Annotated in this window: 108 protein-coding genes and 1 riboswitch (2 of these 109 only partly in view); of the genes, 53 read left to right on the top strand and 55 right to left on the bottom strand. The window is 71.2% G+C overall.

Annotation, left to right across the window (positions count from 1 at the left end; translation table 11 throughout):
* The 6 genes from ACFQS1_RS15710 to ACFQS1_RS15685 form a co-directional block, all read left to right on the top strand.
* On the top strand, positions 1 to 1,136 hold the 3' portion of the coding sequence (locus ACFQS1_RS15710; RefSeq protein ID WP_378968529.1) for a beta-1,3-glucanase family protein. It extends 493 nt beyond the left edge of the window; only the last 1,136 of its 1,629 coding nucleotides appear in the window; its start codon lies beyond the left edge, outside the window; the stop codon is at positions 1,134 to 1,136.
* Between the two features lie 101 nt (positions 1,137 to 1,237).
* Positions 1,238 to 1,429 (top strand): hypothetical protein, encoded by a 192-nt coding sequence (locus ACFQS1_RS15705; RefSeq protein WP_378968527.1) that lies wholly within the window; start codon positions 1,238 to 1,240, stop codon positions 1,427 to 1,429.
* A gap of 1 nt (position 1,430) precedes the next feature.
* Positions 1,431 to 1,970 (top strand): nitroreductase family deazaflavin-dependent oxidoreductase, encoded by a 540-nt coding sequence (locus ACFQS1_RS15700; RefSeq protein ID WP_378968525.1) that lies wholly within the window; start codon positions 1,431 to 1,433, stop codon positions 1,968 to 1,970.
* Between the two features lie 171 nt (positions 1,971 to 2,141).
* Positions 2,142 to 3,041, top strand: coding sequence for a hypothetical protein (locus ACFQS1_RS15695; protein WP_378968522.1), 900 nt, complete (start codon positions 2,142 to 2,144; stop codon positions 3,039 to 3,041).
* An 86-nt stretch (positions 3,042 to 3,127) separates the two neighbouring features.
* Positions 3,128 to 4,351, top strand: a complete 1,224-nt coding sequence (locus tag ACFQS1_RS15690) for a multidrug effflux MFS transporter (protein WP_378968520.1) — start codon at positions 3,128 to 3,130, stop codon at positions 4,349 to 4,351.
* 95 nt (positions 4,352 to 4,446) lie between these two features.
* A complete protein-coding gene (locus tag ACFQS1_RS15685) occupies positions 4,447 to 5,376 on the top strand; it encodes a phosphotransferase (protein ID WP_378968518.1) in 930 nt (309 codons plus the stop codon).
* 64 nt (positions 5,377 to 5,440) lie between these two features.
* Here ACFQS1_RS15685 and ACFQS1_RS15680 read toward each other — a convergent pair whose 3' ends face one another.
* Entirely contained in the window at positions 5,441 to 6,418 is a 978-nt protein-coding gene (locus ACFQS1_RS15680) for a methyltransferase domain-containing protein (RefSeq protein WP_378968515.1), read from the bottom strand.
* Between the two features lie 101 nt (positions 6,419 to 6,519).
* On the opposite strand from ACFQS1_RS15680, the gene ACFQS1_RS15675 reads away from it, so the two are divergent.
* From ACFQS1_RS15675 to ACFQS1_RS15655, 5 genes are read left to right on the top strand one after another with little or no spacing between them, the layout of a single operon-like run.
* The gene (locus tag ACFQS1_RS15675) at positions 6,520 to 6,918 is read left to right on the top strand and encodes a TOBE domain-containing protein (RefSeq protein WP_378968513.1); all 399 of its coding nucleotides are present in this window, start codon (positions 6,520 to 6,522) and stop codon (positions 6,916 to 6,918) included.
* Complete coding sequence (gene modA / locus ACFQS1_RS15670) at positions 6,915 to 7,691, top strand: molybdate ABC transporter substrate-binding protein (protein ID WP_378968511.1); 777 nt, start codon at positions 6,915 to 6,917, stop codon at positions 7,689 to 7,691. Before ACFQS1_RS15675 ends, modA begins: the two co-directional genes overlap by 4 nt.
* Positions 7,688 to 8,479: an ABC transporter permease gene (locus ACFQS1_RS15665; RefSeq protein WP_378968653.1), complete on the top strand. Its 792-nt coding sequence runs from the start codon at positions 7,688 to 7,690 to the stop codon at positions 8,477 to 8,479. The genes modA and ACFQS1_RS15665 overlap by 4 nt, the downstream gene beginning before the upstream one ends.
* Positions 8,479 to 9,510: an ABC transporter ATP-binding protein gene (locus ACFQS1_RS15660; protein WP_378968651.1), complete on the top strand. Its 1,032-nt coding sequence runs from the start codon at positions 8,479 to 8,481 to the stop codon at positions 9,508 to 9,510. Before ACFQS1_RS15665 ends, ACFQS1_RS15660 begins: the two co-directional genes overlap by 1 nt.
* Positions 9,511 to 9,527: 17 nt before the next feature.
* Complete coding sequence (locus ACFQS1_RS15655) at positions 9,528 to 10,106, top strand: DUF1684 domain-containing protein (RefSeq protein ID WP_378968508.1); 579 nt, start codon at positions 9,528 to 9,530, stop codon at positions 10,104 to 10,106.
* Here ACFQS1_RS15655 and ACFQS1_RS15650 read toward each other — a convergent pair.
* Positions 10,019 to 10,885, bottom strand: coding sequence for a TetR/AcrR family transcriptional regulator (locus ACFQS1_RS15650; protein WP_378968506.1), 867 nt, complete (start codon positions 10,883 to 10,885; stop codon positions 10,019 to 10,021). The two genes, ACFQS1_RS15655 and ACFQS1_RS15650, sit on opposite strands and share 88 nt — an antisense overlap.
* A 74-nt stretch (positions 10,886 to 10,959) precedes the next feature.
* Between ACFQS1_RS15650 and ACFQS1_RS15645 the strand changes: the two genes are divergently transcribed.
* On the top strand, positions 10,960 to 11,430 hold the full coding sequence (locus ACFQS1_RS15645) for a nitroreductase/quinone reductase family protein (protein WP_378968504.1): 471 nt from the start codon (positions 10,960 to 10,962) through the stop codon (positions 11,428 to 11,430).
* Positions 11,431 to 11,667: 237 nt separating this feature from the next.
* Here the strand turns inward: ACFQS1_RS15645 and ACFQS1_RS15640 are convergent, their stop codons facing one another.
* From ACFQS1_RS15640 to ACFQS1_RS15630, 3 genes are all read right to left on the bottom strand, one after another.
* Entirely contained in the window at positions 11,668 to 12,474 is an 807-nt protein-coding gene (locus ACFQS1_RS15640; RefSeq protein WP_378968502.1) for an adenosylcobinamide amidohydrolase, read from the bottom strand.
* Between the two features lie 105 nt (positions 12,475 to 12,579).
* Positions 12,580 to 13,917 carry an MFS transporter gene (locus ACFQS1_RS15635; protein ID WP_378968499.1) on the bottom strand — a complete coding sequence of 446 codons (1,338 nt, stop codon included), beginning with the start codon at positions 13,915 to 13,917 and terminating at the stop codon, positions 12,580 to 12,582.
* 100 nt (positions 13,918 to 14,017) lie between these two features.
* Entirely contained in the window at positions 14,018 to 14,557 is a 540-nt protein-coding gene (locus ACFQS1_RS15630; protein ID WP_378968497.1) for a GNAT family N-acetyltransferase, read from the bottom strand.
* A gap of 80 nt (positions 14,558 to 14,637) precedes the next feature.
* Between ACFQS1_RS15630 and ACFQS1_RS15625 the strand changes: the two genes are divergently transcribed.
* A complete protein-coding gene (locus tag ACFQS1_RS15625; RefSeq protein WP_378968494.1) occupies positions 14,638 to 15,693 on the top strand; it encodes a hypothetical protein in 1,056 nt (351 codons plus the stop codon).
* On the opposite strand, the gene ACFQS1_RS15620 is transcribed toward ACFQS1_RS15625, so the two are convergent.
* The 5 genes from ACFQS1_RS15620 to ACFQS1_RS15600 all read right to left on the bottom strand — a co-directional run bounded on the left by ACFQS1_RS15620 (position 15,690) and on the right by ACFQS1_RS15600 (position 21,295).
* Positions 15,690 to 17,348 (bottom strand): alkaline phosphatase family protein, encoded by a 1,659-nt coding sequence (locus ACFQS1_RS15620; RefSeq protein WP_378968492.1) that lies wholly within the window; start codon positions 17,346 to 17,348, stop codon positions 15,690 to 15,692. The two genes, ACFQS1_RS15625 and ACFQS1_RS15620, sit on opposite strands and share 4 nt — an antisense overlap.
* A gap of 64 nt (positions 17,349 to 17,412) precedes the next feature.
* Complete coding sequence (locus ACFQS1_RS15615) at positions 17,413 to 18,366, bottom strand: NAD(P)-dependent alcohol dehydrogenase (RefSeq protein ID WP_378968490.1); 954 nt, start codon at positions 18,364 to 18,366, stop codon at positions 17,413 to 17,415.
* Positions 18,363 to 18,590, bottom strand: a complete 228-nt coding sequence (locus tag ACFQS1_RS15610) for a helix-turn-helix transcriptional regulator (RefSeq protein WP_378968488.1) — start codon at positions 18,588 to 18,590, stop codon at positions 18,363 to 18,365. Before ACFQS1_RS15610 ends, ACFQS1_RS15615 begins: the two co-directional genes overlap by 4 nt.
* Positions 18,584 to 18,994 carry a hypothetical protein gene (locus ACFQS1_RS15605; RefSeq protein WP_378968486.1) on the bottom strand — a complete coding sequence of 137 codons (411 nt, stop codon included), beginning with the start codon at positions 18,992 to 18,994 and terminating at the stop codon, positions 18,584 to 18,586. Before ACFQS1_RS15605 ends, ACFQS1_RS15610 begins: the two co-directional genes overlap by 7 nt.
* A gap of 33 nt (positions 18,995 to 19,027) precedes the next feature.
* Positions 19,028 to 21,295 carry a putative bifunctional diguanylate cyclase/phosphodiesterase gene (locus ACFQS1_RS15600; protein WP_378968484.1) on the bottom strand — a complete coding sequence of 756 codons (2,268 nt, stop codon included), beginning with the start codon at positions 21,293 to 21,295 and terminating at the stop codon, positions 19,028 to 19,030.
* A 112-nt stretch (positions 21,296 to 21,407) separates the two neighbouring features.
* Here ACFQS1_RS15600 and ACFQS1_RS15595 point away from each other — a divergent pair, with 112 nt between their 5' ends.
* From ACFQS1_RS15595 to ACFQS1_RS15580, 4 genes are all read left to right on the top strand, one after another.
* Positions 21,408 to 22,031, top strand: a complete 624-nt coding sequence (locus ACFQS1_RS15595) for a TetR/AcrR family transcriptional regulator (protein ID WP_378968482.1) — start codon at positions 21,408 to 21,410, stop codon at positions 22,029 to 22,031.
* A gap of 1 nt (position 22,032) precedes the next feature.
* The gene (locus ACFQS1_RS15590; RefSeq protein WP_378968479.1) at positions 22,033 to 23,769 is read left to right on the top strand and encodes an ABC transporter ATP-binding protein; all 1,737 of its coding nucleotides are present in this window, start codon (positions 22,033 to 22,035) and stop codon (positions 23,767 to 23,769) included.
* Complete coding sequence (locus ACFQS1_RS15585) at positions 23,766 to 25,727, top strand: ABC transporter ATP-binding protein (RefSeq protein ID WP_378968477.1); 1,962 nt, start codon at positions 23,766 to 23,768, stop codon at positions 25,725 to 25,727. The genes ACFQS1_RS15590 and ACFQS1_RS15585 overlap by 4 nt, the downstream gene beginning before the upstream one ends.
* Positions 25,728 to 25,805: 78 nt before the next feature.
* Positions 25,806 to 27,170, top strand: coding sequence for an HNH endonuclease signature motif containing protein (locus ACFQS1_RS15580; RefSeq protein ID WP_378968475.1), 1,365 nt, complete (start codon positions 25,806 to 25,808; stop codon positions 27,168 to 27,170).
* 403 nt (positions 27,171 to 27,573) lie between these two features.
* Here the strand turns inward: ACFQS1_RS15580 and ACFQS1_RS15575 are convergent, their stop codons facing one another.
* Both ACFQS1_RS15575 and ACFQS1_RS15570 read right to left on the bottom strand, forming a co-directional pair.
* Positions 27,574 to 29,700, bottom strand: coding sequence for a Calx-beta domain-containing protein (locus tag ACFQS1_RS15575; RefSeq protein WP_378968473.1), 2,127 nt, complete (start codon positions 29,698 to 29,700; stop codon positions 27,574 to 27,576).
* Positions 29,701 to 29,715: 15 nt separating this feature from the next.
* Positions 29,716 to 29,794, bottom strand: a riboswitch (cyclic di-GMP riboswitch).
* A gap of 371 nt (positions 29,795 to 30,165) precedes the next feature.
* Positions 30,166 to 31,419, bottom strand: a complete 1,254-nt coding sequence (locus tag ACFQS1_RS15570; protein ID WP_378968471.1) for a hypothetical protein — start codon at positions 31,417 to 31,419, stop codon at positions 30,166 to 30,168.
* A gap of 157 nt (positions 31,420 to 31,576) precedes the next feature.
* Between ACFQS1_RS15570 and ACFQS1_RS15565 the strand changes: the two genes are divergently transcribed.
* Positions 31,577 to 32,425 (top strand): alpha/beta hydrolase, encoded by an 849-nt coding sequence (locus tag ACFQS1_RS15565; protein WP_378968468.1) that lies wholly within the window; start codon positions 31,577 to 31,579, stop codon positions 32,423 to 32,425.
* 10 nt (positions 32,426 to 32,435) lie between these two features.
* Here ACFQS1_RS15565 and ACFQS1_RS15560 read toward each other — a convergent pair whose 3' ends face one another.
* From ACFQS1_RS15560 to ACFQS1_RS15535, 6 genes are all read right to left on the bottom strand, one after another.
* On the bottom strand, positions 32,436 to 33,053 hold the full coding sequence (locus ACFQS1_RS15560; RefSeq protein WP_378968466.1) for a response regulator: 618 nt from the start codon (positions 33,051 to 33,053) through the stop codon (positions 32,436 to 32,438).
* On the bottom strand, positions 33,050 to 34,183 hold the full coding sequence (locus ACFQS1_RS15555; protein WP_378968464.1) for a sensor histidine kinase: 1,134 nt from the start codon (positions 34,181 to 34,183) through the stop codon (positions 33,050 to 33,052). The genes ACFQS1_RS15560 and ACFQS1_RS15555 overlap by 4 nt, the downstream gene beginning before the upstream one ends.
* Positions 34,180 to 34,992 carry an ABC transporter permease gene (locus tag ACFQS1_RS15550; RefSeq protein ID WP_378968462.1) on the bottom strand — a complete coding sequence of 271 codons (813 nt, stop codon included), beginning with the start codon at positions 34,990 to 34,992 and terminating at the stop codon, positions 34,180 to 34,182. Before ACFQS1_RS15550 ends, ACFQS1_RS15555 begins: the two co-directional genes overlap by 4 nt.
* Positions 34,989 to 35,825 carry an ABC transporter ATP-binding protein gene (locus ACFQS1_RS15545; protein ID WP_378968460.1) on the bottom strand — a complete coding sequence of 279 codons (837 nt, stop codon included), beginning with the start codon at positions 35,823 to 35,825 and terminating at the stop codon, positions 34,989 to 34,991. The genes ACFQS1_RS15550 and ACFQS1_RS15545 overlap by 4 nt, the downstream gene beginning before the upstream one ends.
* Before the next feature lie 285 nt (positions 35,826 to 36,110).
* Positions 36,111 to 36,857, bottom strand: a complete 747-nt coding sequence (locus ACFQS1_RS15540) for an ABC transporter permease (RefSeq protein WP_378968458.1) — start codon at positions 36,855 to 36,857, stop codon at positions 36,111 to 36,113.
* 152 nt (positions 36,858 to 37,009) lie between these two features.
* Positions 37,010 to 37,933, bottom strand: a complete 924-nt coding sequence (locus ACFQS1_RS15535) for an ABC transporter ATP-binding protein (RefSeq protein ID WP_378968456.1) — start codon at positions 37,931 to 37,933, stop codon at positions 37,010 to 37,012.
* A gap of 108 nt (positions 37,934 to 38,041) precedes the next feature.
* On the opposite strand from ACFQS1_RS15535, the gene rnhA reads away from it, so the two are divergent.
* The gene (gene rnhA, locus ACFQS1_RS15530) at positions 38,042 to 38,494 is read left to right on the top strand and encodes a ribonuclease HI (protein WP_378968454.1); all 453 of its coding nucleotides are present in this window, start codon (positions 38,042 to 38,044) and stop codon (positions 38,492 to 38,494) included.
* A gap of 21 nt (positions 38,495 to 38,515) precedes the next feature.
* Here rnhA and ACFQS1_RS15525 read toward each other — a convergent pair whose 3' ends face one another.
* Positions 38,516 to 38,935 carry a MarR family winged helix-turn-helix transcriptional regulator gene (locus ACFQS1_RS15525; protein WP_378968452.1) on the bottom strand — a complete coding sequence of 140 codons (420 nt, stop codon included), beginning with the start codon at positions 38,933 to 38,935 and terminating at the stop codon, positions 38,516 to 38,518.
* A gap of 54 nt (positions 38,936 to 38,989) precedes the next feature.
* On the opposite strand from ACFQS1_RS15525, the gene ACFQS1_RS15520 reads away from it, so the two are divergent.
* Positions 38,990 to 39,586, top strand: a complete 597-nt coding sequence (locus ACFQS1_RS15520) for a TIGR03086 family metal-binding protein (protein ID WP_378968450.1) — start codon at positions 38,990 to 38,992, stop codon at positions 39,584 to 39,586.
* On the top strand, positions 39,583 to 40,419 hold the full coding sequence (locus ACFQS1_RS15515; protein ID WP_378968447.1) for an LLM class flavin-dependent oxidoreductase: 837 nt from the start codon (positions 39,583 to 39,585) through the stop codon (positions 40,417 to 40,419). The genes ACFQS1_RS15520 and ACFQS1_RS15515 overlap by 4 nt, the downstream gene beginning before the upstream one ends.
* Positions 40,420 to 40,456: 37 nt before the next feature.
* Here ACFQS1_RS15515 and sigJ read toward each other — a convergent pair whose 3' ends face one another.
* Complete coding sequence (sigJ, locus tag ACFQS1_RS15510) at positions 40,457 to 41,317, bottom strand: RNA polymerase sigma factor SigJ (RefSeq protein ID WP_378968445.1); 861 nt, start codon at positions 41,315 to 41,317, stop codon at positions 40,457 to 40,459.
* Positions 41,318 to 41,421: 104 nt separating this feature from the next.
* Here sigJ and ACFQS1_RS15505 point away from each other — a divergent pair, with 104 nt between their 5' ends.
* Positions 41,422 to 41,784, top strand: a complete 363-nt coding sequence (locus ACFQS1_RS15505) for a DoxX family protein (RefSeq protein ID WP_378968442.1) — start codon at positions 41,422 to 41,424, stop codon at positions 41,782 to 41,784.
* Positions 41,785 to 41,840: 56 nt separating this feature from the next.
* The gene (locus tag ACFQS1_RS15500) at positions 41,841 to 42,314 is read left to right on the top strand and encodes a nuclear transport factor 2 family protein (protein WP_378968440.1); all 474 of its coding nucleotides are present in this window, start codon (positions 41,841 to 41,843) and stop codon (positions 42,312 to 42,314) included.
* Positions 42,315 to 42,347: 33 nt separating this feature from the next.
* Here ACFQS1_RS15500 and ACFQS1_RS15495 read toward each other — a convergent pair whose 3' ends face one another.
* The 3 genes from ACFQS1_RS15495 to ACFQS1_RS15485 form a co-directional block, all read right to left on the bottom strand.
* Positions 42,348 to 42,695: an MmcQ/YjbR family DNA-binding protein gene (locus ACFQS1_RS15495; RefSeq protein ID WP_378968438.1), complete on the bottom strand. Its 348-nt coding sequence runs from the start codon at positions 42,693 to 42,695 to the stop codon at positions 42,348 to 42,350.
* 39 nt (positions 42,696 to 42,734) lie between these two features.
* Positions 42,735 to 43,631, bottom strand: coding sequence for a hypothetical protein (locus ACFQS1_RS15490; RefSeq protein WP_378968436.1), 897 nt, complete (start codon positions 43,629 to 43,631; stop codon positions 42,735 to 42,737).
* 70 nt (positions 43,632 to 43,701) lie between these two features.
* On the bottom strand, positions 43,702 to 44,055 hold the full coding sequence (locus tag ACFQS1_RS15485) for a hypothetical protein (RefSeq protein WP_378968433.1): 354 nt from the start codon (positions 44,053 to 44,055) through the stop codon (positions 43,702 to 43,704).
* Positions 44,056 to 44,273: 218 nt separating this feature from the next.
* On the opposite strand from ACFQS1_RS15485, the gene ACFQS1_RS15480 reads away from it, so the two are divergent.
* The 7 genes from ACFQS1_RS15480 (at position 44,274) to ACFQS1_RS15450 (ending at position 51,305) form a co-directional block, all read left to right on the top strand.
* Complete coding sequence (locus tag ACFQS1_RS15480; protein ID WP_378968431.1) at positions 44,274 to 45,296, top strand: LacI family DNA-binding transcriptional regulator; 1,023 nt, start codon at positions 44,274 to 44,276, stop codon at positions 45,294 to 45,296.
* Between the two features lie 154 nt (positions 45,297 to 45,450).
* A complete protein-coding gene (locus tag ACFQS1_RS15475) occupies positions 45,451 to 46,722 on the top strand; it encodes an ABC transporter substrate-binding protein (protein WP_378968429.1) in 1,272 nt (423 codons plus the stop codon).
* A gap of 73 nt (positions 46,723 to 46,795) precedes the next feature.
* Complete coding sequence (locus ACFQS1_RS15470; RefSeq protein ID WP_378968427.1) at positions 46,796 to 47,689, top strand: carbohydrate ABC transporter permease; 894 nt, start codon at positions 46,796 to 46,798, stop codon at positions 47,687 to 47,689.
* Positions 47,686 to 48,570: a carbohydrate ABC transporter permease gene (locus ACFQS1_RS15465; RefSeq protein WP_378968425.1), complete on the top strand. Its 885-nt coding sequence runs from the start codon at positions 47,686 to 47,688 to the stop codon at positions 48,568 to 48,570. Before ACFQS1_RS15470 ends, ACFQS1_RS15465 begins: the two co-directional genes overlap by 4 nt.
* 98 nt (positions 48,571 to 48,668) lie before the next feature.
* Positions 48,669 to 48,983, top strand: coding sequence for a hypothetical protein (locus ACFQS1_RS15460; RefSeq protein WP_378968423.1), 315 nt, complete (start codon positions 48,669 to 48,671; stop codon positions 48,981 to 48,983).
* Positions 48,984 to 49,167: 184 nt separating this feature from the next.
* Positions 49,168 to 49,791, top strand: a complete 624-nt coding sequence (locus ACFQS1_RS15455) for a hypothetical protein (RefSeq protein WP_378968421.1) — start codon at positions 49,168 to 49,170, stop codon at positions 49,789 to 49,791.
* Positions 49,788 to 51,305, top strand: coding sequence for a glycosyltransferase family 2 protein (locus ACFQS1_RS15450; RefSeq protein WP_378968419.1), 1,518 nt, complete (start codon positions 49,788 to 49,790; stop codon positions 51,303 to 51,305). Before ACFQS1_RS15455 ends, ACFQS1_RS15450 begins: the two co-directional genes overlap by 4 nt.
* A 120-nt stretch (positions 51,306 to 51,425) precedes the next feature.
* On the opposite strand, the gene ACFQS1_RS15445 is transcribed toward ACFQS1_RS15450, so the two are convergent.
* Positions 51,426 to 51,971, bottom strand: a complete 546-nt coding sequence (locus ACFQS1_RS15445) for a P-loop NTPase family protein (protein ID WP_378968417.1) — start codon at positions 51,969 to 51,971, stop codon at positions 51,426 to 51,428.
* 22 nt (positions 51,972 to 51,993) lie between these two features.
* Here ACFQS1_RS15445 and ACFQS1_RS15440 point away from each other — a divergent pair, with 22 nt between their 5' ends.
* Positions 51,994 to 52,791 carry a PhzF family phenazine biosynthesis protein gene (locus ACFQS1_RS15440; protein WP_378968414.1) on the top strand — a complete coding sequence of 266 codons (798 nt, stop codon included), beginning with the start codon at positions 51,994 to 51,996 and terminating at the stop codon, positions 52,789 to 52,791.
* Here ACFQS1_RS15440 and ACFQS1_RS15435 read toward each other — a convergent pair.
* Positions 52,781 to 53,437 (bottom strand): response regulator transcription factor, encoded by a 657-nt coding sequence (locus ACFQS1_RS15435; RefSeq protein WP_378968412.1) that lies wholly within the window; start codon positions 53,435 to 53,437, stop codon positions 52,781 to 52,783. The two genes, ACFQS1_RS15440 and ACFQS1_RS15435, sit on opposite strands and share 11 nt — an antisense overlap.
* 10 nt (positions 53,438 to 53,447) lie before the next feature.
* Positions 53,448 to 54,533: a sensor histidine kinase gene (locus ACFQS1_RS15430; RefSeq protein WP_378968410.1), complete on the bottom strand. Its 1,086-nt coding sequence runs from the start codon at positions 54,531 to 54,533 to the stop codon at positions 53,448 to 53,450.
* A 122-nt stretch (positions 54,534 to 54,655) separates the two neighbouring features.
* Here ACFQS1_RS15430 and ACFQS1_RS15425 point away from each other — a divergent pair, with 122 nt between their 5' ends.
* Positions 54,656 to 55,183, top strand: a complete 528-nt coding sequence (locus tag ACFQS1_RS15425; protein WP_378968408.1) for a hypothetical protein — start codon at positions 54,656 to 54,658, stop codon at positions 55,181 to 55,183.
* On the opposite strand, the gene ACFQS1_RS15420 is transcribed toward ACFQS1_RS15425, so the two are convergent.
* Positions 55,139 to 56,128 (bottom strand): DNA polymerase domain-containing protein, encoded by a 990-nt coding sequence (locus ACFQS1_RS15420; protein ID WP_378968406.1) that lies wholly within the window; start codon positions 56,126 to 56,128, stop codon positions 55,139 to 55,141. The two genes, ACFQS1_RS15425 and ACFQS1_RS15420, sit on opposite strands and share 45 nt — an antisense overlap.
* Positions 56,129 to 56,251: 123 nt before the next feature.
* Here ACFQS1_RS15420 and ACFQS1_RS15415 point away from each other — a divergent pair, with 123 nt between their 5' ends.
* The 3 genes from ACFQS1_RS15415 to ACFQS1_RS15405 all read left to right on the top strand — a co-directional run bounded on the left by ACFQS1_RS15415 (position 56,252) and on the right by ACFQS1_RS15405 (position 61,039).
* Positions 56,252 to 56,674 (top strand): PPOX class F420-dependent oxidoreductase, encoded by a 423-nt coding sequence (locus tag ACFQS1_RS15415; RefSeq protein ID WP_378968404.1) that lies wholly within the window; start codon positions 56,252 to 56,254, stop codon positions 56,672 to 56,674.
* A 146-nt stretch (positions 56,675 to 56,820) separates the two neighbouring features.
* Positions 56,821 to 59,589 (top strand): putative bifunctional diguanylate cyclase/phosphodiesterase, encoded by a 2,769-nt coding sequence (locus tag ACFQS1_RS15410; RefSeq protein ID WP_378968402.1) that lies wholly within the window; start codon positions 56,821 to 56,823, stop codon positions 59,587 to 59,589.
* Positions 59,590 to 59,770: 181 nt separating this feature from the next.
* Complete coding sequence (locus ACFQS1_RS15405; RefSeq protein WP_378968399.1) at positions 59,771 to 61,039, top strand: MFS transporter; 1,269 nt, start codon at positions 59,771 to 59,773, stop codon at positions 61,037 to 61,039.
* Here the strand turns inward: ACFQS1_RS15405 and ACFQS1_RS15400 are convergent.
* Positions 60,995 to 61,627: a DUF2461 domain-containing protein gene (locus ACFQS1_RS15400; RefSeq protein ID WP_378968397.1), complete on the bottom strand. Its 633-nt coding sequence runs from the start codon at positions 61,625 to 61,627 to the stop codon at positions 60,995 to 60,997. The genes ACFQS1_RS15405 and ACFQS1_RS15400 overlap by 45 nt on opposite strands.
* 238 nt (positions 61,628 to 61,865) lie before the next feature.
* On the opposite strand from ACFQS1_RS15400, the gene ACFQS1_RS15395 reads away from it, so the two are divergent.
* Together ACFQS1_RS15395 and ACFQS1_RS15390 are read left to right on the top strand one after the other, a co-directional pair.
* On the top strand, positions 61,866 to 63,650 hold the full coding sequence (locus ACFQS1_RS15395) for a galactose-binding domain-containing protein (RefSeq protein ID WP_378968395.1): 1,785 nt from the start codon (positions 61,866 to 61,868) through the stop codon (positions 63,648 to 63,650).
* 68 nt (positions 63,651 to 63,718) lie between these two features.
* Complete coding sequence (locus ACFQS1_RS15390; protein ID WP_378968393.1) at positions 63,719 to 64,765, top strand: LacI family DNA-binding transcriptional regulator; 1,047 nt, start codon at positions 63,719 to 63,721, stop codon at positions 64,763 to 64,765.
* On the opposite strand, the gene ACFQS1_RS15385 is transcribed toward ACFQS1_RS15390, so the two are convergent.
* Positions 64,746 to 65,063 (bottom strand): CU044_2847 family protein, encoded by a 318-nt coding sequence (locus ACFQS1_RS15385; RefSeq protein ID WP_378968391.1) that lies wholly within the window; start codon positions 65,061 to 65,063, stop codon positions 64,746 to 64,748. The genes ACFQS1_RS15390 and ACFQS1_RS15385 overlap by 20 nt on opposite strands.
* Positions 65,064 to 65,186: 123 nt before the next feature.
* Positions 65,187 to 66,515 carry a peptide deformylase gene (locus ACFQS1_RS15380; protein ID WP_378968388.1) on the bottom strand — a complete coding sequence of 443 codons (1,329 nt, stop codon included), beginning with the start codon at positions 66,513 to 66,515 and terminating at the stop codon, positions 65,187 to 65,189.
* A gap of 51 nt (positions 66,516 to 66,566) precedes the next feature.
* Here ACFQS1_RS15380 and ACFQS1_RS15375 point away from each other — a divergent pair, with 51 nt between their 5' ends.
* On the top strand, positions 66,567 to 67,541 hold the full coding sequence (locus ACFQS1_RS15375) for a prenyltransferase/squalene oxidase repeat-containing protein (RefSeq protein WP_378968386.1): 975 nt from the start codon (positions 66,567 to 66,569) through the stop codon (positions 67,539 to 67,541).
* On the opposite strand, the gene dinB is transcribed toward ACFQS1_RS15375, so the two are convergent.
* Entirely contained in the window at positions 67,510 to 68,685 is a 1,176-nt protein-coding gene (gene dinB, locus ACFQS1_RS15370) for a DNA polymerase IV (protein WP_378968384.1), read from the bottom strand. The two genes, ACFQS1_RS15375 and dinB, sit on opposite strands and share 32 nt — an antisense overlap.
* 172 nt (positions 68,686 to 68,857) lie before the next feature.
* Here dinB and ACFQS1_RS15365 point away from each other — a divergent pair, with 172 nt between their 5' ends.
* Positions 68,858 to 70,813 (top strand): S53 family peptidase, encoded by a 1,956-nt coding sequence (locus ACFQS1_RS15365; RefSeq protein WP_378968381.1) that lies wholly within the window; start codon positions 68,858 to 68,860, stop codon positions 70,811 to 70,813.
* A 140-nt stretch (positions 70,814 to 70,953) separates the two neighbouring features.
* Positions 70,954 to 71,364, top strand: coding sequence for an Hsp20/alpha crystallin family protein (locus ACFQS1_RS15360; protein WP_378968379.1), 411 nt, complete (start codon positions 70,954 to 70,956; stop codon positions 71,362 to 71,364).
* On the opposite strand, the gene ACFQS1_RS15355 is transcribed toward ACFQS1_RS15360, so the two are convergent.
* The 8 genes from ACFQS1_RS15355 to ACFQS1_RS15320 all read right to left on the bottom strand — a co-directional run bounded on the left by ACFQS1_RS15355 (position 71,339) and on the right by ACFQS1_RS15320 (position 80,961).
* The gene (locus ACFQS1_RS15355) at positions 71,339 to 71,962 is read right to left on the bottom strand and encodes a carbohydrate-binding protein (RefSeq protein ID WP_378968377.1); all 624 of its coding nucleotides are present in this window, start codon (positions 71,960 to 71,962) and stop codon (positions 71,339 to 71,341) included. The two genes, ACFQS1_RS15360 and ACFQS1_RS15355, sit on opposite strands and share 26 nt — an antisense overlap.
* The gene (locus ACFQS1_RS15350) at positions 71,962 to 73,020 is read right to left on the bottom strand and encodes an ABC transporter ATP-binding protein (protein WP_378968375.1); all 1,059 of its coding nucleotides are present in this window, start codon (positions 73,018 to 73,020) and stop codon (positions 71,962 to 71,964) included. Before ACFQS1_RS15350 ends, ACFQS1_RS15355 begins: the two co-directional genes overlap by 1 nt.
* Before the next feature lie 27 nt (positions 73,021 to 73,047).
* Positions 73,048 to 74,136, bottom strand: a complete 1,089-nt coding sequence (locus tag ACFQS1_RS15345) for an ABC transporter ATP-binding protein (protein WP_378968373.1) — start codon at positions 74,134 to 74,136, stop codon at positions 73,048 to 73,050.
* Positions 74,137 to 74,177: 41 nt separating this feature from the next.
* Positions 74,178 to 75,155, bottom strand: a complete 978-nt coding sequence (locus tag ACFQS1_RS15340) for an ABC transporter permease (protein WP_378968371.1) — start codon at positions 75,153 to 75,155, stop codon at positions 74,178 to 74,180.
* A gap of 115 nt (positions 75,156 to 75,270) precedes the next feature.
* Positions 75,271 to 77,013, bottom strand: coding sequence for an ABC transporter substrate-binding protein (locus ACFQS1_RS15335; protein WP_378968369.1), 1,743 nt, complete (start codon positions 77,011 to 77,013; stop codon positions 75,271 to 75,273).
* A 32-nt stretch (positions 77,014 to 77,045) separates the two neighbouring features.
* A complete protein-coding gene (locus ACFQS1_RS15330) occupies positions 77,046 to 78,068 on the bottom strand; it encodes an ABC transporter permease (protein WP_378968367.1) in 1,023 nt (340 codons plus the stop codon).
* A gap of 570 nt (positions 78,069 to 78,638) precedes the next feature.
* Entirely contained in the window at positions 78,639 to 79,553 is a 915-nt protein-coding gene (locus tag ACFQS1_RS15325) for a TIGR03619 family F420-dependent LLM class oxidoreductase (protein ID WP_378968365.1), read from the bottom strand.
* A gap of 4 nt (positions 79,554 to 79,557) precedes the next feature.
* The gene (locus tag ACFQS1_RS15320; RefSeq protein ID WP_378968363.1) at positions 79,558 to 80,961 is read right to left on the bottom strand and encodes an Hsp70 family protein; all 1,404 of its coding nucleotides are present in this window, start codon (positions 80,959 to 80,961) and stop codon (positions 79,558 to 79,560) included.
* 118 nt (positions 80,962 to 81,079) lie between these two features.
* Here ACFQS1_RS15320 and ACFQS1_RS15315 point away from each other — a divergent pair, with 118 nt between their 5' ends.
* Positions 81,080 to 82,051 carry a GNAT family N-acetyltransferase gene (locus ACFQS1_RS15315; protein ID WP_378968360.1) on the top strand — a complete coding sequence of 324 codons (972 nt, stop codon included), beginning with the start codon at positions 81,080 to 81,082 and terminating at the stop codon, positions 82,049 to 82,051.
* Here the strand turns inward: ACFQS1_RS15315 and ACFQS1_RS15310 are convergent.
* Positions 82,038 to 82,760 carry a tetratricopeptide repeat protein gene (locus tag ACFQS1_RS15310; RefSeq protein WP_378968358.1) on the bottom strand — a complete coding sequence of 241 codons (723 nt, stop codon included), beginning with the start codon at positions 82,758 to 82,760 and terminating at the stop codon, positions 82,038 to 82,040. The two genes, ACFQS1_RS15315 and ACFQS1_RS15310, sit on opposite strands and share 14 nt — an antisense overlap.
* Positions 82,761 to 82,961: 201 nt before the next feature.
* On the opposite strand from ACFQS1_RS15310, the gene ACFQS1_RS15305 reads away from it, so the two are divergent.
* Positions 82,962 to 84,593: a glycoside hydrolase 5 family protein gene (locus ACFQS1_RS15305; RefSeq protein WP_378968356.1), complete on the top strand. Its 1,632-nt coding sequence runs from the start codon at positions 82,962 to 82,964 to the stop codon at positions 84,591 to 84,593.
* A gap of 99 nt (positions 84,594 to 84,692) precedes the next feature.
* Here the strand turns inward: ACFQS1_RS15305 and ACFQS1_RS15300 are convergent, their stop codons facing one another.
* The 8 genes from ACFQS1_RS15300 to ACFQS1_RS15265 form a co-directional block, all read right to left on the bottom strand.
* A complete protein-coding gene (locus tag ACFQS1_RS15300) occupies positions 84,693 to 86,024 on the bottom strand; it encodes a glycosyltransferase (protein WP_378968354.1) in 1,332 nt (443 codons plus the stop codon).
* Entirely contained in the window at positions 86,008 to 87,234 is a 1,227-nt protein-coding gene (locus tag ACFQS1_RS15295; RefSeq protein ID WP_378968352.1) for a glycosyltransferase family 4 protein, read from the bottom strand. Before ACFQS1_RS15295 ends, ACFQS1_RS15300 begins: the two co-directional genes overlap by 17 nt.
* Positions 87,231 to 88,625 carry a lipopolysaccharide biosynthesis protein gene (locus tag ACFQS1_RS15290; protein WP_378968351.1) on the bottom strand — a complete coding sequence of 465 codons (1,395 nt, stop codon included), beginning with the start codon at positions 88,623 to 88,625 and terminating at the stop codon, positions 87,231 to 87,233. Before ACFQS1_RS15290 ends, ACFQS1_RS15295 begins: the two co-directional genes overlap by 4 nt.
* A 44-nt stretch (positions 88,626 to 88,669) precedes the next feature.
* Positions 88,670 to 89,473 (bottom strand): hypothetical protein, encoded by an 804-nt coding sequence (locus tag ACFQS1_RS15285; protein WP_378968349.1) that lies wholly within the window; start codon positions 89,471 to 89,473, stop codon positions 88,670 to 88,672.
* The gene (locus ACFQS1_RS15280; protein WP_378968347.1) at positions 89,470 to 91,326 is read right to left on the bottom strand and encodes a hypothetical protein; all 1,857 of its coding nucleotides are present in this window, start codon (positions 91,324 to 91,326) and stop codon (positions 89,470 to 89,472) included. Before ACFQS1_RS15280 ends, ACFQS1_RS15285 begins: the two co-directional genes overlap by 4 nt.
* Positions 91,323 to 92,435, bottom strand: a complete 1,113-nt coding sequence (locus ACFQS1_RS15275; protein ID WP_378968345.1) for a glycosyltransferase family 4 protein — start codon at positions 92,433 to 92,435, stop codon at positions 91,323 to 91,325. Before ACFQS1_RS15275 ends, ACFQS1_RS15280 begins: the two co-directional genes overlap by 4 nt.
* Complete coding sequence (locus ACFQS1_RS15270; protein WP_378968343.1) at positions 92,432 to 93,262, bottom strand: glycosyltransferase family 2 protein; 831 nt, start codon at positions 93,260 to 93,262, stop codon at positions 92,432 to 92,434. The genes ACFQS1_RS15275 and ACFQS1_RS15270 overlap by 4 nt, the downstream gene beginning before the upstream one ends.
* Positions 93,263 to 93,352: 90 nt before the next feature.
* A complete protein-coding gene (locus ACFQS1_RS15265) occupies positions 93,353 to 94,123 on the bottom strand; it encodes an L-type lectin-domain containing protein (RefSeq protein WP_378968341.1) in 771 nt (256 codons plus the stop codon).
* Between the two features lie 163 nt (positions 94,124 to 94,286).
* Here ACFQS1_RS15265 and ACFQS1_RS15260 point away from each other — a divergent pair, with 163 nt between their 5' ends.
* The 4 genes from ACFQS1_RS15260 to ACFQS1_RS15245 all read left to right on the top strand — a co-directional run bounded on the left by ACFQS1_RS15260 (position 94,287) and on the right by ACFQS1_RS15245 (position 98,955).
* Positions 94,287 to 95,048 carry a glycerophosphodiester phosphodiesterase gene (locus ACFQS1_RS15260; protein ID WP_378968339.1) on the top strand — a complete coding sequence of 254 codons (762 nt, stop codon included), beginning with the start codon at positions 94,287 to 94,289 and terminating at the stop codon, positions 95,046 to 95,048.
* Positions 95,049 to 95,376: 328 nt separating this feature from the next.
* On the top strand, positions 95,377 to 96,753 hold the full coding sequence (locus ACFQS1_RS15255; RefSeq protein WP_378968337.1) for a hypothetical protein: 1,377 nt from the start codon (positions 95,377 to 95,379) through the stop codon (positions 96,751 to 96,753).
* Positions 96,754 to 96,864: 111 nt separating this feature from the next.
* Positions 96,865 to 97,701, top strand: a complete 837-nt coding sequence (locus tag ACFQS1_RS15250; protein ID WP_378968335.1) for a siderophore-interacting protein — start codon at positions 96,865 to 96,867, stop codon at positions 97,699 to 97,701.
* A 117-nt stretch (positions 97,702 to 97,818) separates the two neighbouring features.
* Entirely contained in the window at positions 97,819 to 98,955 is a 1,137-nt protein-coding gene (locus tag ACFQS1_RS15245) for a CynX/NimT family MFS transporter (protein WP_378968333.1), read from the top strand.
* Between the two features lie 19 nt (positions 98,956 to 98,974).
* On the opposite strand, the gene ACFQS1_RS15240 is transcribed toward ACFQS1_RS15245, so the two are convergent.
* The gene (locus tag ACFQS1_RS15240; RefSeq protein WP_378968331.1) at positions 98,975 to 100,015 is read right to left on the bottom strand and encodes an alpha/beta fold hydrolase; all 1,041 of its coding nucleotides are present in this window, start codon (positions 100,013 to 100,015) and stop codon (positions 98,975 to 98,977) included.
* Between the two features lie 64 nt (positions 100,016 to 100,079).
* On the opposite strand from ACFQS1_RS15240, the gene ACFQS1_RS15235 reads away from it, so the two are divergent.
* Positions 100,080 to 100,889 (top strand): class I SAM-dependent methyltransferase, encoded by an 810-nt coding sequence (locus tag ACFQS1_RS15235; protein ID WP_378968329.1) that lies wholly within the window; start codon positions 100,080 to 100,082, stop codon positions 100,887 to 100,889.
* A 191-nt stretch (positions 100,890 to 101,080) separates the two neighbouring features.
* Positions 101,081 to 103,132, top strand: a complete 2,052-nt coding sequence (locus ACFQS1_RS15230; protein ID WP_378968327.1) for a M4 family metallopeptidase — start codon at positions 101,081 to 101,083, stop codon at positions 103,130 to 103,132.
* Positions 103,133 to 103,184: 52 nt separating this feature from the next.
* Here ACFQS1_RS15230 and ACFQS1_RS15225 read toward each other — a convergent pair whose 3' ends face one another.
* Positions 103,185 to 104,471, bottom strand: coding sequence for an FAD-binding oxidoreductase (locus tag ACFQS1_RS15225; protein WP_378968325.1), 1,287 nt, complete (start codon positions 104,469 to 104,471; stop codon positions 103,185 to 103,187).
* A 202-nt stretch (positions 104,472 to 104,673) separates the two neighbouring features.
* On the opposite strand from ACFQS1_RS15225, the gene ACFQS1_RS15220 reads away from it, so the two are divergent.
* Entirely contained in the window at positions 104,674 to 105,174 is a 501-nt protein-coding gene (locus tag ACFQS1_RS15220; protein ID WP_378968323.1) for a CAP domain-containing protein, read from the top strand.
* A gap of 39 nt (positions 105,175 to 105,213) precedes the next feature.
* Here the strand turns inward: ACFQS1_RS15220 and ACFQS1_RS15215 are convergent, their stop codons facing one another.
* From ACFQS1_RS15215 to ACFQS1_RS15200, 4 genes are all read right to left on the bottom strand, one after another.
* Entirely contained in the window at positions 105,214 to 105,648 is a 435-nt protein-coding gene (locus ACFQS1_RS15215; RefSeq protein ID WP_378968321.1) for a hypothetical protein, read from the bottom strand.
* A gap of 221 nt (positions 105,649 to 105,869) precedes the next feature.
* Entirely contained in the window at positions 105,870 to 106,529 is a 660-nt protein-coding gene (locus ACFQS1_RS15210) for a hypothetical protein (protein WP_378968319.1), read from the bottom strand.
* Positions 106,530 to 106,940: 411 nt separating this feature from the next.
* Positions 106,941 to 107,156, bottom strand: coding sequence for a DUF397 domain-containing protein (locus ACFQS1_RS15205; protein ID WP_378968648.1), 216 nt, complete (start codon positions 107,154 to 107,156; stop codon positions 106,941 to 106,943).
* A 40-nt stretch (positions 107,157 to 107,196) separates the two neighbouring features.
* A complete protein-coding gene (locus ACFQS1_RS15200) occupies positions 107,197 to 108,084 on the bottom strand; it encodes a helix-turn-helix domain-containing protein (RefSeq protein ID WP_378968317.1) in 888 nt (295 codons plus the stop codon).
* Positions 108,085 to 108,283: 199 nt separating this feature from the next.
* Here ACFQS1_RS15200 and ACFQS1_RS15195 point away from each other — a divergent pair, with 199 nt between their 5' ends.
* From ACFQS1_RS15195 to ACFQS1_RS15185, 3 genes are all read left to right on the top strand, one after another.
* Positions 108,284 to 108,922, top strand: a complete 639-nt coding sequence (locus ACFQS1_RS15195) for a GOLPH3/VPS74 family protein (RefSeq protein WP_378968646.1) — start codon at positions 108,284 to 108,286, stop codon at positions 108,920 to 108,922.
* Positions 108,923 to 108,984: 62 nt separating this feature from the next.
* Positions 108,985 to 110,526, top strand: coding sequence for an APC family permease (locus ACFQS1_RS15190; RefSeq protein WP_378968315.1), 1,542 nt, complete (start codon positions 108,985 to 108,987; stop codon positions 110,524 to 110,526).
* Between the two features lie 9 nt (positions 110,527 to 110,535).
* Entirely contained in the window at positions 110,536 to 111,144 is a 609-nt protein-coding gene (locus ACFQS1_RS15185; RefSeq protein ID WP_378968313.1) for a GNAT family N-acetyltransferase, read from the top strand.
* 37 nt (positions 111,145 to 111,181) lie between these two features.
* Here the strand turns inward: ACFQS1_RS15185 and ACFQS1_RS15180 are convergent, their stop codons facing one another.
* Positions 111,182 to 111,733 carry a hypothetical protein gene (locus ACFQS1_RS15180; RefSeq protein ID WP_378968311.1) on the bottom strand — a complete coding sequence of 184 codons (552 nt, stop codon included), beginning with the start codon at positions 111,731 to 111,733 and terminating at the stop codon, positions 111,182 to 111,184.
* A 495-nt stretch (positions 111,734 to 112,228) separates the two neighbouring features.
* On the opposite strand from ACFQS1_RS15180, the gene ACFQS1_RS15175 reads away from it, so the two are divergent.
* A protein-coding gene (locus ACFQS1_RS15175) for an alpha/beta fold hydrolase (RefSeq protein ID WP_378968309.1) crosses the window boundary here: on the top strand, positions 112,229 to 112,635 show its beginning. It continues 697 nt past the right edge of the window; 407 of the gene's 1,104 nt are visible here — the first part of the coding sequence; the start codon lies at positions 112,229 to 112,231; its stop codon lies off the right edge, out of view.

Genomic DNA, 112,635 nt, shown 5'->3' with positions numbered 1-112,635 from the left:
GCACAGCGCCCGCCCCGTCGGAGACCACGAAAGCCGGCGTCCCGCCCGCCTCGGACCTGCTGCCGGTCACGGTGACCAACAAGACCGGGCGCAACGAGACCGTCTTCCTCTACGTGCTCGGCGTCAACCTGAAGACCGGCAAGCTCGGCCACGTCGACGCGGCCGGCGCGTTCACGGCCTGGACCGGCGGCGGCGCGGTGCCCGTCCCGGCCCCGGACGTGTCGATCCCGCTGACCGGCGCCTCGACGACGATCAAGATCCCACGCGGCCTCTCCGGCCGGCTGTACATGTCGTTCGGGCAGAAGCTGGACTTCCGGCTCACCACCGACGGCCTCGTGCAGCCCGCGCCGTGGGCCGGCGGCGATCCCAACCGCGACATCCTCTTCGACTGGAGCGAGTTCACCCTCGACGCCGGCGGCCTGTTCCTGAACAGCTCGCAGGTCGACATGTTCGCGGTGCCGCACGTCGTCAGCGTCACCGGCGGCTCGGGCACGGTCATCTCGACCGGCGAGCTCAAGTCCGGCGGCCGGCAGCGGGTGATCGACGCGATCAAGGCCGCGCCCGACTTCGCCAGGAGCGTGGTCACCGCGTCCGACGGCACGGTGCTGCGGGTCCTCGCGCCCGGGAAGGCCGCGGAGGCCGGCCTGATGAGCCCGGATTACCTCGACCCGCTCATTTCGAGCGCCTGGAACGCGTACGCGAAACGGAATTTGACCGTTGTGCCCTTCAGCGACCAGCCGGGCACCAGATTCACCGGGCGGACCAGTGGCGATGTCCTGAGCTTCACCGACACCACCAGCAAGGTGGTCGCCTCGTTCACCAAGCCCTCGACCACGAATGTGTGGGGTTGCGACGGCGCGCTGGCCGCCCCGAACGACCGGGTGGTCGGGCCGATCGCCCGCACCCTCTGCGCGGCGCTGCAGCGGGGCACGCTCGGCACGATCGACACCCAGCCGGGCGGGACGGCGGCCGACTTCTACCGGGGCGACCCCGCCAACCTGTACGCCAAGGTCATCCACGAGAACATGGCGGACGGCAAGGCGTACGCGTTCGCCTTCGACGATGTCCTGAACCAGGAGTCGCTCGTCCACGACGGCGACCCGCGCCTCGCGGCGATCACCATGACGCCGTTCTGATCAGCCTTTTTTGGGGGTACTTCGGCCCGGGCGGTAGCGCTACCGCCCGGGCCTGGGTAATGATTGCACTGTGCAATGAAAACTTCTCCGCTGGAGGAATCATGAGCACCGTGCGCCCCGAAATTGCCTGCATAGACGAAACCTGCACGTCGCTGAACGTGCACGAGCGCGCTCTCGACATCGCGGTCCCGCACTACGACTGGATCAGCATGCCGATCATCGCCGTCGTCGACGGCCTGATCCACATCAACCCCGACGACGAGCCGCAGCCCGGCCAAGACGCCAAGCACTGACGTGCGCACCCTTACCGCGCCGACCGCCCCGCGCGGCCTGCGGCGGTCCCTCCTTCGCCTGCCTCTGGTCGCCTACCGCTACGGCCTGGGCTTCGCCTTCGGCCGGCGCCTCGTCCTGGTCGAGCACACCGGTCGCCGCAGCGGCCGCCTCTTCCAGGTGGTCCTCGAGGTCGTGGCGCACTCCCCCAGCGGCGCCGTGACGGTCGCGGCCGGCTACGGCCCGCGGTCCGACTGGTACCGCAACCTGCTCGCCCACCCGGACACCACGATCACCGTCGGCCGCGACGGCCGGCGCGCGATCGCCCAGCCCCTGACCACCGACGAGGGCGCCGAGGTCATGCTGGCCTACGCCCGCCGCCACCGCCGCGCCGCGCGCGTCCTGGCCCGGCACATGGGCTACGAGATCGACGGCAGCGACGCCGACCTGGCCGCCCTGGGGCGAGCCATCCCGTTCGTCCGCTTGGAGCTGGCTTCGGGCGATTACCTTCCCGAACCGCGGCGCATGCTGCCGGGCACCAAACTCCGCCGCCCCGCCGCCTGACGCCCCACCGGGCGGCGGGTCGCCGCCGGGCTGAAGACGATCGTCGACGCCGTTCTGGTCGCGCCCCGCGGCTGATGTCTCCGCCGCCGGCGGCGGCCGCGCCTGGCCAGGTGGGGGCCGGGATCATTCGATAGAGTTCGCGGTCCACCACCGAAGGACGACGGGACCGCCATGAAGGAAACGGGGGCACCGGCCGACAAAACGGCGCAACCCGCACAGCCCGAGCCCGCGCCGGAGCCGACGAAAGCCGAGCCCACGAAGGCCGAGCCGACGAAAGCCGAGCCCACGAAAGCCGAGCCGGCCCAATCCGAGCCGGCCCAATCCGAGCCGATCCAGCCCGAGCCGGCGGAGTCCGCGCCCCGGTGGCGTCCGCCGCGCTGGATGGTCGGCGTGGCGGCCGCGGTCGCCGTGTTGGTGCTGCTCGGAGTGGCCCTCGCCGCCCTCGGGACCGGCGGCGGACCGGACAAATCGGCAACCGGCACCGCGAGCGGCGCCACGCCCTCGGCCCCGACCCCGTCGGCGCCGGCGGGCGCCGGGGCCACGCCGCCCACCGGGCCGCAAGCCGGCGCCCACCCGGTCCGCGCCGGCGACGATCTCGCGCGGGTCTGCGACGGGTGGTACTACCCGCAGTCGCCGAAGTTCGCCGGCAAGGCGCCCCACCAGATCTCGGTCGGGGTGGTCGACTCGATGCTGGCGCCGCGGCGGCACATGCTCAGCGCGGTGCGGGTGCCCGACCAGAACGAGTCGATCTGGCGAGCCTGGACGCCGGACCACCCGGCCAAGTCGCAGCTCGTCGCCTGCCTCGACCTGACCAGGCCCGCCAAGCAGCTCCGGACGTGCAAGTACAAGGACCAGACGCCGGCCACCGTCGCGCTGGTCCAGGGCGTCTACCGGCTGCGGCTGTACGAGACCGCCACCGGCCGCAAACTGCTCGACAAGCCGGTCACCGGCGCGGACGGCGACTGCCCGAGCGTGGTCTTCGTGGCGGCGGGCGAGAGCCTGTACAGCGAGGTGACCGACACCCAGCTCTACCGGCTACTGCGCCCGTTCGTCATGCAAAAACGCAAATGAATTTCCGGCATTTGGCGGGGATGTGAGCACACTTACCATTCCGGGCCGCGCGGAAGAATGCGCGGCGCGGGTCACTTGTCGCTGGTGTGGAGAAACGCCGCCTGCCCCTCGTACTCGTGCTCGGTTTTCTGACGGCCCTCGGGCCGCTGACCATCGACATGTACCTTCCGTCCCTGCCGAAAATCACCGCCGACCTGCACGCGTCGGCCGCGTCGGTGCAGCTCACGCTCACCGGCACGCTGATCGGGCTGGGGCTCGGGCAGCTCATCGTCGGCCCGTTCGCCGACGCGCTGGGTAGGCGACTGCCGCTACTGACCGGCATCGGGGTGCACGTGCTCGCGTCCGTCCTGTGCGTGATCGCGCCGAACCTGGCGATCCTCGGCACGCTGCGCGTGCTGCAGGGCCTGGGCGCGGCGGCGGCCTCGGTGGTGGCGCTGGCGATCGTTCGCGATCTCTACAGCGGGCTCGCGGCGGCCCAGCTGCTGTCGCGGTTGATGCTGGTGGTGGGGGTGGCGCCGATCCTCGCGCCGACCGTGGGCGGCCTGGTGCTGCGCTGGTCGTCGTGGCACGGCGTGTTCGTGGTGCTCACCGTCGTGGGCGCGGCGATCATGGCGGCGGCCGCGTTGATCCTGCCCGAGACGCTGCCGCCGGCGGCCCGCCGGCGCGGCGGGGTGGTGGGCACGCTGCGTGACTACCGCCGGCTTTTCACCGATCGCGTGTACGTCGGGTTGATCCTCGTCGCCGGGCTGGCCATGGCCGCGCTTTTCGCCTATGTGAGCGGTTCCTCCTTCGTTTTCCAGGACGAGTACGGGATGTCCGAGCAGCAGTTCGCGTTCGTCTTCGCGGGCGGCGCGATCGGCCTGATCGGAGCGACGCAGCTGAATGTGCGGCTGCTGCGCCGGTGGACGCCGCAGCAGATCCTCGGCGGCGCGCTGCTGGCCGGCCTGGGCGGCGGCCTGGTCCTGCTGACGCTGGCCACGACCGGCCGGTTCGGGCTGGCCGGGATCCTGGTGCCGCTCTGGTTCGTGCTGGCCATGGTCGGCCTCGCCATGCCGAACGCGCCGGCCATCGCGCTGTCGCGGCACGGCGAGACGGCCGGCACCGCGGCGGCGTTGCTGGGCGCGGTGCAGTTCGGCGTGGGCGCGCTGGCCGCGCCGCTGGTCGGGATGCTCGGCGTCGGCGCGGTCGCGATGGCGACCGTGGTTTTCGGCGGCATGGCGGCGGCCTCGGCGGTGCTGTGGCTGGTCGTGCGGCCGGGTCGGCTCCCGGTCGAGCAGCCGATCGAGCCGGCGGTCGCGGTCGCGCACTGATCGCCTCGACCGCAACCGGGGACGGGCTGTTCGTCGAGCCGGCCGGCTCCGCACCGTCGCGGAGCACACGCTCGGGTTCCGGCCTCTACAGTCTGATGGTGCGCAGTCCTACCCAGCATGATCTGTCCACGACGGACATCGCCTCGATCGTCGAGAGCGCGCTCGGCGTGGGCCTGTCCGGCGCCCGGGAGCTGTCCGGTGGCACCTTCGCCGCCGTGTGGCGGGCCGATCTGACCGACGGGCGCGAGGTGGTGGTCAAGGTGGGTCCGCCGGCGGCGGCTCGCCTGCTCCGGTACGAGCAGGGCCTGATCCCCGCCGAGGCCGAGTACTTCGAGATGATCTCGGCCCGGACGCCCGGCGTCCCGGTCCCCTCCGTCCTGGCCGTCTCGCCCGATCCGGCCTGGATCATCACGACGCTGCTGCCCGGAACGCCGCTCGCCGCCCGGGACTCGCCCAAGGCCCGCGAGCAGCTGGGCGCGTGCGTCGCCCGGATCCACGGCATCACCGGCCCGCGTTTCGGCTACACCGGCGACCGCGCCGCGGGCGACGACTGGCCGACGGCCTTCGAGGCCATCGTCGACGCGCTGCGAGCCGATGCCGCCGACTGGAACGTCCCGTTGCCGCCGCTGGACGGCGTGGTCGCCCGCTATCGCGACGTGCTGGCCGCCGTGACCCGCCCCGCCCTGCTGCACTTCGACCTGTGGGACGGCAATGTCCTGGCCGGCCCGGACGGTTCCTTGACCGGCCTGGTGGACGGCGAGCGCTACCTCTACGGCGACCCGCTGCTCGACTTCGTCTCGCCCGCCCTCCTGCGGCGCATCGAGGACATACCCGGCCATCCGTTCGTGGCGGGCTACCGACCGGCGCCGTTCGACGAGCCGGCCCGGATCCGGCTGGCGCTGTACCGCATCCACCTCTACGTGCTGATGATCGCCGAGGGCCCGAGCCGGGGCATCCCGATCGCCGACGGCCGCCACGACCACCTGACCGGGCTGCTCACCCAGGAGCTTGCCGACCTGCCCTGATGCGCACGACCGGCGCTCAGCAGGGCGGGCGCTCAGCAGGGCGGGCGCTCAGCAGGGCGGGCGCTCAGCAGGGCGGGCGGCGCACGGCCAGCGCGAGGAAGTGATCATCCGCGTCCTCGTACCGCGACAGCTCCCACCCCGCCGCGGCCAGCGACGGCCGCAGGTTGTTCTCGTTCAGCGGCTCGTCCGGCCGCAGGGTGCGCCCGTGCCGCGCCGCCAGCGCGACCCGCCCGGTGGGGTGGAAGATCATCAGCCGTCCGCCCGGGCGGGTCACCCGGGCCAGCTCGGCCAGGCCCGCCGCCGGGTCGGGCAGGTGCTGCACCAGGCCGGCCGCGAAGACCAGGCCGGCCACCGCGTCCGGCAGCGGCAGGCGGCGGGCGTCCGCGAGCACCAGGCGCGCGCACTCGCCCCGGCCGGCCTCCCGGGCCGCCGCCAGCATCGCCGGCGTCACGTCGAAGCCGAGCACCCGTCCGGCCGGCCCGACCGCGGCGGCCAGGGCGGGAAGGGCCCGGCCGGTGCCGCAGCCGACGTCGAGGACAAGGTCACCGGGGCGCGTCACGGCCGTTTCGACGGCTTTCGCGTACGCCGGCATGTCGTCGCCGAAACGGGTGTCCCAATCCGCGGCGCGGGCGCCGAAGAACGCCCTGCTCTCGGTGAGATACCACCGCTCGGGGTCGGCCAGCCGCGGGTGCACGTGCCGGATGACCGGCCACTGCGGATCGTGGTGGTCGATCACCACCTGGGCGCGGCGCTCGCCGTCGCCGTTGCCCCGGCGGCCGCTGCGCAAATACACGATCACCCGGTCGGCCGCCGGTTCCAGCACGTTGAGCGCCGAGTCGACGCGGCCGCCGGCCGGGCCGCTGAGCCCGAGCACGGCGTCGACCGTCCACGCTCGCGCGGACGGCGGGAAGGCCTCGGCCAGCCGCGCGGCGAAGGCGGCGGCCGCGCCGTGGTCGCCGCCGTCGACGATCACGGTGAGCGGCGCCCGCGGCCCCAGCACCTCGGCTAGGAACCCGGTGACCTCGGTGATCCGTTCCGGCACGCCGTCCAGCATGCCGGGGGCGGAGTGAGCTTGGCAACGGTTCCGCATCTGCGAGTCATTTCACGTACCGATCCTCGCATCTGCGGCCGTAGGGTGGCCGCGTGACGACGTACCGCATCGGGGAGGCGGCCGAGCTGCTCGGGGTGAGCGTGGACACCGTGCGCCGCTGGGTGGATTCCGGCCGGCTCGGCGCCGGCCGCGACGAGCACGGGCATCGCAGCATCGCGGGCGCCGACCTGGCGGCCTTCGCCCGGTCGCTGGCCGACGAGCCCGACCCGGGGGTGCGCCGCTCGTCGGCGCGCAACCGCCTGCCCGGCATCGTCACCGCGATCGCCCGCGACTCGGTGATGGCGCAGGTCGACATCCAGGCCGGGCCGTTCCGGGTGGTCTCGCTGATGAGCCGCGAGGCGGTGGACGAGCTGGGACTCGAGGTCGGCTCGACCGCGGTTGCCGTGATCAAGTCGACGACCGTGGTCGTGGAGCGAGGAGACGACCGGTGAAGAAGATCCTGACCGCCCTGGCGATCACCGCGCTCCTGGCCGGTTGCGGCGGCAACGCGACGCCGGCCGCCGGCCCGGGCGCGAGCGGGGCGGGCGTCTCCGGCGATCTCACGGTGCTCGCCGCGGCGTCGCTGACCGGGTCCTTCGATCGGATCGGCAAGGACTTCGAGCGGGCCAACCCGGGGGTCAAGATCACTTTCTCGTACGGGGGGAGCAGCGGTCTCGCCCACCAGATCACCGCGGGCGCCCCCGCCGACGTGTTCGCGGCCGCCAGCCCGGCGACGATGAAGACCGTCACCGACGCCGGCGACGCGGCCGGCGACCCGGCCGTCTTCGTCCGCAACCAGCTCGTCATCGCCGTACCCAAGAAGAACCCGAAGGGCATCGAGGGGCTCGCCGACCTGACGAAGCCGGGCGTGCAGGTGGCGCTCTGCGCCGAGCAGGTCCCGTGCGGCGCGGCGGCCGCGACGGCGCTCGGCGCGGCCGGCGTGCGGCTCACGCCGGTGACCCTGGAACGGGACGTCAAGTCGGCCCTGTCCAAGGTGCGGCTCGGCGAGGTGGACGCGGCGCTGGTCTACCGCACCGACGCCCGGGCGGCCGCGGCCGACGTCGAGGGCATCGAGTTCCCCGAGTCGGCCGGCGCGATCAACGACTACCCGATCGTGGCGCTCCGGAACGCGCCCAACGCCGCGGCGGCGGCCGCGTTCGTGGCGTTCGTGCGGACCGAGCCCGAGCTCAAGGTGCTCACCGACGCAGGGTTCCAGAAGCCCTGAGCAGCCGTCGCCGCACCAGGGTGCCGCCGGCCCTGGCGATCCCCGCGATCGCCGGGCTGGCCTTCCTGGTCCTCCCCCTGTTCGGGCTGCTCTGGCGGGCGCCCTGGTCGACGTTGCCGCGGCAGCTGACCGAGCCGGGCATCCTCGCCGCGCTGCGGCTCTCGCTGCTCACGGCGACGCTGGCAACCGTGGTGTGCCTGCTGTTCGGCGTGCCGTTGGCCTGGGTGCTGGCCCGCGCCGAGTTCCCCGGCCGGCGTTTCGTGCGCGCGCTGGTGACGGTGCCGCTGGTGCTGCCGCCGGTGGTCGGCGGCGTGGCGCTGCTGCTGGTCTTCGGGCGGCGCGGCCTGGTCGGCGGCTGGCTCGACGCCACGTTCGGCGTCAGCCTGCCATTCACCACGGCCGGCGTGGTGGTGGCCGAGGCGTTCGTCGCGATGCCGTTCCTGGTGATCAGCGTCGAGGGTGCGCTGCGGGGCGCCGACGCCCGCTACGAGGAGGCCGCGGCCACGCTCGGCGCCTCCCGCTGGACGGCGTTCCGCCGGGTCACGTTGCCGCTGATCGCGCCGGGCGTCGCGGCCGGGGCCGTGCTGTGCTGGGCACGGGCGCTCGGCGAGTTCGGCGCGACGATCACCTTCGCCGGCAACTTCCCCGGCCGTACCCAAACCATGCCCCTGGCCGTCTATCTCGCCCTCGAACAGGACGTGGACGCGGCCATCGTGCTGAGCCTCGTGCTGCTCGTCGTTTCGGTCGGCATCCTGGCCGCTCTGCGCGACCGGTGGGTGGCCGCGTGATGCTGGACGCTCGTCTCGTGGTGCGGCGCGCCGGGTTCACCCTGGACATCGCGCTGGCGGTCGCGGCCGGCGAGGTGGTGGCGCTGCTCGGGCCCAACGGCGCGGGCAAGACCACGGCGCTGCGCGCGCTGGCCGGGCTGACCGGCCTCGACGACGGGCACGTCACGCTGGACGGCGCCCGGCTCGACCGGGAACCGCCCGAGCACCGCCGGATCGGCGTGGTCTTCCAGGATTACCTGCTCTTCCCGCACCTCACCGCGCTCGACAACGTGGCCTTCGGTCCCCGGTGCCGGCGCGTGCCGCGCCGGGAAGCGCGCGAGCAGGCCCGGGAGTGGTTGCGGCGGGTGGGTCTGGCCGATCACGTACGGAAAAAGCCTCGCCAATTGAGCGGAGGCCAGGCACAGCGGGTCGCGCTCGCCCGCGCCCTCGCCGCGGAGCCCAAGCTGCTGCTGCTCGACGAGCCGCTCGCGGCGCTCGACGCCCGCACCCGGCTGGACACGCGCGCGCGGCTGCGCGGGCACCTCTCGTCGTTTCCCGGCGCCACCGTGCTGGTCACCCACGATCCGCTGGACGCGCTGATGCTCGCCGACCGGCTGGTGATCGTCGAGGACGGCGGCATCGTGCAGTCCGGCGACGCCGCCACGATCACCGCCCAGCCGCGCACCGACTACGTGGCCCGCCTGGTCGGGCTCAACCTGTACCGCGGCCACGCGGCGGGGACGACGGTCACGCTGCCCGACGGGTTCGCGCTGGTCACCGCCGTACGTCTGGATGGTGATGCCTTTGTGGCCTTTCCGCCGTCGGCGGTCTCGCTCTTTCCGGAGCGCCCCGCCGGCAGCCCGCGCAACACCTGGCCGGCGACGGTGACCGCGATGGGCCGGCACGGCGACGTGCTGCGGATCGAGCTGTCCGGGCCGATCGCGGTGGCGGCCGACGTCACACCGGCGGCGGCCGTGCAACTGGAACTCGCCCCCGGACGTGAGGTGTGGGCCACGGTCAAGGCGCAAGAGGCGACCGCATACCCGGCCTGAGGGTTAGGTTGGCGCTCATGGACGCACTCGAGCTGGCCGATTATCGCGCCGCCGTCGCCCGGATGTATCTGGAGGCCGCCGACCTCAAGGATTTCCGCGCCCGGCGGGACGAGCTGTTCGCCACCCATCCGCAGTCACCCATCACCGACCGGGCGTCCTTCACCGGGCTGCGCTACTTCCCGGCCAACCCGGAGGCGATCGTCGAGACCGTCGTGCAACCGGCGTCCGGCGAGATCGACATCGACACCGGCGGGCCGGACGGGGTGGTGCACTACCGGCGCGCCGGGGTGCTTCCGACGCCGTTCGGCTCGCTTTCGCTGTGGTGGATTTCCGCGTACGGCGGGGGGCTGTTCCTGCCGGTCCGCGACGGCACCTGCGGGACGGCTTCCTATGGTGGCGGGCGCTATCTGACCGACACCGTCAAGGGGACGCACGGGCGCGGGCTCACCCTGCTGGGCGGCGACCGGGTCCGGCTCGACTTCAACTACCTCTACAACCCGTCCTGCGCCTACGACGACGCCTGGCTGTGCCCACTGGCGCCGCCGGAGAACCGGGTTTCCGCCCCGATCGAGGCGGGCGAGCTCAGCTTCCACTGACCCTTGTCCTTGCCGGCCCTTGTCTTTGCCGGCTCGTCGGCCGTGAGCCTTCGTCGTTCCAGGCCCTCCAGCATGATGTCGAGGGCGAAGGCGAACTCGCCTTCGTCGTCGCACCCGCCGAGGGGGCCGTCGTGGGTGACGGCCGTGGCCAGCTCGACGATGTGCGGCATGGTCGCGGCCCACCCGGCAACCGCCTCCGGGGGCGGGGCGGTGTCCGGGTCGTCGTCGAAGAGGTCCTGGCTGAAGCCGAGCAGGCGACTGCCGAACAGGTGGATCGCATGGTGGCCGAGGTCGACCGAGCAGCCGCCGCCCCGCATGATCGCCAGGACCCGCTCGAGGTGCAGCATGACGGCCGGCGTCGGGGTGTCGCGCCCCTCGAGCACGCGGGCCGCCCACGGATGCCGCACCATCGTCGCGCGCGCCGCCATGATCAGCTCCCGCAGCTGGTCGGTCCACGGCTGGCCGGTCCCGGGCTGGCCGGTCCCGGGCTGGCCGGTCCCGGGCTGGCCGGTCCCGGGCTGGTCGGTCCTGGCGCCCGCCGGCCGGGCCCGGCTGATCTCGGCGACCACCGCGTCGGCCATCTCGGCCAGCAACGTGTCCTTGTCCCGCACGTGGTAATAGATCGACATCGGGTCGACCGAGAGGTGCTGCGCGAGCCTGCGCATGCTCAGCCCGTCGAGGCCGCCCGCGTCGGCGAGGGCGATCGCCTCGGTGACGATCCCGGCCTTGGTCAGGCGCTTGGTCGTACGCGTCGTCTCATTGCTCGCACGTCGTGGCACTCTCCGATCCTACTTGTTCTTCTACACCGTAGGATCTATTCTACGTCGTAGGTCTACACCGTAGGAGGCTTCTCATGACCGCTTCGAAATCGCCGACGCTTCCGCCCCGATGGTTCGTCCGCGGCGCCTGGGCCGCGCACAAGCTGCTGCTCCGCGTCACGTCCGACCGCGTGGGCCTGCGCCGGCCGCAGCCCGGCCGCTGCGGCATGCTGCGGCTGACGACGGTCGGCCGCCGATCGGGCGAGCGGCGCGCCGTCGTGCTCTGCTACATCGAGGACGAGGGCCGCCTCGTCACCCTGGCCATGAACGGCTGGGATCGGGCCGATCCGGCCTGGTGGCTCAACCTGCGGGCCAACCCGTCCGCGACCGTCGACACGGTCGGCGGCTCCCGCGCGGTGACCGCGTCGCAGGCGTCCGGCGACGAGCGCGACCGGCTGTGGACGGCGCTCCACGACTACGAGGGTTACGGCGACCTCGACGCGTTCTCGGCCCGCCGGGGCCGGGAGACCGCGGTCGTGCTGCTCACGCCGGTGGCCGCCAGCTGATCACGAATTCGGCCGAACCACGACTGCCGTGTCCGGCCGGACCACAACTGCCGTGCTCGGCCGGACCACACCTGCGGTGCTCGGCCGGACCATGACTTCCCTGTTCGCCCGGGACCACGACTGACCTGTTCGGCCGGGACTACGACTGACCTGTTCGGCCGGGACTACGACTGACCTGTTCGGCCGGGACTACGACTGACCTGTTCAGCCGGGACTACGACCGCCCTGTTAGCCGGATCAGGGCCGCCCTGCTCGGTCGGACCACGACTGCGTGCCGGCCAGGTTGATCGCGCCGCCCCGCAGCACGGCCCGATAGGCGGCGCGGGCGAGCCGGGCGCCCCAGGTCGAGCGCGGACCCCCGTATTCCGCGGCCTCCCCCTCGGCCGGGCAGAGCACGCACACCGCGTCGGTCGCCGTGCCGGTCGCGGCGAGCCCGAGCTCGCGGATCGCCTGCGTCTTGGCCTCGGTGACCGTGGCGACCGCGTTGACCAGCGCCGCGTCACCGAGCCGCGGCGGCACCCACACCACAACATTGACCGTCCCCGGGCGGAGCCGGTCGGGGGTTGAGGACGGGACGGCTTGCCGCTTCGGCGTTGACGACGGGACGGCTTGCCGCTCGGAGGTTGACGACGGGATGGCTTGCCGCCCGGGCGTTATGGCTTGCCGCTCGGGCGTCGAGGACGGGACGGCTGGCCGTTCAACGTTGGCGGCGGCCTGGATGGGCGCGCCGAGGCCCACCGTCGCCCAGACCCGCACTCCCTCGTCGGCCGCGGCCACCACGTCGGCGACGTCGACCCCGGTGAGCAGGCCGACACCCGGCCCGGACAGCCCGAGACCGGCGGCAAGCTCGGCGAGGTGCACCGCCGGGTCGTCACGGTCGTAGGACATCGGGACGCTCGCGTTGACCACCCAGCGGCACTCCCCGACACCCCCGCCCAGAACGGCCGACGATATCGAGCGGACCGGCACGGGCAACCGCCAGACCAGGAGCGGGATGTCGTGGCCGCCTTCGGAGCGGTGGGTCAGCGTGGGTTCTCCGAGCACCCGATGAGACTAGGTCCCGCCCCACGACGCGGGCCGCACGCCTCCCGGCGAGCAAGCCCCACCTCACAACCGCCCGAGCGAAACGCCCCGGCCCCAAGCCGCACCTCACAACCGCGCCCGACCCTGGCCGGCCGGGCGCGACCCGGCGAGCAGGGCGGCGAGCGAGGCGCCGCCCACCGTCAAGCCGGCCAGCAGGAACGCCGGTGCCGGGCCGAGGTGGTCGGTGACCAGGCCGGCGGTGGCCGCGCCCAGCGCGCTTCCCGCGTTGGCGGCCACGTTGATCCACGTGCCGGCCTCGGTGGATCGGCCGGCCGGCGTCAGGTCGTCGGCGGCCAGGTAGGCCACCACGTAGAGCGGGGCGATCGCCAGGCCGGCCACGCCCATCACCGACCCGAGCACGACGAGCCCGGGCGCGACGGCAGCCGCCAGCAGCCCGGCCGCCAGCAGGGCGAGCAGCCCGGCGAAGTGGCGGGAACGCGCCCGGGTGTGCCGCCGGCGCGACCAGAGCAGTCCGCCCAGCACGCTGCCGACACCGACGGCGCCCTCGAGCAGCCCCGCGGCGCCGGGCCGGCCATGCGACTGCGCCACGGCCGCCATGCCGGTGTAGGCCACGCTGATCCCGGCCCCGGTCAGCAGCAGCACGGCGAGCACGCCGAGCAGCCCTCGCGACCGCAACGGACCGGGATCGAAGAGACGGCGCAGCCAATGGGCGGCCCCGTCGTCCGGCAGCGGCACGGCGGCGCCGGTCTCCGAAGGACCGACGGACACGGGAGCGGAAGCGGCGGACGCGGAAACGGCGGACGCGGGAACGGCAGACGCGGAAGCGGCGGACGCGGAAGCAGGAGCGGGAGCAGCCGGCACCCGAGCGGCCGACGCGGAAGACGCCGGGGCGGGCGCGGCGAGCACCATGCCGATGGTGCCGGCGAGGAGCAGCCCGGCGGTCAGCAGCAGCGCAAACCGGGCGGGCGCCACCGCGATCAGCAACCCGGCCAGCAGCGGCCCGAGCAGATACAAACTCTCCTCGGCGATCGAGTCGAGGGCGTACGCGCGCTCCTTGAGCGACGTCCCCTCGGTGAGCGACCGCCAGGTCGCCCGCATCGCCGGACCCAGCGGAGGCGCCGCCAGCCCGGCCAGCCCGACGAAGACCACGGGCCACGGCGTCAGCGCGGCGGCGCCGAGGCACAACGCGCACACCAGCGCCAGCCACGGCAGCAGAGCCAGATAGCGCGCCTTCAGCGGCAGGGTGATCGAGGCCAGGCCGAAAAGCGCCAGCGCCAGCCCGGCGGCGGCGTACGAGCCGGTCGCCTGCTGGATGGTGAACAGGGTGGCTAGCGGGAGGAGGCCGTACGCGAGCCGGCCACCGAGCGCGGGCACGAACGTGCGCGACGCGGACGGCAGCAGCAGGACAGCACGGTAACTCCCCGCCGCGGCGGGGCGGGGCATGACGAAACTCCTGGGAATGCGCAGACGGAAGGAGGCGGAAACGAAGCGCCGTCCTTACGGTGGTGTCTGCGACATGCCCCCCATCCTACTGCCAGTCGGCCTACTGCCAGTCGGCGGCGAGCACCGCCCAGATCTCGGTGTCGTGCCGCACGCCCTGCCAGGGGTAGTTCTCGCGGAGCGTGCCCTCGAGCTTCATCCCGAGGCGGCGGGCGACGTTCGAGCTGGCGACGTTGTCGGGACGGCAGTGCCATTCGATGCGGTGCATGCCGCGTACGCGAAAAGCCCAGTCGATCAGCACGCGGCACGCCGTGGTGATCAGGCCGCGGCCGGTGGCGGCCGGCTCGAGCCAGCAGCCGACCTCGGCGATCCCGGAGTCCGCGTCGAAGGAGACGAACATGGTGCCGCCGACCAGCGTCTCCCCGAGCCAGATGCCGCAGATGCGGCCGGCGTCGCGGGCCTGGAGGTCGGCGTAGCGCCGCAGCGTGGCGCGGGCGCCGTCGAGGTCGGGGCTGCGGCTCGCCCACGGGATCCACGGGTCGACGGTGGCGCGTGCCCGGTCCATGTGGGTCAGGAACTCGCTTGCCTGCCAGGGCTCGAGGGGCCGCAGCGTGGCGCCGCCGCCGAGATCTACGGAGAACACCCGGGAAGCCTACGTGCGCCGGGCAGGCAGACTTCACCGCCGGTCCGCCCATGGATCACGATCATCCCGAAAGATTCGTCGTGGTCGATCGATGGGAAGGGCTGACCATGATGATCAAGGGAATCGCCCCGGGGGTGCTAGCCGTGGGGGTGCTGGCCGCGGGCCTGTTGAGCGCGCCCGCGCAAGCGGCGCCGAGCCGGGCCGAGCTCGCCCTGCGCTGGGCGCCGATCCACTATCAGGACGTGGACGCGACCGGCGCGCACGCTTTGTCGGGAAAATCGGACTTCATCGCACGGTACGACTTCGACGGCAACCTGGTCGGCACCGACAACTGGGACCACGCCGGCCGCAGCACCCAGGCCGCCGCCTACTACGGGGTCACTGAGACCAGCACGCACTGGTTCATCACGTACTTCTTCTTCCACCCCCGCGACTGGATCGACCACCCGTTCTTCGAGACCGAGCACGAGAACGACGGCGAAGGGCTCACCGAGATCATCGAGAAGGACGGTTCCGCGTACGGGATCCTGCGCGCGGCCGTCACGGTCGCCCACAGCGACTTCTACTCCTACACGCCGGCCGGCAGCACCTGGACCGGCGGCCGCGAGACGATCGACGGGACGCTGCAGCTCAAGGCCTCCCCGCACGACTCCTTCCCGCACCCGGTGACCGCCCAGGAGGCGAAGGGGCACGGCCTCAAGGCGTGGCCGCAGTACGACATCAACGGCGACGGCGTCGTCTACTACCCGTCGCTGACCGCGTCCGAGTCGCCGAGTGGCCCCGACGACCGGGACGTGCGTTACCGGCTGATCGACATCTTCGCCGCGGGCGGCATGTGGGCACAGCGCGACAACGCGAGCCTGTTCGCCAACCTCGGCACCTTCGCCGGCGACCGGTCGGGCGACTGCGGCGTAGGCACCTGGTCGTGCGAAACGAACTCGGCGAACGCGCCGTGGGGCTGGGACGACGGCAACGACGCGCCGGCCCGCGGCGAGATCGCGACCGACCCGGCCAAGCTGTCGGCCGAGTACTTCACGATCCCGGGCCCGCTGTCGCGGACGTACACCTACAACCCGTACGCGAGCGCCGCGGCAGCCTTGAAGGAGGCCCAGAAGCTGCCTCGGGTCACCGATTAGTGCGGCTGCCCGTCAGGGCCGTACGCGGTGAGGAACCTGTCGCGGAACTCGTTCATCGGCCACACCGGCGCGCCGGGCGCCGGTGTGAGCCCGTCGGTCCATCCCCAGCCCTTGATCCGGTCGAACACCTTCGGATCCTTGGCGACGATCGAGATCGGCACGTCCTTGCTGGCGTTCTGGCCCACCACGATCGAGTTCGGCTGGTGGTCGCCGAGCAGGATCATCACCAGCTTGTCGTCGGCGTACTTCTGCACGTACGAGACAAGCGTGTCCAAGGAGTAGGCGATCGACGTGGCGTAAGCCTCGCGGACCCGGTGGTTGTCCTTCCAGATCGCGCCGGCGCCCTCGGCCTGCTTGATGATCGGCCCGTAGACCGAGCCGTCGCCGAGCTGGTCCCACGGCAGCGTCTGGGGCAGCGGCGCCCACGGCGTGTGGCTGGAGGTCAGCGTCACCTCGGCCATCAGCGGGCCGCGCGACGTCCGGCCGTACTCGAACTTCTGCAGCTGCCGCATGGCGTACTGGTCGGGCATCGTCGACCAGCTCAGCATCGGGCCGTGGTAGTCCAGCGCATGCACGTCGTACACCTGGTCGTAGCCGTAGAACTGGCCCTCCGGCCACGCGTACGTGACGCCGGGCTCGACCCCGACGGTGCGGAAGCCGGCCCGCTTGAACGCGCGGGTCAGCGTGAGCCGGTCGGAGTTGACCAGGCTGCGGTAGCGCTGCTGGTTGTCGATCCACAGGCCGGACAGGAAGGTCGCGTGGGCCAGCCAGCTGCCGCCGCCCGAGGTCGACGAGGTGAGGAAGCCGGTGCGCGCCCCGAAACCGGCCGACTTGAGCTTGGCGTCGTCGGTCTTGAGCTGGTCGAGCACGGTGGAGTTGAACTCGGGATTCGCCACCGCGTCGCGGCCGTAGCTCTCGACGAATCCGATGATCACGTCCTTGCCGCGCAGCGCGGTGAGCAGCTGGGTGTCCGGCAGGTTGCGGAACGCGTCGATCTGGACCTCGCGTTCGAACGCCTTCTTGTCGGCGATGTCCTGCGGCACCTTGAGCGCGGTGTCGCGAGCCAGCTCGGCGGCGGCCTGCGCGGCCACCGGCACGCCGCCGACGATCTGGACGCCGAGCATCGCGAGGATCACCCAGGCGGAGGCCAGCGCGAACGTGGCGTGCCGCGTGGGACGGGCACGTTCGGCGAGCACACGGCTCAATCGTCGTACCGAGAAGGCGGTAGACGTCAAGATCGCTGCCGACAGCAGAATCGCTCCCGCGGCCACCCCGAAGGCGCCGAACTTGCCGATGGAGTCCTCGAGGAAGTGGTACCCGTCAATGAACAGCACCCAGTCGAGCACCGGGTCGAATTCGCGGGCCAGCACCGCGAAAAAGCCCATGTCAACGATCTTCACGATGGTGAGCAGGCCGAGCGTGAGGCCGAGCAGCGTGGCCAGCACGCGCCGCCCGCGCCCCGGGAGCGCGAGCAGCACGGCCACCGCCACGATCGCCTCGATCGGGATGCGGACCAGCGCGTTCAGCCAGAAGTTGCCGGGTGGGAGCCGCGTGATCTGGTCGGGCATGACCAGCTCGAGAAAGACGAGCAGAGCGGCGAGCGTGGTGAGCACCGCGCCACCGACATGGCGCAGATGGTGCCTGATCTGGGACAACTCGGATTTCCTAACCGCCGGTGGTACCTGCACTTCAGGTACACGGCGTCTCCGCGGCTTCGGTTCAAGCCGGGGCCACTGTCACCACCACCTTGCCACGGGCCGCGCCCGAGTTGAGGTAACGAATCGCGTCCGGCGCCGCCGGCAACGCGAACGTGCGATCGATGACCGGCCGGAGCGTGCCGTCGGCGAGAAACCCGGCGAGAGCTTCGAGGTCGGCGAGCTTCGGGAGCGACATCAGCGGCTTGAGCCGCTGACCGACAAAGGGCGAGATCGCGTACGCCCGGAACGTGCGCTCGAAGCCGCCGAGGAACCGCCCCTTTCCCCCTTCGCCGCCCACGATCACCAGCGTGCCCGACGGCGTGAGCAGCGGCCGCAGCTCGTGGAGCGGCCGGTTGCCGGCGGTGTCCATGATCAGGTCGTACCGGCCGGTCACCTCGGTGCTGGCGCCCAGCGAGCGGACGAAATCGCGCTTGGACTCGCGGGCCACGCCGGTGACCTGGGCGCCGTATCCCCGCGCGAGCTGGATGATCATGTGGCCGATCCCGCCGCCGGCGCCGAAGACGAGGACCCGCTGGCCCTCCTCGACCCGTCCCTCGTCCCGCAGGCCCTGCAGCGCGGTCATCCCCGAGACGGGAGTGGCGCCGGCCTGCTCGAAGCTGACCTCCTCCGGCTTGCGGACGAGGCGGTCCGCCCGGGCCCGCGCCAGCTCGGCATAGCTTCCGCCGGCGGCGACGCCGAAGACCTCGTCGCCGGCCCGGAACTTCTCGACATTTCGCCCGACGGCCTCGACCACGCCGGCCACGTCGCTCCCCCGCACCGGCACGCGCGGGCGGCGCAGGCCGAGCCCGAGTCGCCCGGCGGTGGGCAGGCCGGTCATGTAGTGCCAGACCCCGGGGTCGACCCCCGCGGCGCGCACCCGGACAAGCACCTCGTCGGCACCGATCACCGGGTCGGGGAGGTCGACATATTTCAGGACATCAGCGGAACCGTAGGCGTCCTGCGTGATCGCCTTCACCGGGCATCTCCTTCGGGGTAGTGGAAGACATCGTCGAGGGGCACCCGGAAGATCCGGGCAATCTGAAAGGCGGTCTCCAGCGACGGCGAGTACCGGCCCTGCTCGATGGCGATGACCGTCTGCCGGGTCATCCCGAGGCGCCGGGCGAGCTCGGCCTGGGTCATGCCGTCGGCGGCCTGTCGCAGCTCCCGGATCGAGTTCGTGATCCGGGTCGGTTTCACCACGCGCGCCGGCCGGGCAGCCCGTAGCGGTACGCGCACACCTTCGCGACCGTGCCGAAGACCGCGGACAGGATGAAACCGAGGTAGAGCGCGTTCGCGATCCAGAAATAGCCGCCCCGCGCGAGGGCCAGGACCAGCGCGACGACGCCGCCCAGCACGATGAACGCCTGTCCGATGTTGTCGCCGAAGACGGCGATCTCGCGGTCGCGCTCGTCCTTGGGCTCGCGCGGGCCGCGCAGGGTGGCGGCGATGTGCAGCAGGATCGACACGACGATCGAGCCGATCACCACCCCGGCCAGAACAGGGGCGTACGAGAGGTCGGTGAGCAGCAGGACCAACAGATAGGTCAGATAGGACGCGATCGCGACCGAACCGAGGATCCAGGATCTCTTCTCTTCACCGGACATGCCTCGAAGGTAGAGCAGCGTGTCAAAAATGTTTTACACGTGCTCACGATTTGGCAGAGGCTCGAGCTCCGACAGCAGCAGCTCCATCACGTCGGCCGGCTGGGCCGGCCTGCCGAAGAGGTAGCCCTGCCCGTGGTCGATGCCGATCCGGCGCAGCGTCTCCCACTGCGCGTCGGTCTCGATCCCCTCGGCCACGGTCTGCATCTTCAGCGCCTGTCCGAGGCCGGCCACGGCGTCCACCAGGGCCACGTCGTCCTCGTCGATGTGCACCTCGTCGACGAACGTCTTGTCGATCTTGATGACGTCGACCGGGAGCTGCTTGAGGTAGCTCAGCGACGAGTAGCCGGTGCCGAAGTCGTCGATGGCCAGGCGGACGCCGAGGCGGCGCAGCGCGTGCAACGTCTCCTTGGCCGCCTCGATGTCGGCCATCAGCATCGACTCGGTGATCTCCAGGGTCAGCGACGCCGGGTCGAGCCCGGCGTCGGCGAGCGCGGCCGCCACGTCGTCGACCAGGCCGGCGTACTGGAACTGGCGGGCCGAGAGATTGACGTTGACCTTGAGGTGGGCGGCCGCCGGCGTCGCGGCGCGCCAGCTCGCCAGCTGCGCGCACGCCTGGCGCAGCACCCAGCGCCCGAGCGGAACGATCAGGCCGTTCGCCTCGGCGCCGGCGATGAAATGGTACGGACCGAGCAGCCCGTCCCGGGGATGCTGCCACCGCACGAGCGCCTCGACCGCGGTGAGCTGGGAGGTGTTCATGTCCACGACGGGCTGGTAGAGCACCCGGAACTCCTCGTGCTCCAGCGCGTGCTCGAGGTCGGCGCGCTGCTGGGCCTCCTCGAGGACCGACATGGTCATCGTGGGGTCGAAGATCGCGTACGCGTTGCGGCCGGCCCGCTTGGCCGCGTACATCGCCAGGTCGGCGTTGCCGAGCAGCTGGTCGGCGCAGACGGCGCCGGTGGAGGTCGGCTCGCAGCCGGTGGAGCTGGCGATGCCGATGCTCAGCGAGCAGGTGATGTCGCGGCTGGCCAGCCGGATCGGCTCGCGGACGGTGGCCAGCAGGCGCTCGGCCAGGCCGGCCCCGTCGGCCGGGTCGAGCTCGCGCAGCAGGATGGCGAACTCGTCGCCGCCGAGCCGGGCCAGCACGTCGCCCGGGCGCACCTGGGCGCGCAGCCGCTCGGCGATCGTGGTGAGCAGTTCGTCCCCGGCGCTGTGCCCGAGGTTGTCGTTGACCAGCTTGAAGTCGTCGAGGTCGAGCAGCAGCACGGTCACCGTGCCGCGGTCGGCGCCCGGTGCGGCCCGGTTCACGAGCGCGACTGCTTCCTCGAGATTCGTCCGGAACATGGCCCGGTTGGGCATGCCGGTCAGCGAGTCGGTGTACGCCTGGTGGATCAGCTGCCGCTCGAGCTCGCGCCGCTGACCGATGTCGCGCAGGCTCACCACCACGGCCTGCAGGTCGGGATCGCTGATCCAGTTGGTGCCCATGACGTCGACGTAGACCCACTCGCCGGCGGCGTTGCGCAGCCGGGTCTCGGTGCGCCCGCTCCCGCCGATCGGCAGGGCCAGCAGCTGGTGGATGAACTCGTCGACGTCGGTCATCCGGTCCTGCATGACGTCGGTCAGCAGCTTGCCGGTCAGGTCGGCGGGGTCGCGGCCGAGCAGGGTGCGGATCGACGGGCTCACGTACTTCAGCTCGCCGTCGCGGCCCACCGCGACCACGGCGTCGGCGGAGGCCTCGAGCAGGGTGCCGGCCCGCTGCTCGGCGGCGTGCCGGCGGGCGTCGAGGCGGCGCCGGCTCTGCGCGTTGACCGTGGCCAGGGCGGTCAGGCAGCCGTGAATGGCCAGCAGCACCACCGAGCCGACCGCGCCGACGTCGGTCTTCAGCGGCAGCAGCAGCGCGTAGCCGGCGCCGGTCAGCACGCCCATCATCACCACGAACCGGGGCGACCAGACCGTCGCCGCGGACATCAGTAGCAGCAGCGCAGCCGGCAGGTAGAGCATCGCGCCGTGCGGGTCGGCGATGCCGAACAGCACCAGGACCGGCAGCTCGGCGAACCACCAGAAGTGCAGGTTGCGGCGGATCCGCTCGGAGCGGACCAGCCGGTGCCACGGCAGCCGCAACGCGGCCGCCTGCAGCACCACGGCGGCGGCCACCGGGATCAGCCACCACCGCATGGTGCCCGGCCAGCTCAGCGCGATCCGCAGCCCGCCGATCGCGGTGACCACCGCCGCGATGGTGGACCCGATGAGGATCTGACGGGCCCAGTAGTCCGCGGTGTGATCGTCCAAGTCGTGTCGCCGCACGGCTGATTCATCGGCCGGACGTTTACCGACATGAGCGGAACCCGCACCCGTTCCGCACCCATGACAAATGTCAGTGGCTGAGTGAGTGCTCGCTCAGTTACTGTGGCTCCTCGTGGAGAACAGGCGTAGACGGGTTCCGGCGCTCGCTCCGGAGGAGCGCCGGCAGGCCCTCATCGCGGCGACCATCCCGCTGCTGCACGAGCACGGTCTCGACGTCAGCACGCGGCAGATCGCCGCGGCCGCCGGCGTCGCCGAGGGCACCATCTTCGGCGTCTTCGAGAGCAAGAACTCGCTGGTCGTGTGCTCGGTCATCCAGGCGCTCGACCCGCAGGCGACGCTCGACGGGCTGGCCGCGATCGACCGGTCGCTGCCGCTGCGCGAGCGGATGTCCCGGGCGGCCGAGCTGATCCACGCCCGCATGGCGGAGAACGCCCAGCTGCTGACCGCGGCGCGCAAGCTGATCCTGGCCGGGCAGAGCGACCCCCACACCGGCGGCCGGATGGCCTCCTCCCGGGAACGGCTGCGCGACGCGCTCATCGCGGTGATCGAGCCGGACGCCGCCCTGCTGCGCCGGCCGCCGCACGCGGTGGCACAGATGCTGCTGCTGGTCTGCGGCGCCAACACGTACGGGCCGTTCGGCGACCCGGACAACTTCCGCGGGGCCGAGCTGGTCTCGCTGCTGCTCGACGGTTTCCTGATCCGAGAAAACGAAGAAGACACGCGGGGGGCTCAGTAAGGTGCTCATCCAACTGCTCCGCGGCCATCTACGGCCGTACCGGGGCGCGATCACCATGGTCGTGCTCTTCCAATTCCTCCAGACGCTGGCGACGCTCTACCTGCCGACGCTGAACGCCGACATCATCGACAACGGCGTGGTCAAGGGCGACACCGGTTACGTGATGCGGGTCGGCATCGGCATGCTCGGCATCACGGTGCTCCAGATCGCGGCGCAGGCCGTCGCGGTGTACTTCGGCGCGCGCACCGCCATGGCGGTCGGGCGCGACGTGCGCAACTCGATCTTCTCGCGGGTCCAGCAGTTCTCGGCCCGCGAGGTCGGCCAGTTCGGCGCGCCGTCGCTGATCACCCGCACCACCAACGACGTGCAGCAGGTCCAGATGGTGGTGCTGCTCACGTTCACGCTGATGGTCTCGGCGCCGATCATGTGCGTCGGCGGCGTGGTGCTGGCCCTGCGCCAGGACGTGCCGCTCTCCGGCATGCTGCTGGTGATCGTCCCGATCCTGATCGCCACGGTCGGCCTGATCATCACGCGGATGCGGCCGCTGTTCCGGATGATGCAGGTGCGCATCGACAAGGTCAACCAGGTGATGCGGGAGCAGATCGCCGGCATCCGGGTGATCCGCGCGTTCGTCCGCGACGACCGCGAGCAGGCTCGCTACCACGACGCCAACGAGGAGCTCACCGACGTCTCGCTGCGGGTCGGCCGGCTCATGGCGCTGATGTTCCCGACCGTGATGCTGATCGTGAACCTCTCCAGCGTCGCGGTGCTGTGGTTCGGCGGCCACCGGATCGACGGCGGGGCCATGCAGATCGGCGCGCTCACCGCGTTCCTCAGCTACCTCATGCAGATCCTGATGTCGATCATGATGGCCACCTTCATGTTCGTCATGATCCCGCGGGCCGAGGTCTGCGCCGAGCGCATCCGCGAGGTGCTCAGCACCGAGTCGAGCGTCACGCCGCCGCTCGCGCCGGTCACCACGCTGCGCCGGCACGGCTTCCTGGAGCTGCGCGACGTGGGCTTCCACTACCCCGGCGCCGAGGCGCCGGTGCTCTGCGGGGTCAACCTCACGGCGCGACCGCGCGAGGTCACGGCCATCATCGGGAGCACGGGCAGCGGCAAGACCACGTTGCTCAACCTGGTGCCGCGGCTCTTCGACGCGACCGAGGGCCAGGTGCTGGTGGACGGCGTGGACGTGCGCGAGCTCGAGGAGAGCCTGCTTTCGCGTACGGTCGGGCTCGTCCCCCAGAAGCCGTACCTGTTCACCGGCACGGTGGCGACCAACCTGCGCTACGGCAACCCCGACGCCACCGACGAGCAGCTCTGGGAGGCCCTCGAGATCGCCCAGGCCCGCGACTTCGTGGCGAAGATGGAGGGCGGCCTCGACGCGCCGATCGCCCAGGGCGGCACCAACGTCTCCGGCGGCCAGCGGCAGCGCCTCGCGATCGCCCGGCTGCTCGTCGCCCGGCCCGAGATCTACCTCTTCGACGACTCGTTCTCCGCGCTCGACTACGCGACCGACGCCGCGTTGCGGGCCGCGCTGATCGCGCACATCGCCGACGCGACCGTGGTCGTGGTCGCCCAGCGGGTGAGCACCATCCGCGACGCCGACCGGATCATCGTGCTCGACGACGGCCGGGTGGTCGGCACGGGCACCCACGCCGAGCTGATGGACACCAATCCGACGTACCGCGAAATCGTTCTTTCCCAGCTCACCGAGCAGGAGGCCGCGGCATGACCGCCCCCACTCGCCGCCCGGCGCCGCCCGCCGGAGGTCCGCCGGCCGCCCGCATGATGATGGGCGCCGGCGGGCCACCGGAGAAGCTGCAGGACTTCAAGGGCTCCACCAAGCGGCTTCTCGGCCTGCTCCGGCCGTACCGTCTGCTGGTCTCTCTGGTTTTGCTCTTCGGCGTCGCGAGCGTCGCGCTGTCGGTCTCCGGCCCGCGTCTGCTCGGCCACGCCACCGACATCATCTTCTCCGGCGTCATCGGCCGGTCCGTGCCGGAGGGCGTCAGCAAGGCGCAGATCGTCGAGCAGCTGCGGGCCAACGGCGAGAACACCCGCGCCGACCTGCTCTCCGCGGTCGACTTCGTGCCCGGCCAGGGCATCGACTTCGACAAGCTGCTGCACCTGCTCGGCTGGGTGGTGGTCGTCTACCTGTGCGCCTGGCTGTTCGGCGTCTTCCAGGGCCGGCTCACCGCGACGGTGGTCCAGAAGGCCGTCTACCGCCTCCGGCAGGACGTCGAGGCGAAACTGTCCCGGCTCCCGCTGTCGTACTTCGACCAGCAGCCCCGCGGCGAGGTGCTCAGCCGGGCCACCAACGACACCGACAACATCGCGCAGACCCTCCAGCAGACGTTCGCCCAGCTGGTCACGGCGCTGCTGATGATCGTCGGCGTACTCGGGTTCATGTTCTGGATCTCCTGGGTGCTCGCGCTGATCGCGCTGGTCACGGTACCGGTGTCGATCCTCGTGACCACGTTCATCGGCAAGCGCTCGCAGCCCAACTTCGTCGCCCAGTGGAAGACGACCGGCAAGCTCAACGGCCACATCGAGGAGATGTTCACCGGCCACTCGCTGGTGAAGGTCTTCGGCCGGCAGGACGAGGCCCGGAAGACCTTCGAAGATCACAACGACAAGCTGTACGCGTCGAGCTTCCGCGCCCAGTTCATCTCGGGCCTGATCCAGCCCTCCATGATGTTCATCAGCAACCTGAACTACGTGCTGGTGGCGGTCGTCGGCGGCCTGCAGGTGGCGTCGGGCAACCTGTCGCTCGGCGAGGTGCAGGCGTTCATCCAGTACTCGCGCCAGTTCAGCCAGCCACTGACCCAGGTCGCCTCGATGGCCAACCTGATCCAGTCCGGCGTGGCCTCGGCCGAGCGGGTGTTCGCCCTGCTCGACGCGCCCGAGCAGTCCGCCGAGCCGGCTCCGGTTGACCTGCGCCGCGCCGAGGGCCGGGTCGCGTTCGAGGACGTGTCCTTCCGCTACCTGCCGGACAAGCCGCTCATCGAGCACCTCTCGCTGGTGGCCGAGCCCGGCCAGACGGTCGCGATCGTCGGCCCCACCGGCGCCGGCAAGACCACGCTGGTCAACCTGATCATGCGGTTCTACGACGTCGACTCCGGCCGCATCACCCTGGACGGCATCGACATCAACACGATGCCCCGCGAGGAGCTGCGCGAGCAGATCGGCATGGTCCTGCAGGACACGTGGCTGTTCGGCGGCACCATCGCCGAGAACATCGCCTACGGCGCCGACTCGTTCGACATGGACAAGGTGCGGGCCGCGGCCGAGGCCGCGCACGTGGACCATTTCGTACGCATGCTGCCCGACGGCTACGACACGGTCATCGACGAGGAGGGCTCCAACGTCAGCGCCGGCCAGAAGCAGCTGATCACCATCGCCCGGGCGTTCCTGGCCGAGCCGAGCATCCTGATCCTGGACGAGGCCACCAGCTCGGTCGACACCCGCACCGAGGTGCTCATCCAGCGGGCCATGAACACCCTGCGAGCCGGCCGCACCAGCTTCGTCATCGCCCACCGCCTCTCCACCATCCGAGACGCCGACGTCATCCTGGTGATGGAGCACGGCCAGATAGTCGAGCAGGGCACCCACGACGACCTGATCGCCGCCGACGGCGCCTACGCACGGCTCTATTCAGCCCAGTTCGCCCAGGCCGTGGCCGAGGTGGATTGATCTTCTCATCCGCGGCGAGTGCGGGCCGCGGCGCCCGCACTCGCCATTTTTGTCGTACGGATGTTCGATACTTGAGGCATGCTCGACACGGTCCACACATGGGCAGAGGAAGCCGCCAAGGCGGCCGACTCCGCGCTGTGGCCCCTGCCCGAGACGGAGCTGCTCGACCTCCTGCAAGCTACCCACCGCCTGCAGCAGATCCTTACCGCTCTCCAGATTCGCGTGGTCCGTGAGGCCGCTTGCCGCGCCCTCCCCGCCAAGCACGGCCACCGCACCACGGCCACATGGCTGCGCGACCAGCTCCGCATCGATCCACAGCCAGCTCGCGACCTAACCGAGGCCGCCACCCTCCTCGACCACCGGCCGGAAGTCGAGCGTGCCCTGATCAGCGGCTCGATAGACCTGCGTCAGGCCACGACCATCGCCGCCGCCGTCAACGCCGTCCCCATCGCCTTGGCCGACGCAGCCGCAGCCGCCGACGCCGACACCGACGCCACGACCGCCGCCCCTTCCGCCGTGGCCGACGCCCATGCCGCGACCGCCGTCCCCTCAGCCCTGGCCGCTACCCGTGCCGCCACCATCGCCTCCCGCGCGGAGGCCACGCTGATCGACATGGCGGCCCAGTTCCCCGCGTACCAGCTGCGCAAGCTGGGCGACCGCATCCTCGCTCACGTCGCACCCGAGCTCGCCGACCTGGCCGACGAGGCGGCCCTGCGCCGAGCCGAGGCTCGCGCCCACCCCCGGCGCTCGTTCACGCTCTCCCTCCCCGTCGACGGCATGGTCCGCCTGTCCGGCGCCCTCGGCGTGGAGGACGCCGCCATCGTCACCGCCGCCCTGCAGCCCCTCTGCGCCCCCACGCCGGCCGACGACCGCTCCTTCCCACAACGCCGCGCCGACGCCCTGATCGACGTGTGCCGCCTGGCCCTGCGATCCGGCGAGCTCCCCCAGGACGGCGGCGAGCCACCCCAGCTGACCTTGACCATCCCCTACGATCCGCTGGCCTCCCGGCTCGCCACCGGAGTCCTCCCCGACGGCGAGCGAGTCTCCGCCGCAACGGCCCGCCGCCTGGCCTGCGACGCCCGCCTCTTGCCACTGGTGCTGGGCGGCGCTTCCCAGGTCCTGGACGCCGGCCGCACCCGACGCCTGGCCCACGGCACACTGCGGCGGGCCTTGACCGCCCGCGACGGCGGCTGCGCTTTCCCCGGTTGCGACCGCCCCTCCCGCTGGTGCGACGCACACCATCTGCGCGCCTGGTCCGACGGCGGCCCCACCGACCTCGACAACCTGGTACTCCTGTGCCGCCACCATCACCGCCTGCTGCACAACCCGAATGGCGGCTGGCGAGCCGAGCTCTGCCCCGACCGCCTGCCCACCTTCGTGCCCCCACCGTGGATTGACCCCGAGCAACGCCCTCGCCGCAACCTCTTCCACCCGCGAACATAGGCCGCGGAACACGCCACGAAGCCACCGCCGCCACGGCCCGCCCGGCAGCCGCAATCCACGCCGCCGTTACGGCCCGCCCCGCAGCCGTAGCGCACGCCGCCGTTGCGGCCAGCCCCGCAGCCGCAGCCCACGCCGCCGCTATCCACGCCGCCACGTCCCACACTGCGGCGGCCCACTCCATCGCGGCCTCATGTGCGCGGCCCACCCCTGCGCGGCCCACCCCTCCGCGGCCCACACCTCCGCGGCCCACACCTCCGCGGCCAGCACCTCCGCCCTCCGCGTCCGGCCTGCGCGGTCCACCCCGCGCGCTCACGGCTCCGCGACTCGTGAGCCACAACGCAAAGCGGCGGGGGCGGCCATTGGCCGCCCCCGCCTTCGTTCGATCAGGTGATGCTTCGGCGCCTTACTTGATGGCGACGTTCTTCGGGGCGGTGTACCCCGGAGCCAGGCCGTCCGGCGTGTAGCCGGCCACGAAGGCCCGGATCGTCACCACGGAGCCCGACCGCAGGCTGGCAGTACCACGCCAGATGTTGTCGCTACCCGTGGTGCCCCGCCAGGTGTTGACCCACTTGCCACCCGCCGCGCGCTGCACGATGACGGTCTGGCCGGGTGCACGCGGGTTGCCCTGGACCGCGAGGCTCAGCACACCCTTGCGGGGCGAGCTGGCCACGAAGACCGGCTTCTGCGTGACGGTCACCATGATCTCGTCCGACTGGTCGTCACCCGAGGCCACGGCGAAGCGGTAACCCTCGCCGATCCAGCGCGAGAACGAGTAGTTGCCGTCGGCGTCGCTCTTGGTGGAGAGGATCTTCTTGAGCTCCCCGCCGCTGCCCATCGGAGCGGCCCAGAGGTCAACCGTGCTGCTGGCCGGCGCCATACCCGTGATCGGCACAGCGATCGCACCAACGATGTTCTTCGGCGCGCTGATCGTCAGGTTGCCCGTGCCCGGCTCCGTCGGCGTGGTGCCGCCGCCGCTCGTGATGGTGATGACGCTGTTCTGCACGGTCGCGCTGCCGCCGAAGGCAACACCGGACACGAGGATCGTCTTGTCCGGCTGCGGAGTGCTCGGCGTAGCCGCGCTCAGCGCCCCGATCGCGTAGCTCGTCACGCCGGCCGGAATGACGACCGACGTGGTCGCCGGTGCGGTGAAGTCGCTCGGCGAAGCCGCCGTGCTGCCGTTGACCGAGCCACCCGTGAAGTTGAACGTGACCGGGATGGGAGCCGTCGTCGTGCCGGTGATGGTCGCGACCAGCTGGACCGAGCCGCCCGGGGCAACCGTGTTCGGGCCGACCGTGATGACCGGCGCCGCGACGCCGTTGGCGATAGCCAGCGAGGCGTTCGCCGGGGCCGCAGTGGCCAACGTGCCGGCGAGAGTGGTCGCAGCCGTTGGTGTGGCCGTGATGGTCGCCGTCGTGGTAGGTCCGAACGCCGTGGTCGGGTTGATCAGCACCACGCCGTAGCCGGCGGCGCTGCCCGCCGGGATGGTGACGGTCGAGGTCGCGAGCGTGTACTCGGTGCCCACCGTGGTGACGTTGGTGGCCGTAAGGTCGAAAATGACGCTCGCATTGGTCGGGTTCGACAGCTTGACCGTCACAATCGCCGCGGACGGGTCAGGCCCTGCTTTCACGTTGATGTTCGGCACGCTGTAGGTCGGCAGCGCGTCGTCGTCCGCAATGGTGATCGTGTTGGACGCCGTCACCGTCGCCGTGGTCGGCGTCGCGGTACCGGGCACCGTAATGGTGGTCAGCGCGATCCCGAAGGTTTCCAGGTCTTCGTGGGTGGTGTCGCCATTGATGTCGACCGTGAACGTCTTCGAGGTTTCCCCGGAGGCGAACGTGACATCTCCGTTGGCACCCTTGAAGTCGGTGCCATCCGTCGCTATTCCGGGGCCCGGCGCCCCTGCCGCCGCAACCCAGTGCACCGCCTGAGCTGCCTGCGAAGCGGGCGTCATCGTCAGGGTGAACGTCTGCGAGTGCCAGCCGTTGTTGCCCTCGGTGACCGTTGCCGGGGTAATCGGGGCAAGGGTCACCACCGGCGCCGTACCCGGAGTGTCGGTGATGTCAGCCGTCACCGAGGCGATAGGAGTGCTGCTGGTCGGGTCGTACACATTGACCTTGAAGGTCTCGGCGGTGGCACCCTCATACACATTGTCGACCAAGGTCGTGACATTGAGGATGGCATTTCCGGCAACGAACGCGACGGTCCCATTGGTTACCGCCGTGTAGTCCTGACCTGCCGTCGCGGTGCCGTTCTCCGTGCTCCACTTCAGGTCGGTCGGCACCGGACCGAGCAGGTTGGTGAGCGTCAACGGGAAGCTCGCGACGCTTCCCTCGGCCGTGGGGCCGGGCGCGGTGAGCGTGACGTCACCGCTGACAGTCGCGGCGAGGGCCGGTGATGCGACCATCACTGCTGGCACCAGGCCGATTGCGCCGGCTACGGCGGTCGCGAGGACCGTTCGCACCGGTTTCCTGCCATGCGGCGTGAACGGAACCGAGCCGCTCGTGGCCGCATGGGCTTCTCGATAGCGCATGTCTGATCTTTCTCCTTCGGCGGCTGGGCTACCTCCGTCGGGGAGGCCCCTAGCTTTGCGTCCCCGCGTTGCCGCGGGTTTGCCTGTTCGGGTACCGCACCTGAGGGCGGCTCGGGGCGCCGGATTTGCCCGGCTCCGGCGGCGCAACGCCTGACTTCGAAGTCGGGCTTGAGGCCGCGCCTTCCGTAATCTAACCGGCATATAACGGCGTTACCGGTGGAACGCATTTTTCCGGCTTAAATCCGGTCAAGGTGCCGCACAGCGCATGCGGGAAGCGGAAACGCCGGTCAGGCCGCGCGATGGCGGTTGATAATCGCGCGCGCCGAGACGTCACGGGATGAGAGGCACGGCGACGGGGAGGCGCGGCGACGGAGGAAACGCGCCGACGGAGGAAGCGCGGCGACAGGGGAAGTGCCCGGGGGCGGCAAGCGCGGCGAGGCGCGACACCGCGCGGCACGGTCTCGATCAGGACGCGGGGCGGCGTCGGCGACGAACGACGGCGGGCACCCACGGAGCGACGGCCACCAGGAGGAAGACGAGCAGCAAGGGGACGCGCCACCACCAGGAGAGCGCGGCGCGCGGAGCAGGCTGGGCGGGCGGGGAGGCGGCGACCAGCGGATGGGAGGACTTCGACCAGGCCAAGAAGGCATCGCCGATGGGAAGCAAGCCGAAGGCGTAGCGGCGGGTGTGAAGGGTGTCGACGGGGACGCCGAGGACCTCGCCGAAGTTGGCCAGGCCCGCGGCCAACGAACGGTCGCCCTGGATACGGGCGGCGCCGAGGGTGACCACCGACGCGGAGAAAGAGATGCCTAGCGGAAGGGGGCCGGAATCTACATCCGCGGGGCCGGAAGTGCCGTGGGGGTATTCCCGAATGGCCGGTCCTAGACCTAAAGGCCTTGATAGGAATTTTGTCTGGAATGTCAAGTATTGGTCGCGAGCGAACGCAGTGTCTATTTCGGGGAGGAAGCGCTGGATGATGCTCTGGGAACTGCCGCGGGCGCCCGCGGTGGGGGCGCCGGTGTCTACGTCGGCGGTGTGCGGCATCAGGCCGGTGGCGGGGTCGAGGTTGACGCGTACGCCGGAGAGCCAGCGGGTGATGGTGGCGTCGTATCTCGGGGGTAGCAACTTGTCGTGCAGGGCGAGCGAGGCGATGGCGACGGTGGAGTCGACCGGCCACGCCTGGCCGGGATAGGCGGGGAGGAAGGGAACGGGCGAGGCGTCGAAGGCCGCGGCGATCTCGGCGGCGTCGCGGTCGAAGGCGGCGGCCAGAGCGGCGGAGTCGGGATCAGAGGGGGCGCCGGAGGGCTGCGGCGAGAGGTCGGAGAGGGCGCCGGGGGGCTGCAGCGAGAGGATGGCGCCGCGCAGGTAGTTGAGCCAACCCCGGTAGAAGACGCCGTACTGCGGGGTGAGGCCGGCGTCGAAGGGCTCGCGCGCGATCGGTGACTCGAGGTGGGTCAGGGCCCAGCGGGCGTCATCCCGGTCGCCCAGATTGACGGCGGTCAGGCCGTAGAGCGCGTACGAGAAGAAGTAGCCCTCGGGGAACTGCTGTTGCGCACGGGCAGCGGCGCCGTCCTCCAGGGCGGCGCGCAGGAACGTCTGCTGACGCCGTACGGAAGAAGTGGTCTCGGCCGGACCGACCAGCCGGACGGCGCCGGCCAGCGCGACCACGCTGATGATGATCGCGGCAGTGAGCCGCACCAGCCGTCCTGCCCGGGCCATCGCCAGATCCTAAACGGCGCCGGCGGCCAGCTCCCCCTCGAAACCGCCGCTGTCAAGCAATCTCCGGGAGACGAGGTGTGGGCCGAACGACGCTATCGCCGAGGGTGCCCGCGAACCTAGGTTGATCCCGAGGGAAGAGATCAAGGGGGAGTCCACAATGACCGAGGTTCCGCAGCACACGCTCGACGACATCGAACGGGTCAACGCCACCGGCCTCACGCCGGTGGTCTTCATCCACGGCCTCTGGCTGCTCCCGAACAGCTGGGACCGCTGGGCCCAGGTGTTCCAGGCGGCCGGGTACGCGCCGATCACGCCGGGCTGGCCGGACGACCCGGAGACGGTCGCGGAGGCCAACGCGCACCCGGAGGTGATGGCCGGCAAGACCGTCGGGCAGGTGGCCGACCACTACGCCGAGGTCATCGGCAAGCTCGACAAGCAGCCGGCGGTGATCGGGCACTCGTTCGGCGGCCTGCTCGCGCAGATCATCGCCGGGCGGGGCCTGTCCAACGCGACCGTGGCGATCGACTCGGCGCCGTTCCAGGGGGTCCTGCCGCTGCCGATCTCCACCCTGCGCTCGGCCTCGCCGATCCTGAAGAACCCGGCCAACTACAGCAAGGCGATCCCGCTGACCTACGAGCAGTTCCGGTACGCGTTCGCCAACGCGGTCAACGAGGAGGAGGCCCATCAGCTGTACGAGGAGTTCGCCGTCCCCGCCCCGGGGGCGCCGCTGTTCCAGGGCGCGGTGGCGAACTTCAACCCGTGGAGCGAGGTCAAGGTCGACCACGAGAACGCGTACCGCGGCCCGATGCTGATCATCTCGGGCGCGCGCGACCACACCGTCCCGCCGGCCATCGTCGAGGCGAACTTCAAGATCCAGGAGAAGAACAGCGGGGTGACCGAGTTCGCCTCGATCCCGGACCGCGGGCACTCGCTGACCATCGACAGCGGCTGGCTCGAGGTGGCGAACACGGCGCTGGCGTTCGTGCAGCGCTTCAGCGAGCGCTGAGAGCGGGCGCTCAGAGCAGGCCGTGCCGCATCGCCGTGGTCACCGCGGCGGTGCGGTCGGCCACGTCCAGCTTGTTGAAGACCCGCAGCAGGTGGGTCTTGACCGTCGCCTCCGAGATGAACAGCCGCTTGCCGATGTCGGCGTTGGTCAGGCCGCCGGCCACCAAGCGCAGCACCTCGGTCTCGCGCGACGACAGCGCGGGCGGCGCCGGCTGCCGCACCTGACGCACCAAAGTGGACGCGACGCTCGGGGCCAGCACGGTCTCGCCGCGGTGCGCGGCCCGCACGGCGTCGGCGAGCTCGGCGGGCGAGGCGTCCTTGAGCAGGTAGCCGCAGGCGCCGGCCTCGATGGCGCGCAGGATGTCGCGGTCGGATTCGTAGGTGGTCAGCACCATCACCTTGACGCCGGGGACGGTGGCGAGGATGCGCTCGGTGGCCGAGACTCCGTCGCCGTCCGGCATGCGCAGGTCCATCAGCACGATGTCGGGGCGCTCCTCGGCCGCGAGCGAGACCCCGGCCTCGCCCGAGCCGGCCTCGCCCACCACGCTCAGATCCGGCTCGGCGTCGAGCATGCCGCGCAGTCCGTGCCGGACCACGGGATGGTCGTCCACCAGGATCAACCGGATCACGCCGGCACCTCCAACTCGATCGTCGTGCCCGTCTCGGGGTCGCTCCGCACGGTCAGCGTGCCGTTCACCTGCTCGGCTCGGGCGCGCATCCCGTTGAGGCCGAACCCGTCGGCCGTTGCGGGGTCGAAGCCGCGGCCGTCGTCGCGCACCACGAGCCGCACCGCGGCCGGAGCATAGGCGAGCAGCACCGCCGCCTCGTGCGCGCCGGCGTGGCGGCGGACGTTCGTCAGCGCCTCCTGGGCCGCGCGCAGCAGCACCACCTCGACCTTCGTCGGCAGCGCGCGCTCGTCACCGGTCACCCGAACGGTCGCGGGCGTGCCGGTCTCCTCCGTGAAGCGCGCGGCCTGACGGCGTACGGAATCGGGCAGTGACCCCTCGGACAACGCAGCCGGCGCCAACGCGGCGACCAGGGCCCTCGACTCGGCCAGGTTTTCCTTCGCGGTGCGGACCGCGAGCGCGAGCCGTTCGTCGCGCAACGCCGGATCGGCCGCCTGGAGCAACGTGATGATGCTGGTGAAGCCCTGGGCCAGGGTGTCGTGGATCTCGCCGGCCAGGCGGGCCCGCTCGGCCGCCACCCCGGCCTCGTGCGACAGCCGCGCCACCTCGGCCCGCGAGGCCTCGAGCTCGGCGATGAGCCGGCCGCGCTCGGTGTTCTGCTCGACCACCCGGTGGATCCAGAAGCCCAGCCAGAGACCGGCGGACGCGGAGATCAGCGCGATCAGCAGGTCGGCCGGCAGCATCCGGGGCGCCTGCACCACGTCGATCGCCGGCGTCACCAGGTTGACCAGGATGACCAGCGGGACGGCCGTCCGCAGGGCGGTCAGCACGAACATCATCGGGATCAACGCGAACAACAGCCAGGTGGCGAACGGTACGAGGGCCACCGCGACGGCGAAGAGAACGATCTGCACGGTCGCCAGGACCGCGCCGTAGGCCTCGCCTCGCGCCGGCCGGTGGCCCAGCGCCAGGTGCAGGAGCATCATCGCGGCGATGACGCCGGCCGCGAGCAGCCGGCGCCACAGGGGGTGATCGTCGCCGAGGAGGATCGCGGCGGCCACCGCCACCGCGATCACCCCGAAGTACGCGTCCCACCACCGCGAGTACCGCGTGTGGACGTCGCTGTCGGTCACCGATCCCTCTCGGTCCAGCGGAACGTCACCAGGCACAGCACCAATCCGATCACACACCACGCGCCGAGCACCAAGGCCGTCCGCCCCAGCTCCCACTGCCCCGCCGCCTCGAACTGCTTCATGCTGTCCGGCAGGAAGACGTACCGGAAGCCCTGGCTCATCCACTTGACCGGGAAGAACGACGCCACGGTGATCAGCCACGACGGCAGCTGGGTGATCGGGTGGATGAAGACGCCCGAGATGAACTGCAGCGCCACCACCGGCACGTTGAGGATCGCGCCGGCCGTGCGGGCGTGCTTGACGATCGCGCTGACCGCGATGCCGCAGGCCGTGCACGCGAAGGTCGACAGCAGGAACAGCCAGGCGAAGGTCAGCCAGTGCGTGACGTCGGGCACCGGCATGTCGAAGACCAGCACGCCCACCAGGATCAGCAAGGCCGCCTCCGCGACGCTCAGGACCAAAACCAAAATCAACTTCCCCATCAGGTACGCCGAGGGCGTGATCGGCGTGCCATGGAGCCGTTTCAGCGTGCCGTCCTCGCGGTCCATCGCCACGCCCGCGCCCATCGTGACGAAGGCGGTGGCGAGGATCCCGTACGCGATCATGCTGGCGCTGTAGACCTGGCTGGCACTGACCCCCGGCACGTCGTAGGAGTCGCCGAAGATGGTGCCGAAGAGCAGCAGAAGCATCGCCGGGAAGGCAAAGGTGAAGATGACGGCGGTGCGGTCCCGCAGGAACTGGCGGATCTCGACGCCGCCGCGGGACAGACCGGTCATCGCGGTCGAGGGCAGGATGGCGGCGGTGGTCATCGGCCGGCTCCGATCAGGTCCAGGTAGACGTCTTCGAGGGTGGGGCGGGTGATCGTCAGGGTGGTCAGGTCGGCCTTCTCGTCGATCAGCTGTTTGATCAGCTCGGTGGGATCGGTCGCGCGCTTCGTCCGGATTTTTCCGTCTTCTTGCCACTTTATGACCGCGTCGCTCTGGGCCCGGCCGCCCAGGGTGGCCGGGGTGCCCTCGGCGACGATCCGGCCGCCGGCCAGCACCGCGAGGCGGTCGGCGAGCGCCTCGGCCTCCTCGAGATAGTGGGTGGTGAGCAGGATCGTGGTGCCCTCGGCCGCGAGCGTGCGGATCAGCTCCCAGAACTGGCGGCGGGCCGCGGGGTCGAAGCCGGTGGTCGGCTCGTCGAGGAAGAGCAGCTCGGGGCGGCCGATGATGCCCAGCGCCACGTCCACCCGGCGGCGCTGCCCGCCGGAGAGCTGGCGGATCTTGCTGCCCCTCTTCTCGGTCAGCCCGACCAGCTCGATCACCTCGTCGGCCGGCCGCGGGTCGGGGTAGAAGCCGCCGACGTGCCGGACCATCTCGGCGACGGTCAGGTCGGCGGCGTCGTCCGCGTCCTGCAGCACGACGCCGATGCGGGCCCGCCAGGCCCGGCCGGCCGTGCCGGGGTCGTCGCCGAGCACCCGCACGTCGCCGCCGCTACGCCGGCGGTGGCCCTCGAGGATCTCGACGGTGGTGGTCTTGCCGGCGCCGTTCGGGCCGAGCAGCGCGAACACCTCGCCGCGGGTGACCGTGAGGTCGATGCCGCGGACGGCCTCGTGACCCTGGTATGTCTTGCGAAGTCCGCTGACTTCAATCGCGTTCATGGATCTGATCCTGCTGGCCGGGGGTGGTCGCGCGGGACGACCGGGCGGGCGTCAGCGGTTGTCAACCGATCGGTGGACACGCGCCCCCGGCGGCCCCTCGGCGCTGCTCGCTCCCCTGGCCCCGGCCCTCGGCGCCGCTCACTCCCGCGGCCTCGGCCGTTCAGCGCCGCTCACCCCTGCGGGCCCGGCGTCTCGGCGCCGCTCATGCCCAGCGGCTCGGTGGGCGGGGCTCACTCCCAGCGGCTCGGTGGGCGGGGCTCACTCCCAGCGGCTCGGTGGGCGGGCTCACTCCCAGCGGAACTTGCGGGCCGCGGCCACCACGCAGACCGCCGCCCAGACGGCGAGGCCGGCCCAGGAGCCGAGCGGGACCGGCTGGTCGTGCGAAAGCGTGGCCCGCAGCGCCTCGGCGTGCGCGGCCAGCGGCAGGAACTCGGCGATCTGGCCGGGCGCGGCGAACATGATGCCGCCGGCCGCCAGCATCAGCACGTAGATCAGGGTGGCCAGGCCCGTGGTGGTCTCAGGCTTGAGCACGCTGGCGAGCAGCAGAGCCAGGCCGGTGTACGCCGCGGTGGCCAGCACCGTGATGCCGAGCGCCGGGAGGATCTGGCCGATCCGCGGGTGCCAGCCGACGGCCACCCCGACCGCGGCCAGCACCAGCAGCTGCACCACGATCAGCGCGAGGATCGCGGCGGTCTTGGCGAACAGCAGGCCGGGGCGGGTCAGCGGGGAGGCGCCGAGTCGTTTGAGGACGCCGTAGCTGCGCTCGTACCCGGTGGTGATGGCCTGCCCGGTGAACGCCGTGGACATGACGGTGAGCGCGAGGACGCCCGGCACGACGTACGCCAGGCGGTCGCCGCCCGGGACGTTGGTGACCTCGGTGAGGCCGGCGCCGAGCAGGACCAGCAGCGGGACGCCCATGGCGAGCACGACGGCCTCGCCGCGGCGGGCGGTGAGGATCAGCTCCATCCGGATCTGGCTGCGCAGGATCGTCTTGGTGCCGTTGCGCGCCGGGGCGGGGGCGAAGGTGGTCATCGGGCTGCCGCCCTTTCCCTGGTCATCGGGCTGCCGCCTGTTCCGTGCTCATCGGGCTGCCGCCTGTTCCCTGCTCATCGGGCTGCCGCCCTTCCCCCGGTCATCGGGCTGCCGCCTGTTCCCTGCTCATCGGGCTGCCGCCCTTCCCCCGGTCATCGGGCTGCGGCCTTTTCCGCGGTGAGCGCCAGATAGACGTCCTCGAGCGTGCGCCGGCGGGTGTTGACCGCCGTGACCTGGGCGCCGGAGCGGGCGAACCAGGCGAGGACCTCGGCGATCGCGGCGGCGTCCAGAGTGCCGGTGATCGTGTACTCCCCGGGGCTCGACTCGGTCACCGGGAAGGGCAGCACCGGCGCGAGCGCGGGCTCCGCCCGTACCTCAAGAAGGTCTATGCCCGCCGCGGCCGTGAGCTCGCCCGGGGTGCCGGTGGCCGCCACCCGGCCCTCTCGCATGATGACGACGTCATCGGCGAGGCGTTCGGCCTCGTCGAGCAGGTGCGTGGTGAGCAGCACGCTCACGCCGTCGGCCCGGAGCTGCTCGATCAGCTGCCAGGTGGTGTGCCGGGCCTCGGTGTCCATGCCCGCCGTGGGCTCGTCGAGGAAGACCAGCTCGGGGCGGCCGACCAGCGCGATCGCCAGGCTCAGTCGCTGCTGCTCACCGCCGGAGAGCCGCCGGAAGCGGGTCTTCGCGGCCTTGCGCAACCCGAGGCGGTCCAGCAGGTCATCCGGATTTATCGGATTTGCGGAGAAGGAGGCGTAGAGATGGAGGAGCTCGGCCGCGGTCGCCCACGGATAGAACCCGCCCGACTGCAGCATGATGCCCAGCCGCGGCATGAGCGCGTCATGATCGGCGATCGGGTCGAGGCCGAGCACCCGGCAGGTCCCCTGGTCGGGCGGGCGGAAGCCCTCACACACCTGCAGCAGGCTCGTCTTGCCGGCGCCGTTGTGCCCGAGCAGGGCCAGCACCCGGCCGCGCGGCACGGTCAGCGAGACCCGGTCCACCGCGATCTTGGCGTCGACGGCGGTCTTGGCACCGTAGCGCACGACGACATCCGAAACCTCGACCGCGCCGTCACTCACCCGCAGACCCCTTCCGCCCCGGCCACCTTACGTCCCGGTCGCTGACACTCCGCTGAGGGCGGCCCGCCGATGGCCGACCTCACTCTCGCTCGTCGGTAGGGTGCTCGCATGACCGTGGTGGAGATCTACACCGATGGGGCGTGCGTGCCCAATCCGGGGCCGGGCGGCTGGGGCGCGGTGTTGCGCTACGGCGGCCGGGAGAAGGACATGTGCGGCGGCACGGCCGAGCCCACCACCAACAACCGCATGGAGCTGATGGCGCCGATCAGCGCGCTCGAGGCGCTGACCCGCGCGCCGCTCACGGTCAAGTTGTACACCGACAGCATCTACGTGCGGGACGGGATCACGAAGTGGCTGCCGAAGTGGAAGGCCAACGGCTGGCTGACCGCGGCCAAGCAGCCGGTCAAGAACGTCGACCTCTGGCAGCGCCTGGACGAGGCGGTGCGCCGGCACGACGTGCAGTGGCACTGGGTGAAGGGGCACGCCGGCCATCCCGAGAACGAGCGGGCCGACCGGCTGGCCGCCCGCGGCCTTTCCGAGGCCCTGGCAACGAGGCTCTAGAAAGCGGCCCGGGAACCCGCCTCAGGAAACGGCCCGGGAAAGCGCTTCCAGCGCCCGGACGAACGCCTCGCGATCCTCCGTCCCCGCCAGAATCGCCTCCTCGGCCGCGCGGATGTCCTTCTGCACCGCTTTTTGCAGCGTGCGCCCCTCCGGCGTGAGCTGAAGGAGCCGCACCCGCCGGTCGGCCGGGTCGGGGTCGCGCTCGATCAGGCCGCGGCGCTGCAGGTCGTCGAGGATCGGGATGAGCCGCGTCTTGTCGGCGCCGATCGCCGCCGCGAGGGTGGCCTGGGCGCGAGCCGGACCGTCGCGCAGCGCGGTCAGCACGACGTAGCCCCACATGCTCACGCCGTGATGCTCGAGGATCGGCTGCTCCATGGCGAGCAAGCGGCGTCCCAGCCGCATCACCATCGCTCCCAGATCGGCCCGCTCGGTCTCCGCCACATCCGGCATCCTCCTCCGGTTGCCAAATCATAGGCACACGTAGATGATAAGCATATGCCTACTGATTTGATCGCTCTTGATGCCCTGGCCGTCCGATCGACCGTCCACCTCGTCTCCGGCGTCACCGACGCCGATCTGTCGCGGCCGACGCCGTGCGCGGAGTGGCACCTGGGTGCGCTGCTCACCCACATGACGGCCCAACATCGCGGCTTTGCCGCGGCGGCGTCGGGTCACGGTGGCGACCTGGCCGCCTGGTCGTGGGCGCCATTTTCGGTACGGGACTACGCGGCGTCCGCCGACCTTGTCCTCGCCGCCTTCGCCGCCCCCGGGGTGCTCGACCGGATCTTCGAGCTGCCCGAGTTCGGCGCTTCCTTCCCCGGCCGGCTCGCGATCGGCTTCCACCTGGTCGACTACGTGGTGCACGGATGGGACGTGGCCACCTCCCTCGGCCGGCCCTACTCGCCGGATCCCGCGGTTGTGGCCGCCGCCCTGCCGCTCGCCCGCTCCGTGCCCGACGGCCCCGCCCGGCTCGAGCCCGGCGCCCCGTTCGCGCCCGCTTTGCCCGTTCCCGCAGACACCGATCCGCTTTCCGAGATCCTGCTGCTGCTCGGCCGGAAATTGTCGGAGGTAGCTGATAGCAAGGACGCATGACCCTACGGTTCGGCGTCATCCTCCCCGGCGGCACCGCCCGCGAGCAGCTCGACCTGGCCGTCCTCGCCGAGCAGGCCGGCTGGGACGGCGTCTTCGTGTGGGAGGCGGCCTATGGTGTCGACGCCTGGTCGCTGCTGGCCGCGATGGCCGCCCGCACCACCCGCGTCCGCCTCGGCACGATGCTGACCCCGCTGCCGTGGCGCCGCCCATGGAAGGTGGCGAGTCAGGTGGCCACGCTCGACCAGCTTTCCGGCGGCCGCGCCGTCCTGGCCATCGGCGTCGGCGCCGTCACCACCGATCTGCCCGTCACCGGCGAGCCCACCGACCTGCGCCTGCGCGCCGAGATGATGGATGAGGGCATCGACCTGATCCGCGCCCTCTGGAACGGCGCCCGCTCCTATGCGGGCGTCCACTACCAATACGAGACCAACCGCGACGACCTGGGCGACGTGGCCCGCCCGGTGCAGGAGCGCATCCCGATCTGGGTGGTGGCCGTCTGGCCCCGCCTGAAATCGATGCGCCGAGCCCTCCGCTGCGACGGCGTGATCCCCGGCCACGAGCCCAGCACCGCGGCGGTCAAGGAGATGCGCACCTGGCTGTCCGAGCAGGGCGCGCCGTCCACCATGGACATCCTCGCCGAGGGCGAGACACCGACCGACGATCCCGCCCGCGGCGCGGAGCTGGTGAGGCCGTGGTCCGAGGCGGGCTGCACCTGGTGGATGGAGACCCGCTGGGAGCTGCCCCACCACTCCCCCGACCGCATGGCCGAGATCCGAGCCCGCATAGCGGCCGGCCCACCCACCCTCGCCGACGCCACCGCGGGCGCCGACTAACGCGCGCGCCGACGCGGGTGCGGGGACTCGCGAGAGGTCAGCCTTTCCAGGGACGCAGCTTCTCGGGATTGCGGATCGCCCAGAGGTGGGTGATGCGGTCGCCGTCGATTTCGAAGGCCATGACCGTGTTGATGACGCCGTCCTGCTCCAGGACGAGACCGGGGCGTCCGTTGACGGTGCGGACCACCATCGTCATGTCCCCGGTCCTGGCCAGGATCGCCATCATCCCGCGGGCGATCTCCTCGGCACCGATGATCGGGTGCGGCGTGGCCTCGGCCAGGCCGCCACCGTCGGCGACCGCGCGGGCATCGGGGTCGAGCAGGGCGACGAGCGCGTTGATGTCGCCCGCCTGCCAAGCCTGCTTGAAGCCGCGGACGATCGCGTCGGCCCGGGTGGGCGGCGTCGCGGCGGGCGTGGGTGCGGTGCGGACCCGCCGGCGGGCCGACGAGGCCAGCTGGCGGCAGGCCGCCGGTGTCCGCCCGACGACCTCGGCGACCTCCGCGAACGAGTACCGGAAGACGTCGTGGAGGATGAAAGCGACCCGCTCGGCGGAGGTCATCGACTCGAGCACGACCATGAACGCCATGCTGACCGACTCGTCCAGGGTGATCCGGTCGGCCGGATCGGCGGGGTCGGCCGGGTTCCACTCGTCGGGCACGGGCTCGGGGAGCCACTCGCCGACGTAGCGTTCCCGCCTTACCCTCGCCGATCCGAGCAGGTCGAGGCAGATGCGGCTCGCGACCCGGGTCATCCACGCGGGCGGCGACTCGATCTCGTCGCGTTGCGCCGGCGTGAGGGCGTACCAGCGCGCGTAGGTCTCCTGGACCACGTCCTCGGCGTCGGCCAGCGACCCGAGCAGCCGGTAGGCCACGTTGATCAGCTGTCGGCGTTCGCTCATGCCTCGATCCATACCATCTCGACGAGACAGCGCCTCGATTTGTGATGCGGGCCCCGATCTTTGGGGTTGCCTGACATTTGGCGCGGCTGCCTCGTCAGGTCGGCATGGACATCATCCTCTGGATAGTCGCCGCGGTGCTGGCCGCGGCATTCCTGGCCAGCGGCGTACTGAAGCTGGTGTGGTCCCGGGAGCGGCTGGTCGCGGCCGGGATGGCGTGGGCCGGGCAGTTCAGCTCCCGGTTCGTGAAAGCGATCGGCGTGCTGGAGATCCTGGCGGCCGTGGGCCTGGTGGTGCCGGCGGCGCTCGGGATCGCGTCCGTGCTGGCGCCGCTGGCCGCGACCGGGCTGGTGCTGCTGATGGCCGGCGCGGTCGTCACGCATCTGCGGCGCGGTGAGATGCAGCCGGTGGCGGTGAACCTGGTCTTCCTCGGCCTGTCGGCCTTTGTGGCTTGGGGGCTTCTGGTCTGACAGCCGATTGTTCATTTTCCGATTTGTTTGGACATGATCCGTTAGGAGTTGGGCACGTGACTGACCTGCAGAACGTTCTGGACCGGTTCGAGATCGATGCCTTGCGAGGCGAGTTCACCGACGCCGGTGCGATGCGCGACTACGACCGGCTGGCCGCGCTCTTTGTGCCGGACGCCGTCTGGCGCATCCCGCAAGCCAACATCGAGCTCGTGTCGCGCGAGGAGATCCGGGTGGGGCTCGCGCGGATGCAGGCCCAGTGGGAGTTCTTCATCCAGAACACTCACCCGGGCACGATCATTGTGGACGGCGACACCGCGATCGGGCGGGCCTACGTCGCCGAACTGGGGCGGTTCAAGGACGGCAGCTCCCACCAGAACTACGCGATCTATCACGACCGCTACCAGCGGACCGACGAAGGCTGGCGGTTCGTCGAGCGGTCCTACGAGATCCTGTACGCCGACACGACGCCGCTCGCCGGATCTCCGCACGTGCCCGACATCCCGGTGGAGGTCGACACCGGGCGCTCATAAAAGATGGGGGCGGGCTACGCCAGGCGGGGCGCGCTATGCCAGGCGCGGGAGGTAGGCGGACCAGACCTTTTTGGGGACGACCATGCGCCAGGCATCGAGGACGAGCTCGGTCATCTGGTCCTCGTCGAGCTCGGACATCCAGGCCTGCACCCAGTTGAACCGGAGGTCGGACGGGCGCGGGAGGTGGAAGGTGCCGGGGTCGGCGGTGACCAGGGCCAGGCGCTCCTCCTTGGGGAAGCCGAAGCCCATGACCGTCTCGTCCCGGGAGAAGGCGACATAGACAATCTTGCCCACCCGGAACTTGACGCGATCGCGGATCAGATGCTCCTCGCTGCGCGGGAGGTCGCGGCAGACCTTGCGTACGTCGTCGACGGTGACCATGCCGGGAATTTACGCCCCGGGTATGACATTTTCCGGCGATCAGGAGTTGCGGGGCTTGGGGACGCCGAGTCGGGTGGTGGGTTCCTCCGGCAGGGCGGGGCGGTCGGCGGGGTCGGGGACCTTGGCCCGGAACACCCGGTCGGGCGGCAGGCGGTAGGTCTCGGCCTGGACCAGCTCCTCCGGAACCGTGTGGCGGCCCGGCGAGGAAGGCGGGACATCGGGAACGTCGGGCGCCGGCCCAGCGGTGAACGGCCCAAACGGCCCGGCCGCAGACGGCCCAGCGGCAGACGGCCCAGCCGCTGGCGGCTTGGCGGTGGGCGGGCCGACGGCCGGCGGGCGCGGCGGGACGGGGAAACCCAGTGAGGCGGCGTGGCGCTCCGGGAGGGTCGGCGCCCGGCGAGGCGACGGCATGGGCAGAGCTCCGGGAACACCGGATCGGCGGAGCAAGCCGGCGTGGCCGGGCGCGACGGAGCCGGAGCCAGGGGCCGGCCAGATCGAATCGGACGCCGACTGGCCGGAGGAGGCCAGCTCGGAAAGAGCGGAGTCGAACGGCGCCGCATTGGACAGGGCAGGGTCAGCCAGGGCTGGATCAGCCAGGGCAGGGTCAGCCAGGGGCGCGTGAGACCGGGCAGGGTCAGACAAGGGCGTGTCAGGCAGGGCGGCGTCGGGCGGGGGCGTCGCGGAGAGTGCGGACGGCACGAGGGCGCCGTCGACGATCGGGCGGGGCGTGGAGCGAGGAGCGCGGCGCGGGGCTACCAGGCGGGCGGCCAGGCTGAAGATGCTGCGGGTGGCCATGTCGTAGCCGTCGCGGTAGGCCTCCTGCCGGTCGCGCTCCATCTGGTAGCGCTGGTGGAGGCGGCCGGCGGCGTAGCCCGAGCAGGCCAGGAAGACGGCGAGCAGGGTGAAGACCAGAGCCGAGTTGCCTGGAGCGGTCATGGGTTCGATTGTGGCCAAGTTGATCGACAAACAGCTATGGCCCGTTTGACGTACCCCGATCGAATGAGGATCAGTCGAGCAGCGCGGCGGCGCCTTCCCAGAAGCGTCGCCGGCCCTGCCAGAACGCGGCCGCCCGGGCCAGCTCGTCGCGCGCCTTGCCGGTCTGGCCCTCGTGCAGGTGCACCAGGCCCCGGGCGTGCTCGAGGCAGCCGAGCGTGCCGGGGATGCCGCGCTCGCCGATCAGCTCGCCGCTGCGCTCGAGCCATTCGCGGGCGGCCGTGCTGCCGGAGCGGGCCAGGTGGGCGCGCACGCCGGTGAGCACGTACGGAAAGAGGTAGGCCGCGTCCCGGACCCGCGCGGAGGCCTCGTATCCCTCCTCGCAGCGCGCTGTCGCCAGGTCGAGGTCGCCACGTTGCAACGCCACCTCGGCGAGGCCCCACCAGGCCGGCGAGAGGAGCGCCTCCGAATGCCGGTCGGCGGCGGGTCGGGCGAGCAGTCGCGGCGAACCACTGTCGCCGCGGCGGGTGAGGCGGGAGGATGGGGGCAGGTCGCGGTGCGGAGTCGCCGCGCGACTTGCCGGATTGGTTACCCGACATCGATGTCATAATCTGAACCGTCCCGCCGCCGAGCCTTCGGAGACACATGCCCTCCGACGATGCCAACGTCCGCCGGCCGACGCTGACCGAGGTGGCCGCGCTCGCGGGGGTCAGCCTCAAGACGGCGTCCCGCGCGCTCAACCGTGAGCCCAACGTCGCGCCCTCGACCGGTCGCCGGGTGCGCGACGCCGCCGACGAGCTCGGATACCGGCTGAACGGGATCGCCCGGGAGCTGCGCCGGGGCGCCACGAGCGCGCTGGTCGGCCTGGTCAGCGGCGATCTCGCCAACCCGTTCTACTCGGCGGTGGCCAGCGGCATCGAGCGCGAGCTGCGCCAGCACGGCCTGCTGCTGATCACGGCGAACAACGACGAGGACGCCGAGCTCGAGCGCAGCCTGGTCGACGCGTTCCTGGAACGGCGGGTCCGCGCGCTGCTGGTGATCCCGAGCGCCGACGACCACGAGTACCTGGCGATCGAGGGCAACCGTGGCGTGCCGTTCGTCTTCCTCGACCGGCCGCCGGACGGGCTGGCCGCCGACGCGGTGCTGATCGACAACGCGGGCGGGGCGCGCTCGGCCGGCGAGCACCTGCTGGCGCACGGTCACCGGCGGATCGCGCTGGTCGCCGACCTGGCCCGGATGGCGCCCCAGCGGGGGCGGATCGACGGGTTCGTGGGCGCGATGCGGGCGGCCGGCAACGCCGAGTGGGAGCCCTATCTGCGTACGGATGTGCACGATGTGCGACATGCCGAGCGCACCGTCCGCGAGCTCCTCGCGCTCGACCCGGCCCCCACGGCGATCTTCACGACCAACAACCGGCTCACCACCGGAGCGCTGCGCGCCCTGCGTGAGCAGCGGACTCCGCCGGCGCTGGTCGGTTTCGACGACTTCGAGCTCGCCGACGTGCTCGGCACGACGGTGGTCGCGCACGACATGACCGCGATCGGACGGGAGGCGGCACGGCTCGCGTACGCGCGCATAAGCGGCCATACTGGCCCGGCGCGCACCATCGTCATATCGACGTCGCTCATTGCCCGGGGGTCGGGTGAACGTCGCCCGCCGGTCGGGTGATCGTCGCTGTGCGGTCAGGTGAACGTTAACGTCAATAACCACAAAGGTGCGCACGTAACGACACGGAAACAGTCGTTGACACGTGTGCGGTTGAGGCGGCACGGTACTCCCGAACGTACTTGACAACGATGTCAATCTTTGATGGGAGATAGCCATGCGCTTCACTCGACGGGCCGCAGTCGCCGTCGTCGGTGTCGCCGCGCTGCTGACCGCCGCGGCCTGCGGGTCGAGCGACGACGGCGGCGACGGGGGCTCCGGCTCCAAGAAGGTCGAAGTCTTCACATGGTGGGCCGACGGCGGCGAGAAAGCCGGTCTCGACGGCCTCGTCGGCCAGTTCGGCAAGGACTGCGCCGGCCAGGAGTTCGTGAACGGCGCCGTCGCGGGTGGCGCCGGCGCGAACGCCAAGCAGGTGCTCGCCTCCCGCCTGCAGCAGCAGGACCCGCCGGACACGTTCCAGGCCCACGCCGGCGCCGAGCTGCAGGACTACATCAAGGCCGGACAGGTCGAGGACCTCAGCGCCGACTACGACACGTGGGGCCTGAAGTCGGCGTTCCCGCAGGGCCTGATCCAGAACCTCACCGTCGACGGCAAGATCTACTCGGTGCCGGCGAACATCCACCGGGCCAACGTGGTGTGGACCAACAAGAAGGTCCTGGCTGACGCCGGCATCACCGCCGACCCGAAGGACCTGGCGGGCTTCATCGCCGACCTCGACAAGGTCAAGGCCAAGGGCATCAAGGCGCCGCTGGCCGTCGGCAAGGACTGGACGCAGCTCATGCTGCTCGAGTCGGTGCTGATCACCGACATGGGCGCCGAGAAGTTCACCGGCCTGTGGAACGGCACCACCGACTGGAACGGCGCGGACGTCACGAAGGGCATCAACGACTTCAAGACGCTGCTGACCTACACCAACACCGACCGCGACGCCCTCGACTGGACCGACGCGGAGAAGCTGGTCATGGACGGCAAGGCCGGCTACCAGCTGATGGGTGACTGGGAGGCCGCCGACCTCGACGCCAAGAAGTTCGCCGACTACGGCTGGTTCACCTTCCCGGGCAACGGCACCACCTTCCAGTGGCTCGCCGACTCGTTCGTGCTGCCGAAGGGCGCCAAGAACGTCGAGGGCACCAAGTGCTGGCTGAAGACGGTCGGCTCGGCCGACGGCCAGAAGGCGTTCAACACCAAGAAGGGCTCGATCCCGGCCCGCACCGACGCGAACCCGGCGGACTACCCGAAGTACCAGCAGGCCGCCATGGCCGACTGGAAGTCCGCCACCCAGGTGCCGTCCTGCGCCCACGGCTCGGCCTGCTCGCAGGGCTTCCAGGGCGCCGCCAACTCGGCGCTCGGCGCGTTCAGCACCAACCAGGACGTCGCCGGCCTGCAGAAGGCCCTGGCCACCGCCGCGTCGCAGTTCGTCACGAAGTAAATCTCCCGATCCGGGTTCCGGGCGGGACGGCGGACGGCCGTCCCGCCCGGGGCGCATTCCACGAGGAGCCCTGATGCGCCGCCTGAGGCACTGGGGACCGGGCTTGCTGCTGCTCTCCCCCTCGCTCGTCCTGCTCGCCGTCTTCGTCTACGGGCTGATCGCCTGGACGACGAAAGTGTCCGTCTCCGACCAGCACGACGCGCTGGGGTCGAAGGGCTTCGTCGGGCTCGAGAACTACCGGAACCTGTTCACCAACGACATCCAGGACCGGTTCACCCACTCGCTGAAGAACCTGCTGGTCTTCACGGTGGTCTTCCTGGTCGGCGCGATGGTCTTCGGCCTGATCTGGGCGCTGATCCTGGAGCGCGGCGTCCGCGCCGAGGGCTTCTTCCGCACCATCTACCTGTTCCCGATGGCGGTCAGCTTCGTCGCCTCCGGCGTCGTGTGGCGCTGGCTGATGAACCCGAACACCGGCGACAACGCCGGCGGCATCAACGCCCTCTTCGGCGCGGTCGGTCTGGACTTCCTGCAGAACAAGTGGTGGACCAACCCGGACTGGGGCATGGCCGCGATGGCCATGCCGGCCATCTGGCAGCTTTCCGGGTACGTGATGGCGCTGTTCCTCGCCGGGTTCCGCGGCATACCGCAGGAGCTGCGCGAGGCCGCGGCCATGGACGGCGCGAGCACCTACCGCCTGTACCGGAACGTGATCTTCCCCCAGCTGACCCCGGTCGCGCTCTCCGCGCTGATCATCCTCGGCCACATGTCGATGAAGATGTTCGACCTGATCATGAGCGTCTCGGGGCCGCAGTGGCTCACCGAGGTGCCCGCCGTCTACGTCTGGCAGACGCTGCTGACCAGTGACTACGCCAAGGCCGCGGCGATCTCGATCGTGCTGCTCCTGCTGGTCGCCGTCGTCATCGTCCCCTACCTGATCTACACGAACCGGGCGGAGAAGAGCTCATGACCACGGTTACCGTGCCGCCGCCCGCGGTCGAGACGCTCGCGCCCCGGCGCAAGGCCCGGCGCCCGTTCGGCCCGGCGTCGATCGTCAAGTACGCCCTGGCGATCCTGTTCCTGCTGATCGTCCTGATGCCGCTCTACGTCCTGATCGTGACCAGCTTCAAGTCCGGCGGCGACATCGGCGTCACCAGCCAGTGGAACCTGCCGGAGCACTGGACCACCGCGTCCTGGGCGAAGGCGTGGACCTCGCTGCGGGATTCCTTCTTCCGTACGTTCCAGCTGGCCATCCCGGTCGCGCTGATCTCGTCGCTGATCGGGGCGGCCAACGGCTTCGTGCTCTCCCGGTGGCGCTTCCCCGGCGCCGACGTGGTGTTCACGCTGATCCTGTTCGGCATGTTCATCCCGTACCAGGCGGTCATGATCCCGCTGCGGGACATCGTCACCACGCTCGGCATCCCGCCGGGCATCCCGACGCTGGTGTTCGTGCACTGCATCTACGGCATCCCGATCTGCACGCTGATCTTCCGGAACTACTACGCCACGACGGTGCCGGAGGAGCTGATCGAGGCGGCCCGGGTCGACGGCGCGGGGCTGCTGCGGACGTTCAGCCGGATCATCCTGCCGATCTCCATGCCCGGCTTCGTCGTGACGATCATCTGGCAGTTCACGTCGGCGTGGAACGACTACCTGTTCGCGATCTTCCTGTCCAACACCCGGAACGGGCCGATCACCATCGCCCTGAACGCGCTGGCCGGCGCCCAGTCGCCGGACTACGCCGCGTCGATGGCGGGCGCGCTGATCACGTCGCTGCCCACCCTGGTGGTGTACGTGCTGCTCGGTCGCTGGTTCATCGGCGGCCTGATGGCAGGTTCGGTCAAGAGCTGATCACAGTCGCCCGGCACGTCGGTAACGGGCGTGCCGGGTGGGGTGAATTGTCCGCTCCGGATGAGGCGCGCCGGCCGCCGGACCAATAGGGTAAATCCATGACCACCGCCGAGGACCGGCCGGCCGACGGCTTCGCCGCGCGGATGGCCTTCGCCCTGCAGAAAGACCCGCTCGAGGCGCCCCGCCGTACCCATCTGTATCTGAAGTTGATCGCGGTGACGCTGGCCTGGCTGGTCTCCGTCCCGCTGCTGTTGATCTCGGGGTTGTTCGATACGGCCGCGCTCCTGACGCTGCTCGGCCCGTTCGTCGCGGCGGTCATCGCGACCAAGAACCACCGCTTCGGCCTCGGCGGCGGATACATCGTGCTGACCTTGTTGATGGTCCTGCCGGCCGCCGCGATGTTCCGCCTCTGACCCGGCACATCTCTGATCCGGGCCGGCTGTGACGTAGTCGCTCCGGGCGGAGTTCTCAACTGCCGGCTCGCGCCGCCGACGTGGTCTCCGATCACTGACCGCAGCGAACCGCAGGACTCGAATGAATCCTCTCCCCCGAAGACGCCCCCGAAGTCTCCCCCGCATAATCCCCCGAAGCCTGGCCGTGGGCGTCGCCGCCGCGGCGCTCTGCGGCAGCCTGACCGGCTGCAGCAGCCTCAAGGAGCTGACCAGCAGCAGCAAACCGCTGGCCGGCGCCGGCGTGCCCAAGGCCACGCCGTCGGCCTCGCCCTCGGTGTCGCCGTCGGCCGCCGCGACCGGCGATGCCGTGGTGGCGAAGCAGCCCGCCCGGCCCAGCGGCCCGCTGGATACCGGCAGCGTCGTCCACCGCCTCAAGCAGGGCAACTTCACGGTCCAGCTCACCTACTGGACGTCCGACAACGCGAAGCTGTACGCCGCCGAGTCGGACAAGACCCTCAACGTCGCCGCCCACATCGAGGACGCCGACAGCACCCACCGGGTCGCCGTCAGCACCTTCCAGGTGACGCAGGACGACGGCACGAAACGGGTCGTGGCGGCCACCGACAACGGCCGGTTCGACGTCACGCCCCCGTACCCCTACAACACCGTGGTGGCCCTGCCGCCGGCGACGGCGGGCGCCACCAGGCTCACGCTGTCGGTACGGCTCGACCTCCTCGTGGAGACCACGCCGAAGTCGAACAGTTACTACCGCTCCACGGCTCTCGACACCCTCATCCTGCCGCTGCTCACGAACGGTGCCCCCGAATGACCGAGCTCAGCCCCGGCCTGCGCCGCGCCACCGACCGTCAGATCCTGCTGCCGCGCAGCGCCAAGGCCGGGCCGCTGGCCCTGCCGCCCGCGCCGCCGCAGCTCTCGGAGCTGGAGAGCGTCGAGGCGGTGTCCGGTGAGATCGCCACCGCGGTCGCGGCCGGCGGCCCCCGGCACGCCACGATCAGCTGCATCATCCCCTGCTACAACGAGCAGGACACGATCGCCGACGTGCTCAAGAGCCTGCTCGGCCAGACGCGGCTGCCGGACGTCATCCACGTCATCATCAACAACACCGACGACGACACCCCCGAGATCGCCCGCGGCTTCGAGGGCCGGCACAGCCGGACCGTGAAGGGCGAGGAGTTCGTCACCACGGTCCGGGTGCACGACATGGGCGCCAACCCGGACAAGAAGGTGGGGGCGCTCAACTACGGCTACTTCCTCTCCCGCGGCTTCGACTTCATCCTCGGCGTCGACGGCGACACCACGCTCGCCCGGGACACGGTGGAGCGGCTCGAGCTGGAGATGACCGACGACCCGCGGATCGGCGGGCTGAGCGCGATCTACAGCATCGACAAGAACCGGTTCAAGGGCGCGATGGCGCGCTTCCTGATCTCCGGGCAGCGGGCCCAGTTCGCCGCGTTCAACATGGACAACCTGCTGCGCGGCCGGAACATGGCGGTGCTCGGCGGGCAGTGCAGCCTGTTCAACATGCGCGCGCTGGAGACGGTGATGATCCGGCATCACCAGCAGGCGCCCTGGGTGCGCGACAGCGAGGTGGAGGACAGCAAGCTGTCCCTGCAGATCAAGGACGCCGGGTACAGCACGAAGATCAGTGCGACGGCCCGGGCGTACGTCGGCCCGATGACGAACCTGCGGGCGCTGCACGGTCAGCAGGTCAAGTGGAACTTCGGCGCGATCGACCTGTTCTGGCCCGGTACCCGGGGCGACAACCAGGGTCAGCCGATGCACCCGAACCTGCGGCTGCGCTGGTACGAGAACATCTCGATGCTGTTCAACATCGGTTCCCGGCTGGGCTTCCTGCTGCTGCTGGTGGCGGCCCTGTCGATCCACGCGTTCGTGTTCAACCCGATCTGGCTGATCCCGCCGGTCGTGGCGATGTTGCTGAACTTCCGCCTCGCGATGGCGATGAAGGACAAGAGCGCATCCGACCTCCTGTACGCCGTGCTGATCCTCCCGGCCGAGTTGTACATGTGGATCCGGATGGGTCACTTCGTCTCCGCCTGGGCGCAGTTCCTCGCCAAGACCGACAAGGACAACTGGGCGGCGCAGGCGAACGCGGAGAAGGGCAAGGGGTCGGCCTACGTGATGCCGCTGGTGGTGCTGCTCGCGGTGATGGGCGGGGCGATCTACGCCTGGAGCCAGCAGAGCGTGGGCGTCCAGTCGGCGATCCTGTCGCTGGGCTGGCCGGTACTGTACATCGCCACCATCGCGCAGACCGTCTTCATGCTGCGCAAGCTGGTCCGGCGGCACCGCGGCTTCAGCGTCTGACGCACCGCGCCCACCACACACGCCCGGCCCCTGCCACTCGGTGACAGCGGCCGGGCGTTGTCGTGCCGGGTGTGGCGTGCCGGGCGGGGCGAGCCGGGCGGGGCGTGCCGGCCGGGGCGGTCAGGTCGGCCCGGCGTCCGGCGTTCGCTCGGGGAGGGTGCGCAGCCAGCGCTCCAACTCGCGCGGGGAGCGGATGAGCACCGTTTCCGGGAAGTCCGGGTGGGCGTGCCACTGGCGCATGCGGCGCCGCTTGCGCTTGAACGAGCGGAAATGCCAGACCAGGATCGACCTGCGCGGCAGGAAGGCGGTGCGCCAGGTCTCGTAGTTGCCGTTGCACGTCGGCTCATGCCGGACGACGTTGCGCACGGTGCGGCGCAAAAGACGGGAAAAAGAGAGCCAGCGCGGCAGATCCAGGCCGACGATCAGGTCGGCGCGGTCCAGCGGGATGTCGACCCACATCCCGTACGCCGCATCGATCACCCAATTGTCGGTGGCGCAGATTTCGCGTACGCGATCTCGTTGCACCTCCGCACTCACCTGGACCCACCCCGGGTCCCAGGTCAGGTCGTCGATCGCGTGACAGGGAAGGCCGAGCCGCGCGCCGAGGCGGCGCGCCAGCGTCGATTTGCCGGAACCGGTGACCCCGTAGACCAGAATCCGTCGCACCCGGCCACCTTACGATTCTCTTGTGCTCACCGTTGTCCATGCGTGCCTGCGGAACGGGGCCGGCGGCAGCCCCACCGCGGTGCTCGACGAGTCGCCGATGCCCGACGAGGAGCGCCGCCTGGTGCCGGCGCGGGCGGGGACATCGCATGCCGTCTTCGTCGCGGGCGACGGCGCGCTCCGGTTCTTCACGTCCGAGGGCGAGCTGCCGGCCTGCGGACACGGAACGGTCGCCGCGCTGGCGCTGCTCGCCCACCGCTCCGGCCGGGCCGAGCACCTGCTGCGGGTGGGTGGCCGCACCTTCTGGGGCCGGGCCGCGGGCGGCGCGGACGGTCTCTTCGACGCGGCCTTCGACCCCGGCCCGATCCGGGTGCGCGACCCGTCCCCGGCCGAGCTCTCGGAAACGTTGGCGGCGATCGGAGTGGCCACCGAGGCCGGAGCGGCGTGTGTCGCCACACTGGGACGGCCCCGGCTTCTGCTGCCGGTGGCCGACCGGGCGACCCTGGCCGGGCTGACACCCGATCGGGAGCGGCTGCGGGCGACGACCGAGCGGTTCGGGCTGCTGGGCTGCTACGTGTACTCCTCGCCGGACGCCGAGGGCCGGGCCGCCGCCCGGATGTTCGCGCCGGCTATCGGGGTGCCGGAGGACATCGCCAACGCCAACGGCACCGCCTGCCTGGCCGCCCACCTCGGCCTGGACGTCCGGATCGACATGGGCGACTCCCTCGGGAGCCCGGCCACCGTCATCGCCCGGAGCCGGCCCGGCGGCATCCTGGTCGGCGGCGTCGCGAGCGTCGCCGGCGCGCCGGGAGTCAGGAACTGACCAGGCCGTCCTCGAACGCGATGATCACCAGCTGGACGCGATCGCGCACCCCGAGCTTGGCGATCGCCCGGGTGATGTGCGTCTTCGCGGTCAGCGGGCTGATGACCAGCTCCCGCGCGATCTCCTCATTGGACAGACCGCGGGCCACCAGCCGCACCACCTCCCGCTCGCGCTCGGTCAGCACGCCCAGCCGGTCCCCGCCGGAGGCGACCGCCGCCACCGGCCGGTTCGCGAACTCGCCCACCACCCGGCGGGTCACACTCGGCGACAACAGCGCGTCACCGCGAGCGACCACCCGCACCGCCTCGCGCAGTCCGTCCGGGCCGACCTCCTTCGTCAGGAAGCCGCTCGCGCCGGCCGCGAGGGCGGCGAACACGTACTCGTCGGTCTCGAACGTCGTCAGGATGATGACCCTGGTCGCGGGCAGCGACGCCAGGATCTCCCGGGTCGCCGCGATGCCGTCCATGCCGGGCATGCGGATGTCCATCAGGATCACGTCGGGGCGCAGGTCGCGGGCGGCACGGACCGCCTCGTCGCCGGTGGACGCCTCACCGACCACCGCGATGTTCCGGTCGCGCCGCAGCAGGCTGCGGAAACCGGCGCGGACCAGGTGCTGGTCGTCGGCGAGGAGAACCGAGATGGTCATCGGGCGCCCTTCAAGCGGTGATCGGGATGGTTGCCCGTACGGCGAAACCGGTCTTGCCCGGACCGGCCGTGAGCGCACCGCCCAGCGCGGCCACCCGCTCCCGCATGCCGGAGATGCCGTGCCCGTCGGCCATGTCGGCGGCGCCCGAGCCGTCATCCCGCACGTCCACCACGACGCTGGCCGGAGCATAACGCACCGTGATCGCCACCTTCGTGGCGCCGGCGTGCCGCACCGTGTTGGTCAGTGATTCCTGCACTACTCGATACACCGCCGTCGCGACCGGCGCGGGCACGTCGGCCCGGTCGCCGAACTCGTTGAGCGTCACCTGCAGCCCCGCCGCCCGCACCTGATCGGCGAGCCGGTCGAGGCCGTCCAGGTTTTCCACCGAGCCGTCCCGCAGCACCCCGACCAGCGATTTCAGGTCGGTCATCGCCCGGCCACGCACCTCCTGCGCGAGCCGCAGCGACTCGCGCGCCTCGTCCGGATCCTCGTCGAACGCGTCGAGCGCCACGTTCAGGTGCACGCCCACCACCGCGAGCGTGTGCGAGACGACATCGTGCAGATCCCGGGCGATCTCGACCCGTTCCTCGGCACGCCGCCGCCGGGCGTCGAGCTCGCGCTGGTGCTCGTCCTGCGCCAGCCGCTGGGCCACCTCGCCGCGCCAGCGCAGCGTGTTCCGGTACGCCGTCGCCGCCGCCAGCACCGCGGCCATCCACAACGTCTCGCCGCCGACGTGCGCGAGCGCCCATCCGCCGCCGTGGTCGGCGTCGACGAAGCCGTCCCAGCCGAGCCCGAAGAGCAGCCCGAGCCCGACCGTGATCACCGCCGCCCGCAGCCGCCCGGCCAGCACGAGCGCGGCGGCCGCGGCGCTGGCCGGCCACACCCAGCCCGAGCCGATCAGGTACGCCGGGCGCAGGGCGATCACGGTGAGGATGGAGACGACCAGCACCGTCAGTGGCCAGCGGCGGACGAAGAGGGCGAGGATCGCCAGCCAGAGACCCAGCGTCACGGTCATCACGGTCTGGAGGTTGCCGCCGGTGATGGCGAGCCCGGCCGGCACCCCGACGAGGGTGAGCAGAACAGCTATTCGCGTCATGCCCGGCACGCTATTTCCGGCCGGGGCGCGCCCGCGTCGTCCCGCGGCGGTCACCCGCATGGACGCCTCCCGAGTAGGCGGCTACTCCATCCGATGTAGGCCGGCGTCGATAAGGTGTGCGGGTGACCGCCGCGGAAACCCTCGCCGCCTCCGGCCGATTCCCCATCGCTGCCGGCCTCACCGACGCCGAGCTCACCGCCATCGAGCGCGAGTTCGGCTTCACCTTCGCCGCCGACCACCGCGCCTTCCTGGCGGCCGGCCTGCCGACCGGCCGCGGCTGGGTCGACTGGCGCCATCCCGACCGCGGCACGCTGCGCGAGCGTCTCGCGATGCCGATCGAGGGGGTGCTCTTCGACGTGGCGGAAAATGCATTCTGGTACGGCGGCTGGGGGCCCCGCCCCGCGGAAACCGGCGCCGCCGTCATCACCGCGCGGGGATACCTGATGACCGTCCCGCGGATGATCCCGGTCTACTCGCACCGCTACCTGCCGGCCGCCGTCCCCGGCCAGCCGGTGCTGTCGATCTACCAGACCGACGTGGCCCACTACGGCAACGACCTCCTCGACTGGCTCCACCGGGAGTTCTCCCTCGGGTCGCCGGCCGGATCAGCGACCCGGCCCACCATCGCCTTCTGGCGCGATCTTGTCTGACTCACGCCGGGCCCGCGCCCGCCGCTTGCCCTCGTGCATCGCCTGCACCCGGGCGACCGGGATGGTGTGCCCCTCCTCGATCAGGCCGGGGTCGAGGACCTGCGGATCCGGCATCGCCTCGGCCCACGGGTCCCGGTCGCCGAGCAGCTTGAGCGCGGTGCGGATGGTGAAGTCCTCGGGGGTGACGGCGCCGAGGTCGTCCCAGGCGACCGGGAACGAGACGCGCAGCCCGGGCCGGATCCGCGGGCTGTAGGCCGCGACCACCGTGGCGCCGCCGGACCGGGTCGCGTCGAGGAACACCTTGCCGTGCCGGTCCTCCCGGATGAACGCGGTTGTCGCCAGCTCGGGGTCGAGCCGCTCGGCGCGGGCGGCGATCGCCCGCGTCGCCGCCGCCACCACGTCGGCCGGGGCGTCCTTGACCGGCACGAAGACGTGTACGCCCTTCGAGCCGCTCGTCTTCACCGCGCCCGCCATCCCCACGTCGTCGAGCACCCGCTTGATCAGCAGGGCGGCCGCGGCCACCACCGGGAAGCCGGCGCCCTCCGGCGGATCGAGATCCATTATCAGGTGGGTGGGGTGGTGGTCGCCGGCGTACATGAGCGCCGGGTGGTACTCGATCGCACGCTGGTTGCCGAACCAGAGCAGCGTCCGCCGGTCGTTGCACAGCGCGTACGTCACGGTCCGGTGCGAGGCCTCCGCCCACACCTCGGCGCGTGGCACCCAGTCGGGCGTGTATTTCGGCAGGTTCTTCTGCATGAAGGCGTCCTGGCCGCGCAGCAGCCGGATCACCGACAGCGGCCGGTCGCGCAGCACCGGCAGCATCCGGCCGCTGACCGCGTCGAGATAGTCGATGAGGTCGCGCTTGGTCGCCCCCGAGCCCTCGAACAGCTCCTGATCGAGGTTCGTCAGCGGTACGCCGACCCGTTCCTCGCCCTTGTCCGCCATAGTGACCCATCCTGCCCCACGATCCCGGGGTTCTCGCCCCGTCCGGGCCAGGCAGTTGATCAAGCCGGACGTTTCTCCCGGGGCGCGCCCCGGCGTGCCGGGCGGCTCAGTAGGGTTCGGACCATGTCAGAAGATCTCCTCTGGGGTGTCATCACGGCCGGCTCGCTGGGAACGGTGGCGACGATCAAGAAGGATGGCCGGCCGCAGCTGTCGGACGTCAGCTACCACGCCGCCGACCGGCTCGTCCGCTTCTCCACCCGGACGGCGCTCGCGAAGGTGCACAACCTGCGCCGCGACCCCCGGGTGAGCATGAAGGTGACCGCCCCGGACGGCTACGGCTACGCGGTGGCCGAGGGCACGGCCGAGCTCAGCGCGGTGTCGTGGGCGCTCGACGACGCCGTGGTCCAGGAGCTGATCGAGGTCTACCGGCTGATCGCGGGCAAGGAGCACCCGGACTGGGACGACTACCGCCGGGCCATGGTGGCGGACGGGCGGCTGGTCGTCCGCATCCACGTCGAGCACCTGTACGGCTGGGTCCAGGGCTAGCACGCCGAGACGGCGGCGCGGGTCGCACCCGATTCGCACCCGGCGCCACCGGTTCGGCCCGGCGAAACCCTCAAGCGCGGCGCGGTAGGCCCGATCTCGGGTACATCCGTCCATCCCGGGACGGCCCATCCCCGGACGGAGCGCCGATGACAGGCAGGGTTGCGCTGAGCCGCTGGTCGCGGCTGTGCCTGGTGGTCGGCGCCGTGGTGGCCGCGTTCGCGGTGGTGCTGGGCGCGGCGGCCGACGGCGCCCGCACCGCCCAGCTGGTCTCCAACTTCGGTCAATGCTATGCCGCGATCAGCGCGGCGGTCGCCTGCCTGCTGCGGGCGTATCGGTTCCGGGGCCGGACGCGGGGCGGCTGGGCCCTGATCGGCCTGGGCGTGCTGAGCTGGGGCATCGGCCAGTGCACCTGGGTCTACCTGGAGACCTTCCGCGGCGTCGAGGCGCCGTTCCCGTCGATCGCCGACGCCGGCTACCTGGGGATGGTCGCGCTCACCGCGGTGGGGCTGCTGCTCCTGCCGAGCCGCGCGCAAGCCCTCGCCTACCGGATCCGCAGCGTGCTCGACGGCCTCATGGTGGCTGCCTCGCTCGTGCTGATCGCCTGGATCTTCGTGGTCTCCCCGCTGATCGAGGCCGGCCAGGACACCGCGCTCGGCCTGTACGTGAGCCTGACCTACCCGCTCGGCGACGTGGTCATCACGACCATCGTGATCTACATGCTCGCCCAGCAACGACGGCACGGGCGCACGTTCTCGCACCTGGCGCTGGTCGGGGGCGGCATCGTCGCGTTCGCGGTCTCCGACATCGGGTACGCGTACCTCAACCTCAAGGGCGGGTACTCGTCCGGCGGCCTCACCGACATCGGCTGGTTCGCGGGGTTCTCGCTGATCCTGCTGGCCGCCACCAAGCCGGTCCCGGCCGTGGCCGGCGAGCGGGACACCGCCGCCGACGGCGGCCAGCCGGTCGGCATCCTGCTCCCGTACGTCGCGGTGCTGGCGGCCCTGTTCACCACGGTCATCTGGTACGCCACCACCGGGCAGACCAGCGTCTTCGTCGCCTACACCCGGTCCGCGCTGATCCTGCTGATCGTGGGCCGGCAGCTGCTCACCCTCTGGGAGAACCGCGATCTCACGCGGACGCTCGAGGCCCGCGTCGCCGACCGCACCGCCGAGCTGTTCGCCAGCGAGCAGCGGTTCCACGCGCTCGTGCAGCACAGTTCGGACGTGGTCACCGTCGTCTCCCCCGAGGCCGACGTGCTGTACCAGAGCGAGTCGGTGCAGCGGGTCTTCGGCTATCCGGCCCGGACGCTCAGCGGGCGGCGGCTCACCAAGCTGGTCGACCCCGAGTCGGGCATCCGGCTCGCCCAGGCGCTGCGGCAGGTGGCCGGCCGGCCGTACGCGACGACCGTGCTCGAGCTGCCGATCCAGCACCGGGACGGCCGGGTCCGCCAGGCCGAGATGACCATCACGAACCTGCTCTCCGACCCGAGCGTCGGCGGGCTGGTGCTCAACACCCGCGACATCAGCGAGCGCAAGGAGCTGCAGGACCAGCTGGTGCACGAGGCGTACCACGACGCGCTCACCCAGCTCGCCAACCGCGCGCTGTTCCGCGAGCGGGTCGCCGAGGCGCTGCGCACGCGCGAGGCCTCCGACGACGTCACCGTGCTGTTCCTCGACCTCGACGGGTTCAAGGAGGTCAACGACAGCCTCGGCCACCTCGCCGGCGACCAGCTGCTGGTGCAGGTCGCCGACCGGCTGCGCGCCTCGGTGCGCGAGGGCGACCTGGTGGCCCGCTTCGGCGGCGACGAGTTCGCGGTGCTGGTCCGGTCGCCGGCCGCCGACCCGTCGCCCGGGTCGCCGGCCGCGGATTCCTCCCCGACCGCCGAGACCGATGCCGAGCGGGTCGCCCGGCGCATCGTCGAGGTGCTGGAGCAGCCGTTCGGCAGCGACACCCGCGACATCCACGTGCAGGCCAGCATCGGCCTCGCCGCGGCCTCGAAGCTCGGCGAGCCCGAGGGCGACGGCGCCGAGCAGCTCATGCGCAACGCCGACCTGGCCATGTACAAGGCGAAGTCGGCCGGCGGCGGCTGCTACGCCGCCTACCACCCCGACATGCTCGCCGGGCTCGTCGCCCGGCTCGAGCTGGAGGCCGACCTGCGGGTCGCCCTCGATCGCGGCCAGCTGCACCTGCACTACCAGCCGACGGTCGACCTGGCGACCAGCGAGGTCATCGGCTTCGAGGCGCTCGCCCGCTGGCAGCACCCCGAGCGCGGCATGATCCCGCCGGCCGAGTTCATCCCGATCGCCGAGGCGACCGGGCTGATCGTGCCGCTGGGCCGCTGGGTGCTGCGCGAGGCGTGCCGCAAGGCGGTCGAGTGGAGCGCCCGGTCGGGCGGCCGCAAGGTCAAGATGGCGGTCAACGTCTCGGTGCGCCAGTTCGACCGGGCCGACCTGGTCGAGGTGGTCGCCGGGATTCTCGCCGAGTCCGGCTTGCCGGCCGACCAGCTCTGCCTCGAGATGACCGAGAGCGTGCTGATGACCGACACCGACGACAACCTCGAGCAGCTGCTGCGGCTCAAGGCGCTCGGCGTGACGCTCGCGATCGACGACTTCGGCACCGGCTACTCCTCGCTGGCCTACCTGCGCCGCTTCCCGGTCGACACCCTCAAGATCGACCGCTCGTTCGTGGAACGGCTCGGCGCCCTGACCGACGACACCGCGCTCGCCGACACGATCGTCCAGCTCGGCAAGAGCCTCGGCATGGCCACGGTCGCCGAGGGGATCGAGGAGTTCGGCCAGCTCGCGGCGCTGCGGGAGATGGGCTGCCAGTTCGCGCAGGGTTACTACTTCTCCCGCCCGGTCCCGGCCGACGAGGCCGGCCGCCTGTTCCTCGACGGCGCCGGCGCCGTCCGCTGACCGGCCGTGGACAAATCGCTTGACCGGCGCGAGCGGGCGACGACAGACTCCACCGCATGAGAACCCCGCATCGCATCGTGTGTCCCTCCGGTGCTGTGCGCGGTCTGCTGGGCCGATGACCCTCTAGCGAGCGGCGCGCACCCTTCGACGCACCGGGACGTCGCGATCCCGGAGACTTCGCATGTCGCCGTACCGTTTGTATCTGCTCATCTGCGGGCTTGGCTCGTTCGCCGCCAAGGTCGCCTTCACTCTCAACCTTGTCTATCAGGCCACCGTGGTCGGGCTGTCGCCGCTTCAGCTCGTGCTGGTCGGGACCGTGATGGAGGGGGTCTGTTTCGTCGCCCAGGTGCCCACCGGCGTGATCGCGGACGTGGTCAGCCGGCGGCTGTCGGTCATCGTCGGCTATCTGCTGATGGGCGCGGGGCTGCTCGTCTGGGGGCTGTTCCCGTCGTTCGCGGCGGTGCTCGTGGCCAACGTGATCTGGTCGATCGGGGCGGTCTGCGTCGACGGGGCCGAGGAGGCCTGGGCCGCCGACGAGATCGAGCCCGGCCGGGTCACCACCGCGTTCGTGCGGGCCGGTCAGGTCGGGCAGGCCGGATCGCTGGCCGGGATCCTGGCGGCCATCGGGCTCGGCTATGCCGGGCTGGCGGTGCCGATCGTCGTGGGCGGCGCGTTGACGCTCGCTCTCGGCGTACTCGTCATGGTCTTGATGAAGGAAGAACGCTGGACGCCGACCGCGACCAGGAACTCGATGCGACGCCAGGTCGTGGCCGGCGGCCGCGCCGTCCGCGGCAGCACGCTGCTGGCGGGGATCGTGGCCGGCACGTTCTTCGCGGGGCTGAGCAGCGAGGGCTTCGATCGGCTGAGCCAGCCGTTCCTGCTGCCGTCGCTGGGTGACCGGCCGATCGAGCTGGTCTTCGGCGGGCTCGCGATGGCCGCGACGCTCGGGTCCATCGCGGCCACCGGCCTGGTGGGCCGATGGCTGAACCGGCACGAGCCGAGCGGGCACGAGCCGAAGGGCGCGCACGAGCCGAGCGCGCATCCGCGGCGGGTCGGCCGGCTGCTCGCGGCTCTCGAGGCGGTCACCGCGGCAGCGATGATCGGGTTCGGGCTGTCCGGGCAGTGGTGGGTGGCCGTGCCGCTGTATCTGCTGGTGCGGCTGCTGCGCAACGCCACCGCCCCGATCATGAGCGTGTGGCTGGTGTCGGCAACCGGGCCGGAGTCGCGGGCCACGGTCTTCTCGATCCAGGCGCAGGCCGACGCGCTGGGCCAGATCGCCGGCGGTCCGCCGGTCGGCGTGGTGGCCCAGCGCGCGTCGATCGGCGCCGGCATCTCGGTGGCCGGGCTGTTCCTGCTGCCGGCGGTGTATCTCTTCGGGCTGGCGGCCGCCAAGGCGCCGACGGCGTCAGCGGCGGGGCGGCCCGACGTGGTCGTCGAGCCAGTCGCGTAGCGGCCAGCTCTTCCGGAAGAACTCGACGACTCGTTTTAGCGCCGCCGGGGTGCCCAGCCAGGCAGCCGGCTCCCACTCCGTCCAGGTGGTGAGGCCCTTGTGGCGCAGGAGATCCACCCGGGGGTGATCCTTCGGATAGCCCCTGGGTGCGGTCTTCAGGCTGCCGTGCCCGTGCACCACGACGTCGGCCTTCTCGATGCCCGCGATCACCTCGGTGAGCTGCTTGCCGGTGCGGTCGTTGGCGACCGCCTTGCGGTAGCGGTCGAGCTGGTCGGGCTCGAGTTGATACATCCCGCAGCCGGCCGCGAGCCCGTCCGCGGACAGCTGGATGTACCCGCCCCGCTCGAGCCAGGCCCCGAGATGCGTCTTGTACGGCGACTTGTCGTTGCTGAACCGCACGTCGCGGTACGGCCGGAAGATCTTCCCCGGCCCGAGCTCGGGCTCCAGGGCCGCGAGCAGCTCCAGCATGGGGCCGCGCACCTGCTCCTCGTAGAACGGGAGGTGGGCGGTCCAGTAGGTCTTGGAATTGTCGGCGGTGAGGCCTTCGTAGAACTCGAGCGCCTCACTCGGCCAGCCACGGAACGTCACCCGCAAAGTCTCCCCCCGAACCGGCCCGATCGACAGCACCGGCGTTCCGGAACCGAGACCCGATCCGGTGGCCGACCTGCGCGGACGCGAGGCGGCAAGATCGGGAAGCGCTTCCTCGCCCGCTAGCAGGCATTGACACGGCTGGAAACCGGGGTTCAGAGTGTCGTATCGAAGAGCGCTTTCACGCCCGTTCCCCGACGGGTCCTCGCTCGGACACATCCCCAACCAGGAGTCGCCCATGACATCCCCAGTCCTGGACGGGCCCGGGACGCGCCGCCGCCGGCCGTCACCGACCCGATTCCTCGCCCTCACCGCCGGGTTGGCCGGCCTGCTGGCGACCTTCCTCATCGCCGCCTCCCCGAGCGCGAGCGCCGCCGAAGTGGTGGTCTCGCAGGGCAAGCCGGCCACCGCGTCGTCGACCGAGGTGGCCGGCGCCTATCTGCCGACCGAGGCCAACGACGGCAACAACGGCACCCGGTGGGCCAGCACCTGGTCGGCCACGCAGTGGTGGCAGGTGGACCTCGGCGCGACCACGGCGGTGAGCCGGATCGCGATCAACTGGGAGGCCGCGTACGCGAAGGCCTTCACGATTCAGTTCTCCACCAACGGGTCCAGCTACACCCAGGCGTACTCGACGACCACCGGCACCGGCGGTCAGCAGAGCATCGCCGTCTCCGGCAACGCACGATACGTCCGGATCAATCTGACGACCCGGGCGCTGTCGGCCTACGGTTACTCGTTCTGGGAGTTCCAGGTCTTCTCGGGCGGCGCCACCACGACGACGCCGCCGACCACGCCACCGACCACCCCGGTCACCACACCGCCCACCTCGAGCGGCGGGGCCAAGCTGCTCTCCTACCACAAGCCGGCGCGGGCGTCGTCGGAGCAGAACGACGCGAACTGCAACCCGTGCACCGCCGACAAGGCCTTCGACAACGACCCGGCCAGTCGCTGGGCGACCAACCCGACCGGCGGCTGGGTCGACCCGGGCTGGATCTACGTGGATCTCGGCGCCACCGCGCAGGTCACCCAGGTCGTGCTGCAGTGGGATCCGGCGTACGGCAAGGCCTATCAGATCCAGGTCTCCGGCGACGCCGCGAACTGGTCGACGATCTACTCGACCACCACCGGCGACGGGCTCAAGGACGTCATCAACGCCACCGGCAGCGGGCGTTACGTGCGGATGTACGGCACGGCCCGGGGCGGCCCCTACGGCTACTCGCTGTGGGAGTTCAGCGTGTACGGCACGGGCGGCAACCCGACCGCGCCGCCCGCCAAGCCGGCCGACCCCACGTTCCCGGCCACCCGGCTGGTCTTCGCCGACGAGTTCAACGGCGCTGCCGGCACCCGCGTCGACCAGTCGAAGTGGACGCTCGACCCGGGCACCGGGCAGAACGGCGAGCAGGAGTATTACACCAACGGCGACAACGCGGCCATGGACGGCCAGGGTCACCTGGTCATGACCGCCCGCAAGGAGACCGCCGGCGGCCGCGACTACACGTCGCACCGGATGAACACCGGCGGCAAGTTCACCTTCCAGTACGGCCGGGTCGAGGCGCGCATCAAGGTGCCGAAGGGCCAGGGCTTCTGGCCGGCGTTCTGGATGATGGGCGCCGACTTCCTCACCGGGCGGCCGTGGCCGTACAACGGCGAGGTCGACATCATGGAGGTGCTCGGCAAGGACACGTTCACCAGCTACTCGACGCTGCACGCGCCGATGTACAACGGCGGGGGCGGCTACGGCAGCTCGTACAAGGCGGCCGGCAACGCGGACCTGTCCAGCGACTTCCACACCTGGGCCGCCGAGTGGGACTCGAAGGGAATCCGGTACTTCCTCGACAACACCCAGGTCTTCTACGCCAGCAAGGAGACGGTGGAGAACACCCGGGGCGCGTGGATCTACGACCACCCGTTCTACCTCATCCTGAACCTCGCGGTCGGCGGTGACTGGCCGGGCCCGGTCGACGCGAGCACGCCGTTCCCGTCGCAGATGCTCGTCGACTACGTCCGCGTCTACCAGTGAGAGGCCAGGGCGCCGCCGCCGACAACGGCGGCGCCCGGCCCGATCGGGGCGCTGCTATAACAGACCGCATGACATCCCGGCCCGCTCGCGGTGGCCAGCACCCGACGATGGACCAGGTGGCCGAGGCCGCGGGCGTCTCCCGGGCCACGGTCTCCCGCGTCATCAACGGCGCGCCCAGCGTCGACGCCAAGATCCGCGAGATGGTCGAGCGGGCGATCGCCCAGACCGGCTACGTGCCCAACGTCGCCGCCCGCAGCCTGGTCACCCGCCGCTCCAACTCGGTGGCCCTGGTGATCAGCGAGCCCGACCGGCCCGACAACAACTCGTTCCTCAACCGGATCTTCACGGATCCGTACTTCGGTCGCATCACCGCCGGGGCGACCAGCGCGCTGCGCCCGCACGACGTCCACCTGGTCGTCATCCCCACCGACTCGACCGACCACCATCAGGTGGTGCGGTACCTGCGCCAGGGCCACGTCGACGGCGTCCTGCTGATCAGCAGCCACGAGCAGGACACCCTGCCCCGGCAGGTGCACGAGCTCGGCATCCCGGCGGTGGTGTCGGCCCGGCCCACGTCGCCGATCGCGGTCAGCTACGTGGACGTCGACCAGCGGCTCGGGGCCCGCCTGGCGGCCGACCATCTGCTGAGCCGGGGCTGCCGGCGGCCGGCCACGATCAGCGGGCCGCTGGACATCCCGTCCGGGCTCGACCGGCTCGAGGGCTTCCGCGACTACCTGGCGTCCCGCGGCTTCTCGCCGGTGCCGACGGTCGAGGGCGACTTCACCCGCTCGAGCGGCGAGGTCGCGGCGCGGCGGTTGCTCGCCGCCCATCCCGACATCGACGGCCTGTTCGTCGGCAACGACCTGATGGCCGAGGGCGCGCTGCGGGCGGTGCAGGATCTGGGCCGGCGGGTGCCGGACGACATCGCGGTCGTGGGGTTCGACGACAGCAGCGCGGCGCTCGACTGCCGGCCGTTGCTCACGACCGTTCGCCAGCCGGTGGAGGAGATGGCGGCCGAGATGGCCGAGGTGCTGCTGGCGCACATCGCGAGCCCCGGGCGGCTGCCGCGGTCGGTGACCTTCCAGCCGACGCTGGTCATCCGGGACTCGGCGTAGGCCGCTGCGGGTCCCAGGCCAGCGTCACCTCGAAGTTGCCCTCGGTCGCCGCCTTGGCGACCAGCCAGTTGGTGGTCCCGGTGACCTTGATGCCGAACTTCACCTCGACCCGGTCGGGCGCCATCTCCTTCACCTGGTCGAGGACCGCGCGGGCGGCGGCCACCGCGGGGGCCATGGCGGTGCGGACCCGGCCGATCACCTCCTCCGCCGAGGTGGCCGGGACAAAGCCGTCGACCGGCTGGATCTCGAACGAAACCGCGACATCGTCCACCGAATACGTGACGACCTGAGACGACATGCGCGCCAGAGTACAAGCAACGACAAAGACAAACCTTTATCCGTACGGGCTCGGCAAAGGCACCCGGCGCCGCGGCGACCTGAGCGGTGGGTCACGGCCATAGCGCCGCCGCCGGGCCGGCGATCAGACCGGGCGCCAGGTCAGCCGGGTGGGTACCGGCGCCGGGCCGAGCCGGTTCTCGGCGCGCATCCGCCGGTAGTCGGCGACCGCGAGCGGCCGCTCCCCCGCGGGCATCCGATCGGCGTCGGTGTAGACCTTGCCGTTCAGGTGGTCGATCTCGTGCGCGATGCTGCGGGCCACCGGCCCGGCGAAGACCCGCGGCTCCGACCGGCCGTCCACCGACACCTTGATCCCGTAGGGGCGGCGGACCCGGCCGCGGACGTCGAAGAAGCTGAGGCACCCCTCGTAGTCGGTCACCGTCTCGATCGTCTCCTCGACGATGCGCGGGTTGACCAGCTCGAGATAGCCGTCCCGGTACAGGCCGGCGTCGTGGGCGCTCCCGCCGGCCGGCCGGCTCACGATGGCGATCCGGCAGCCGATGCCGAGCTGCGGGGCGGCTATCCCCCGGCTGACCTCCGGGCTGAAGGCGTGGAAGCGGCCGACCCAGCCGGCGACCTCGCGCAGGTGCCGCAGCACGTCGCCGGCGAGCTCGCGGTCGGCGGGCCGATCGAGGTCGAGCGGCCGCGCCACCGCCGCCAGGTCCCCCAGTCCGCCGCCGCGGGCAGGGCCGCACGTCTGCACACCGCTGCCGCGGGCGGGGCCGCACGACTGCACGCTGCCGCCGCGGGCGGGATCGGGCATCTGCAGGATGCCAAACTGGCCGAGGACATCGGCCGCGCGCTCGGCCCGCGTGGACTCCGGGATGCGCCGCCAGAAGAACCAGTCGAGCCGGACGCGGCCGCCCTCATCGAAGCCCTCGTCGCCGGCCCGCGCCGACCAGGAATAGACGACCTTGCCGGGCTCGTCCCGGACGGTCACGTCGGGCAGCGGCCGCGGCCCGTCGCCCGACGGCGGCACGCTCATCCCCCAGCAAACGGGCGCCAGGGCGGCGGGCAGGTGCGCCTCCATCGAGATCGCCTCGATGGTCGCCGCGATCTCGCCCTCGTACCGCTGCGGGCCGGCCGCGCGGTAGCGGTACTCGACGACGGCCTCGGCGCCCGGCGCGAGCGGCGTGTCGAGCGGGTAGGTCAGCAGGTAACGGACCCGCCGCCCGTCGTACCCGAGCGGCTTCGCCGGGACCGGTTGCCGGCGGCCGAGGTGCGGCGAGCCGGCCTGTCCCCGGCCGGGCTTCGTGAGCGTGAACCAGGCCGCCACGTCGATCGGACCGGGCGCCTCGAACTCGTACGCGTGCCGGGCGGTCTCGCCGTCGTTGCCGACCCGGCGCCGCTGGACCACGTGGTACGAACGGCCGTCGTAGTGCACCTCGCCGTGATCGTGCAGCAGCCTGATCACCGCTTCCCCTCACCCCGCCGGAAGCTGAATGCTAAGGCTTAGGCTCGCACGATGACGACGCTGGAATGGCTCCTCGAGGGCGACCCGTCGATCCGCTGGCAGGTCCTGCGTGACCTGGCCGGCGCGAGCGACGAGGTGGTGGCCGCCGAGCGGGCGCGGGTGGCCGGCGAGGGGTGGGGCGCGCGTCTGCTGGCGCTGCAGGGCGAGGACGGCCGGTGGGCGGGTGGCGCGCTCTTCCCGGCCGGCACGACCAGCCTGGCGAACGGGCAGCCGTGGACCGCGACCGAGCCGACGCTCACGTTGCTGCGGATCCTCGGGGCCGATCCGGCCGACGATCGTGTCCGCCGGGCGGTGGCCAAGGTCAAGGTCAACTGCCGCTGGGAGTACGACGACCTGCCGTTCTTCGGAGGCGAGGTGGAGCCCTGCATCAACGGGCGCACGGTCGGGCTCGGCGTCTACTTCGGCGAGAACGTCGACGGGCTGGTCGCGCGGCTCGTCTCCGAGCAGCTCGCCGACGGCGGGTGGAACTGCGAGGCCGAGCGCGGCTCGGTTCGCTCGTCGTTCGACACCACGATCAACGTGATGGAGGGGCTGCTGGCCCACGAGCGGGCCACCGGCGGCACCGGGGAGTCGACCGCGGCCCGCCGCCGCGCCGAGGAATACCTGCTCGAACGTCATCTCTTCCGCCGGCTCCGCACGGGCGAGGTCGTCCGGCCGGAATACTTGCGGCTCTCGTTCCCGCCGCGCTGGCACTACGACGTGCTGCGGGCGCTGGACTACTTCCGCGACGCCGGTGACGCCCCCGACCCGCGGATGGCCGAGGCCGTCGAGATAGTGCGCGCGAAGCAGCAACCGGACGGCACCTGGCCGCTGGAGCACACGCATCGCGGCGACGTCCACTTCGCTCTCGACGACGGCGACGGGAAGCCGAGCCGCTGGAACACCCTCCGGGCCCAGCGCGTGCTCGACTGGGTTGCCAAGAGCTGGTCGCGAGCTAATCCGGGAGGATCGGGACCGACGGGTTGAGGTCGCGGCCCAGGGTCGCGGCCCGGGTCAGCGACCGGGAGCCGAAGCGGTCGCGAACCGCGTCCATCGCCACGTCGAGGCTGTCGTCGTGCAGGTCGTCGAAGAGCGAGGGCTGGACGTTGGCCTCGCTGTCGAGGTTGCTCACCGCCACGCCGACCAGGGTCAGGCCGCGCGTCTCGATCAGCGGGCGGGCCTCGGCCAGCAGCGCGCGGGCCGTCTCCAGGATCGCCCGGGTCTGCATGGTGGATTTCAGCAGGCTGCGGGAGCGGGTGGCGCGGCCGAAGTCGTCGAAGCGCAGGCGCAGGGTCACCGTGCGGCCCGCGCGGTGGGCGTTGCGCATGCGCCGGGTCACCCGGTCGACCAGGGCCGCGAGGGTGGCGTCGATCTCGGCGAAGGGTCTCGGCCGGCGGCCCAGCGCGCACTGGCTGCCGATCGAGCCGCGGCGGTGGCCGACCCGCACCCGCCGGGGATCCCGGTTGTGGGCGAGCGCGTGCAAATGGCGGCCGTGGTGGGCGCCGAGCAGGCTGACCAAAGTGGCCTCGCCGAGGCGGGCCACGTGGCCGACCGTGGTGATCTGGTGTTTGCGCAGCTTGCCGGAGGTGACCGGGCCGACGCCCCAGAGCCGCTCGATCGGCAGTGGGTGCAGGAACTCCAGCTCCTTGCCGGGCGGCACCTCGAGCAGGCCGTCGGGTTTGCCGACGCCGCTCGCGACCTTGGCCAGGAACTTGGTGCCGGCGATGCCGACGGTGATCGGCAGGCCCACGCCGGCGCGCACGTCGGCGCGCAGGCGGGCCGCGATGTCGCGGGCCGGACCGCGGATCTTGTAGAGGCCGGTGACGTCGAGGAAGGCCTCGTCGATCGAGATGCCCTCCACGAGCGGCGTGGTGTCGCGGAAGATGTCGAACACCGCGCGGCTGGCCTCCGCGTACGCCCGCATGCGCGGCGGAACCACGACGGCGCGCGGGCAAAGCGCCCGGGCCTGGGTCAATCCCATCGGGGTGCGGACGCCGCACGCCTTGGCCTCGTAGCTGGCGGCGAGGACCACGCCCATGCCGACCAGCACCGGACGACCGCGCAACGAGGGATCGTCGCGCTGCTCGACCGACGCGTAGAAAGCGTCGAGATCGGCGTGCAGGATCGTCACCCTGCGCAGCTTAGTACACCTGTTCGAAGCAGGCCAGTCTACCTGCGAAGACGTTTGTCTAGACAGCCCCAAAAGATCGAGGAATTTAGCTTCGGAGTATTGACCGGCCAACATCTGCGGGCGTTATGTGGGGAGGTTCTTCCGCTTCACTGCCACTCGATGTGGAGGCAAAGTGATCAGATCGACCATGAGGTCGCGGCTGGCGTTGGTGGTCGCCCTCGGCACCGCCGCGGCCTCGGTCCTCGGGGCCGGCCCGGCCACCGCCGCGGCCCGCCCCGGACGGCACGCCCTCTCGGGCAGCCAGCCGCGATGGCTGTCCCGGGCGCGCGCCACCGGCGGCGCCCCCGCCGCGGCCGACAAGATCCAGTTCGGCATCCTGCTCAAGCTGCGCGACCCGGCGGCGGCCGAGGCCACCCTCGCCTCGATCTCCGACCCGGCGAGCGCGTCCTACGGCAAATGGCTCTCCACGAGCCAGTTCAAGCAGGCGTACGCCCCGGCCCGGTCCGACGTGGACGCCGTGCGCTCCTGGCTCAAGGGCCAGGGCTTCGCGCTGCGCGACACGCTCGGCGGCATGTACGTCGAGGCGTCCGGCAGCACCGCCCAGATCGACAAGGTCTTCGGCACCACGCTGAAGAACTACGTGTACCAGGGCAAGACGGTGCACGCGAACAGCACCTCGCTCTCCCTGCCGGAGAACACCCCGTCCGCGGTGCTGGGCGTGGTCTCCGGCGTGCTCGGCCTCGACCAGGGCCAGGCGCTCAAGACCCCGGGCGACACCCTGCCCGGCCCGGACACCGGCTTCCGCCCGGGCACGCCGTCCTCGGCGTACTACGGCGAGAAGATCGCCACCACCCTACCGGCCGCGCACGGCAAGAAGCAGCCGTACGTGGTGCGCGGCTACGAGCCGCGGCAGTACCAGTCGGCCTACGGCGTACGTGACCTGATCAAGCACGGGATCGACGGCCGCGGCGTCACGGTGGCGATCACCGACGCCTTCGCCTCGCCGACCATCGAGCACGACCTGGCGACGTACTCCCGCAAGCACGGCCTCCCGGCCGTGAGCCGGCACCAGTTCACCCAGATCACCCCGCCCGCCGACGGCTACGACCTGATCGACGAGTGCGGCGGCGCCGGCTGGTACGGCGAGGAGACGCTGGACGTCGAGGCCGTGCACGCGATGGCCCCCGGCGCCCGGATCGTCTACGTCGGCGGCGCGGACTGCTCCACCGGCCTCGACGAGGCGTGGGCGACCACGATCGACAACCACGTGGCCGACATCGTCACCAACTCGTGGGGCACCGGCACCGACAAGGTGGACGACCTCGGCCAGGAGTACATCGACTTCTACCAGCAGTTCTCGCTCGAGGCCGCGCTCACCGGCATCACCGTCGACTTCTCCAGCGGCGACGCCGGCGACGAGACCCAGGGCGGCACCCACCCCGAGCTCAAGACGGTCGACTTCCCGGCCGACCTGCCGTATGTGACCGGGGTCGGCGGCACCAGCGTCGGCATCGACAAGCACGGCAAGCGGGTCTGGGAGCACGGCTGGCAGTCGGCCTACTCGGCGCTGTCGGCGGACGGCAAGTCGTGGGGCGCCCCGGCGTACTCGTCGGGCGGTGGCGGCGGCACGAGCATCCTGTTCGGGCAGCCGTTCTACCAGCGCGGCGTCGTACCGGACTCGATCGCGAAGTACTTCGGGGCGACCCGGATGCGTGTCGTGCCGGACATCTCGATGCCGGGCGACCCGAACACGGGCTTCCGGGTCGGCCAGACCCAGGAGTTCCCCGACGGGACGTACTACGACGAGTACCGCATCGGCGGCACGAGCCTGTCGTCGCCGCTGCTGGCGGGTCTGCAGGCGGTGCAGAGCCAGAAGCGGCACCACCCGGTCGGGTTCGCCAACCCGGCCTACTACCGGGCCATGAACACCAAGAAGATCACCGACATCGTGGCGCCCCGCAAGCCGGTGCTGCAGGCCCGCGTCAACTTCGTGAACGGGGTGGACGCGGCCGACGGCCGGTCCTTCCAGCTGCAGACCGTCGACGTGCAGACGACGACGATCCACAGCACGCGGGGCTACGACGCCGAGACCGGCGTCGGCGTACCCGGGCCGGCGTTCTTCAAGTAGTCGCATTTGATCGGAAGGTGTGGGGCGGGCCACGATGGCCCGCCCCACACGCGCACCTGGGAATTCCGCAGCGTGGATTCCGGTTGACGCCGGAGGTTGAGCCCACCCCGCTCAACTCTGGAAAGCTGGAGGAACCACCCATGTTGCTCACCAGCGCGACCGTCCGCGAGCTCGACCGGCTCACGGCCCGCGTGTTCGATTCGTCGTCCCGCAGCACCGGCGCCCGCCTGGACGCGTACCGCATCGACGACACCTTCCACATCGACATCGACCTGCCCGGCGTCGACCCGGCCGGCATCGACATCACCGTGGACCGCAAGGTTCTGACCGTCCGCGCCGAGCGCAAGCGCGCCGAGGGCGAGAACGTGAAGTACGTCGTGGCCGAGCGCCCGACCGGCCCGGTCAGCCGCCAGGTGTTCCTCTCGGACACCCTGGACACCGACCGGCTCGACGCCCGCTACGAGAACGGGGTGCTCACACTGAGCATTCCGGTCCGGGCGAAGGCGGCGCCACGGAAGATCGAGGTCAGTGCCGGAACCGCAGCCAGTTGACGTTGAGGAACTCACCGTCCCCGTCGCGGGCGAAGGTCAGGTAGACCGTGTGCACGCCCGTGACGGGGGTGAGCGTGACCTCGTCGGTACGCCACTGCTGCCAGTCGCCGGTGCGGGTCACCCGCATCGTGCCGATCGGCGTCGCGTCCGGCGCGTCGAGGCGGATGTCCATCCGGCCGCCGTCCTCGGCCGCCGACGCGACCCGCACGTCAACCTTGGTGGCCGGCACCGGTCCGAAGTCGTAGTCGTCGAACCGGATCGAGTCGCCGTCGGCTATCCAGCCGGCGTTCTGCCCGCCGCCCTCGTCGGCGGTGTCCTGGGTCTGGATGCCGTTCAGGGCGCCCGTCTCGGCCTGGAGCCTCTCGTAGACGGTCGGTGACGGCGGCGCGGTGGTCGGCGCCGGCGCCATGGTCGCCGGAGCGGACGAAGCGGGCGCGGGGAGCGCCGCCGAGGCCGCCGGCGCCGCCGGCGTGTCCTGCCACCGCCCGATCAGATAGCCCACGAGCACCAGGCCCACCGCCGCCAGCGCGTACAGAGCGCGCTGGCGATTGCGGTAGGCCCGGGTGCGGTAGACGGACGGGTTGGCGGGTGCGACCACTAGACCACTTCGGCGACGATCGACTCGACCGGCGGCTCGGCGAAGTGGCAGGCCACGTCCTGGTGGGGCGCCTTCTGCTCGAGCGGCGGGTCCTGGGTGGCGCAGATGTCCTGCGCCTTCCAGCACCGGGTGCGGAAACGGCAGCCCGACGGCGGGTCGACCGGGCTGGGGACGTCGCCGACCAGGCGGATCCGCTGCTTCGGCGGCACGCCACGCACCACCGCGATGTCCGGCACCGCCGACAGCAGCGCCTGCGTGTAGGGGTGCTGCGGCCTCTCGTACAGCGTGTCCCGCGGCGCCTCCTCGACCACGCGGCCGAGATACATGACCGCCACCCGGTCGCAGAAGTGCCGCACCACGCCGAGGTCGTGCGCGATGAAGACGAACGCGATGCCCAGCTCCTTGCGGAGGTTCTCCAGCAAGTTCATGACCTGGGCCTGGATGGACACGTCGAGCGCGGAGACCGGCTCGTCGGCCACGATGATCTTGGGGCGGGCGGCGAGCGCGCGGGCGATGCCGATGCGCTGCCGCTGACCGCCCGAGAACTCGTGCGGGTAGCGGTTGTAGTGCTCCGGGTTGAGGCCGACGACCTCGAGCAGCTCCTGCACCCGGCTCAGCTCGCCGGCCTTGGGCACCATCCCGTGCGTACGCAGCGCCGTGCCGACGATGGTGCCGACCGTGTGCCGCGGGTTCAGCGACGAGTACGGGTCCTGGAAGATCAGCTGGATCTCGCGCCGGTAGGGCCGCAGCTGCCGCTCGGACATGTGCGCGATGTCGACGCCCTGGTACTTGATCTGACCGGCCGTCGGCTCGAGCAGCCGGGTGATCAGCCGGGCGGTGGTGGACTTGCCACAGCCGGACTCGCCGACCAGGCCCAGTGTCTCGCCGGACTGCACGGTCAGGCTGACCCCGTCCACGGCCTGCACCCACTTGGTGCCGCGGGCCAGGAGGCCGTCGCCCTTGGTCCGGAAGTGCATCTTGACGTCGTCCAGCTCGAGCAGGGGCGCGCCCTCCACCGAGCGGACGCCGGACTTGGCTGTATTGGTTGCAGTGGTCATCGTCGCCATTCCTGAAAGAGCGCGGGCCTAAGGCAGCCGGGGCAGAACTTCGGTCTCGAACACCTTGTCGGGTTCCTTCAGGTGGCACCGGGAGGTGCGGCCCTGGTCGGCGGTCCGCGGGATCAGCTCGGGCTTGAGGGTCCGGCACAGGTCGCCGCCCACCCGCTCGCGGAACTCGCACCGCGGGTGGAAAGCGCAGCCGCTGGGCATGGCGAGCAGGCTCGGCGGGGAGCCGGGGATCGGGTGCAGCGGGCCGGGCGTGCCGGAGACCGCCGGGATGCTCTCGAGCAGGCCCCAGCTGTACGGGTGCAGCGGCGTGCCGAGGATCTTGTCGACCGGGCCGTGCTCGACCGCGTTGCCGGCGTACATCACCAGGATGTCGTCGGCGATCTCGGCCACCACGCCGAGGTCGTGGGTGATGAACACGACCGCCGAGCCGAAGTCGCGCTGGAGGTCGGCGATCAGGTCGAGGATCTGCGCCTGCACGGTCACGTCGAGCGCCGTGGTGGGCTCGTCGGCGATCAGCAGTTTGGGGTCGTTGACCAGCGCCATCGCGATCATGGCGCGCTGGCGCATACCACCGGAGAACTCGTGCGGGTACTGATCGACCCGGCGCGCCGGGTTGGGGATGCCGACCCGGCCGAGCATGTCGATGGCGCGCGCCTTGGCCGCCCGCTTGGACACGTTGTGGTGCGCCCGGTACGACTCGGTGATCTGGTCGCCGATCGTGAAGAACGGGTGCAGCGAGGACTGCGGGTCCTGGAAGATCATCGCGGCGTCGGCGCCCCGGAAGCTCATCAGATCCTTCTCCGACATGCCGACGACCTCCTTGCCGCCGACCTTGATCGACCCGGAGATCCAGGTCGACTTGCGGTCGTGCAGGCCCATGATCGCCATGCTGGAGACGCTCTTGCCGGAGCCGGACTCGCCGACGATCGCCAGCGTGCGCCCGAGCGGGAGCGAGTAGCTCAGGCCCTGGACCGCCTGCACCTTGCCGTCCGCGGTGGGGAACTGCACGTGCAGGTCGCTGACCTCGAGGTACGCGTCCTCGCCCTCGCGGCGGGCGCGGGGCGTCCGGGTGACCGTCTGCGGGGCCCGGACAGTCTGTTCGGTCATGTTGCCGCCTTGCTGGCCAAGATTGGGCTGGGCTGTGTCGCTCATCCGAGACGCACCCGGGGATCGAGGACGGTGTACAGGATGTCGACCACGAGGTTCATGACTACCAGGACCGTGGCGCCGACGACCACACCGCCCATCAGGACCGGCAGGTCGTACTGGTTGAACGCGTTGAGCAGGCGCAGGCCGAGGCCCGGCAGCTGGAAGATGCGCTCGGTGAAGATCGTGTTGACCAGCTGGAACGCCACGTCGACGCCGAAGATCGTGATGACCGGGGTCATGGCGGCCCGCAGGCCGTGCCGGTAGATCACGCGCCGTTCCGAGATGCCCTTCGACCGGGCGGTCCGGGTGAAGTCCTGGCCCAGGGCCTCGATCATGGAGGCTCGGGAGTAGCGGGTGTACGAGGCCGAGTTGGTCAGGCCGAGACAGAGCCAGGCCGCGAGCAGACCGCTGGCCCAAGCCGCCGGATTCTCGAAGAACGGCGTGTACTGCGTCTTGGGCAGGAAGGTGGCGTACAGCGCGATGACCAGCGCGACGATGAAGTACGGGACCGAGCTGAGGACCAGCGAGCCGCCGACGGCGACGCGGTCCAGGCTGGTCCCGCGGAGCCGGGCCGCGGTCGTGCCGATCAGGACGCCGAAGAGCAGATAGATCGTGGCGCCGCCGATGACGATCGAGAGGGTGACCGGGACGGCCTTGGCGAGGATGTCGGTGACGGGCACGCCGAGCACGTACGAGTACCCGAGGCAGGGCGCGTCGCAGTGCCGGGTGACGCCGCCGGTGGTGTAGTCGCGGCCGACGACGATGCCCTTGAAGTACGAGGTGATCTGGGTGGCCACCGGCTCATCGAGATCGAGGCTGTCGGTGATGTTCTGCAGCCGCTCCGGGGTGCACCGCGGCCCGCAGATGACACCGGCCGGGTCGGTCGGCGCGACGAAGAACAGCAAGAAGCTGGCCACCACTGTGACTATCACGACCGAGATCGCGCTGATCACGCGTCGCAGGATGTACAGCAGCACGGCGGGCACCTCTGGAGATGTAGAGATCGGTTACTGGGGGAAGCGAAGGTAGGGGTTACCGGTGGCCCGGCCGCAGCGAGAGCGGCCGGGCCACCGGCGAAGGAACTGACCGAGGTCAGCTCTTCAGGTACATGTCCGGGAAGAACGGCATGCCCACGGTGGCGTCGCCGACGGCGCCGCCGATGTTGCTACCGGCGATGACGGCCATCTTGGTGTAGTACCAAGGCAGCGCGACGTACTTGCCCATGATCTCCTGGTCCAGCGGCGCCCACTTGGCGGTCGCCTCGTCGGTCGACAGGGCCGCGACGTCCTCGATCTTCTTGTCGAGGGCGGCGTCCTGCATGAAGCCCCAGCTGATGCCGTCGGCGATCGAGCGGGACTCGAACAGCACCGGCAGCCACGACGAGCCGGTCGGCCAGTCGGAGCACCAGCCGCGCGGGCCCTGAGCCAGGTTCACCGGCGAGCTGTAGTCCGAGATCTTGGCGCGCAGGTCGGCCGTGGCCACACCGATCGCCTTGACCTTGAAGCCGGCCTTGGTGAGGGCGTCGGCCCGGATGTTCGAGATCTGCTGCGGCAGCGGCTTGGTGTTGTCGTAGTACCAGCTGACCTCGAAGCCGACCTTGCCGGCCTCGGTGAGCAGCTGCTTGGCGCCCGCCGGGTCACCGGCACCGGTGCCGGTCAGGTCCGGGTACGGGGTGTACTTGTTGTGGCCCGGGACACCCGGCGGGAGGAACGTGCTGGCCGGCTCGGCGCTGTAGTCGTTGTTGCCGTTGGCCTTGGACAGCGCGTCCCACGGCATCGCCTTGGCGATCGCCTGGCGGACCTTGAGGTCCGTGATCTTGCGGGTGTCGATGTTCAGGACGTAGAGGCAGGGGCTCTCACCCTTGATCAGCTGGTTGGCCTTGTCGCCGGTGAGCTGCGGGATCAGCGAGGCGTCGATCTCCTCGTACTGCAGCGCGTTGGCGTCGTCGCCGTTGCTGTTGAGAACCTTCTGCTGCGTCGAGACGAGCTCGCCGCCCCACTTGAAGCTCCACGCGTCCGCGTACGCGTGGCGCACCGGGTCGGTGTTGGGGTCCCAGTTCGGGTTCTTCTTCAGGGTCAGCGAGGTGCCGGCGACGTACTGGTCGAACATGTACGGGCCGGTCGACAGCGGGTGGTTCTTGTAGTCCTGCTTGGTGTCCTTCGCCTTCGGGATCGGCGTGAACATCGGGAAGGTCATGTAGAACGGCAGGTCCGCGAACGGCTTGGCCAGGTGGATGATCAGGGTGTCGGTGCCCTGGGTCTCCACGCCGGCGTAGGTGTCGCCGTCGGCGTACGGGCCCTTGTACTTGTCGCCGTCCTTGAAGTAGCTCAGCTGGTAGGCCGGGCCGTTCGGGAAGACGTCGTGGGCGAACGAGCGCTTGATCGCGTACGCGAGGTCCTCGACCTTGACGTCCGTGCCGTCCTCGTACTTGTACGTGCCGGTCATCTTGAAGGTCCAGGTCAGCTTGTCCGCCGAGACCGTACCGAGGTCGGTCAGGTCGGGGACGAGGACCGGCTGGCCGTTGCGGACCGCGTACTGCGTCGGGGTACGGAAGGTCAGCTTCTCGATCTCGTTCGAGTCGGTGTAGTACGTGTCGGTCGGGTCGAAGGTCGACGGCGTGGACTGGGCGTAGATCGTGATCGTGCCGCCCTTGTGCGCGCCGGGCGCCTCCGGAGCGGGGCCCTTGGCGTTGGGGTCGGTCGCGCTCTGCTGGGCCGAGATCTTGCCGGTATCGGCCTTACCCGAATCATTCTTGGAGGACGGGCTGCCACAGCCCGCCAGTCCGAGGGCCACGGCTGCTGTCGCCGCCACGGCCACCTTGAAGCGCCTTGCCATTTCTCCTCTTTCTTTACGGGGCGTCGACGGGGTCACCGTCGGGTGCGGGGATCGAAAGCGTCTCGGATCGAGTCACCGAGCAGGCTCAGCGCCAGCACCAGGATGCTGATCGCCAGAACGGGCAGCCACAGGTAGAGCGGGTCGGCCCGGTAGTAGGTCGTCGCGTAGGCGATCGTGAGCCCCCACGACGGGGTCGGCTCGACCAGACCCACGCCGAGGAAGGTCAGACCCGCCTCGGCGACGATGTAGGTCGGCAGAGCCAGCGAGGTGGAGATGATGATCGGCGCCACCAGGTTCGGCAGCAACTCCTTGAACAAGACCTTGCGGGTGGGCACGCCGAGCACCTTGGCGGCGGCGATGAACTCACGCTCGCGCAGCGAGAGGACCTCGCCGCGGATGAGCCGGGCCAGGCTCGCCCAGCCGAAGAACGTCAGCACCAGGATGAGCGAGGCGAAGCGCGCCTTGGTGACCTCGCTCGTGCCGGCCTCCGTCGCGTCGCCCACGAACAGGGTGAGCAGCACGGCCGGGACGGCGATCGCGAAAAGCAGGTAGGGCAGGCTCAGGACGAAGTCGATGACCCACGAGATGATCCGGTCGACCCAGCCGCCCATGAAGCCGGCGAGCAGACCCATGACCACGCCGATCAGACCGGTGAGCGCGGTGACCGAGATCGCCACGATGAGTGACGGCCGGGCGCCGTAGACGAAGCGGGCGAACAGGTCGCGCCCGAGCCGGGGCTCGATGCCGAACCAGTGGTCCGAGGTCGCCGAGATGGTGGGCAACCCGTACTGGTCGAGCAGGTCCTGGTGGAGCGTGGTGGGGTCCTGGCCCTCGATCTTGGCCAGCAGCGGCGCGAAGACGGCGATCGCGACGAAGAACAGGAAGATGCCCAGGCAGACCATGGCGATCCGGTCCTTGCGCAGGCGCGCCAGGGCGATCTGGGTCGGCGACTTACGCCGCGTCTCGACCTTTTTCGCCTCGCCGGTCGGCGTGGTCATCGCGTCGAGCGGGGCGCCCGTGCGGTCCAGGGCCGCCTCTTCGATCAGCGGTTCCACGCTTCAATCACCTCCATGACGACACACCCTCACATGCGTCGTGCGTGAGAGGTATTCGGATGCTGCGGTTGGCAAACTAGTCCGGAACCGGCTCGTAGGAAATGAGTTGACGCATCGAATGAATAACAGCCCGCTGAAAGCCCCTCGTCAGCGGGATCACACCTTGTGGGCTCCCCGCAGGGCACGAACACCCACTTGAGCGGACAAACCACGTATCTTGGCGATCAAGACTGGGCGGTATGTCGGAAATCACAACTCAAAGGGCAATCGTACTGTTGCGCAAAGTCATCGAAGTCCGGTTCCCGGGTTTGCGGTTCGCTGTTTCGCCCGGGTTTCGCCGTGATGTCGATCATGGATGTCGTCCACCGTCGGATCCTGCGGCGGTGAGCGCTTCCACACGGAAGATCTACGGCCGATCGACCGGACGGGGGTCGGATCGACGGCGCGAGGGCCCGCCGAGGCACGGTTCCGTGTTGATCACCGTTACTCCTTGAAGTCGGCGGCCGCACCATTCCGATTACGATTGGGTCGCCATTCCCGGCGATTACCGGAGTTCGACCGGCGTCATCACTACTCCCCGAAGTTGATCGGCGCGAGGGCGGTGAGGATCTCCGCGGCCCGCTCCCCCGCGGCGACCGGGTCGGCGTCCGGCCCGCCGATCAGCGGATCCCAGTTCAGGTCGTAGAAGAGCTCGGTCACGCCCGCCTGGGCGTACAGCTGGGCGCCACCGCGGATCTGCGCCCAGTCCCCCGACAGCGGCATCGCGTCGTCCCGCCGGCCGGCCCGCACGGTCCCGCGGACCACCACGCGGACCAGGTCGGGGTCGCGGCCGGCCTCCTCCGCGGCCCGGCGCACGATCTGCGCGCCGCGCGCGACCTCCGCCAGGCTGGTGCGGCTGCTGGTCACCCAGCCCGCCGCGATCCGGCCGGCCCGCCGCAGCGCCGCGTCCGCGGTCCCGCCGAGCAGCACCGGCGGGCCGCCCGCCTGCACCGGCCGCGGCCGCATCGTGCTCGGCGGCACCTGGTAGAGCTCGCCGTCGAACGCCGCCACCTCGCCGGTCCAGAGGGCGCGCAGCACCGCGAGATACTCCTCGACGCGGCGGCCGCGCGGGCCGGGGCGCGAGCCGGTCGCCCGGAACTCGGGCTCCGACCAGCCGGTGCCCAGTCCCAGGTCGTGGCGTCCCCCGGAGAGCACGTCGAGGGTCGCGGCCTGCTTCGCGAGATAGGCGGGCGACAGGTACGGCAGGTTGATCACCGACACGCCGAGCCGGACGCGCTCGGTGAGCGCGGCGGCGTAGCCGAGCGCCACGATCGGGTCGAGAACGCTCCGGTAGACCGGCGCCAGGTGCTGCTCGCGCCCGGCGAGCAGCCGCTGGAACGACCACAGTCCGTGATATCCGAGCTCCTCGGCGAGCCGCGCGAACCGGCCCAGCGACGCGGGCGCGGCCCACGCCCCGGAAACGGGCAGGCCACAGCTGATCAACATGCGCTCACCGTAGCCGGGCGAACTCCGCGGTGAGCAGGTCGCCCAGCTCGGCCAGGCGGGCGTCGGGGGCGGCCGCCTGGATGGCCGCGACGAAGGACAGGTAGGCGGCCCGCAGGGCCGGGCGCGCGCCGTCGCGGACCAGGAGCAGGTGGGTGGCGTCGGCGACCGGGCGGAAGTCGGCGGGGGTCTCGGCCGGGACCCCCGGCAACAGGTCGGGTGGTCCGGCGGCCGACGTCGACGGCGCGGCCGGGCTGGGATCGGCCATCTCGGCGCGCAGGCGCAGGTTGGCGCCCAGCAGGCCGGGGCGGGAGCCCTCGAAGGCGACGGCCGGCTCGAACTCCCGGGCGATCAGGCCGGCGCCGATGGCGTTCAGGTGACCGGGGTCGAGGTCGGTGCGGATGTCGCCGGCGCCCAGGCCGAAATAGCCGCACAGCCGGTCCCGGACCGCCGGGACGCGGGTCGAGCAGCCGGAGAGCACCACCTGGTCGACGCCGTCGCGGCCGATGCCGTGCTCGGCCCGGGCGTTGGCCAGGGCGGCGGTGAGATGGCCGAGGGACTTGGTCACCTCGGGCTCGATCATGGCCTCGAAGCCGCGGCGGGACAGCGGGACGCCCGCGCTCACCGTGGCGGTCAGCGACGGCAGCTCGAGGACCGCTTGCTCGGCGGTGGACAGCTCCCGCTTGCGGCGCTCGGCCTCGCGCCGGATGCGGGCACGGACGTGGTCGTCGCGGCTCAGGTCGACGTGGTGCCGCTCGCGGATCTGCCGCAGGGCGTACCCGACGATGCGCTCGTCGAAGTCGTCGCCGCCCAACCGGGGGTCGCCGGCCCCGCCGAGCACCGCCACGCCCTCGGCGTTGATCCGCACGATCGCGGTCTCGAAGGTGCCCCCGCCCAGGTCGTAGATGGCATAGGTGCGCTCGCGGTCGTCCGGGCCCAGCGCGACGGCGGCCGCGACCGGGTCGTCCAGCAGTCGGCGCACGTTGAGCTGGGCCAGGCCGGCCGCCTCGCGGATGGCGCGGCGCTGGGGCTCGCCGGCCGAGCCGGAGACGGTGATGACGGCGTCGTGGACCGGGCCGCCGAGGAACGCCTCGGCCCGCCGCTTGAGCTCGATCAGCAGGAACGCGCAGATCTCGGGCGGGCGGTACTGTCGGCCGCGCAGGCGGACCCGCTCATCGCTGCCGAGCTCCCGCTTGACGCCGGCGATCACCGGCTGGGCGTCGCGCTCGGGCTCGCGCCCGACGACGATCTGGCCGGCGTCGTTCTGCGCCACGACCGAGCGAAGCGGGCCGGGGACGACCACCGGCTCGCGCCCGTTCCAGACCGACATCGTGCAGGAGGTGGTGCCGAGATCGATGCCGACGACCGGATGGTAGGAGGTGCCCGGATGGTAGGACGTGTGCTGGGTCAAGGCCGCCCCCTATGACCAGCGTGTCTGCCGGTCAAGGTACAAGCCGGAGCACTGACCATCATCGATCAGTCGGGCATCCGACGAAGGCTGGACAGCCGGGTGCCGGCCGGAGCCGGACGTGAGAGAGTTCACGCTCATGGGGCTGGAGCTGATCGATCTCACGCCGGCCGAGCTCGAGACCCGGCGCCCGGCGATGGCGGCGAACTATGCCCGCGACGTCGCCCGGAATTTCGGGGTCGACCCCGACCGGGCGCTGGAGCAGTCCGCCCACCAGATCGGCGCCGGCCTGCCCGACGGCGTCGCCACCGAGGGGCAGCTGCTGCGCAAGGCGGTCGACGACGGCGACGAGGTCGGCTTCCTGTGGGTGTCGATGCCGGGCACCGTCTACCCCGGCATGGCCTGGATCTCCGAGATCGAGGTCGCCGACGGGCTGCGCGGCCGTGGCTACGGCCGCCGGATGATCGCCGCCGCCGAGGCCGACCTGGCCGCCCGCGGCGTACGGCAGGTCGGCCTGCACGTGTTCGGGCACAACGTCGGCGCCCGCCGCCTCTACCAGCGGCTCGGGTACCGCATCCTGGGCCAGGTGCGCACCCGCCCGATCGTTGCGCCCGAGCTCCGGGCGGCCGGCGACGGCGACGGCGATGTCACGCTGGCGCCGATGACCCAGCAGGCGTACGAGGAGCACGTCGCCGCCCTCGCCGCCGGCGACCCGTTCGCACTGGTGCGCGACCCGTCCGCCACCACCGAGCGGGCGCTGCGGACGGCCGGCCGGATAGCGCCCGCCGGCGTGGCCACCGAGGGCATCCTGCTGCACACCGCGCACGTGCGGGGGCGGGAGGCGGGCTGGATCTGGACCTCGCTGCCGACCCCCGACCGGCCCGCGATCGGCCTGATCCTGCATCTCGAGGTCGACCCGGAGCGGCGCCGCCGGGGCCTGGGCCGGCGGATGATCGCCGCGATCGAGGCCGAGCTGGCCCGGCACGGCGTCCCCCGGATCGGCCTGAGCATCCCCGGCCGCGCGGAAGCGCTGGCCTTCGCCGACTCCCTCGACATGAGCCTGGCCTCCGAGCAGATGATCAAGGATCTCTAGAGCCGGGGTCCAGCGCGTCGTGCAGGGCCCGCGCGGCCCACCCCATCCGCTGCGCGCTCAGCCCGGCCGACCGCGCCTGGTGCACCGCCTCGCGCAGCAGGCGCAGCGCTTCGGGCCGGTTGCCGGCGGCCAGCTCGGCCTCGCCGAGCGCGAGCGTCCCGGTGGCGACCCGCCGCGGATCGCCGTACCGCTCCCGCAGCACCTGCGACATGCGCAGATGCCGCAGACCCCGGACCGGGTCGCCGGCCGCGTAGACGTAGTAGAAGCCGATGTGCCGGTGCACCTCGGAGCGCACCATCTCGTCGGCGTACCGCTCGGCCAGCGTGAGCGCCTCGCGGTAGAACGGGATCGCGGTCTGCCAGTCGCCGCGCAGCACCTGATGCACGAGCCCGAGCCCGAACAGCGCCTCGGCCGCCCCGGCCGGGTCGTCGGCGTCGCGCTGGATGGCGAGCGCCTGCTGGAACAGCCGCTCCTCGGCGGCCCAGTCGGCCCGGGCGAGGTCGCCGCCGAGCGCCTGGAAGTGCAGCAGCATGCCGAGCCGGGTCAGCGCCGCGGCCTCGGCCGTCCGGTCGCGGGTCTCGTGCGCCCGCAGCCGGGCGGCCTCCAGCAGCTGGCGGGCGGGCAGGTAGTCACCGGTGCGGAACGCGGCCTCGACGAGGGCCTCGCTTCCCGCGGCGAGCAGTGCCCCGGCGGTCGGCTCGCTCCCCATGGATCGACGGTACTGAACCTCACCACGGCACCGCGGTTCCGTCCCACGAAGAGAAACCGCTCGTCGGGCCGTTGTTGGTGCGGGCAACCGTCCTGCCACCGAGCCGCACCGTCGATGCAATCAACAACCCTCGATACCGATATGCAACTCGCCGATGGGAGGTACCGCTTGCGAACCGATACCTGACGAAGGGCCCCCCGAGTGAAGCTCTCCCGCCGCCGCGCCGCGGTCATCGCCTCGACGGTCATGCTGGGCCTTGTCCTTCCCACCACCCCGGCCGTCGCCAAGGCGGCCAAGCCCGCCGCCAAGGCCGCGGCCGCCAGGTCCGCCACCAAGCCGGCCACCGCCAAGAAGCCCGCTGCCAAGAAGCCCACCGCGAAGAAACCGGCCGTCAAGAAGCCCGCTGCCAGGAAACCCGCCGTCAAGAAGCCCGCCGCCAAGCCGGTGGTCAAGGCCGCGACGACCCCGACGCTCGCGACCCGGCTCGCCGCCGTCAAGACGGCCAAGGTGGTCAACTACTACCCATCGACGGCCGGCTGGTCGCGGATGTGGAGCGGCTTCGACGCCACCAAGGTCGACGCCGACCTGGCCAAGGCGCAGGCGATGGGCGCGACCGGCGTGCGGGCCATCGTCTTCCCGGCCACGTTCGGCTACCCGGCGCCGAGCACCGCCTACACCGACCGGCTGGCCACCTTCGTCAAGCTGGCCGCCGCGCACAAGCTGAGCGTCAAGCTCACGCTCTTCGACTGGTGGGACGGCTACGCCGACGTGGCCGGCAGCACCGCCTGGGCCACCGCGCTGCTCAAGCCGTACCGGAACGACCCCAGGGTCATCTCGGTGGAGCTGCAGAACGAGTTCGACGCCACCGACGCCGCCAAGGTCGGCTGGGCCCGGAAGATGGTGCCCGCCATGCGCTCGGCGTTCCCCACCATGCCGCTGACCTTCTCGGTGAACGGCACGGCCGGCGCCGCCGGCATGGCCGAGATCAAGTCGGCGCTGGCGTCGACCCCGATCGACTACTACGACTTCCACTTCTACGGCAACTCCGAGCGGGCGCTCGCGATGATCCGCCAGGCGCAGGCCGCGGTCTCGCCGGCCCCCATCGTGATCGGCGAGACCGGCCTCAACACGCTGCAGAACACCGAGGGCGAGCAGGCCGCGTTCCTGGCGCGCGTCTTCGCGGCCGCCGGCGCCGCCGGCGTCCGCTCGGTGGCGCCGTGGACGCTGACCGACTTCGCGCCCGGCACGATCCCCGACTCGGCGGTGGCCGAGCTTCCGGCCCAGTACCACTACGGCCTGTACCGCACGAACGGCACGGCGAAGCCGGCCGCGGCCGTGGTGAAGGCGGCCTGGACCGGCACGGCGATGCCGGCCACGCTGACCGACAACGGCTTCGAGAACGCCGCCGGGCGCACCCCGTGGCGCGCGTTCATGCCGGAGCTCGGCCTGGCGGTCAAGACGACGAGCGCGGCGCACAGCGGCAAATGGTCGGTCGCGCTCACGAACACCGGCAAGACCTCGGCCGGCTCGCCGTCGTTCCGCGTCGCCCCGATCACTCCGGTGCGGCCCGGCCAGAAGTGGCACGGCGAGGTGTGGGCACGGGGCAACGCGGCGACCGGGGCCACCCAGATCGCGCTGAGCTGGTTCGACATCGACGACAAGTGGCTCGGCGGCAGCTCGTCGGCGTCGCTGCCGACCGGCACCACCGGCTGGCGGAGGCTCTCGGTGGACGGCGTGGCCCCGGCCGGCGCGGCCAGCCTGCAGGTGCACCTCAAGTCGGGCGCCAACACCGGCACGGTCTGGTTCGACGACGTGCGGATCGCCACCTCCTGACCGGCCACCGCACCGACTGCCCGGGCGCTGCACCGACTGACCGGGCACTCCACCGAAACACGCCGCCGCTTCCGGATCCGGGTGCGGCGGCGTCGTGTTTCAGCGCTGCCGGGTGGGCGTGCGGCGGGCGCGCGAATTCACCATCGATGAGCCGGGGTGCGGTGCGCGCGGCAATTCATCAGGACACGGCACGTCGTCAGGACACGGCACGTCGTCAACACGCGGCACCTCATCGAGCCGCGGCGCCTCATCAACAGCGACAGCGGGCGGCATGACGCCGATCCGGGTGAGCAGCTTCTCGTAGGCGTCGACCGTGTTCTGCCACGAGCACGGATCGGCGTGCCGGGTTCCGATCAGCGGGAACGCGGCAACGATCGCCGCGGCCAGGGCCGCCGGATCGCCGGGCTCGGCGAAGCGGACGCCCGGATAGTCGCCGGCCGCCTCGACCAGGCCGCCCACGGCGGTCACCACGACCGGCAGGCCGTGGCTCATCGCGATGTGCAGCGGGCCGCTCGCCGAGCTGCGCCGATAGGGCAGCACCACCAGGTCGGCGGCGGCGAAGAACTCGTTCACCTCGGCGTCGCTCACGTACCGGTTCACCAGCTCGATCCGCGAGCGGGCCGGCGAGACGGCGATCATGTCGAGCGGCAGCCGCCAGCCCTCCCAGGTCTCGCCGACCACGGTCAGCCGGCAGTCGGCGGGCAGCAGCGCGAAGGCGTCGATCAGATCCTCGAGGCCCTTGTAGGGCCGGATCGTGCCGAAGAACAGCAGGCGACGGGACGCACGCTGGGCGACCGGCCGCCGGGCCGTCGATTCGTGGTGATCGTACGGGCCGTGCCGGGCGATCACCTGGGGGACGGTGCTCAGGCCGTACGTGTGCCGGATCGCCTCCTGATCGAAGCGTGAGTGGACGACGACGCCGGCGGTCGCGCCCAGCAGGGGTCTGATGAGCTTCCGGACGTAGCGCGCGGCCCAGCGGCGGGCGGCCTCACCGGTGTCCTGCACCTCGTGGAACTCGATCACCACCCGGGCGCCGGTCAGCCGTGCGGCCAGGCAGAGGACCAGGTAGGAATGGAGAACCGCGCCGGTCCACCACTGCAGGACGAGCACGTCCGGCCGAAACTTCCGGAGAAATCGGACCGCGCCGGCGAGGCTGGGCAGCCCCCACCAGTCGACGCCGTCGAAGACCGGCACGTCGGCGGCGTAGCGGAGGTCGTTCAGCGGCCGGCCCACCCGCGCGCGTCCCGGGTAGAGACGCGTCGGCAGCAGGTGGCGCATGAGGATGACGCCGACGTCGTGGCGGCCGCGCAGGGCATTGGCGAGCCGGCACGTGTAGTAGCTGATCCCGGAGGTGAACCGCCAGCCGGAGCCGACGATGAGGATCCGCTTCCGGGCGGCGGGACGCTCGGCGGGCTCAGGCGACGCAGGCACGGTAGATCTCCTCGATCTGCGGGACCACGCGGGCCGCGGTGAAGTCGAGCCCCCGCCGGTATCCGGCCGCGCGCAGGCGATCGGCCAGCGCCGACTCGGCGAGCAGCCGGGACAGGGCCGCGTGCAGGGCCTCGGCGTCGCCCGGCGGGACGTGCAGGCCGCTCTCCCCGTCGCGGATCATGTCGGCGAGGCCGCCGGTGCGGGAGGCGACCAGCGGGGTCCGGGCCAGCAGCGCCTCCACCGCCACCTGCCCCATGGCCTCCGTGATCGACGGCACCACCCCGGCCGCCGCGCCGTGCCAGGCGGCCATCACCTCGGCGTGCGGCACGTCGTGCCGCACGTGCACGCCCGGCGGGATCGGCGGCGTGTCGGCGCGGCGCGTGCCCACGCAGACCAGATCGGGCGCGTCGCGCATGGTGCGGGCCAGTTTCCGGTACGCGGTGAACAGCACGTCCACGCCCTTGTGCGGCCCGAGCGCCCCCACGAACAGCAGGTACGGCCGGCCGGGCAGCCACTTCGGCCGGGCCGTGTTGCGCGCCAGCTCGTCCAGCCCGTCCGGCACCAGGCTCGACACCACCCGCACCGGCAGGCCCGCGGGAAGGCGGGCGCGGTCGAGCGCCTCGGCCACCGACGGCGAGATCGCAGTCAGCGCGTCGATGCCGTGGTGCCGGTGCGCCCGCAGCGCCGCGGTCAGCGCCGCCGCCCGCGGCCGCCCGTATTGCCCGGCCGCGCAGGACACGCAGCGCGACAGCCGTGGGCCCGGCCGGCATCCGCCGCCGTCGCGCGCGTACGTCTTCTTGACGCAGGCGAGGCCGAAGTCGTGCGCGGTGTGCACGTGCGGCCGCCCCTCCCGGCGGTAGCGCAGCGGAAGGTAGGAGTACATGAGCCAGTCGTGGCTGTGCACGACGTCGTAGCCGCCGCCGCACAGCTCGCGCCGGATGTCCGCGACGGTGAGCGGGTCGGGCGCGGTGGGGTGGAACGGCTTGCCCGGGTCCCGGTTCATCCCGGGCAGCAGTGTGGTGGCGACGCTGCGGGCCCGGACGACGCGCACGCCGTTGCGGGTCTCGCCGTCCCGCGCCGCGGCGGTGGCCAGCGTGAGCACGGTCACCTCGTGCCCGCGCCGCACCAGCTCCTCGCTGCTGGTGGCGATGCTGCGCTCGAGCCCGCCGATCACGGGCGCGTAGAGATTGGCCAGCTGAAGAATCCTCACGGAGCCCTCCGGGTTCGGGAACGGGGTCGGGAGTACGGCGACGGGCGGCGGTTCCGGTTGCCCACCCGCATGGCCGGCCCGCGCACGACCGGGTGCAGCGGCGCTCGCGGGGCATGCGCCGGCCACGGCCGGGGCATCGGGCCGGACGTGGCGCGGCGGACGAGCCGGGCGTGGCCGGCGTGGGCGACCACGATCAGCGCGCCGGCGGACTGGCCGGTCAGCCAGGCGAAGCCGGCCGCCTCGATGCCCATCGACGGCAGCCACAGCCAGGTCAGGGCCAGGCAGGCGGCGGCCATCAGCAGGTTCAGGCGCAGGCAGCGGCGCAGCGCGCCCTGGGAGCGCCAGTGCGCGACGGCCAGGTTGGTGATCGCGTCCGGGATCGCGGCCAGAATCAGGATCTTGAGCAGGAGCCCGCCGCCGGCCGCGTAGGCCGGGCTGAACAGCGCGAGGATCCCGCCGCCGGCCAGGAACAGGCCGGCCGCGGGGCCGCCGATGACGACCAGCACGACCAGGGCGGCCCGCGGCAGCGAGGCGGAGCGGCCGGCGGCGTTGGTGGGTTCGGCGGCGTTGGTGGGTTCGGCGGCGTTGGTGCGTTCGGCGTACAGCGCGGAAGCCACCGCCGGCGACACCATGAACAGCACCGACGCGGTCATCCAGGCCATGTAGAAGTGGGCGTTGTCGGCGGCGCCCAGCCGGGCGGTGACCAGCACCGGGAGCACCGCGCTCGGGCCGGCCTGGGCCAGGTTGATCAGGTGGTGACCGGTGAGCGAGCCGCGTACGTGCCGCAGCTCGCCGGCCAGGCCCGCGCCGGCCAGCCGGTATCCCGGGCGCAGGCGGGGCAGGCTGCGGCTGAGCGTGTACCCGGTGACCGCCAGCGAGGGAAGGGTCCAGGCCAGCACGACCGCCCACGCGGTGGCGAACCCGGCGCCGGTCAGGGCGAGCAGGACCACGACCTTGCCGCCGGCCAGGGCGAGGTTGCGCCAGAGCATGCCCTGGCTCGCCCGATGCGCCACGAAGACGTAGTCGAGCAGCATCGACGCGGTCAGGGCGACCGCCGTGGCGACCAGGGCGGCGGCGCCGGCCGGCTCGTGCAGGAAGCCGAAGTTGCCGGCCAGCCGGGGCAGCACGAGCACGGCGGCCACCGCGGCGGCCGCGGTGGCGGCGCAGCCGAGGAGCAGGCCGGCGCTGACGATGCGGGACCAGGCGGCGGCGGGCACGCCGGGCAGGCGCTGGATGAACATGTGGCCGAGGCCGAGGTTGGCGATCATGCTGACCATCGTGGCCGCGGAGATCAGCGCGGTGGCGGTGCCGATCGCGGGGCGGGGCAGCTCGCGGGCCGCGACCATCCAGTAGAGATAACCGAGCCCGCTGGTGCCGACGGTGCTCGCCATGATGAGGACGCTGTTGCGGGCCAGCGAGTCGCGCCCGACCCGGCCTAGCAAGGCCCGGCCCCACAAGCCCGCCCGTGCGGGGCTGCGCCGCGACCGCGGGCATAGAAGACGGTGCTCGCCGCGCCCAGGCTGATCTCGACGCGATGCAGGCCGGCGCCCGGCGGGGCGGGCACGTGCACCCGGACCGCGCGGGTGCTGTCCGCGGCGACCTCCACCGGCTGCGGCGGGCCGGCGGGCCGGTCGCCGATGCGTACCGCGAGCGGCTCGACGGCGGGTGGGCGGCCGGCGCTGGAGACGCGGATCGGCACGTCCAGGCCGCCGGCCGGGATGGTCACCGGACGCGCGATGCCGGCGGCCCAGCCGCCCAGCGCCACGCTGGTGAAGCCGGGTTCCGGCGGGTGCGGCATCCGGACGTACGCGAAAGTGGCCGCACCTCCCACGACCAGCGCGACCACCCCCGGAATCGCCACCGCGGCGAGCGTGCGCGCGAAGCGCGGATCGGCCACCGCGGCGCCGGACCGTTCCCGCAGCAGCGCCACCCCGCCGAGCCCGGCCGTCAGCACGGCCAGCCCGGCGGTCAGCGAGAGCGCCCGGATCGGCACGCCAGCCAGGTGCAGCACCAGCGCGACCAGCGGAAGGCCGATCAGGCCGGCCGTCGCGCCGAGGCCGAGCCGGAGGAGCGCCGGCGGCGCCGGGCGGATCAGCACGCGCGACCACAGCTCCCCGATCGCGAACAGCGCACCGGCCAGGAAGATCCCCATCGGTCCGGACCGGCCGAGCGTGAGCTCGCCGAACGCGAGCGCGCCGAGGCAGACGCCGGCCGCGCCGAGCAACCGCGGGGTCGTCACGAGGCGACCTCGAAGTCGAAGCGGTAGATCGCGATGTCCCCGCTGTCGTAGATCTTGATGGTCCAGGGCAAGTGGTCGAACTTGGTGAGCTGACCGAGCGTGAAGGCCGGCCGCCCGTTGTGCCGGATCGGCTCGTTGGTCTCGAAGTAGATGCCGATCTCCGGCACCTCCCGGGCCATCCGCCGGTCGACGATCAGGTATTCGAAGTTCCACGAGCTCAGCTGGGCGATGAGGGCCGGCGGCACCGGCGTGCCGGGCTGCGCGAGGTAGAGCTCGTAGGTGGGGAAGGTGACCGAGCCGGTGACCGGGAACTGCCCGCCGGACGAGCCGAAGATGAGCCCGGCGTAACGGTCGGCGACGATGCGCAGGTCGCGGCCCTGGGTGGCGCGCAGCCAGTTCGAGGCGGCGACCACCTCGGGGGTGAGCGAGCGGGTGTCGGAGCCGTACGCGGGCGGGCCGGGAAAGCGGTAGGACGGGTTCATCCCGGCGGCGGTGTTGCCGACCAGCATCACCGCGACCAGCGCGACCAGCGCGGGCCCCGCGACCCGGGCGGCCCGGTCCAGCAGGGCGACCACCAGCGGGGCGACGACCAGGGCGATCCCGAGATAGCTGAACGCCCACGAGCGGCGCGCGCCCTCGGCGCCGGACGGGGTGAGGATGAGGACGGCGGCCGGGAAGTAGCAGAGGCCGATCGCCAGCGCCGCCGCCGCGAATCCGCGGCGGAGCGGATCGGCGGCCCGGCGCCGGCGCAGCCGCCACGCCGCCGGGATCATGGCGGCCAGGGCGAGGACCGGCGCGGCGAACGCGGCCTTCTGCTCCCACCAGGGCGCGACCGACTGCTGGAACAGCGTGCGCCCGCCCGACCCGCTGTCGTGGACCAGGCCGGCGATCTGGCCGAGCGCCTTGCCGAGGTAGGGGTCGAGGTAGCCGGCGGTCTTCGGCGCGACCCAGCAGAGCCAGCCGGTCACCAGGCCGGCGGCGGCGACCGTGAGCGCCCACCCGGTCCAGGCGGCCGGGGCGGCCCCGCGGCGGCCGGTGATCGCGGCCGAGAAGACGATCATGATCGCGATCAGGCCGAGCGCGGTGAGGTGGTGGGTGACGACCGTAGCCGCCGCGAGCACCAGCGCGGCGAGGATCCAGCCGGCGCCGCGGTCCGCCATGGCCCGCAGGAGCGCCACGAGCGTCCAGATCATCAGGGGGATCGCCAGCGACTCGTACCCGAACTGGGTGTCGAAGAACAGGAAAGAGCTGTTCAACGTGTACGCGATCGCGGCCACCGCCGCGGTCCGCCGGTCCCGCCAGATCTCCTCGGCGAGGACCGCCACGCCCAGCACCACGAGCACGTGGGCGGCGATGAGCACGAGCAGCGCGGCGCGCCAGACCGACGCGCCGGTCAGCGCGGAGACGGCGGCCACCGTGGCGTGCAGGCCGGGGAAGTCGCCGATCACCCGGACGATCGGATTGGGGTCGAAGAGGTGGCCGTCGAGCAGGATCCCGCGGCTCTGCCGCCAGTGCGCGAACTCGTCGTGGTACCGCGGGCCGGTCGGGTTGCGCAGGAGTTTCGGCAGGTAGGTGAAGCAGGCGTACGCGACGAGCACGGCGACCCGCAGCAGCGGGCCGGTGCCGCGGCGGCCCGCCCACCAGACGGCCGGCAGGGTGAAGACCAGCATGCCGAGCCAGAACCAGCCGAACGGGTCTCGTCCCCATTCGGCGGACCGGTCCGCGGTGACCAGCGCCGCCGCCCCGGCCACCCCGGCGGCGGTGAGAGTGGCGGCGCAGGCCATCGCCTGCGTCGTGCCGGGTGCCTTCGGGGAGATGCCGGCCGGGGACGGCCGGACCGCGGTCAGCATCATCGATCGCCCACTCCCTGCTGGATCAGCCGGGTCCGGGGCGCGACGCTCGCGTACACCTCCCGGGTGGACAGCACCACATCGCTCCAGGTCGGCAGGGCGTTGCTGCCGTGCCCGACCCGCCGGGTGGACGCCGCGACCCGCAGCGCGCCGGCCAGGGCGACCTCGTCGTCCGGGTTGACCAGCCACACCGGAACCCCGTCGCCGGCCATCGCGGCCAGCTCGCGGTGCGCCGGGATGAACGACGCCACGGTCGGGATCCCCGCGGTCAGCGCGTCCGCGACCGCCATGCCGAACGCCTCGTGGCCGGAGGCCGAGACGGCCGCCGCCGCCACCGTCATCCGCACCGCGAACGCGTCGCCGGCGAGCCGGCCGTGGAACACCACCCGCCGCCCGAGGCCCAACCGGCCGGCCACCTGCTCCAGCTCCTCGCGGGCCGGGCCCGACCCGACCACGTCGAGCCGGTGGTCGGCGGGCAGGTGGACCATCGCCCGGATGACCCGGTCGACCCGCTTGTAGCGCTCGAGCCGCCCGATGCAGAGGATGCTGCGCCCGGTCCGGTCGGCGGGCGCGGCCTCGGCCACGCGCACCGGGTCGGTGCCGTTCGGGATGACCACCATCCGGCCGGCGGCCTCCGGGAAGTGACGGACGAGCAGCTCGCGCTCGGCCCGGGTGACGCAGATGAGCCGGTCCGACCGGGCGACGATCCGGCGGCCCACCGGGCGGTAGATCGGGTGCAATGCCGCGCGCAGCAGGCTGTGCCCGGTGCCGTGGTAGTGCGGGGTGAAGACCAGCGGCGTGTCGTTGGAGAGCGCGGCCGGCAGCGCGGCCAGGGCGTGGTAGCTGTGCGCGTGCAGCAGGTCGTACCGGCCGGCGTTGGCGCGCAGCCACGGCCACAGCGCCCGGGAGAAACGGTAGTTCGGGGCGGCCACGGTCAGCGGGAAGCGGCGGACCAGCACCCCGTCGAGGATCTCCTCGGCCGCGGTGCCGTGCTGGGTCAGCACCTCGACCTCGTCGCCGCCCGCCGCCAGGGCCGCGCAGAGCCGGCGGCAGTGCGTCTCGACGCCGCCGACGTCGGGGTGGTACGCGCTGGTGACGACGCCGATCCTCACCGCGCCCGCTCCGCGAGGCGGGCCGGCCGCCACGCCGGCCGGTCGCGCCGCGGCCATTCCCGGGCGATGGTCCGCAGCACGCGCAGGCCGTCGGTCATCGCGTTGAGGTTGCTCTCGCCGTGGATGCGCGCCTGCTCGAAGCTGGCCACCTCGACGATGCGCAGCCGGGCGCGGGCCGCGCGCAGGTTGAGCAGGGTCTCGATCTCGAAGCCGTCGCCCCAGAGCCGGCCGCCGCCGCTCGGCGGCGCGGGCGTCGTGCTGTCCAGGCCGAAGACGTCGAGGTGCCGGGCCCAGAAGGCGTTGTAGCCGTAGCAGAGGTCGCTGTACCGGGTGCGGAACAGCGTGTTGACCAGCACGCTCAGGCACTTGTTGCCGGCCCGGCGCAGCCGGGTGATGTCGGCGCTGCCGCCGGAGCCGCGGAACCGCGAGCCCTTCGCGAAGTCGGCGCCGCCGCGCAGCGCCGCGATGAAGCTCGGGATCTCCGTGGGGTCGGTCGATCCGTCGGCGTCGATCATCACCAGGATGTCGCCGGTCGCGGCGGCGAAGCCGCAGGCCAGCGCGTTGCCCTTGCCCCGGCGGTTCTGCCGGACGACCCGGATGCCGGGCATGAGGCGGCGGGCGACGCCGACGGTGTCGTCGGTGGACCCGCCGTCGACCAGGATCACCTCGTCGACCTCGGGCAGGCGGGCCAGCACGTACGGCAGGTTCCGCGCCTCGTTGAGCGCCGGGACGACGACGCTGACCAGGGGCTCGCCCGACGGGACGACCACCTGGGGTATCTCGGTCTCCGTTCCGGCCGATGGGCTGACGTAGGGGACCGTGGACATGGCAGTTCTCCAAGGCTCAGTGGGGTGCTGCGAGGTGGTGCCGGAGGCGCGGCCGGCGCCCGTCCGGGGCCCCGGCCGCGATGAGGTCGATCAGGCGCCGGCGCCGTCGACCGTCCACGAGTAGATGTCCTGCTTCGAGAGGGCGTTGCCGGTGCCCGCGGTGAAGCCGACCCAGGCCGTGTCCGAGCCGACCTCGCCGGCCAGGTCGACGGTGGTCTCCAGGGCGAGCTCCTCGGTGGCGCCCGCGCGCAGCGACTTGACGTAGACGCGCAGGGCGTTGCTGCCGGCGTCGTAGTTCACCCGGGCCCAGAACGGCCGGCCGTACAGCGGGATCGACGGCTCGCCGACGGCCGAGTGCTGGTCCGGGTTGCCGCCCATCACCACGGCGAGGTGGTTGTTGCTCGGGTCGGTGGAGTTCTGGAATGTGTCGAACTCGACCGCGACGCTGTGCTTGATGCTGCGGTAGCCGAGGCCGCCGCCCCAGCCGCCGAGCGCCCGCGGGCCGTCGTCCTGCACGAGGAACGCGATGCCGTCCGCGCCCGGCCGGAAGTGGTGCAGATAGACCTTGAAGACCGACTCGAACGACTCGTTCAGGTCGAGCTTCTTCCGCGACCAGGCCGAGCCGACCTGCCGGTACCCGCCCGCGGTGAGCCGCAGGATGCGCTGGTGTAGGCGGCCGGACGAGGTGAGGATGTCGGCACTGCCGTTGCGTTCCAGCGTCTTGGAGGCGCCGGCGAAGGTCGGGTAGTTGATCAGCGGTTCGCCGTCCGCCGCGAACGCGCCGGAGGGCGCGACGCCCCCCGCTATGGAAAGGGCGAGGGCGGCGATCAGCCCGCCTCGAGCGACTCGTGATGAGACCACAGTTCTGCGCTCCATTTCGGATGATTTGCCCCACTTGGACGTGCCTCAAGGTAGGACAGCGCGCAGAGCCGCGTAAGCGAGTCCGGGTTATTTACCTCAAATTGGACGTTTCCGGTGAATACCGCCGCGGCCGGTCGCCGCGCCGACGCCGTACGATCCCGGCGTGCTCCCTTACCTGGATGCGCCCACGCCCCTGGCCTTCGCCCACCGCGGCGGGGCGGCGGTCGGCGACGAGAACACCGCCGAGGCGTTCGCGCGCGCGATCCGGCTGGGTTTCCGGTACATCGAGACCGACGTGCACGCCACCGCCGACGGCGTCCCGGTCGTCTTCCACGACGACACGCTGGCCCGGCTGACCGGCCACCCCGGGCGGGTCGCCGACCTGCGCTGGGCCGATCTCGCCACGGTCCGGGTGGCCGGCGCGGCGGCGATCCCGCGCCTCGACGAGACCCTCGACGCCTGGCCGGACGTGCGCTTCAACATTGACGTGAAGGCCGGCCGCAGCGCCGAGCCCACGGTCACGACGGTCCGCCGGGCCGGCGCCGAGGACCGGGTGCTGCTCGCGTCGTTCAGCGACGCGCGGCTGGCCGAGCTGCGCCGGCTGGCCGGGCCGCGGGTCGCCACCTCGCTGGGCATGCGGGCCGTGGCGCTGCTGCGGCTGGCCGCGTGGACCGGGGCGCCGCTGCGGCTGCCGGCCTCGGCGGTGGCGGCCCAGGTGCCGGTGCGGCACGGACGGATCACCGTGGTCGACCGCCGGTTCGTCGATCGCTGCCACCGGCTGGGCCTGCAGGTGCACGTGTGGACCATCGACGACCCGGCCGAGATGATGCGGCTGATCGACCTCGGGGTGGACGGGATCATGACCGACGATCTGCCGGCCCTGCGAAAGGCATATGAATCGCGTGGCCTTTGGCCGAGCAATTAGCCGGCGACACTCACAGGTTCTTTTGCGGCACCGGAAGCCGATCTTGGGTTACATTGAAGGGCGCAGCGGGGCGGTGACGGTCCGTAGATCGCCACTCATCTAAGTTCGCAGGTCAGCCAAAAATCTCGTGATCTTGTTGAACCCCCGGGCATCGTCCGTTCGGAGGATGCTCGGGGTTCGCGGGCGGCGGCATATTTCTTCTTTAAGTTTGGGACAAGAATTCATCAAATTCGCTGCTTGAATTGCTATTTCGCGGCGTGCCTCATACCGTTCGAGGACCGGATTTCAGGGGCCGGACGAAATTCTTCGGAAAAATGAGGTATCGCGCATGCGTAGGTCGGCTTACCGCCGTGCTGCCGCACCATCCGGCGGCAACCGGCGGCTCCTCGCGGTCGGTGCGGTCATCGCCGCGCTGGGCGCCGTCGTCGCGTTCACCACCATCTCCAGCGCCGCCGAGAACGACGCCCCCGAGGGCAGCGGCGCCGGCAAGGTGGTCAACGGCCAGGTGATCCTGACCGACACGTGCGTGGACTCCAAACTCGAGGGGCACGACGGCTTCCAGAAGGGCGACCGCTGCGTCTCCACCGAGTTCGGTGAGGTCAGCTCCGCGGCCAACAACCCCTCGCTGCTGATCACCCAGGCGCCCCGTACGGTCACGGTCAACACGCCGTTCACGCTCAAGGTCAGCACGCGGAACCTGATCCGCGACCGGTTCCTCGCGGCCGGCAAGGGCGGGTACTACGTGGAGAGCTCGGTGCTGCAGAACGGCATCAACCGCGGCCACTTCCACACCGCCTGCCGAATGCTGACCAGCACGCGGGAGGCGCCCGACCCGTCGCCGGTCCCCGCCTTCTTCGTGGCGACCGAGGACAGCAAGGGTGGCAAGGCCCCCGACACGGTGACCATCGAGGTGCCCGGCATGCCGGCCATCGGCACCGCCCAGTGCGCCTCGTGGGCCGGTGACGGCTCGCACCGCATCCCGATGATGGAGCGGGCCAACGAGACGCCGGCCCTCGACGCCGTCCGCATCCAGGTTCGCGGCGCCAACAACGGCGGCGGCGACAACAACGGCGGCAACACCGGCGGTGGCGGCGACAACAACGGCGGTGGCGCCAACAACGGCGGGAACACCGGCGGCGGCAACGACAACGGTGGCAACAACGGCGGCGGCGCGACCAACGCCCCGACCACCGCGCCGGCCACCACCGCCCCGACGACCAAGGCCACCCAGCCGACCACCAAGGACGACTTCACCCCCAAGGCGACCCCGACGACCAAGAAGCCGGGCACGACGACCGGGACGAAGAAGGCCGAATCCACCTCGAAGACGAAGGCGCCGTCCTCCACCCGTACCGAAGAAAGCGACGCCACGGCGACGGACGACGACACCGCGAGCGACGACACCCGGCGCGCGGAGACCTCGGAAGCGAAGCCGAAGGCGAGCAAGAGCTCGGCGGCGGCCGCCGCCGACGAGGGGGACGACATCACCTACACCAGCGACGACGGCCAGCTGAACTCGGGCCTCGAGCCGCCGACCGCCGAGCAGGTGGCCGCGCGGACCACCACCCAGCAGAAGAGCGGCGTGCTGGCGCTGACCGGCAGCAACACCGTCGCCTTCCTGGGCGCCGCGGTGGTGCTGATGCTGGCCGGCCTCACCGTGATGGCGCTGACCCGGCGCCGCCGCCCGGGGACGCCCTGGGAGTGACCCGAACGGCAGACAAGGGGCGGCCCGCCATTGCGGCGGGCCGCCCCTGTGCTGTGAGGGTAGCCTTACCGGCGACGAGGCGGGCGATCATCCGAGCGGAAGAGGATCAGCATGCCGAACAGGCCGGCACGGCCAGCCCACCGGGCGACGGTCACCCGGGTGGAGCGGCTCACCCCGCACATGATCCGGGTGGTGGTGGGCGGTGAGGGCCTCCGGGCGATCACCGCGGGCGAGTACACCGACCACTACGTGAAGGTGCTGTTCCCCCGGCCCGGCGTCGCCTATCCCGAGCCGTTCGACCAGGGCGTCGTGCGCGAGACGATGCCGCCCGCGGAATGGCCGGCGATCCGCACCTACACGGTCCGCAAGTGGCTGCCCGAGGTCCCCGAGATGTGGCTCGACTTCGTCGTGCACGGCGACGAGGGCATCGCCGGGCCGTGGGCCGCACGGGCGAGGCCCGGCGACCCGTTCCTGTTCATGGGGCCGAGCGGGGCGTACGCGCCCGGGGCGGACGCCGCCTGGCACCTGCTGGCCGGCGACGAGAGCGCCCTGCCGGCGATCGGCGCCGCGCTCGAGCGGATGCCGGCCGGCGCCACCGTGCGCGCCTTCATCGAGGTGTCCGGTCCCGACGAGGAGCAGAAGCTGGAGACGCACGCCGACGCCGAGATCGTCTGGCTGCACCGGGGCTCGTCCCGGCCCGGATCGCTGCTGGGGCCGGCGGTTCGCGACTGCGCGTTCCCCGAGGGCCGGGTGCACGCGTTCGTGCACGGCGAGGCCAACCTGGTCAAGGAACTGCGCGCCTACCTGCGCAAGGAGTGCGCGATCCCGCTCGATCAGCTGTCGATCTCGGGCTACTGGCGGCTGGGCATGAACGAGGACGGCTGGCAGTCGTCCAAGCGCGAGTGGAACCAGCAGGTGGAGCGGGAGCAGGAGCGGCCGGCGGTGTGAGGGCCCGCACTCCGGCAGGCATCCGGGGCCGGCAGCGCCGATGATGTGTAAGTGGTGATTGCCGAAGCTGAGCTGACAGATACTCGTACCGGGAGAACCCGCGCGCGCCTGATCGCCGTGGGGGCCCTGCTGCTGGCCGCGGTCAACCTGCGGCTCGCGGTGACGAGCGTCGGCCCGGTGCTCAGCGAGATCCGATCCGGGCTGGGCATGAGCTCGTCAGTCGCCGGCCTGCTCACCTCGGTCCCCGCGTTCTGCTTCGCGATCCTCGGCCTGGCGGCGCCCCGGCTGGCCCGCCGCTTCGGCCCGGCCCGCGTGATCATCGTGGGCCTCGCGGTGCTCGCCGCCGGCCTCGCGCTGCGCGCCTACGTGCCCGGGACCGCCCTGTTCCTGCTGCTCAGCGTCGTGTCGCTGGCCGGCATCGCGGTCGTGAACGTGCTGCTCCCGATGATCGTCAAGGAGCAGTTCCCCACCCAGGTCGGCACGATGACCGGCCTCTACACGGTGGCGCTCAACCTCGGCGCGACCCTGGCCGCGGCCGCCACGGTGCCGCTGACCGACGCGTTCGGCGGCGACTGGCGCCTCGGCCTGGCCTGCTGGGCGGTGCTGGCGGCGATCGCGCTGCCGGCGTGGATCCCGCTCGCCCGCCACGATCACAAGGTCGACGACCAACCCCGGACCCAGGATCTGGTACGGGTCAGCCGGCACCCGGTCGCGTGGGCCCTCGCCCTGTACTTCGGCCTCCAGTCCACCTCCGCCTACGTCATCATCGGCTGGCTCCCGCAGATCTACCGCGACGCCGGGCTGTCCGCCGACGAGGCCGGCCTGCTGTTCGCCGCCACCTCGCTGCTCGGGGTGCCGCTGGGCATGGCCCTGTCGTCGGTGGCCGGCCGGGTGCCCAGCCAGAGCTGGATAGCCGCCGCGCTGGCGGTCTTCGGCGTGGCCGGCTACGCGGGCCTGTGGTGGGATCCGGCCGCCGCGCCGTGGGTCTGGGCAGTGCTGCTGGGCATCGTCAACACCGCCTTCCCCCTGGTCCTGACCATGATCGGCCTACGCGGCCGGACGCCCGGCACGGTGGTCCGGTTGTCCGCCTTCGCCCAGGGTGTCGGTTACCTGCTCGCCATCCCCGGGCCGATCCTGGTCGGCGTCCTGCACGATCACACGGACGGCTGGCGGGCGCCGCTGGCCCTGATGATCGTCCTGATGATCCCCCAGGGCCTCGCCGGCATGGTCGCCGGCCGCAACCGCCAGGTCTGACCCCCGCGGCTCCCGCCGGTCAGAGGAGTTTCCGCAGCTCGGCGGCCACCTCGGTGGGGCGCTCGACGTGCGGGGAGTGGCCGCAGTTCTCGTAGACGACCTCGGTGTAGGCGCCGCCCGCGGCCGCGTAGCGGTCCAGGACAGCCCGGGTCTGGCCGATCATCGGCTGGGGCGGGCAGGCGTCGGCGCCCGGCCATCCCGGGACCGCGCCGATCGAGCCGAGGAAGGCCAGGTCGAAGAACGACGTGTCGGAGACGATGGCGTCCTTGTCGCCGCGCACCCAGGTGATCGGGGGCTTGGGGGTGACCGCGACCAGGTCGGCGGCGATGGTGAAGTGGTTGGGGGCCATCGTGTTGAGCACGCCGCGGTCGCCGGGGGCGATGCCGGGCCAGTTCTCGCTGGGCTTGCTGTCGCCGGGGTAGTTGTCGTCGCCGATCGCCGTGGACAGCACGGTGTCGAGCAGCAGCTGCTCGTCGTCGCCGAGCGACGCCGGGTCGGCCACGTAGGCGGTGCGCAGCACGGCGAGCGGGCTGGTCGGGCCGTCGTCGGCGCGGTCGCCCGCGGCGATCCGGCGCACGAAGTCGGGGTTCGCGCCGCCGCCGCCGGTGCCGGCGAAGTCCGCGGTGGTGGGGGTGCCGTCGAGGTCGCGGGTGCCGCCGAAGCCGTACGGGCTGAGCGGCGCCTCAAGCAGCAGGGCCGAGACCCGCTCGGGGTGGTCGACGAGCAGCTGCATCGCGACGCCGCACCCCATCGAGTGCGCGGCGACGGTGACCGGCCCGCCACCCGGGAACAGCGCCGGGTCGTCGAGCAGCGCCGCCACGTCGTCGGCGAAGTCCCGCAGGCCGCGACCGGCGTCCACCGGCGCGGTCTCGGAGCGGCCGTACCCGCGCAGGTCGGGCGCGACGATCCGCAGGGTGGGCGGAAGGTGGCGCAGCAGCGGCCGCCAGAAGTCGGCCGACGAGCAGTTGCCGTGCACGAGCAGCACCGGCGAGCCGTCGGCGGGCCCGGAGACGAGAACGTTGAGCGAGATGCCGCGGACGGCGACGGTAACCTCTTCCATCGCCGCAGCTTCCCACCGCAACGGCCCATGGACAGTGTGGCCGGCCCACATATCCTCGGAGGTCATGGGAGACGTATGGGCGGCCGGCAACGCGTACGAGGCTTACGTCGGTCGATGGAGCCGCCCGGTCGCCGCGAAGTTCGTCCGGTGGCTGACGGTGCCGGGCGACGACCGGCCCGGGGTGGCGCCGGGCCGGCGCTGGCTGGACGCGGGCTGCGGCACCGGCGCGCTGACCGGCACCGTGCTGGCCGCCGCCGCGCCGGCCGAGATCGTGGGCGTGGACATGTCCCGGGGATTTCTCGCCGAGGCCCGCGCCCACCTACCGGCGGCGCGCTTCGTGGCCGGCGACGCGTCGGCGTTGCCGCTGGCGCAGGGCCGCTTCGACGCGGTGGTGAGCGGCCTGGCCCTGAATTTCGTCCCCGGCTCGCAGCGGGCGGTCGACGAGTTCGCCCGGGTGGCCGCCCCGGGCGCGACGGTGGCCGCGTACGTCTGGGACTACGCGACCGGGATGCAGATGATGCGCCACTTCTGGGACGTCGCGGCCGAGTTCGACCCGGCCGCGGCCGAGCAGGACGAGGGCCCGCGCTTCCCGATCTGCCATCCCGAGGCGCTGGCCCGGGCCTGGACCGGCGCCGGCCTGCGCGGCGCCGAGACCCGCCCGATCGAGATCCCCACCGTCTTCGGGGACTTCGACGACTATTGGCGGCCGTTCCTGGGCGGCCAGGGTCCGGCCCCCGCATACCTGGCCCGGCTGTCCCCGGACAAGCGGGCGGCGATCCGCGACCGGCTCGACGCGCGCCTGCCCCGCGAGACGGACGGCTCGATCGCGCTGACCGCCCGGGCGTGGGCCGTTCGCGGATTCAAGGTCGCGTGAGCGCCGGCGGCGAGGCACTCGTCGCCGGTACGACCTAATTCGTATGCCCCTCGGCGCGTGCGCAAGGGTTTTCCCTATTCCCAAAGACACTTGTCGATGCCTAGCGTCTCACCTCAAGTCGTCCTGGTGTGACTCATCGTCCACCGGACCTTGAGCCCGCCCATACCCCCGGGCGGGAAAGGAGCACCCGCGTGAAACGTCGAATCCCCCTGACCGTCGCGCTCGCGGCGGGCACCGCGGCCGCCTCGGCCCTGGTCGCGGTGGCCCAGCCGGCCACCGCCCAGCCGGTCGACCCGGCCGCCGCGGCGAAGACGGCGGCCACCAAGGCCGACGCGCTCGTCGCGAGCCAGCCGTCGGTCCTGCAGGCGAGCAGCCACGACACCTTCCAGCAGCAGAAGGTGATCTCGTCGCACGGACTCAACTACGTCCCCTACACCCGCTCCTACAAGGGTTTCCCGGTCGACGGTGGCGACTTCGTCGTCATGACGGACGCCAGCGGCGCGACCAAGTACACCTCGGTCGCGCAGTCGAGCCCGATCGGCGAGCTGTCCGTCACGCCGAAGCTGGCCGACACGGACGCCGCGGCGATCGCCAAGCAGCAGCTCAAGACGGTGTCCAGCGTGGAGGGCACCAGGCTGGTCATCGACGCCGCCGAGGGCCGGGCGGCCCGGCTGGCGTGGCAGACGACGGTCAACGGCACCGGCGCCGAGGGCGTCAGCCGGCTCACCGTCAACGTGGACGCGATCACCGGCAAGGTGCTCGACACCCGCGAGCACGTCATCCAGGCGGCCGGCACCGGCACCGGCTGGATCAACGGCACCGTGTCGATCGACACCACCCAGTCCGGTTCGACGTATCTGATGCAGGACCCGTCGCACACGACGATCCGGGCGCAGAACGCGTCGGGCAACGCCACCTTCAGCGGCTCGGACAACGTCTGGGGCAACGGCAGCGGCACCGACCGCGAGACCGGCGGCGTCGACGCGTTCTACGTCGCGCAGAAGCAGTTCGCCATGCTGTCGTCCTGGCTCGGCCGCAACGGCCAGAACGGCTCCGGCGGGGCGTGGCCGATCCGGATCGGTCTCAACGACCAGAACGCGTACTACGACGGCACCCAGGTGCAGATCGGCAAGAACACCGCCGGTCAGTGGATCGCGTCGGCGGACGTGGTGGGCCACGAGCTCGGCCACGGCATCGACGACTACACCCCGGGCGGCATCTCCCGCGGCAACACCCAGGAGTTCGTGGCCGACACGTTCGGCGCGGCGACCGAGGCGTTCATCAACAACCCGAACGACCCGCCGGACTACCTGGTCGGCGAGGAGGTCAACCTGGTCGGCAGCGGCCCGATCCGCAACATGTACAACCCGTCGGCGCTGGGCGACTCGAACTGCTACTCCTCGAGCGTCCCGTCGCAGGAAGTGCACGCCGCGGCCGGTCCCGGCAACCACTGGTTCTACCTGCTCGCGCAGGGCTCGAGCGGCAACGGCCAGCCGTCCAGCTCGACCTGCAACGGCTCCACGGTGAGCGGTCTGGGCATCCAGAAGGCCATCACCATCATGTACAACGCGATGCTGATGAAGACCTCGAGCTCGTCGTACCTGAAGTACCGGACCTGGACGCTCACCGCGGCCAAGAACCTGTACCCGGGTAGCTGCGCCGAGTTCAACACGGTCAAGGCGGCCTGGGACGCGGTCAACCTGCCGGCCCAGTCGGCCGACCCGACCTGCAGCGGCGGCACCACCACGCCGCCGACCACCACCCCGACGACCCCGCCGACCGGGACCTGCGCCTCGGCGCAGCTGCTGGGCAACTCCGGCTTCGAGAGCGGCGGGAGCAACTGGTCGTACAGCAGCGGCGTCATCTCGACGGCGTCCGGCTCCAACGTCCCGTACGCCGGCAGCTACTTCGCCTGGCTCGACGGCTACGGCCGGAGCCACACCGACACGCTGTCCCAGTCGGTGACGATCCCGTCGACCTGCACGAACGCCACGCTGAGCTTCTACCTGAAGATCACTTCGGCGGAGACCACGACGTCCACCGCGTACGACAAGCTGACCGTCAAGGCCGGCTCGACCACGCTGGCGACGTACTCCAACCTGAACAAGGGCGGCTACGCCCAGAGGTCGTTCAACCTGTCCAGCTTCAAGGGCCAGACCGTGACGATCTCGTTCAGCGGGGTCGAGGACTCCTCGCTCCAGACGTCCTTCCAGATCGACAACACCGCGCTCAACGTGAGCTGAGCCGCGGGCAACGGAAAGGGGCCGGCGCCGCGATGGCGTCGGCCCTCTTTCGCTACGGACGCACGTTGTGGTTGCCGGCGAACAGGTTGCCCGGGTCGTACTCGCGCTTGACCGCGGCCAGCCGCCGATAGGTCTCCGGCGGGTAGACGGCCCGGACATCCGCGTCGGTGGCCGAGCTGAGGAAATTGGCGTAAGCGCCGCTCACGTACGGCTCGAGCCGGTCCCGCGTCGCGGTCTGTTCCTGGTTCACGGTCCCCGTCATGACCATCAGCTCGGCCTGGCGGTGCGCGTACGCCGTGGCGTCGCCGGGAACCCGGGCCACCGCGCCCCCGACGCTGCGGATCGCGATGGCCGGCGACTGCCCGGACGCCCCGATCTCGACGAGCACCCGCAGCGCGTCGGGCACCGACTCCTCGTCCACGAACACGCCCCGGCTGACGAACCGGACGCCCGGCGGCGGGACCATGCCGTCCACCAGCACATCGGCGTACGCCTTGAGGACGACCTCGTCGGCGATCACCGTGCCGAGCGCGCGGATCGGGTCCAGCGCCTCCGCGGCGAGCGCCGGGTCGTCCGAGTCGATCACGACATGCACCTCGACCGGCGCCTCCGCGCCGCCGGCGAACGGGTTGGCGAACGACGCGATCGCGGTGAGGTCCTCCGGCGCCGTACGCATGTAGTCGGCCCAGCCCTGCAGCACCGCGCCCGCCTCGGCCGCGGGAAAGGCGATCCGCCCGTGGAAGACGTCGGTCGTCGGGTGCGCCGCGAACTCGAACGCGGTCACGATCCCGAAGTTGCCGCCGCCGCCGCGAAGCGCCCAGAACAGCTCCGCGTTCTCGCCGGCGTCGGCCCGCACCACCTCGCCGGACGCCGTGACCAGCTCGGCCGCGACGAGGCTGTCCAGCGCCAGCCCGTACTTGCGGACCTTCCACCCGATGCCGCCGGTCAGGGTCAGGCCGCCGACCCCGACGCTCCTGGTGTCGCCGGACGAGATCGCCAGGTTGTGCGGGGCCAGCGCCGTGGCGACCTGGCCCCACGTCGCGCCGCCCCCGATCCGTACGATATGACGGTCTTTGTCGATGACCGAGACCTCGGCGAGCCGGCTGAGGTCGATCACCACGCCGCCGTCGTTGGTGCCGAAGCCCGCGAAGCTGTGCCCGCCGCCCCGGACGGACAGATGCCGTCCGGCGTTGAGTCTGATCGCCGCTTGGACGTCCGCGACGCCGGCCGGTCGCAGGATGAGGGCCGGACTGCCGGTCACCAGCATCGTGCGGCTCGCCGCCGGGTATTCCGCCGTGTCCGGACCGATGATGTCGCCACTGAATCCTGTTGTCGTCATGTCGTGGTGACGAAACGGACCGGCCCGATGTGAGACCCCTCGGCAGTGACCTGCGTCTCCCTGGCTCCGTCGGCCCGCGGGCCTTCCCCGCCCCGCGGGGAGCGGCTCGGGTTCCGCCGGGTGCAGGGTGGTTCCTCCCGTTCATCAGCCGGCGCTGGGTGCCCGATCGGTATTTCACGTCACCGATCGCCCGGAGGAACTCTTGAAGCGTCTCGTCGCCATCGCCGCCCTGGCCGCCGTCCCGGCCCTGTTCGCCGCGCCGGCCTTCGCGGCCACCTCCTCCACCGCGGTCGCGAAGCCGTCGGCGCAGGTCATCACGGGATACGAGAACGAGGTCGTGCGGCTGACCAACGCGCAGCGCACCGCGAAGGGCTGCCCGGCGCTGCGGATCGACGAGCGGCTGCGCACCGCCGCCCGTGCGCACAGCACCGACATGGTGACGCGCGGCTTCTTCAGCCACACCGGCTCGAACGGCAGCACCTTCGTCGCCCGCGAGGCGGCGGCCGGCTACCCGAGCCGCAGCGCCAATGCCGAGAACATCGCCTGGGGCTACCGCACCCCCAAGGACGTCGTCACCGGCTGGATGAACAGCCCCGGCCACCGTGCCAACATCCTCAACTGCGGCAGCGTCGCGGTGGGCGTCGGCCTGGCCTACACCAAGAGCGGCGCGCCGTACTGGACCCAGGACTTCGGCCGCTCCTGACCCCGCGACCGCGGGCCCTGCCTTTGCCGCCCGGCGCGGTCAGGGCGCAGGGTGGCCGTGTGCCCGCAGCACTTGGAGATGGGCGCGATCCCGGTCGCGCCCCATCATCAATTTCGTCGTCGCCACCACGTCCAGCGTCACGAATCGCAGCCCGGCGAGCACATCGGCCCGGTCGATCAGCTCGTCCACCGTTCCGAACTCCGGAAACCAATCGTCGAAGACGTCCAGATCCCCGCCGAACAACGGCACCCGCCGCGCCGCCGAATAGGGCGCCCCCTCGATCGGCCCGAGCCTCGCGGCGATCTTCCACGCCGCCCCGCGAGCGACGATGTCCAGGTCGCTCGGGTCGTCGATCCACCCCCGCGCGTACAGCGGCCCGCTCCCGCAGATCACGAAGTCCCCGGGCGGCATACGCAGCGACAACAGCTCCCGGAAGTACCGATGACCGAGGAAGTGCATGGCGTCCGCCCTCACCTGGAACGACCCTTAGAATACGGTTTGCGCCCCGCGCGATTCCGGCCGATTTGACCTGCGCCGGGCGGGAAACCGGCCGCCGGCGCCCACCATTACCGCTTCAGCGTGTACGCCCAGTCGGCCCGCACGAGGGCCTCCACAGTAGAGAATGCATTCGCCGCGATCGAGAAGACGACGGTCGCCGGCGGCACCCTCACCGGCACGGTCACCCATCAGGGGCGCTAGTCGTCGGAGCTCTCGAGGAACGCGCGCATGCGGCGGCGGGCGTGTTCGCTCTCCAGCAGCGCCACCGCCTGTTCGGCCCGTTTCAGCAGCTCGGCCGCGCGTCCACCGGTCGGGTCGGCGGCCTTCTCCTCGGTGGACCAGTATTTGAACGTCCGGATCTGGTGGGCCCGGGCCGTGTCGTCGGCGGACCCGATCGCCTCGACGGCCAGGCCCATCTCGTCGCGCGCCTTCTCCACCCGGCCCGCCGAGAAGAGGAAGAACGCGTATCCGCGACGCGCGAACAGCGTCTGTACCGTCCCCTCGTCCTCGGCCGCGTCGATGGCCGCGCGCCAGGACTGGTCGGCCTCGGCGGGGTAGCCGGAACGGCCGAGCGCGTAGGCGAGCGTCCGGTATTCCGGGCTGGTGATGTCGGTGAGTCGCTTCTGCAGGGTGAACGCCTGGATCGCGAGCAGCTCGGCCCGCGCGTTGACCGCATCCGCCAGGTCGCCGTGCGGCAGCCGGTGCTCGAGGCGCAGGCCGTTGAGGTCGTCGATCAGCGTGACGAACCGGAGTCGTTCCCCCCGGCGGGCCATGCTGCGCCGCTCGGCGATGCCGTAGAGGGAGACCGCCAGGGCGGCGAGGCTGATCACCAGCGCCGGAATGCCAGCTGCCTGCATGCATCACAGTCTATGTACGCAAGCGCTCTCCATAGCCGTACATCTATGGATTTTTGGCCTGGGCGCCGCCGCGGGGTGGCCCGCGGCGGGGTGGGGCAGGCCGGGCCGAGCGCCTCGTCGGCCTCGGCGACATTGCCGCTCGACGACATTGCCGCCTCGACGGCGGCGGGCGCCATTCGCCGGTGGTGCGACATAAGGTCCGCAGCACGGAACTCGCGAGTCGCCACGGCACTCGCGAACGTATTTTCTCGCTGATTTCGGCCATCGCCGACCGTCGATGTGATCGCACCTATTGTGCCTGGGCTGCAACGCCCCGTGAGGGGCGTTGCAGCTTCCGCTAGGCTCGCGCCCGAGAAGTTGACTTTGCGTAAGCACTTCCCATCGGTGCGTGCCTATCGGTAGGCTCTCAGGTCAAGAAGCGATGTCGAACTCGCCATCCTTGGCCGAGTCCACGAAGGCGGTCCACTCCGCCTGCGTGAACAAGAGAGCCGGTCCAGACCGGTCCTTGCTGTCACGGACGGCAACAGCTTCGTCGAGGAAGGCGACCTCGACGCAGTTGTTTCCGCCACTGCCGTTGCTCCGGCTGCCCTTCTTCCAGACAGCACCGTTGAGATGGTGCGTGAGCAATCTCAAGCACCTCCCTTCAGTATGGGTTTGTCTCGGAGCCCTAAGCGACCAGCAGGCTCTCGATCATCTTGATTGTCTGGCGATGGTCGAGCGCCTTCGCGCTCAATCGCTCGAACTCTTTCCGGTAACGGGCAACCTCGGATGGTTGCTCTTCGTAAGAGTCTCCCGCAAGACCTTCAAGATAGACAACACCCAGATTGGTGGTTTCCGGCCGGGAAATCCCGTGGTTCATCTGCGCGTCTACGCCGCGGAACTCCAATATCGCCACCGGTCCACCGAGGAACCCGTGTTCGCCCGATCCGAACGGCAGGATCTGCAGGTTCACATTCGGTAATTGAGCCATTTCTATTAGATATCGAAGCTGTTCCGACATCACTTCCGGGCCGCCGACGACACGCCGTACGACCGACTCGTCCATCACGACGCCGAACTCGAGCGGGCGGGACTCGGTCAGCCGGGCCTGGCGGGTCAGCCGCAGGCGCACCCGGCGGTCGATCTCGTGCGGCGGGTCGGACTGGCGCCCGGTGCGCAGCAGCGCCCGGATGTACGCCTCCGTCTGGAGCAGGCCGGGCACGATCACCGGCTCCCAGTCCAGCATCGAGGCGGCGCCGGCCTCCAGGCCGACGAAGTTGCCCGGGCGGATCACGTCGCGGTAGTCGCTCCACCACGTGCGCTCGCGCGACATGCGGGCGAGCTCGATCAGCGCCTCGCGGTACGCCTCGTCCCGCACGTGATAGAGATCCAGCAGGTCGCGCACGTCACGGGCGGTCACCGCGACGCGGGCCGTCTCGATCCTCGTGACCTTGGCAGCGTGCCACTCGAAATGGCGGGAGACATTCTCCTGCGTCAATCCGGCAGCCTCGCGGCAGCGCTTCAACTCCGCGCCCAGCCGGCGGCGCCTCAGCGTCGGGCCTTCGTCAACGGACACCTGGACTCCCCTTGGCCCTCAGGTTTCCTCAGGTAAACGATCCTACGACCGCCGGGCTCATGATCCAACGTGGACCGAAGCTCAGAACAAGAAGTCTAGTACTCCTTGCATTGACCTTGAGGACGGGTACATGATGCGGCGACATTGAGAGTTATCGAGTCATGTACGCACAGTGATCTTCCGCAAGGGGCGTGGCAGCGTGTTGGCTGACCAGTACTTTCTGATCGCACACCAGGACCGCACCGGCCGTTCACGACTCCATCCACGGGCGACAGGACTGGGCCTGGCCGCCGCGTTGCTGGGGGAACTGATCCTGGAGGGACGGATCGGCATCGCCGACGGTGACCTCGTCATCCTCGACCGGCATCCACCGGCCGACTCATTGACGCACGACATCCTCGACCTCCTGATCGCCCAGCAACGACACCGCGAAGTTCGCACCTGGCTCGCCTTCCTCTCCCAGGACGCCGAGGTCCGGGTCGGCGAGCGGTTGGTACGTCTCGGCGCGGTAGACCTGATCACCCGGCGGCGGATGCTGTCGACCGAAGTGGTCTACATGCCGAACAGTCCGGAACAACGCAACGCAGCCGCCTGGGCACCCGCCCGGTTGGCCAATCTACTCGTCCGGGGCATCGAGCTCAGCCTCACCGACCGGGTGCTGGTCGGCCTCGTGGCCGCCACCGGTCTGACCAGGCACGTGCTCTACGACTTCGAGATGCACCGGCAAGCGTTCCAGTCCCTGCCGAGCGCCGTCGGCGCACTGCCCGGCGACCTACGGGACCTTATCGAATTCACCGAGGCCTCCGTGGGCTCGGTCCTGACCGTCGGTCGGCGGTGAGTGCCATCGGGCGTCACCACCTCCGGCGAAACAACTTCGACCAATGGGCCGGGAGGATGTTGATGACGCAGAAGGACCCCGTCGAGCCGGACATCGTGGCGAGGGCGCTGGCCAAGAACAGGCTCGGCGTCCCGTCCGTGGTGTTCTTCGGTGTGGCAGGCGCCGCGCCGCTGACGGTGATCATCGGGGCGATCTCGGCCACGTACGCGATCATCGGGAGCACCGCGGTCCCGATCGCGTACGTGGCGGTGGCCGGGATCCTTTCCCTGTTCACCGTGGGTTTCGTGGCGATGAGCCGGCACATCGTCAACTCGGGGGCTTTCTATTCCTACATCAGCCATGGGCTCGGCCGGGTCGTCGGCGTGGGCGCGGCGTTCGTCGCCCTCCCGGCGTACTCGGCGATGCAGATCGGCCTGTTCGGCCTGTTCGGCTCGGCGGCTTCCGGCATCCTCGCCGCGTTCGGCGTCATCACCCCGTGGTGGGTGTGCGCCATCGCCGCCTGGCTCATCGTCACGGTGCTCGGCGTGCTCTGGGTCGACCTCAGCGGCAAGGTGCTCGCCGTGCTGCTGGTCGCCGAGATCAGCATCGTGCTCATCTACGACCTCACCATGATCAGCCACCCCGCCGGTGGCCAGGTCACGTTCACCTCCTTCAGCCCGGCGCCGCTTCTCACCCCGGTCGTCGGCTCGCTGCTCGTGATCGCGATCGCCGGCTTCGTCGGCTTCGAGGCCACCGTCGTCCTCTCCGAGGAGGCGAAAGACCCGAAGCGCACGATCGCCCGCGCCACCCACTGGGCCGTGCTGCTGGCCGCGCTGCTCTGCAGCCTGTCCGCCTGGGCCATGGCCGTGAACACCGGGCCGGAGAACATCGCGGCGACCGCCGCCGAGCACCAGACCGACCTGGTCTTCTTCCTGATCGGCGCGCACCTGCCCGCGGCCCTGGTCAACCTCGGCTACCTGCTGTTCCTGACCAGCGTCTTCGCGGCGCTGCTCGCGTTCCAGGCCGCCGTCTCCCGCTACCAGTTCGCGCTCGGCCGCGAGGGCGTGCTGCCGGCGGTGTTCGGACGCACCCACCCGCGTACCGGCGCGCCGCTGGCCGGCTCGATCACCCAGAGCATCATCGCGATCGTCGTGCTGAGCATGTACGCGGTGGCCGGCGCCGACCCGCTGGTCTACCTGTTCGCCTGGATGAGCACGATCGGCGGCCTCGGCGTGCTGATCCTCATGTGGGCCACCTCGGCCGCGGTGATCGGCTTCTTCGCCCGCGGCCGTCGCCGGGAGAACGTGTGGCGGGCGTACGTGGCTCCGTTCATGTCCTTCCTTCTTCTCTCCGTGGTTCTCACCGCCACGGTGATCGGCTTCGGCGAGCTGCTCCAGGTCGACGGCGACTCGATCTTCCAGTGGCTGATCCCGGTGCTCTATCTCGGCACGGCGTTCGTCGGCTTCTGCTGGGCATGGATCATGCGGGCCGCGCGGCCCGAGGTCTACGCGCAGATCGGCCGCGGCACCGAGCACAAGACGAGCATCCTGGCCGACGCCGGCTTCCCCCGGCCGCTGCACGCCGCCGACCCGGTCGGCGCCGCCCGAAGCGGCTATCCGTATTAGAGGCATCGCATGTACAAGGTCAAGGATCTGGTCATCCGGGATCTCGCGCCGGCCTCCGCCGACGAGATCACCGAGGTCGTGGATCTGGCCATGCGGGACGGGCTGGTCGCCAGGTGGCTCCAGCCCGACACCCCGGCCCGCCATCGCGGCAGCTTCGACTACTTGGCGATCTTCGTCGAGCACGCCCTCCGCTTCGGCGACGTCTACACCACGGCGGAGGGCGACACCGGCCGTCTGACCGGCGCCGCCCTCTGGTTACCGATGACGACCACGGTGTCGGCGCCCCTCGACGACCACCGGATCAAGGAGATCGCCGGCGACGCGTACGACCGCGTGTGCGAACTGGACGCGGCGCTCGACGCCGAGCACCCGGCCGGCGACCACCACTACCTGGCTTACCTGGCCGTGCGCCCCGATCAGCAGGGACGTGGCCTGGGAAGCACCCTCCTGCGCCGGCACCATCGCCGCCTCGACGCGGCGGGCCTCCCGGCGTACCTGGAGGCGAACGACCCTCGCAACCGTGACCTCTACCTCCGGCACGGATACCGGGTCCGGTCCGTGATCGCGCTACCCGACGGGCCGTCGCTCTGGTGCATGTGGAGGTCGCCTATGGACTGACGCTCCGCCTGACCGCTTCGTCAGGCCGCCGACTTCGTCAGGCTGCCGACGGGAACTCGTACAGCCAGTACGACTGCTGGTCGATCCGGTTGAACCGCATGCTGTCCGAGTTCCGGCTGATCATGAGCCGGAAGACCCGGGCCATGTGGCGGACATCGTCGTTGTAGGAGCAGATGTCCAGGCCGACCAGACCGTTCTGGATCGATGCGACGAGGTACATCTGCTCGACCATCTGGGCGAACGCCTCGCGGCCCTGGAACTCGGGACTCACGGCAATGAACCCGATGTACCAGATCTTCTTGGCCGCGTAGTGCTCGGGCCAGTGGCGCTGGAAGTACTGCGGCGAGATCAACGGAACGGCTTCGAGATCGTTGGTGTACGTGGTGATCCCGCAGAGCGTGCCTTCGTCGGTGAGGGCGAGGTACTTGTCGACCCGCGTGTCGCTCATGACCTCGTCGAACTCGGCCTTGTACATCATGTGCCGCTGGACCGCGAGCGTGTTCAACTCCTCGAAGCAGTCCTGGTAGAGCTGCCATGCAGCGCTGTGCAGATCTTCATCGATGATCTGGTCGACAACTTTGATAAGCATGCTCTGCTCCCCCGCGGGACGGCAATCCCGCTTGCTCGCACTCACACTGATCAATGATCCGGTGACCACAGAGTACGAACAGTGACGGCTCAAGCACAATGCGTGTTCGTCAAAAAGAGTGTGCCAATATCGGCGAGACGGCTTGCTTGCCCGTTTCTGTGCAACTTGCGCGCCCGGGACGCATTCCCCGGGCCGCCGTGAATACCCGCTCACCGCAAGATCACACCGCCGCCGCGCGCCGTCTCCGAAGAACCTACCGGAGGCGGCCCGGTCCTGCTGGGCAGGGGTGCGCCCGCCGGTCCCCATCGGACTCCACCGTGGACCGGTCTGGAAAGTGCCCCCGTTATCGGGTCATTAAAGCCGCCCCTTTTGCGACCCCCGGTCGTGAACTGGACTCCGAGTTCAGTCCCCGAAGGACTACGCATCTGCGTACTTCAACCGGCCTCGGTTATCGCCATACGCTTTGGCCGGCTCGCACCACCGAATGGAGTACGCATGAAAACAGGTCCTCGCTTACTACTCATCGCCCTGCTGGCGACGTGCGGCTACCTCGCCGCCCCGGCCGGCTCGGCCAACGCCATCTCCCTGCCGGGCATGGTCCTGACCTCGGCCCCGGCCCCGCTGCCGCCCCCGCTCACCGGGCTGGCCACCGGCAAGCGCATCAACTACGTCTCCACCGACGTCCACGGCGCCCTGATCACCGCCACCGCTCTGATCATGACGCCGAAGACGGGAAAGCAGAACCGGATCGCGGCCTGGGCGCACGGCACCACCGGCCTCGCCGACAAGTGCGCCCCCTCGACCAGCCAGAGCGTCTTCTGGCCCGAGGCCCGCGACGCGGTCGCCGCGCTGCTCGGCAGCGGCTTCACCGTCGCCGCTCCCGACTACCCCGGGCTCGGCAC

It is taken from the genome of Paractinoplanes rhizophilus (assembly GCF_042664765.1).
In the GTDB taxonomy this organism is placed as follows: Bacteria; Actinomycetota; Actinomycetes; order Mycobacteriales; family Micromonosporaceae; genus Actinoplanes; species Actinoplanes rhizophilus.
This window is presented reverse-complemented; position numbering and strand designations above follow the sequence as displayed.

What these genes read in the sequence shown, in the direction of transcription:
- ACFQS1_RS15705 (WP_378968527.1), top strand. Translation starts at nt 1,238, where the DNA reads ATGAGCACCGTGCGCCCCGAAATTGCCTGCATAGACGAAACCTGCACG.
- ACFQS1_RS15695 (WP_378968522.1), top strand. Translation starts at nt 2,142, where the DNA reads ATGAAGGAAACGGGGGCACCGGCCGACAAAACGGCGCAACCCGCACAG.
- ACFQS1_RS15685 (WP_378968518.1), top strand. Translation starts at nt 4,447, where the DNA reads ATGGTGCGCAGTCCTACCCAGCATGATCTGTCCACGACGGACATCGCC.
- ACFQS1_RS15660 (WP_378968651.1), top strand. Translation starts at nt 8,479, where the DNA reads ATGCTGGACGCTCGTCTCGTGGTGCGGCGCGCCGGGTTCACCCTGGAC.
- ACFQS1_RS15655 (WP_378968508.1), top strand. Translation starts at nt 9,528, where the DNA reads ATGGACGCACTCGAGCTGGCCGATTATCGCGCCGCCGTCGCCCGGATG.
- ACFQS1_RS15645 (WP_378968504.1), top strand. Translation starts at nt 10,960, where the DNA reads ATGACCGCTTCGAAATCGCCGACGCTTCCGCCCCGATGGTTCGTCCGC.
- ACFQS1_RS15635 (WP_378968499.1), bottom strand. Translation starts at nt 13,917, where the DNA reads ATGCCCCGCCCCGCCGCGGCGGGGAGTTACCGTGCTGTCCTGCTGCTG.
- ACFQS1_RS15605 (WP_378968486.1), bottom strand. Translation starts at nt 18,994, where the DNA reads ATGTCCGGTGAAGAGAAGAGATCCTGGATCCTCGGTTCGGTCGCGATC.
- ACFQS1_RS15585 (WP_378968477.1), top strand. Translation starts at nt 23,766, where the DNA reads ATGACCGCCCCCACTCGCCGCCCGGCGCCGCCCGCCGGAGGTCCGCCG.
- ACFQS1_RS15580 (WP_378968475.1), top strand. Translation starts at nt 25,806, where the DNA reads ATGCTCGACACGGTCCACACATGGGCAGAGGAAGCCGCCAAGGCGGCC.
- ACFQS1_RS15575 (WP_378968473.1), bottom strand. Translation starts at nt 29,700, where the DNA reads ATGCGCTATCGAGAAGCCCATGCGGCCACGAGCGGCTCGGTTCCGTTC.
- ACFQS1_RS15570 (WP_378968471.1), bottom strand. Translation starts at nt 31,419, where the DNA reads ATGGCCCGGGCAGGACGGCTGGTGCGGCTCACTGCCGCGATCATCATC.
- ACFQS1_RS15565 (WP_378968468.1), top strand. Translation starts at nt 31,577, where the DNA reads ATGACCGAGGTTCCGCAGCACACGCTCGACGACATCGAACGGGTCAAC.
- ACFQS1_RS15550 (WP_378968462.1), bottom strand. Translation starts at nt 34,992, where the DNA reads ATGACCACCGCCGCCATCCTGCCCTCGACCGCGATGACCGGTCTGTCC.
- ACFQS1_RS15545 (WP_378968460.1), bottom strand. Translation starts at nt 35,825, where the DNA reads ATGAACGCGATTGAAGTCAGCGGACTTCGCAAGACATACCAGGGTCAC.
- ACFQS1_RS15540 (WP_378968458.1), bottom strand. Translation starts at nt 36,857, where the DNA reads ATGACCACCTTCGCCCCCGCCCCGGCGCGCAACGGCACCAAGACGATC.
- rnhA (WP_378968454.1), top strand. Translation starts at nt 38,042, where the DNA reads ATGACCGTGGTGGAGATCTACACCGATGGGGCGTGCGTGCCCAATCCG.
- ACFQS1_RS15520 (WP_378968450.1), top strand. Translation starts at nt 38,990, where the DNA reads ATGCCTACTGATTTGATCGCTCTTGATGCCCTGGCCGTCCGATCGACC.
- ACFQS1_RS15515 (WP_378968447.1), top strand. Translation starts at nt 39,583, where the DNA reads ATGACCCTACGGTTCGGCGTCATCCTCCCCGGCGGCACCGCCCGCGAG.
- sigJ (WP_378968445.1), bottom strand. Translation starts at nt 41,317, where the DNA reads ATGAGCGAACGCCGACAGCTGATCAACGTGGCCTACCGGCTGCTCGGG.
- ACFQS1_RS15505 (WP_378968442.1), top strand. Translation starts at nt 41,422, where the DNA reads ATGGACATCATCCTCTGGATAGTCGCCGCGGTGCTGGCCGCGGCATTC.
- ACFQS1_RS15495 (WP_378968438.1), bottom strand. Translation starts at nt 42,695, where the DNA reads ATGGTCACCGTCGACGACGTACGCAAGGTCTGCCGCGACCTCCCGCGC.
- ACFQS1_RS15490 (WP_378968436.1), bottom strand. Translation starts at nt 43,631, where the DNA reads ATGACCGCTCCAGGCAACTCGGCTCTGGTCTTCACCCTGCTCGCCGTC.
- ACFQS1_RS15480 (WP_378968431.1), top strand. Translation starts at nt 44,274, where the DNA reads ATGCCCTCCGACGATGCCAACGTCCGCCGGCCGACGCTGACCGAGGTG.
- ACFQS1_RS15475 (WP_378968429.1), top strand. Translation starts at nt 45,451, where the DNA reads ATGCGCTTCACTCGACGGGCCGCAGTCGCCGTCGTCGGTGTCGCCGCG.
- ACFQS1_RS15470 (WP_378968427.1), top strand. Translation starts at nt 46,796, where the DNA reads ATGCGCCGCCTGAGGCACTGGGGACCGGGCTTGCTGCTGCTCTCCCCC.
- ACFQS1_RS15465 (WP_378968425.1), top strand. Translation starts at nt 47,686, where the DNA reads ATGACCACGGTTACCGTGCCGCCGCCCGCGGTCGAGACGCTCGCGCCC.
- ACFQS1_RS15460 (WP_378968423.1), top strand. Translation starts at nt 48,669, where the DNA reads ATGACCACCGCCGAGGACCGGCCGGCCGACGGCTTCGCCGCGCGGATG.
- ACFQS1_RS15450 (WP_378968419.1), top strand. Translation starts at nt 49,788, where the DNA reads ATGACCGAGCTCAGCCCCGGCCTGCGCCGCGCCACCGACCGTCAGATC.
- ACFQS1_RS15435 (WP_378968412.1), bottom strand. Translation starts at nt 53,437, where the DNA reads ATGACCATCTCGGTTCTCCTCGCCGACGACCAGCACCTGGTCCGCGCC.
- ACFQS1_RS15430 (WP_378968410.1), bottom strand. Translation starts at nt 54,533, where the DNA reads ATGACGCGAATAGCTGTTCTGCTCACCCTCGTCGGGGTGCCGGCCGGG.
- ACFQS1_RS15420 (WP_378968406.1), bottom strand. Translation starts at nt 56,128, where the DNA reads ATGGCGGACAAGGGCGAGGAACGGGTCGGCGTACCGCTGACGAACCTC.
- ACFQS1_RS15415 (WP_378968404.1), top strand. Translation starts at nt 56,252, where the DNA reads ATGTCAGAAGATCTCCTCTGGGGTGTCATCACGGCCGGCTCGCTGGGA.
- ACFQS1_RS15410 (WP_378968402.1), top strand. Translation starts at nt 56,821, where the DNA reads ATGACAGGCAGGGTTGCGCTGAGCCGCTGGTCGCGGCTGTGCCTGGTG.
- ACFQS1_RS15405 (WP_378968399.1), top strand. Translation starts at nt 59,771, where the DNA reads ATGTCGCCGTACCGTTTGTATCTGCTCATCTGCGGGCTTGGCTCGTTC.
- ACFQS1_RS15395 (WP_378968395.1), top strand. Translation starts at nt 61,866, where the DNA reads ATGACATCCCCAGTCCTGGACGGGCCCGGGACGCGCCGCCGCCGGCCG.
- ACFQS1_RS15390 (WP_378968393.1), top strand. Translation starts at nt 63,719, where the DNA reads ATGACATCCCGGCCCGCTCGCGGTGGCCAGCACCCGACGATGGACCAG.
- ACFQS1_RS15385 (WP_378968391.1), bottom strand. Translation starts at nt 65,063, where the DNA reads ATGTCGTCTCAGGTCGTCACGTATTCGGTGGACGATGTCGCGGTTTCG.
- ACFQS1_RS15375 (WP_378968386.1), top strand. Translation starts at nt 66,567, where the DNA reads ATGACGACGCTGGAATGGCTCCTCGAGGGCGACCCGTCGATCCGCTGG.
- ACFQS1_RS15360 (WP_378968379.1), top strand. Translation starts at nt 70,954, where the DNA reads ATGTTGCTCACCAGCGCGACCGTCCGCGAGCTCGACCGGCTCACGGCC.
- ACFQS1_RS15350 (WP_378968375.1), bottom strand. Translation starts at nt 73,020, where the DNA reads ATGACCACTGCAACCAATACAGCCAAGTCCGGCGTCCGCTCGGTGGAG.
- ACFQS1_RS15345 (WP_378968373.1), bottom strand. Translation starts at nt 74,136, where the DNA reads ATGACCGAACAGACTGTCCGGGCCCCGCAGACGGTCACCCGGACGCCC.
- ACFQS1_RS15335 (WP_378968369.1), bottom strand. Translation starts at nt 77,013, where the DNA reads ATGGCAAGGCGCTTCAAGGTGGCCGTGGCGGCGACAGCAGCCGTGGCC.
- ACFQS1_RS15325 (WP_378968365.1), bottom strand. Translation starts at nt 79,553, where the DNA reads ATGTTGATCAGCTGTGGCCTGCCCGTTTCCGGGGCGTGGGCCGCGCCC.
- ACFQS1_RS15310 (WP_378968358.1), bottom strand. Translation starts at nt 82,760, where the DNA reads ATGGGGAGCGAGCCGACCGCCGGGGCACTGCTCGCCGCGGGAAGCGAG.
- ACFQS1_RS15290 (WP_378968351.1), bottom strand. Translation starts at nt 88,625, where the DNA reads ATGGCGAGCACCGTCGGCACCAGCGGGCTCGGTTATCTCTACTGGATG.
- ACFQS1_RS15280 (WP_378968347.1), bottom strand. Translation starts at nt 91,326, where the DNA reads ATGATGCTGACCGCGGTCCGGCCGTCCCCGGCCGGCATCTCCCCGAAG.
- ACFQS1_RS15270 (WP_378968343.1), bottom strand. Translation starts at nt 93,262, where the DNA reads ATGTCCACGGTCCCCTACGTCAGCCCATCGGCCGGAACGGAGACCGAG.
- ACFQS1_RS15255 (WP_378968337.1), top strand. Translation starts at nt 95,377, where the DNA reads ATGCGTAGGTCGGCTTACCGCCGTGCTGCCGCACCATCCGGCGGCAAC.
- ACFQS1_RS15250 (WP_378968335.1), top strand. Translation starts at nt 96,865, where the DNA reads ATGCCGAACAGGCCGGCACGGCCAGCCCACCGGGCGACGGTCACCCGG.
- ACFQS1_RS15240 (WP_378968331.1), bottom strand. Translation starts at nt 100,015, where the DNA reads ATGGAAGAGGTTACCGTCGCCGTCCGCGGCATCTCGCTCAACGTTCTC.
- ACFQS1_RS15235 (WP_378968329.1), top strand. Translation starts at nt 100,080, where the DNA reads ATGGGAGACGTATGGGCGGCCGGCAACGCGTACGAGGCTTACGTCGGT.
- ACFQS1_RS15225 (WP_378968325.1), bottom strand. Translation starts at nt 104,471, where the DNA reads ATGACGACAACAGGATTCAGTGGCGACATCATCGGTCCGGACACGGCG.
- ACFQS1_RS15210 (WP_378968319.1), bottom strand. Translation starts at nt 106,529, where the DNA reads ATGCAGGCAGCTGGCATTCCGGCGCTGGTGATCAGCCTCGCCGCCCTG.
- ACFQS1_RS15190 (WP_378968315.1), top strand. Translation starts at nt 108,985, where the DNA reads ATGACGCAGAAGGACCCCGTCGAGCCGGACATCGTGGCGAGGGCGCTG.
- ACFQS1_RS15185 (WP_378968313.1), top strand. Translation starts at nt 110,536, where the DNA reads ATGTACAAGGTCAAGGATCTGGTCATCCGGGATCTCGCGCCGGCCTCC.
- ACFQS1_RS15180 (WP_378968311.1), bottom strand. Translation starts at nt 111,733, where the DNA reads ATGCTTATCAAAGTTGTCGACCAGATCATCGATGAAGATCTGCACAGC.